Annotated in this window: 99 protein-coding genes, 8 tRNA genes and 4 rRNA genes (2 of these 111 only partly in view); 82 read left to right on the forward strand and 29 right to left on the reverse strand. The window is 40.8% G+C overall.

What is annotated here, in order from left to right; genetic code table 11:
* The 3 genes in view from CHJ_RS00755 to CHJ_RS00765 are tightly spaced (at most 2 nt apart) and all read left to right on the forward strand, a layout consistent with a single transcriptional unit that may run on beyond the window.
* Window positions 1–714: the 3' portion of a Gfo/Idh/MocA family oxidoreductase gene (locus tag CHJ_RS00755; RefSeq protein WP_317916619.1), read on the forward strand. It extends 267 nt beyond the left edge of the window; only the last 714 of its 981 coding nucleotides appear in the window; the start codon falls outside the window, past its left edge; the stop codon is at window positions 712–714.
* A gap of 2 nt (window positions 715–716) precedes the next feature.
* Window positions 717–1406: a cytidylyltransferase domain-containing protein gene (locus tag CHJ_RS00760; protein WP_317916620.1), complete on the forward strand. Its 690-nt coding sequence runs from the start codon at window positions 717–719 to the stop codon at window positions 1404–1406.
* On the forward strand, window positions 1403–2173 hold the full coding sequence (locus CHJ_RS00765) for an oxidoreductase (protein ID WP_317916621.1): 771 nt from the start codon (window positions 1403–1405) through the stop codon (window positions 2171–2173). The genes CHJ_RS00760 and CHJ_RS00765 overlap by 4 nt, the downstream gene beginning before the upstream one ends.
* Before the next feature lie 58 nt (window positions 2174–2231).
* Here the strand turns inward: CHJ_RS00765 and CHJ_RS00770 are convergent, their stop codons facing one another.
* The 7 genes from CHJ_RS00770 to rfaD all read right to left on the reverse strand — a co-directional run bounded on the left by CHJ_RS00770 (window position 2232) and on the right by rfaD (window position 10036).
* Window positions 2232–3416, reverse strand: a complete 1185-nt coding sequence (locus CHJ_RS00770; protein ID WP_317916622.1) for a glycosyltransferase — start codon at window positions 3414–3416, stop codon at window positions 2232–2234.
* 43 nt (window positions 3417–3459) lie between these two features.
* Window positions 3460–4434, reverse strand: a complete 975-nt coding sequence (locus CHJ_RS00775; RefSeq protein WP_317916623.1) for a polysialyltransferase family glycosyltransferase — start codon at window positions 4432–4434, stop codon at window positions 3460–3462.
* The gene (gene waaA, locus CHJ_RS00780) at window positions 4431–5726 is read right to left on the reverse strand and encodes a lipid IV(A) 3-deoxy-D-manno-octulosonic acid transferase (protein ID WP_317916624.1); all 1296 of its coding nucleotides are present in this window, start codon (window positions 5724–5726) and stop codon (window positions 4431–4433) included. The genes CHJ_RS00775 and waaA overlap by 4 nt, the downstream gene beginning before the upstream one ends.
* The gene (locus CHJ_RS00785) at window positions 5710–6999 is read right to left on the reverse strand and encodes an O-antigen ligase family protein (RefSeq protein WP_317916625.1); all 1290 of its coding nucleotides are present in this window, start codon (window positions 6997–6999) and stop codon (window positions 5710–5712) included. The genes waaA and CHJ_RS00785 overlap by 17 nt, the downstream gene beginning before the upstream one ends.
* A complete protein-coding gene (gene waaF / locus CHJ_RS00790) occupies window positions 6987–8018 on the reverse strand; it encodes a lipopolysaccharide heptosyltransferase II (protein WP_317916626.1) in 1032 nt (343 codons plus the stop codon). The genes CHJ_RS00785 and waaF overlap by 13 nt, the downstream gene beginning before the upstream one ends.
* Window position 8019: 1 nt before the next feature.
* Window positions 8020–8997, reverse strand: a complete 978-nt coding sequence (gene lpxM, locus CHJ_RS00795; protein WP_317916627.1) for a lauroyl-Kdo(2)-lipid IV(A) myristoyltransferase — start codon at window positions 8995–8997, stop codon at window positions 8020–8022.
* A gap of 97 nt (window positions 8998–9094) precedes the next feature.
* Window positions 9095–10036, reverse strand: coding sequence for an ADP-glyceromanno-heptose 6-epimerase (gene rfaD, locus CHJ_RS00800; protein WP_317916628.1), 942 nt, complete (start codon window positions 10034–10036; stop codon window positions 9095–9097).
* Between the two features lie 1362 nt (window positions 10037–11398).
* Here rfaD and CHJ_RS00805 point away from each other — a divergent pair.
* The 15 genes from CHJ_RS00805 to CHJ_RS00875 are packed head-to-tail and all read left to right on the forward strand — an operon-like array spanning window position 11399 to window position 26125.
* Window positions 11399–12097 (forward strand): hypothetical protein, encoded by a 699-nt coding sequence (locus CHJ_RS00805; protein ID WP_317916629.1) that lies wholly within the window; start codon window positions 11399–11401, stop codon window positions 12095–12097.
* Window positions 12094–13191: a glycosyltransferase gene (locus tag CHJ_RS00810; protein ID WP_317916630.1), complete on the forward strand. Its 1098-nt coding sequence runs from the start codon at window positions 12094–12096 to the stop codon at window positions 13189–13191. The genes CHJ_RS00805 and CHJ_RS00810 overlap by 4 nt, the downstream gene beginning before the upstream one ends.
* A gap of 5 nt (window positions 13192–13196) precedes the next feature.
* A complete protein-coding gene (locus CHJ_RS00815) occupies window positions 13197–14150 on the forward strand; it encodes a glycosyltransferase family 2 protein (protein ID WP_317916631.1) in 954 nt (317 codons plus the stop codon).
* Entirely contained in the window at window positions 14131–14970 is an 840-nt protein-coding gene (locus tag CHJ_RS00820; RefSeq protein ID WP_317916632.1) for a GT-D fold domain-containing glycosyltransferase, read from the forward strand. The genes CHJ_RS00815 and CHJ_RS00820 overlap by 20 nt, the downstream gene beginning before the upstream one ends.
* 4 nt (window positions 14971–14974) lie before the next feature.
* Window positions 14975–15637, forward strand: coding sequence for a hypothetical protein (locus CHJ_RS00825; RefSeq protein WP_317916633.1), 663 nt, complete (start codon window positions 14975–14977; stop codon window positions 15635–15637).
* Window positions 15627–16700 carry a hypothetical protein gene (locus CHJ_RS00830; protein ID WP_317916634.1) on the forward strand — a complete coding sequence of 358 codons (1074 nt, stop codon included), beginning with the start codon at window positions 15627–15629 and terminating at the stop codon, window positions 16698–16700. Before CHJ_RS00825 ends, CHJ_RS00830 begins: the two co-directional genes overlap by 11 nt.
* Window positions 16690–17493, forward strand: a complete 804-nt coding sequence (locus CHJ_RS00835; RefSeq protein WP_317916635.1) for a polysaccharide deacetylase family protein — start codon at window positions 16690–16692, stop codon at window positions 17491–17493. Before CHJ_RS00830 ends, CHJ_RS00835 begins: the two co-directional genes overlap by 11 nt.
* Window positions 17486–18673, forward strand: a complete 1188-nt coding sequence (locus CHJ_RS00840) for an oligosaccharide flippase family protein (RefSeq protein WP_317916636.1) — start codon at window positions 17486–17488, stop codon at window positions 18671–18673. Before CHJ_RS00835 ends, CHJ_RS00840 begins: the two co-directional genes overlap by 8 nt.
* A 4-nt stretch (window positions 18674–18677) precedes the next feature.
* Window positions 18678–19808 carry a glycosyltransferase family 4 protein gene (locus tag CHJ_RS00845; RefSeq protein WP_317916637.1) on the forward strand — a complete coding sequence of 377 codons (1131 nt, stop codon included), beginning with the start codon at window positions 18678–18680 and terminating at the stop codon, window positions 19806–19808.
* Window positions 19805–20398 (forward strand): sugar transferase, encoded by a 594-nt coding sequence (locus CHJ_RS00850; protein ID WP_317916638.1) that lies wholly within the window; start codon window positions 19805–19807, stop codon window positions 20396–20398. Before CHJ_RS00845 ends, CHJ_RS00850 begins: the two co-directional genes overlap by 4 nt.
* The gene (locus CHJ_RS00855) at window positions 20395–21003 is read left to right on the forward strand and encodes an acetyltransferase (RefSeq protein ID WP_317916639.1); all 609 of its coding nucleotides are present in this window, start codon (window positions 20395–20397) and stop codon (window positions 21001–21003) included. Before CHJ_RS00850 ends, CHJ_RS00855 begins: the two co-directional genes overlap by 4 nt.
* A gap of 18 nt (window positions 21004–21021) precedes the next feature.
* On the forward strand, window positions 21022–22197 hold the full coding sequence (locus CHJ_RS00860; RefSeq protein WP_317916640.1) for a DegT/DnrJ/EryC1/StrS family aminotransferase: 1176 nt from the start codon (window positions 21022–21024) through the stop codon (window positions 22195–22197).
* Between the two features lie 30 nt (window positions 22198–22227).
* Entirely contained in the window at window positions 22228–22962 is a 735-nt protein-coding gene (locus CHJ_RS00865) for a hypothetical protein (RefSeq protein ID WP_317916641.1), read from the forward strand.
* 15 nt (window positions 22963–22977) lie between these two features.
* A complete protein-coding gene (locus tag CHJ_RS00870; protein WP_317916642.1) occupies window positions 22978–24906 on the forward strand; it encodes a polysaccharide biosynthesis protein in 1929 nt (642 codons plus the stop codon).
* A 52-nt stretch (window positions 24907–24958) separates the two neighbouring features.
* Window positions 24959–26125 (forward strand): nucleotide sugar dehydrogenase, encoded by a 1167-nt coding sequence (locus CHJ_RS00875; protein WP_317916643.1) that lies wholly within the window; start codon window positions 24959–24961, stop codon window positions 26123–26125.
* A 91-nt stretch (window positions 26126–26216) separates the two neighbouring features.
* Here the strand turns inward: CHJ_RS00875 and CHJ_RS00880 are convergent, their stop codons facing one another.
* A complete protein-coding gene (locus CHJ_RS00880) occupies window positions 26217–27599 on the reverse strand; it encodes a phosphomannomutase CpsG (protein ID WP_317916644.1) in 1383 nt (460 codons plus the stop codon).
* A 191-nt stretch (window positions 27600–27790) separates the two neighbouring features.
* On the opposite strand from CHJ_RS00880, the gene CHJ_RS00885 reads away from it, so the two are divergent.
* Window positions 27791–28426 (forward strand): TetR/AcrR family transcriptional regulator, encoded by a 636-nt coding sequence (locus CHJ_RS00885; RefSeq protein WP_171755173.1) that lies wholly within the window; start codon window positions 27791–27793, stop codon window positions 28424–28426.
* A gap of 25 nt (window positions 28427–28451) precedes the next feature.
* Window positions 28452–29453 (forward strand): DHH family phosphoesterase, encoded by a 1002-nt coding sequence (locus CHJ_RS00890; protein ID WP_317916645.1) that lies wholly within the window; start codon window positions 28452–28454, stop codon window positions 29451–29453.
* On the opposite strand, the gene CHJ_RS00895 is transcribed toward CHJ_RS00890, so the two are convergent.
* Both CHJ_RS00895 and gpmM read right to left on the reverse strand, forming a co-directional pair.
* A complete protein-coding gene (locus tag CHJ_RS00895) occupies window positions 29442–30578 on the reverse strand; it encodes a murein hydrolase activator EnvC (protein ID WP_317916646.1) in 1137 nt (378 codons plus the stop codon). The genes CHJ_RS00890 and CHJ_RS00895 overlap by 12 nt on opposite strands.
* A 145-nt stretch (window positions 30579–30723) precedes the next feature.
* A complete protein-coding gene (gene gpmM / locus CHJ_RS00900; RefSeq protein WP_317916647.1) occupies window positions 30724–32256 on the reverse strand; it encodes a 2,3-bisphosphoglycerate-independent phosphoglycerate mutase in 1533 nt (510 codons plus the stop codon).
* Between the two features lie 593 nt (window positions 32257–32849).
* Here gpmM and CHJ_RS00905 point away from each other — a divergent pair.
* From CHJ_RS00905 to cysE, 4 genes are all read left to right on the forward strand, one after another.
* Window positions 32850–33284, forward strand: coding sequence for a rhodanese-like domain-containing protein (locus CHJ_RS00905; RefSeq protein ID WP_171755177.1), 435 nt, complete (start codon window positions 32850–32852; stop codon window positions 33282–33284).
* 174 nt (window positions 33285–33458) lie between these two features.
* Complete coding sequence (gene secB / locus CHJ_RS00910; protein WP_171755178.1) at window positions 33459–33923, forward strand: protein-export chaperone SecB; 465 nt, start codon at window positions 33459–33461, stop codon at window positions 33921–33923.
* A 106-nt stretch (window positions 33924–34029) separates the two neighbouring features.
* Entirely contained in the window at window positions 34030–35058 is a 1029-nt protein-coding gene (gpsA, locus tag CHJ_RS00915; RefSeq protein WP_411861530.1) for an NAD(P)H-dependent glycerol-3-phosphate dehydrogenase, read from the forward strand.
* Window positions 35059–35098: 40 nt separating this feature from the next.
* Window positions 35099–35920 carry a serine O-acetyltransferase gene (gene cysE / locus CHJ_RS00920; protein ID WP_171755180.1) on the forward strand — a complete coding sequence of 274 codons (822 nt, stop codon included), beginning with the start codon at window positions 35099–35101 and terminating at the stop codon, window positions 35918–35920.
* Between the two features lie 47 nt (window positions 35921–35967).
* On the opposite strand, the gene CHJ_RS00925 is transcribed toward cysE, so the two are convergent.
* From CHJ_RS00925 to CHJ_RS00935, 3 genes are all read right to left on the reverse strand, one after another.
* Entirely contained in the window at window positions 35968–37305 is a 1338-nt protein-coding gene (locus CHJ_RS00925; protein ID WP_317916648.1) for an MATE family efflux transporter, read from the reverse strand.
* Between the two features lie 126 nt (window positions 37306–37431).
* Complete coding sequence (locus CHJ_RS00930) at window positions 37432–38883, reverse strand: dihydrolipoyl dehydrogenase (protein WP_317916649.1); 1452 nt, start codon at window positions 38881–38883, stop codon at window positions 37432–37434.
* Window positions 38884–38975: 92 nt separating this feature from the next.
* The gene (locus CHJ_RS00935; RefSeq protein ID WP_171755183.1) at window positions 38976–39704 is read right to left on the reverse strand and encodes a glutathione peroxidase; all 729 of its coding nucleotides are present in this window, start codon (window positions 39702–39704) and stop codon (window positions 38976–38978) included.
* Window positions 39705–39864: 160 nt separating this feature from the next.
* On the opposite strand from CHJ_RS00935, the gene oxyR reads away from it, so the two are divergent.
* Window positions 39865–40752 (forward strand): DNA-binding transcriptional regulator OxyR, encoded by an 888-nt coding sequence (oxyR, locus tag CHJ_RS00940; protein ID WP_317916650.1) that lies wholly within the window; start codon window positions 39865–39867, stop codon window positions 40750–40752.
* Window positions 40753–40880: 128 nt separating this feature from the next.
* On the opposite strand, the gene CHJ_RS00945 is transcribed toward oxyR, so the two are convergent.
* Window positions 40881–43520 (reverse strand): PBP1A family penicillin-binding protein, encoded by a 2640-nt coding sequence (locus tag CHJ_RS00945; RefSeq protein WP_317916651.1) that lies wholly within the window; start codon window positions 43518–43520, stop codon window positions 40881–40883.
* Window positions 43521–43660: 140 nt separating this feature from the next.
* Between CHJ_RS00945 and pilM the strand changes: the two genes are divergently transcribed.
* The 17 genes from pilM (at window position 43661) to CHJ_RS01030 (ending at window position 60564) form a co-directional block, all read left to right on the forward strand.
* The gene (gene pilM / locus CHJ_RS00950) at window positions 43661–44614 is read left to right on the forward strand and encodes a pilus assembly protein PilM (RefSeq protein ID WP_317916652.1); all 954 of its coding nucleotides are present in this window, start codon (window positions 43661–43663) and stop codon (window positions 44612–44614) included.
* Window positions 44604–45167 carry a PilN domain-containing protein gene (locus tag CHJ_RS00955; protein ID WP_317916653.1) on the forward strand — a complete coding sequence of 188 codons (564 nt, stop codon included), beginning with the start codon at window positions 44604–44606 and terminating at the stop codon, window positions 45165–45167. The genes pilM and CHJ_RS00955 overlap by 11 nt, the downstream gene beginning before the upstream one ends.
* 1 nt (window position 45168) lies before the next feature.
* Entirely contained in the window at window positions 45169–45771 is a 603-nt protein-coding gene (locus CHJ_RS00960; protein ID WP_317916654.1) for a type 4a pilus biogenesis protein PilO, read from the forward strand.
* Complete coding sequence (locus tag CHJ_RS00965) at window positions 45768–46271, forward strand: hypothetical protein (RefSeq protein ID WP_317916655.1); 504 nt, start codon at window positions 45768–45770, stop codon at window positions 46269–46271. The genes CHJ_RS00960 and CHJ_RS00965 overlap by 4 nt, the downstream gene beginning before the upstream one ends.
* Window positions 46258–47592, forward strand: coding sequence for a type IV pilus secretin PilQ (locus CHJ_RS00970; protein WP_317916656.1), 1335 nt, complete (start codon window positions 46258–46260; stop codon window positions 47590–47592). The genes CHJ_RS00965 and CHJ_RS00970 overlap by 14 nt, the downstream gene beginning before the upstream one ends.
* 247 nt (window positions 47593–47839) lie before the next feature.
* Window positions 47840–48358, forward strand: a complete 519-nt coding sequence (gene aroK, locus CHJ_RS00975) for a shikimate kinase AroK (RefSeq protein ID WP_171755193.1) — start codon at window positions 47840–47842, stop codon at window positions 48356–48358.
* 45 nt (window positions 48359–48403) lie between these two features.
* Window positions 48404–49489, forward strand: a complete 1086-nt coding sequence (aroB, locus tag CHJ_RS00980) for a 3-dehydroquinate synthase (RefSeq protein WP_317916657.1) — start codon at window positions 48404–48406, stop codon at window positions 49487–49489.
* Window positions 49490–49524: 35 nt separating this feature from the next.
* Window positions 49525–51129 (forward strand): SPOR domain-containing protein, encoded by a 1605-nt coding sequence (locus CHJ_RS00985; RefSeq protein ID WP_317916658.1) that lies wholly within the window; start codon window positions 49525–49527, stop codon window positions 51127–51129.
* Between the two features lie 68 nt (window positions 51130–51197).
* A complete protein-coding gene (locus CHJ_RS00990) occupies window positions 51198–52055 on the forward strand; it encodes a Dam family site-specific DNA-(adenine-N6)-methyltransferase (RefSeq protein WP_171755196.1) in 858 nt (285 codons plus the stop codon).
* 116 nt (window positions 52056–52171) lie between these two features.
* Window positions 52172–52846, forward strand: coding sequence for a ribulose-phosphate 3-epimerase (gene rpe, locus CHJ_RS00995; RefSeq protein WP_171755197.1), 675 nt, complete (start codon window positions 52172–52174; stop codon window positions 52844–52846).
* Between the two features lie 66 nt (window positions 52847–52912).
* Window positions 52913–53584 (forward strand): phosphoglycolate phosphatase, encoded by a 672-nt coding sequence (locus CHJ_RS01000; protein ID WP_253822146.1) that lies wholly within the window; start codon window positions 52913–52915, stop codon window positions 53582–53584.
* A 186-nt stretch (window positions 53585–53770) separates the two neighbouring features.
* The gene (gene trpS, locus CHJ_RS01005) at window positions 53771–54775 is read left to right on the forward strand and encodes a tryptophan--tRNA ligase (RefSeq protein WP_171755199.1); all 1005 of its coding nucleotides are present in this window, start codon (window positions 53771–53773) and stop codon (window positions 54773–54775) included.
* A 125-nt stretch (window positions 54776–54900) separates the two neighbouring features.
* On the forward strand, window positions 54901–55479 hold the full coding sequence (locus CHJ_RS01010; RefSeq protein ID WP_317916659.1) for an aminodeoxychorismate/anthranilate synthase component II: 579 nt from the start codon (window positions 54901–54903) through the stop codon (window positions 55477–55479).
* 372 nt (window positions 55480–55851) lie between these two features.
* A complete protein-coding gene (locus tag CHJ_RS01015; RefSeq protein WP_411861531.1) occupies window positions 55852–57057 on the forward strand; it encodes an aspartate aminotransferase family protein in 1206 nt (401 codons plus the stop codon).
* Window positions 57058–57156: 99 nt separating this feature from the next.
* Window positions 57157–58176, forward strand: a complete 1020-nt coding sequence (gene astA, locus CHJ_RS01020; RefSeq protein ID WP_171755201.1) for an arginine N-succinyltransferase — start codon at window positions 57157–57159, stop codon at window positions 58174–58176.
* A gap of 70 nt (window positions 58177–58246) precedes the next feature.
* A complete protein-coding gene (astD, locus tag CHJ_RS01025; protein WP_317916660.1) occupies window positions 58247–59704 on the forward strand; it encodes a succinylglutamate-semialdehyde dehydrogenase in 1458 nt (485 codons plus the stop codon).
* A gap of 68 nt (window positions 59705–59772) precedes the next feature.
* Entirely contained in the window at window positions 59773–60564 is a 792-nt protein-coding gene (locus CHJ_RS01030; protein WP_317916661.1) for a DUF1338 domain-containing protein, read from the forward strand.
* A 96-nt stretch (window positions 60565–60660) separates the two neighbouring features.
* Here CHJ_RS01030 and epmB read toward each other — a convergent pair whose 3' ends face one another.
* Window positions 60661–61701: an EF-P beta-lysylation protein EpmB gene (gene epmB / locus CHJ_RS01035; RefSeq protein ID WP_317916662.1), complete on the reverse strand. Its 1041-nt coding sequence runs from the start codon at window positions 61699–61701 to the stop codon at window positions 60661–60663.
* Between the two features lie 34 nt (window positions 61702–61735).
* Here epmB and efp point away from each other — a divergent pair, with 34 nt between their 5' ends.
* Complete coding sequence (efp, locus tag CHJ_RS01040) at window positions 61736–62302, forward strand: elongation factor P (protein ID WP_171755205.1); 567 nt, start codon at window positions 61736–61738, stop codon at window positions 62300–62302.
* 98 nt (window positions 62303–62400) lie between these two features.
* On the opposite strand, the gene frdD is transcribed toward efp, so the two are convergent.
* Genes frdD through frdA form a run of 4 tightly spaced genes read right to left on the reverse strand, consistent with a single transcriptional unit; the run spans window position 62401 to window position 65745 of the window.
* On the reverse strand, window positions 62401–62766 hold the full coding sequence (gene frdD / locus CHJ_RS01045; RefSeq protein WP_411861552.1) for a fumarate reductase subunit FrdD: 366 nt from the start codon (window positions 62764–62766) through the stop codon (window positions 62401–62403).
* 7 nt (window positions 62767–62773) lie between these two features.
* A complete protein-coding gene (gene frdC / locus CHJ_RS01050; RefSeq protein ID WP_171755327.1) occupies window positions 62774–63157 on the reverse strand; it encodes a fumarate reductase subunit FrdC in 384 nt (127 codons plus the stop codon).
* 3 nt (window positions 63158–63160) lie between these two features.
* Window positions 63161–63901 (reverse strand): succinate dehydrogenase/fumarate reductase iron-sulfur subunit, encoded by a 741-nt coding sequence (locus CHJ_RS01055; RefSeq protein WP_171755328.1) that lies wholly within the window; start codon window positions 63899–63901, stop codon window positions 63161–63163.
* Entirely contained in the window at window positions 63901–65745 is a 1845-nt protein-coding gene (frdA, locus tag CHJ_RS01060; RefSeq protein WP_171755329.1) for a fumarate reductase (quinol) flavoprotein subunit, read from the reverse strand. The genes CHJ_RS01055 and frdA overlap by 1 nt, the downstream gene beginning before the upstream one ends.
* Before the next feature lie 267 nt (window positions 65746–66012).
* On the opposite strand from frdA, the gene epmA reads away from it, so the two are divergent.
* Window positions 66013–66987 carry an elongation factor P--(R)-beta-lysine ligase gene (epmA, locus tag CHJ_RS01065; protein ID WP_171754867.1) on the forward strand — a complete coding sequence of 325 codons (975 nt, stop codon included), beginning with the start codon at window positions 66013–66015 and terminating at the stop codon, window positions 66985–66987.
* Window positions 66988–67054: 67 nt separating this feature from the next.
* Here epmA and CHJ_RS01070 read toward each other — a convergent pair whose 3' ends face one another.
* From CHJ_RS01070 to rsgA, 4 genes are all read right to left on the reverse strand, one after another.
* On the reverse strand, window positions 67055–67942 hold the full coding sequence (locus CHJ_RS01070; RefSeq protein ID WP_171754866.1) for a DMT family transporter: 888 nt from the start codon (window positions 67940–67942) through the stop codon (window positions 67055–67057).
* Between the two features lie 185 nt (window positions 67943–68127).
* Window positions 68128–69546, reverse strand: coding sequence for an SLC13 family permease (locus tag CHJ_RS01075; RefSeq protein ID WP_171754865.1), 1419 nt, complete (start codon window positions 69544–69546; stop codon window positions 68128–68130).
* Between the two features lie 298 nt (window positions 69547–69844).
* Window positions 69845–70711 carry an archaetidylserine decarboxylase gene (gene asd / locus CHJ_RS01080; RefSeq protein ID WP_317916664.1) on the reverse strand — a complete coding sequence of 289 codons (867 nt, stop codon included), beginning with the start codon at window positions 70709–70711 and terminating at the stop codon, window positions 69845–69847.
* Between the two features lie 83 nt (window positions 70712–70794).
* Window positions 70795–71850, reverse strand: coding sequence for a small ribosomal subunit biogenesis GTPase RsgA (gene rsgA, locus CHJ_RS01085; protein WP_171754863.1), 1056 nt, complete (start codon window positions 71848–71850; stop codon window positions 70795–70797).
* A 141-nt stretch (window positions 71851–71991) separates the two neighbouring features.
* Between rsgA and orn the strand changes: the two genes are divergently transcribed.
* The 7 genes from orn (at window position 71992) to CHJ_RS01120 (ending at window position 73852) form a co-directional block, all read left to right on the forward strand.
* A complete protein-coding gene (gene orn, locus CHJ_RS01090) occupies window positions 71992–72537 on the forward strand; it encodes an oligoribonuclease (RefSeq protein ID WP_171754862.1) in 546 nt (181 codons plus the stop codon).
* Window positions 72538–72723: 186 nt separating this feature from the next.
* Window positions 72724–72799, forward strand: a tRNA-Gly gene (locus CHJ_RS01095).
* 109 nt (window positions 72800–72908) lie between these two features.
* Window positions 72909–72985, forward strand: a tRNA-Met gene (locus CHJ_RS01100).
* A gap of 127 nt (window positions 72986–73112) precedes the next feature.
* Window positions 73113–73188 (forward strand) — tRNA-Gly (locus CHJ_RS01105).
* A 105-nt stretch (window positions 73189–73293) separates the two neighbouring features.
* Window positions 73294–73370 (forward strand) — tRNA-Met (locus CHJ_RS01110).
* A gap of 220 nt (window positions 73371–73590) precedes the next feature.
* Window positions 73591–73666, forward strand: a tRNA-Gly gene (locus CHJ_RS01115).
* 109 nt (window positions 73667–73775) lie between these two features.
* Window positions 73776–73852, forward strand: a tRNA-Met gene (locus CHJ_RS01120).
* 673 nt (window positions 73853–74525) lie between these two features.
* Here CHJ_RS01120 and queG read toward each other — a convergent pair.
* The gene (gene queG, locus CHJ_RS01125) at window positions 74526–75638 is read right to left on the reverse strand and encodes a tRNA epoxyqueuosine(34) reductase QueG (RefSeq protein WP_317918058.1); all 1113 of its coding nucleotides are present in this window, start codon (window positions 75636–75638) and stop codon (window positions 74526–74528) included.
* Window positions 75639–75902: 264 nt separating this feature from the next.
* On the opposite strand from queG, the gene tsaE reads away from it, so the two are divergent.
* The 8 genes from tsaE to hflC all read left to right on the forward strand — a co-directional run bounded on the left by tsaE (window position 75903) and on the right by hflC (window position 84987).
* A complete protein-coding gene (gene tsaE, locus CHJ_RS01130) occupies window positions 75903–76367 on the forward strand; it encodes a tRNA (adenosine(37)-N6)-threonylcarbamoyltransferase complex ATPase subunit type 1 TsaE (RefSeq protein WP_171754860.1) in 465 nt (154 codons plus the stop codon).
* 17 nt (window positions 76368–76384) lie between these two features.
* Window positions 76385–78085: a LysM peptidoglycan-binding domain-containing protein gene (locus CHJ_RS01135; RefSeq protein ID WP_317918059.1), complete on the forward strand. Its 1701-nt coding sequence runs from the start codon at window positions 76385–76387 to the stop codon at window positions 78083–78085.
* On the forward strand, window positions 78082–80067 hold the full coding sequence (mutL, locus tag CHJ_RS01140; protein WP_317916665.1) for a DNA mismatch repair endonuclease MutL: 1986 nt from the start codon (window positions 78082–78084) through the stop codon (window positions 80065–80067). The genes CHJ_RS01135 and mutL overlap by 4 nt, the downstream gene beginning before the upstream one ends.
* 8 nt (window positions 80068–80075) lie before the next feature.
* The gene (miaA, locus tag CHJ_RS01145) at window positions 80076–81008 is read left to right on the forward strand and encodes a tRNA (adenosine(37)-N6)-dimethylallyltransferase MiaA (RefSeq protein ID WP_171754858.1); all 933 of its coding nucleotides are present in this window, start codon (window positions 80076–80078) and stop codon (window positions 81006–81008) included.
* A 174-nt stretch (window positions 81009–81182) separates the two neighbouring features.
* Complete coding sequence (gene hfq, locus CHJ_RS01150) at window positions 81183–81449, forward strand: RNA chaperone Hfq (RefSeq protein WP_171754857.1); 267 nt, start codon at window positions 81183–81185, stop codon at window positions 81447–81449.
* 29 nt (window positions 81450–81478) lie between these two features.
* Window positions 81479–82786, forward strand: a complete 1308-nt coding sequence (gene hflX, locus CHJ_RS01155) for a ribosome rescue GTPase HflX (protein ID WP_317916666.1) — start codon at window positions 81479–81481, stop codon at window positions 82784–82786.
* Between the two features lie 27 nt (window positions 82787–82813).
* The gene (gene hflK, locus CHJ_RS01160) at window positions 82814–84016 is read left to right on the forward strand and encodes an FtsH protease activity modulator HflK (RefSeq protein ID WP_317916667.1); all 1203 of its coding nucleotides are present in this window, start codon (window positions 82814–82816) and stop codon (window positions 84014–84016) included.
* 2 nt (window positions 84017–84018) lie between these two features.
* On the forward strand, window positions 84019–84987 hold the full coding sequence (gene hflC / locus CHJ_RS01165) for a protease modulator HflC (protein WP_317916668.1): 969 nt from the start codon (window positions 84019–84021) through the stop codon (window positions 84985–84987).
* A gap of 97 nt (window positions 84988–85084) precedes the next feature.
* Here the strand turns inward: hflC and CHJ_RS01170 are convergent, their stop codons facing one another.
* On the reverse strand, window positions 85085–85270 hold the full coding sequence (locus tag CHJ_RS01170; protein ID WP_171754853.1) for a DUF2065 domain-containing protein: 186 nt from the start codon (window positions 85268–85270) through the stop codon (window positions 85085–85087).
* A gap of 193 nt (window positions 85271–85463) precedes the next feature.
* Between CHJ_RS01170 and CHJ_RS01175 the strand changes: the two genes are divergently transcribed.
* The 7 genes from CHJ_RS01175 to rplI all read left to right on the forward strand — a co-directional run bounded on the left by CHJ_RS01175 (window position 85464) and on the right by rplI (window position 92664).
* Window positions 85464–86780, forward strand: coding sequence for an adenylosuccinate synthase (locus CHJ_RS01175; protein ID WP_317916669.1), 1317 nt, complete (start codon window positions 85464–85466; stop codon window positions 86778–86780).
* A gap of 209 nt (window positions 86781–86989) precedes the next feature.
* Window positions 86990–87628, forward strand: a complete 639-nt coding sequence (gene motX / locus CHJ_RS01180; RefSeq protein ID WP_171754851.1) for a flagellar protein MotX — start codon at window positions 86990–86992, stop codon at window positions 87626–87628.
* Between the two features lie 163 nt (window positions 87629–87791).
* Window positions 87792–90272: a ribonuclease R gene (gene rnr / locus CHJ_RS01185; protein WP_171754850.1), complete on the forward strand. Its 2481-nt coding sequence runs from the start codon at window positions 87792–87794 to the stop codon at window positions 90270–90272.
* Between the two features lie 9 nt (window positions 90273–90281).
* Window positions 90282–91019, forward strand: coding sequence for a 23S rRNA (guanosine(2251)-2'-O)-methyltransferase RlmB (gene rlmB / locus CHJ_RS01190; RefSeq protein WP_171754849.1), 738 nt, complete (start codon window positions 90282–90284; stop codon window positions 91017–91019).
* Window positions 91020–91482: 463 nt separating this feature from the next.
* On the forward strand, window positions 91483–91881 hold the full coding sequence (rpsF, locus tag CHJ_RS01195; protein ID WP_171754848.1) for a 30S ribosomal protein S6: 399 nt from the start codon (window positions 91483–91485) through the stop codon (window positions 91879–91881).
* Between the two features lie 70 nt (window positions 91882–91951).
* Window positions 91952–92179, forward strand: coding sequence for a 30S ribosomal protein S18 (gene rpsR / locus CHJ_RS01200; protein ID WP_000090472.1), 228 nt, complete (start codon window positions 91952–91954; stop codon window positions 92177–92179).
* Window positions 92180–92211: 32 nt separating this feature from the next.
* Window positions 92212–92664 (forward strand): 50S ribosomal protein L9, encoded by a 453-nt coding sequence (gene rplI, locus CHJ_RS01205; protein WP_171754847.1) that lies wholly within the window; start codon window positions 92212–92214, stop codon window positions 92662–92664.
* Between the two features lie 53 nt (window positions 92665–92717).
* Here the strand turns inward: rplI and CHJ_RS01210 are convergent, their stop codons facing one another.
* Entirely contained in the window at window positions 92718–93446 is a 729-nt protein-coding gene (locus tag CHJ_RS01210; protein WP_411861553.1) for a DUF481 domain-containing protein, read from the reverse strand.
* Window positions 93447–93668: 222 nt separating this feature from the next.
* Between CHJ_RS01210 and CHJ_RS01215 the strand changes: the two genes are divergently transcribed.
* Genes CHJ_RS01215 through CHJ_RS01225 form a run of 3 tightly spaced genes read left to right on the forward strand, consistent with a single transcriptional unit; the run spans window position 93669 to window position 97382 of the window.
* A complete protein-coding gene (locus CHJ_RS01215; protein WP_171754845.1) occupies window positions 93669–95063 on the forward strand; it encodes a replicative DNA helicase in 1395 nt (464 codons plus the stop codon).
* 9 nt (window positions 95064–95072) lie between these two features.
* Entirely contained in the window at window positions 95073–96167 is a 1095-nt protein-coding gene (alr, locus tag CHJ_RS01220) for an alanine racemase (RefSeq protein WP_317916670.1), read from the forward strand.
* Window positions 96168–96215: 48 nt separating this feature from the next.
* Window positions 96216–97382, forward strand: a complete 1167-nt coding sequence (locus tag CHJ_RS01225) for a BamA/TamA family outer membrane protein (protein ID WP_171754869.1) — start codon at window positions 96216–96218, stop codon at window positions 97380–97382.
* A gap of 61 nt (window positions 97383–97443) precedes the next feature.
* Here the strand turns inward: CHJ_RS01225 and CHJ_RS01230 are convergent, their stop codons facing one another.
* Entirely contained in the window at window positions 97444–97863 is a 420-nt protein-coding gene (locus CHJ_RS01230; protein ID WP_317916672.1) for a secondary thiamine-phosphate synthase enzyme YjbQ, read from the reverse strand.
* A gap of 276 nt (window positions 97864–98139) precedes the next feature.
* Here CHJ_RS01230 and pgi point away from each other — a divergent pair, with 276 nt between their 5' ends.
* Window positions 98140–99792 carry a glucose-6-phosphate isomerase gene (gene pgi / locus CHJ_RS01235; RefSeq protein ID WP_317916673.1) on the forward strand — a complete coding sequence of 551 codons (1653 nt, stop codon included), beginning with the start codon at window positions 98140–98142 and terminating at the stop codon, window positions 99790–99792.
* A gap of 84 nt (window positions 99793–99876) precedes the next feature.
* Here the strand turns inward: pgi and CHJ_RS01240 are convergent, their stop codons facing one another.
* Together CHJ_RS01240 and zur are read right to left on the reverse strand one after the other, a co-directional pair.
* The gene (locus tag CHJ_RS01240) at window positions 99877–100338 is read right to left on the reverse strand and encodes a chemotaxis protein CheX (RefSeq protein ID WP_171754841.1); all 462 of its coding nucleotides are present in this window, start codon (window positions 100336–100338) and stop codon (window positions 99877–99879) included.
* A 15-nt stretch (window positions 100339–100353) separates the two neighbouring features.
* Complete coding sequence (zur, locus tag CHJ_RS01245) at window positions 100354–100797, reverse strand: zinc uptake transcriptional repressor Zur (RefSeq protein WP_216613488.1); 444 nt, start codon at window positions 100795–100797, stop codon at window positions 100354–100356.
* 279 nt (window positions 100798–101076) lie between these two features.
* Here zur and dusA point away from each other — a divergent pair, with 279 nt between their 5' ends.
* From dusA to CHJ_RS01305, 12 genes are all read left to right on the forward strand, one after another.
* Window positions 101077–102057, forward strand: a complete 981-nt coding sequence (gene dusA / locus CHJ_RS01250; RefSeq protein ID WP_317916674.1) for a tRNA dihydrouridine(20/20a) synthase DusA — start codon at window positions 101077–101079, stop codon at window positions 102055–102057.
* Between the two features lie 144 nt (window positions 102058–102201).
* A complete protein-coding gene (gene pspG, locus CHJ_RS01255) occupies window positions 102202–102411 on the forward strand; it encodes an envelope stress response protein PspG (protein ID WP_171754839.1) in 210 nt (69 codons plus the stop codon).
* Between the two features lie 211 nt (window positions 102412–102622).
* Window positions 102623–102853, forward strand: coding sequence for a hypothetical protein (locus tag CHJ_RS01260; protein ID WP_171754838.1), 231 nt, complete (start codon window positions 102623–102625; stop codon window positions 102851–102853).
* Window positions 102854–102940: 87 nt separating this feature from the next.
* A complete protein-coding gene (locus CHJ_RS01265) occupies window positions 102941–104770 on the forward strand; it encodes an assimilatory sulfite reductase (NADPH) flavoprotein subunit (RefSeq protein WP_317916675.1) in 1830 nt (609 codons plus the stop codon).
* Entirely contained in the window at window positions 104770–106503 is a 1734-nt protein-coding gene (gene cysI, locus CHJ_RS01270) for an assimilatory sulfite reductase (NADPH) hemoprotein subunit (protein WP_317916676.1), read from the forward strand. Before CHJ_RS01265 ends, cysI begins: the two co-directional genes overlap by 1 nt.
* Window positions 106496–107275: a phosphoadenylyl-sulfate reductase gene (locus tag CHJ_RS01275; RefSeq protein WP_317916677.1), complete on the forward strand. Its 780-nt coding sequence runs from the start codon at window positions 106496–106498 to the stop codon at window positions 107273–107275. The genes cysI and CHJ_RS01275 overlap by 8 nt, the downstream gene beginning before the upstream one ends.
* Before the next feature lie 673 nt (window positions 107276–107948).
* Window positions 107949–109499 (forward strand): 16S ribosomal RNA (locus tag CHJ_RS01280).
* A gap of 95 nt (window positions 109500–109594) precedes the next feature.
* Window positions 109595–109670 (forward strand) — tRNA-Glu (locus CHJ_RS01285).
* Window positions 109671–110004: 334 nt separating this feature from the next.
* Window positions 110005–112896 (forward strand): 23S ribosomal RNA (locus CHJ_RS01290).
* A gap of 168 nt (window positions 112897–113064) precedes the next feature.
* Window positions 113065–113180: ribosomal RNA gene (rrf, locus tag CHJ_RS01295) — 5S ribosomal RNA — on the forward strand.
* Between the two features lie 460 nt (window positions 113181–113640).
* Window positions 113641–115191: ribosomal RNA gene (locus CHJ_RS01300) — 16S ribosomal RNA — on the forward strand.
* The 16S, 23S and 5S rRNA genes sit together here with 2 tRNA genes alongside, the layout of an rRNA operon.
* 96 nt (window positions 115192–115287) lie before the next feature.
* Window positions 115288–115343, forward strand: a tRNA-Glu gene (locus CHJ_RS01305); it runs 20 nt beyond the window's last position.

Genomic DNA, 115343 nt, shown 5'->3' on the forward strand with positions numbered 1-115343 from the left:
GAAAAGCCGGTGGTAGCCAGCGCAGCAGACGTTGAGACGTTAATTCAAACTACTGAAAAGTACCCAGATACGCCTGTCGCAGTAGGATACTGCCTGCGTTACTTACCTTCAACGAATGTTGTGAAGAACCTACTTTCCAAAAATGGGTTAGGTACACTGTATAATGCCTTTGTTAGCGTTGGTCAATATTTGCCTGATTGGAGACCTACAAAAGATTTTCGTAATAGTGTTTCTGCTAATGCAAGCTTAGGTGGTGGTGCACTGCTGGAACTGAGCCATGATCTTGATTACAGTCGTTGGCTATTGGGACCGCTTTCATTGCAGCATGCGATTCTACGCTCTTCCCAAGAGCTAGCTCTTGATGTTGAAGATATGGCCGATATTTCTCTGTTAACAGAACAAGGTGCAGTCGCTCATGTTCATCTGGATTTTTTACAGCGTAAAGCTTCTCGCCAGTGCTCTTTTATTGGCAGTAAAGGAAGGGTTGATTGGGATTTAGTTGGTAATGAGGTATTACTCTGCACCGCTAAAGGGACTGAAGTGCTGTATAGCGAGCCGGAATGGGATAAAAACCTAATGTACCTGCTGATGCTGGAAGACTTTGTTAACAGTATTAAAGGTGAAAGCAATCAATGTATAACAGTAACTGAAGCAGCGGAAACTATTTACTTAATAGATGATATTAAGCAGAAATCTGAAATTGTGAGCGATTAACTATGAAAAATTTTGCGTTTGTTTTTGTTCGTGGTGGCTCAAAAGGTCTTCCGGGAAAAAATATTAAACCTTTAGCGGGTAAGCCATTATTACAATACTCCATAGAAACCGCTAAAGCATCACCTTCAATTCAGCAAGTGTTTGTTTCTACTGATGATCTGGCTATTGCTAATGTGGCTAAACAGTGTGGAGCCACAGTAATAGATCGGCCAGATGAACTCGCTTCAGACACTAGCCCTGAGTGGCTGTCATGGCGACATGCGATTGAGTGGGTGAATGAGAATGTGGGTGAGTTTGATGGTTTTGTTAGCCTTCCCGCCACTAGCCCTTTGCGAAGTGTTGAAGATGTAGAAGACGCAATCAATAAACGGGTTACTCAAGGTGCTGATATTTGTATATCAACGACACCAGCAAGTCGTAGTCCATTTTTTAATATGGTTGCCGAAGATGAACAAGGTTTTGTTCAGTTGGTTAATCAACCCAGCGAGAAGGTGACTCGTCGTCAGGATGCGCCGGATGTTTTTGACATTACTACCGTGGTGTATGCTACTACGCCGAGCTTTGTTCTGACAAACTACGGTCTATTTTCAGGAAAAGTAACCAGTATTCAAGTTCCTAAGCATAGAGCTGTGGATATTGATGACATTTACGATTTTAAGTTCGCAGAAGCACTGCTTCAGGGTGAAGAATGAACAATTTATTAAAAGATAAAACTATTATTGTTGCAGGGGCAGCTGGCCTTTTAGGTTGTCGATTGGTTGCTGGTATATTGGCGCAAGGTGGTAAAGTTATTGCTGCAGATATAAACATTGAGACAATGAAAGAGCGTTTAAACAATCTTAGTGTCGATTTAACAAATACTCGTTTGCAATTGAAAGCTTTTGATATTACCAATAGTGATAGCGTGAAACAGTTTTTAGCAGAGTTTAGCGATATTGATGGTGCTGTAAATGCTACTTACCCAAGAAACAAAACGTATGGTGCTCACTTTTTTGGTGTGACTTTGGAGAGCTTCAATGAAAATCTCTCTTTGCATTTAGGCAGCGCTTTTTTGTTTACTCAACAATGCGCAGCCTATTTTAACCTGCACAAAACGCCTTTTTCTTTGGTTAATATCTCCTCCATTTATGGCGTGGTTGCGCCAAAGTTTGATATTTATGACAATACGCCAATGACTATGCCAGTGGAGTATGCTGCCATTAAATCTGCGCTTCTTCATCTAAATAAATATGCCGCTGCCTACATTAACGATAGCCGATTTCGAATCAACTGTGTCAGTCCTGGAGGGCTGTTTGACCATCAACCCGACGCGTTTCTTGAAGCTTATAAGAAGAATACACATGGAGCAGGCATGCTTGATGTAGAAGAGATGGTTGGTTCCGTTCTGTATCTATTATCTGAACAATCTAAGTACGTGACCGGACAGAATATTGTGGTTGATGATGGGTTTAGTTTGTAGCAGTTAAGTAGGAAGTCGAGTTTACAGTGCTAAGCCTGTAAACTCGATTGAGAGTTGGCTAGTGATGGTTAACCATCTTTTCCATCAATGCTTCCCATTGCTCGCACACTGATTTTGAGTAATACTTTTTCATACCTAGCTTGGCATTATTTCCATAGGTTTGACGCAATGTAGTATCTGCCATCAAAGTACGAAGTTGCTGTGCAAACTCGACAATATCATTATTGCAAACTAACCCAGCATTTTCAGTAGTGATAAGGTAGTTAATTGCTTTTGTGTTTTTTATACCAATGCACGGAAGACCTACAGACATTGCTTCTGTTAGTACTAATCCCCAACCTTCTTCATGAATCGACGGAAAAGCAAAAATATCTGATTTGCAGAGTTCATTTTCTACATTTGAAGTTGGTGGCGATAAGGATACTCTGTTGTTCATTTGATGTTCGGCAATGATCGATTGCAATTTTTTAGTGTAGTTTTTGGTGCTTTCACCACCAAAAATGGCAACATCCCAATCTGGAAATTCATCTTTAATTAAAGCAAATGCTTCAAGTAACATATGCTGTTGTTTTTTCTTGTCCAAACGAGAATGCATCATTATTCGCTTTCTTGATTTATTAATACCAAGGTTGACGAACTGTGTAGGAGGAGTAACAATATTGGGTATCGATACGACATCTATATTTAATAATTCTCCTAGTGTATTTGCAAATTCAGGAAGTAGGGCTTGTACTGCAGCACACTTTTGAATACGTCTTCTATCAAAAAAACTGAGCCCTTGATAATAAACATTCACATCACTATGAGTCATATGTATTATTGGGGTGTCAGCACCGTGACCCCATACTATAGAGTTCAAATCTTGGATGCCATAAGCAAATATAATCTCTGGTTGAAACTGCTCAATAAATTTACCAACTGGTGTGGCTAAACGTTTTGCTTTCTCTCTATGGACCGGATCAGGAAAGTAAGGTGCGAGCTTATTCTCCCTTAGTGGACGTGTTAATTCTCTTAGTAACTTATAAACATGATGGAAAGGACCTTTAATCTCAGTTGAGAGGTTCACTATTTTAGCGTCGTGGTCTGCAGCAAAAAACAACTCACCAGCTTTTGTATCATTGTAGATAGTTGTAACTTCATGCCCTCTTTTTGAGAGGTTATTTCCTAGTTCAACCATTACTTTTTGGGTGCCACCAGCATAGCCATGTGCAGAGCCGTGAACCATAACCTGCAGTATTTTCATAAAGGATCTTACTTGTAGATAATCGTGAATGAGGTGATTATACTTATTTTAAAAAATAATCGTGTAAGTATTTCTGTACTCGATTAACACTCTTGCTCATATGTTCGGGTTGTTCTATTAGCTGAATGGATGAGTTGGGGTATATTTTAGATAGTGTATAAAGTGCTGTAGAAGATAAACCGAAGATGCAGTTTGGCTGTATACCAGTTTTGATGAGCTCGATCTCAATGGGATATTGAGGCTGGTGGTAGCGAATATTCGCTAGTTTTTTAATGGCCTGAGTTACATGCGCTGCTTCTGTTCGATGAGGAATATATAGGAGATTAAGGCTGCTTTTTCGAGATGCTTGCTCAATTTGGGTTAGATATTCATTTAGGCTAGCGTGTCCTTTTTCGTCAATACAGCCTTGCCCTATGAATATATCATTGATTTGGTGTTCATCTCTCTTCTCTTCAGCTGCCAGTTGAAGCGTTAACAACTTATTTTCTTTGTATTTTAAGATACAGTTAGGAAAAGAAAATATAGAAAATAGCTCTGTATTTTTAAATAGACCAATTTCTCCTATAGGTTGTATACCTTGGAGACGTAACAGAGAGTCTTGAAACCATCGTGAGCGGTGGTATATTTTTTTCGGTTCAATATGATCGTAATAATCAGCGAACGTCATGGTTCCATCATCAAAAAACACATGTTTTTTAAATGAAAGGTTTCTCATCAATAGCTTAGTACGCCAAGCATTGTATTCGCTATAGAAAAGAGTATCGAGCGCGTTATTGCTTATTGCTGTTATTGCTGTTATTGATTTAATTATTTTTGGTATGGTGGTAGTTCTTTTATTTCGAGGAAAACGAAGTACTGAATCCCAGTTATCCTCTTGCAGAATAGCGGCCATCTGCTGTATTCCGGCAGGATTATCTTGTTCTATAAGAATTAGAGTATTGTCTTTGCTGTTGTAAGCAAGTCGAGCTTCGTTGGCGCAAATATATTGAAAAGGTGATGTGACTATAAAAACGTTCATAGCTTGCTCTCCTGAGTCAATGTTTGCTGAAGAATATGGATAGTTATTCCCAGTGCACCTTGATTTTCTCGAACCACCTTTTTGGCTCCGTCTTTCATTCTGTTATATATGCTTGAATCAGTGAACAATTGATACAGTTTATCGCTGATGTCGATAGGTGATGAGCATACGTTTAATGCTTGTTCTTCGATAAGTTTGTTGGCTATATCTTTAAAATTGTAATAGCTAGCCCCAGTGATTGTTGGTAGCCCTACTGCTGCTGGCTCCAACATATTATGCCCTCCTACTTTGTCTCCAAGTAGGCTGCCACCCATAAAACAGACATCTGCTGAACTCAATAACATCAACATTTCTCCCATAGTATCTGCCAGGTAAACTTGTGTAGATTCGTTGACCTTATCTTTAGATGTTCTACGTATAGTTGTAAAGAACTCGCTACTGAGAGTATAAACTTTATCAAATCTTTCAGGGTGCCTAGGAACCATAATTAGCAACGCGTCAGGACATTTTTCGAGCAATAGCTGGTGAGTTTGCAATAGTATTTCGTCCTCTCCCTTATGAGTGCTTGAAGCGATCCATACCGGTCTTGTTTCACCTAATTGAGCTCGTAAGTTACTTGCAAGTGGCGCTATGTCATTCGGGATACTTATATCGTATTTAATGGAACCAGAAACTGAAAGCTTTTCCTTGTTAACGCCTAACTCAATAAACCGTGTCTTATCGTCAGGGGATTGGCAGATAATTTGAGTAATATATTGAGACATTTTCTGAAATAACGGTTTGACCTTCGCGTAGCTATTTTTAGATTTTTCAGATAAGCGCGCATTGACAATAACTATTGGGATATTGGCTTTAGCGACATTATGAAGTGTATTAGGCCAGAGTTCGGTTTCAATAATAAATAGTGCTTTCGGGGATACCGCTTTTAGAAACCCCCTAATAGCAAAACCGAAATCGGTAGGCATGTATCGATGCTCAACAAGATCACCTAAGCTTTCAATATAAACCGCTCCAGTTGTTGTTGTTGTCGTTACTACAATCGACTGGTTTGGATTATTAGCCTTTAATTCTTTGATTATAGGAATGGCAACAATACACTCACCAACAGAAACCGCATGAATCCATATTGGTTTTTTCTTTACTGTTATACCTTTGCTAATTGGTGGTGGCGTTCTACCGAAATATTCTCCCCAGCGAAAAAACTGCCGGTTACTTTTTTTTCCTTCCTTCGCCAGTAGTAGAAGGATGAAAGGTGAGAGTAGTAGTAATATAAAATTATATATGACTAGCATGGTCTAAATGTTCAGAGTTATTGTTGATGGCTAGCTTGTTACCGATATTGCTGTGAGTAGGATCGTAATGCTGGTAAATAATAAACATTGTGAGGTAAAAACATAGCGTAGGCTTGTTTCCTAGTGGAATGTCTGTTATTGAGGCAACTATGTAAACAATTGATGTTGCAGCAAAAATAATACTGGCTTCATTTTTATATTTGATGTGGCAAAAAATAGGATAGGTTAATAATATAAGAACAAATGCTAGTCCAAGCACGCCATTGAAAGCTAAGCTGTTAATAATTTGATTGTGAAAATGATGAAAAGGTACTGTCGATAATATAGATGATGGTGATGTGAGGTTTTTTTCAAGTAGTGGTGTTATATTTTTACCTGTGCCCAAAGGGAATGAGTTTTTTATTATATTGATGCTTGCTAACCAAGCTTGAATCCTATAGTTTGTATTAACTCCAAATTGTACCACATCAGATAAGCTGTTAGATGTTTTATGTGGTGAACTATTAGAGATAGTGTGGTTAGGTCTATGTTCAATGACTATTGCTTCTTCTGTTTTTTTTGTTATTGACATGGTATTTGTTATTCTGTCAATAAACATGCTGTTAGCTGAAATTATTAAAGTTATTAGTATGTAGTATAGGCTTGTTTTTTTTAATGATACTGATTGATGTCTAAATAATTGATAGCCAATAAATATGCCTGAAATTAAAAAACATAATAAAGAACTTCTAGTGGCTGACAAATTTATACAATAAGCAAGAATTATACTTGATGCAAAATTAACTCTGGCAATTTTCCCTTTAGATGAAAGTGAAAAATAGAAAGCGATAGCAAGCAACGATGCTGTGAAAGTAGAGTGTATAATAGGATTAACACTCCAACCTCTTACAAGCCCTAATATATGATGTTGATAAGTTAAGTAAGATAAAGAAAATACAGCGGACAATAAAATCAGAACACTAAGGGATGTTCTATTTAGAATATTTCTAGGGAAAAAGAGTAGCAATATAAATGTGGATATGATAATTCTAATAGAACTTGAACTAAAGTCATGAATTTGCTTTATAGATAAGAATATACAGATAACAACTAAAATGATAGTTGCTGATGTGTTCCACTGAGGCCTGAGTTTTCGTTCGAATAGCAAGCAGGCTAATATTGACGCTATATAGATGTAAGGTAGTAACTTATGGTTATCCATACCAACAAAAACAAAGGTAAAAACGCTCAGTAGCGGGATGAAAAAGAAATGTTGAGGTTTTACTGCTGGCATATCTCTATAACTCTGTTAGGTGATAGTTTTTTAAGGCAATCTAGATGACCTAAAGGGCACTCTCTTTTAAAGCAAGGTCGACATTCTATATTGGTATGAAGAATATGGACATCTTTAGCTAATGGAGGAGTGTAATTTGGTGATGTAGACCCATACAGTCCAATCACTCGGCATCCGACTGAAGCGGCAACATGCATTAATCCTGAATCATTACTGATAACAGTATGACATGTCGCTAGTAAATCCACTGCTTCGATTAAGCTAGTCTCTCCTGCTAAAGAGATGACTTTATCTTGTAACTCTATTGATACCTGACTTCTTATGGATAGTGTTGTTTCTCTGTCTTTTTCTGAACCAAATAACCAAACCTGATATCCATTTTGTACCATCTGCTGTGCAACGGTTGCATAATGCTCTGTTGGCCACTGCTTCGCAGGTCCAAACTCGGCGCCTGGGCACATACCGATGATCTTATTTTCAGTTGTAAGTGCGAATTTATTTAGTGTTGTGATTTGATTCTGTTTATTAATCGAAAGCCTTGGTATGGGTAATGTCTCTAATCCTCCTAGAGAGGTTGAGTTAATCATGTCATTTTTACTATGTGCCAGAGCCACATAGCGTTCTACCATATATTGAAAACTCTTTTTATTGTTCCTGATGTCGTTTAGCAGTCCATAGCGATATTCACCTCTCCAACCAATACGTTTTGGTATGTTTGCAAACCAAGGTATTAAAGCTGACTTAGCTGAATTAGGTAGCACAAAAGCGTGAGAGTATTGGTTAGCAATTAAAGACCTACCTAATTTTCTTCGACCAGATAAGTTAAATTCGCCATGTCCGAATGGCATAGTTATCGCTTGGTTTACTTCAGGCATCCGCTCTAAAATGGGTTTACACCATTTAGGTGCAATTACATCAATCTGACAATTGGGGGATTGCTGTTTTAATGTTATATAAAGCGATTGTGACATCACCATATCACCGACCCAAGAAGGTCCTATTACTAGGATTTTTTGCATGCTACTTCCTCTCGAGTTTTATGTCAGATTTATACGGATTAGTGTGATCTTGTTGTGTTCTCAACAGTGATAGGTTCCACATATACTGTTCTGGCTTCTGTTTAACAACAGACTCAATATAGGCATTTGTTGCTCTAGCATCGCCTTCTTCTGATCCTGTTGGAAAATCTTCTAGTTCTGGATAAATATCTATTTCAAACTTACCCGTCTCGACATTGTATGCTGAAAAAATAGGAATGACTTTTGCTTTGCTTATTTTAGCCATTTTACCTAAGCCCGGTAGAGTTGCTTTTGTAGTAGCAAAAAAATCAACAAATACGCTATTTTCTCTACCATGATCTTGATCTGGAAGATAGTAACCAAGATAGCCTTGCTTGATAGACCTGACAAACGGTTTTATTCCTGACTGCCTTTCATAGATTCTTCCCCCATACTGAATTCTCTGCTTATGCATTAGCCAATCATGAATTTCACTTTTTTGTTGTTTGACAAAGCCAACAACTGGAAGTCCTTTAGAAGCTAATAAAATGGCAGGAATATCAATAGTCCATGAGTGAGGGACCAGAAGAATGACATTTTCACCTTTCTTTGTATGTTCCGTCAGGTTTTCTAATCCATTAATAATGCTGTTGTCGATTAGCCATTTTTTACTTCTTAGGGTTAATGATGCAAATCCAAGTAAGTAACTACCCGCGGCAGTAAATCCATCTCTGATAAGATCTCGTTTTTGCTGTTCATTTTTTTCTGGAAAACAGAGGGTTAGGTTTACCCATGCTCTCTGACTAGCACCATTGGCTTTGTTTAGCATTATATTAGCAACCAATCTAGCGATAGAGCACCGTAGTTTATTGGGCAGTAAGGCAATAGGTAAAGCTGCAAAAACAAATATCCATGCGGCCCAATTCTTAGGGGAGATAAAACGCCATTGAAAGGTTGGGCTATAGGTTTTTGGGTCAAAGTCGTTTCGAGAATTGGTCACTCAATGGCTCATAGATTGTTGATGTGAAAAGTTAGGCAAGAATAACATAAATAAAAAGGTTGAATAGATAGAGCAAGTCAACCTTTTTATCACTGCATTAGTTATTTATAACACTAAGGTATTCAGCAACACCTTCTGAAACGCTTTTAAATTCTATATTACAACCGGAAGCTCTTAGTTTTGTAAGATCAGCTTGGGTATATTCTTGATAAGCTCCTTTTAGATGCTCTGGGAATGGGATGATTTCTACTTCACCTTTACCGTGATGCTTGATCACCGCTTTGGCTACTTCGTTAAAAGATTCCGCATTTCCTGTGCCTAGATTAAAGATACCAGACTGAGCATTTTTCCAGAACCATAAATTTACTTCAGCAACATCACCAACGTAGACAAAATCACGCTTAAATTCTTCACTGCCATCAAATAATTTGGGGTTTTCGCCAGCATTCATCTGGTTGTTTAGATGAAAAGCTACTGAGGCCATACTGCCTTTATGTTGTTCTCTTGGGCCATAGACATTGAAGTATCTAAAGCCTGTTATCTGAGAGAGTGATTCGCCATGCTGCTTAGCATCTGCCCATAGACGGCGAACATAGTTATCAAACTGCTGTTTTGAATAGCCGTAAACATTTAAGGCGCCTTCGTATTGAGGCTCTTCGATAAACGTTGTCGTTTCGCCATAAGTAGCGGCTGATGAGGCATATAGAAATGGAATTTCGCGCTCTAAGCAGTAATGAAGAAGCTCTTTAGAATACTCATAGTTGTTGAGCATCATATATTTTCCATCCCACTCAGTGGTGGCAGAACAAGCACCTTCATGGAATACTGCTTCAACAGGGCCAAAATTCTCACCAGCCATTATTTGCATTAGAAAATCGTCACGATCCATGTAGTCGGTAATATCAAGATCAACTAAGTTTTTAAACTTTTTGCCATTCTTTAAGTTGTCTATCACAAGGATATCGGTATAGCCTTGCTCGTTAAGTGTTTTGACAATGTTGCTGCCAATCATGCCAGCACCGCCGGTTACAACAATCATATGTATTACTCTCAGTTTTGGTTTTTACACATTGAAAATGTAGTTCTTCTTAATAAGAAAGAACCATTTTAGTAATACATAGCTATAAAGTAAAACTAATTCTGGTTTTAGTGTGGTATCATTTAGGTATATACGTTATAATTAACTGATTTAGTGTGAGTATATATTTGATTTTAAAAGTCAAAACGAGGGAAGTGTAGGTTAAATATTTATGTTTTATGAAATTTATCAAGTGATTTTTATATTAAACTCTGGAATGGTTTGATGAGTTATATTTACTTAAGTGAGTCTAGCTTAGAAAGATGTTTGAAAATTTTATTGTTGTTATTTCTCACTGTTAATTTATGTTGGTGTGCTATATCTTACATTATCAATTTGAATTCTCTTCAGGGAGTTATAAGTTCAACTAGATTGTTGTTTTCTTCTTTTTTGATTTACTATTTTAGACATAAATTTAATAGGGTTACTATTTCTAAGTTTATAGTTTGCTTTGCTATCTTTAATGGATTGTTGGTGTTTTTTCAAGTGCTTGAACAAATTATGTCAATGGACATGTTACCTTCATTTTTAAAATATGGAGGTATGTATGGGTATGATAAAAGTACAGACTATGAAGTTTTTAGGAAAGGTGGTTTTTTTCCTAGTTCGCAAACGAGCGGGTTATTGTCAATTATTGCTATTATATTTTCGTTATATGATAGGAAGGTTAAATACAATAAAATTGTTCCAGTTTTTATTCTTCCTGGTGTCATTTTTGGTCCAAGAACAACGTTAATATTCTTTATGTTTTTTTTTCTTATATTTTTTAATGACATGGTTTTATAACTTTGTTAAAAATAAATACAAGATGGTTAAGATTTTAATGGTGATATTTGGTATTTCTTTATTGTCTACTGTGATAGTTCAGTACTCTTCTCTTGATATATCTAAGTCACACTATAATCGAATGAAAAGCGCAATAATCGTTTTGACGACCTTGGACTTGACAAAAGATAATTCAACAGTAGGAAGTATGAGTTTCTTTAAATTGCCTAGTAGCTTACATGAAACATTTTTAGGAAATGGGTATCATCGGTTTCATCCTAGAGGCGGGGTTGATTCATTCTATACTCGATGGTATCTACAGTCTGGATTCCCATCATTAGTATTTATTTTCTTCGCTTTGCTTTGTCTTGCTTCGCTAGAAATGAAAACATGCAGAACACTTGGAGCAATATCGATATTTCTATTTATACACTCGTTTAAAGATGAGGTGTTCACATCGTTTATCTTTTTTGACTTAATAGTAATGTATTTGTTTTCACGTCGAGTTGAATATAGCGAAAGTGAAATAGGATCAAGTCATATTTGAAAGGTTATGTTATGAAATCGGTAATAAAATTTAATAAAGAAAAGAAAGTATCATTAAAAATAATCGCACATAAGCTTAAAAAACTCTCTCCTAATTTCCTTTATAAAGTTCTATTAAGGTATAGATATGCTTTTTTTAAAAGTAAATGTAGTAAAATAAATACCTCTGAAATATTTTATTCTGATGGTGATTGGGTTGAAAGAAAAACCACAAAGGACTTGATGAAAATTCAAGACTACTTAGATGGAAAAAGTACCAACATGAAAATTTTTCAAGTTGGCATTGGTAACAGCAGTCTATTTTCTCATTTTAAAGATGATTTAGGTGTGGAAATTCATGGAGTCACTATTGTAAGCAACGAGATTTGCAATGCAAAACAAAAATTTCCAGAACAAATTGAAAATAGCTACTTTGTTCATTTGATGAATAAGTATTCAGATGATGTTTTAACTACAGGTAGTGAATATGACTATATAGTAGATAATGACCTAAGCTCTTATGCTTGCTGCAAGTTTCATTTTTATAGAATGTTAGAAAATTATAATAAACTTCTTAAGTTGAATGGAGAGTTATTAGTGGGATACAATGGTCTTTCTTATTTTGATTCAGGATTTGGCCTTACAGAAAATCAGTTATATTCCTTAGCTTCACAATTTGACTTCTTAGTCAGTAAAAATCATTATTGTTATGTTATGAAGAAAATAAAATGAAAATTTTATATATTATAACCGGGCTTGGAGTGGGTGGCGCGGAAATACAACTAAAAAATATAGTAGATAAACTTGTTATGTTGGATCATGATGTTCATATAATTTCTTTAGTTGATCCGGTTATAATTAAGCCTGAGTCGAATAAGGTGTGTATTACTTGCCTTGATATGAAAAAAAATTTAGTTAGTTTTTTGGTCTCTTTATTAAGAATAAGAAAAGTAATCATAAGATACAGACCTGATGTAGTTCATTCCCATATGGTTCATGCCAATTTAATAGTTAGAGTATGTAGATTATTTACTAGAATAAAGTTTTTGGTATGTACAGCTCATAGTAATATTGAAGGTGGAAGACTAATTAAATTTTTTTACCGGATTACAAATGGTTTATGTGACGTTTTTAGTCATGTGAGTCATAGTGGTATAAAAAAATTTGAATGTGACTCCGTGGTTAGATCTAACGAGATGATATGCATAGAAAATGGTATTGATCTAAATCGCTTTCAGAAAAAAAACAAATCAATAGTAAAAACTATTAGAGATAAGCTCAATATAGCAGATTCACAGTATATGTTATTAGCGGTTGGAAGTTTTAAGGAGGCAAAGGACTACCCTAACTTAATTCGATGTTTAGAGCACCTTAAACGTAGAAAATTGCCTGTTGTATTGGTAATAATTGGAGATGGTCACTTGAAGGATGATATAAGTGAACTTATCATTCAGTTGGATTTGGTTGATGATGTTAGACTTATTGGGCAAACTCATGATGTTGAAAACTATATGTCGGCTGCGGATTGTTTTGTCTTATCTTCTCGATGGGAAGGATTTGGTATGGTTGTAGCAGAAGCGATGGCTTGCAAGTGTCCCATTGTTATTACTGAATGTGGAGGTGCTCCAGAAGTAGCAGGAGAAGTTGGGATTACTGTACCTATAAATGATTCAACTAAGCTAGCCGATGCTATTTATCAAGTATACACAATGGAAGAAGAAAAACTTAATTACATATTAGAAAAAGGAAGGCTAAGAGTTATGGAAAATTTTTGTTTGGACTCTATTGTTGGGCGTTGGTTAAAAGTGTATCTAAATAAGAAGTAAATAATATGAAATTGTCAGTGATAATCTCTACTTTAAACAGAAAACAACATGTTTATAAATTAATAGAAAATATCTCAATTCAGAGTTATAAGCCTGATGAGATCTTTATATTGGAGCAAGGAAGTAGTGATTTTTCTGAAAATGATTTGCCTGATAATATTAGAGAGTTAACTAAATTAGTTAAGGTTGATTATAAGTCATTAGCACGAGCTAGGTATGATGGGCTATTGTTATCAAGTGGAGAAATAGTATTTTTCCTTGACGATGATATTGAATTGAGAAACAACTACTTTGAAGTAGCAGTAAGCTTTATGAAGGCGAATAAGCACTGTGCAGGAATTGGTGGTGGTTACATAAATAAACCTTATCAGGAAAAATCAAAATTCAAAACAGCAATCGGACGTACCTTGGGAATATATGGCTCTGGAAATAGGAATCGAATATTGCTATCAGGTTGGGGAGACTATGTCCGAGGAGAAAATAGAAAAGTAATCACAAAAGCTGATTGGTTGTTTGGATGTAATATGGTTTATAGAAGGAAAGTTCTATTTGAGATTGATTTTCCTGTTGAATTTCGTCAATGGTCATTTTGCGAAGATTTATATATTGGATGTGAAATTACCAATAACAAATTAGGCGATATGTTTATACTACCCGAACTTAGTGTAATTCACGATGCAAATCAGTCTAGTGGTAGTGCAAGTGACATTGTATTGAGAATGAGAATATTATATAGATATGTGGTTTGGCGTAAAATATTCAATGTTAAGAGAAATATTCCCAAATACTATTGTTTTTTGAGGTTTATGTTAGGGATGTTTGCTAATTTCATGTTGGATTTTAGAAAATACAGGCTTGATTTACTATGCTCAGAGTATTATAACGCGCTCAAGTTTTTATATATTAATGAAAATTTAACATTAGAGGAAATAAATAATTATGTCTATAAGAAAAATTAGTTTTTTGGGAAGGTATCCTTTTCTTCGCATAACTCAGTTTTATTATAATCCAGTTTCGCTTCTGAACTGGCTCAAAAAAAATTTATATTATAGATGGAGTAACAAAGATTATTCAGAGTATTATAATGACTTTAAATTTTTATCACCAAACGAAAGCTTATGCCACCTAATTGAGAATAATTGCTCTTTAGCTAGGTTCAATGATGGTGAATTTGAACAGTTACTCGGCTATGGCGAATATCCACCAGATTCTGATTGGGAGCAATCTAACTCTAAAGAGCTTATATATTCAATGGAAAAAGTTCTATCCTCGTCTGATGGCAGGTTATTGGTTGCTATTACGCCTAATTGGTACTTTTTAAGTGATAATGGTGCAGAATTAAATGAACCTTTTTGTAGAGGGATGTGGATTCACACAAGAGCAATACTATATAAGTACTTGAATAAAGGTCAAGCTTATGGTGATTGTAGAATGTTTGTTCCGTTTTCATCTCATGACTTTGACTGGAATATGTTAAGAAGTTATTTATCAGAAAAAAATGTAATTATAGCAACAGGTAATGTAGAAAAATTAAGTAATGTATCTTTAGGGAAGAGAAATTTTTTTGTGGAATGTGGAAAGATTAATGCATTTGAAAAGAAAAATAGCATAGTCAAGGATATTATTAGCTGTATGGAAAATAATAAATTGAGTAAAGAGTCTACCATCGTTCTCGCATCTTTAGGACCTACCGCAGGAATTATAGCTCTTGAGTTGCTTGGAAAAGTTGTTGTATGGGATACAGGACATATGTTTAAACATGCAAAAAATGAAGTGTGAATCAATGTTTGTAAAAGATTTTGGTTGTCTCTCAAAAAAAGAAGTAGAGAAGCTCTATGAGCACTCTATGGAGATTTTAAAATGCTGCTCAGGATATTACATTTTTCCTCAGCCAATTTGTTACGATAATAAAAGTATAACTTACGAGTTTGTTACTCTTCCTGAAAGTATCACTAAAATAATTTGCAAACAGACTGAATCTAGTTTGGCTAAAGAGGCATTATTCCAATCTGGAAAGGCGTTATGCTTAATTCATAGTAAGAAGAACCTTTTACATGGAGATTATGTCGGACATAATTTATTCTATAGTTATGAACAAGGTTTATCTATAATCGATGCACACCCTCCAGAGGTTATTGGATTTGACCTGACTTACCTCTATGGTAGGAAAGAAGTCGAGGTTGTCTTTTTTCTAACAAGTTTACCAATATCTTATGGAATTAAGAGATCTCTATATGAATATAGAAAAATAACGAGTTTTATTTCTTATGCATATCAAGGCTATACAGAAGCTAATAAAATCAGTTTATCAATAAGAGATTACTTTAGAGTATTTCTTAGGATTTCTAATATCAATAGAAAATCAAAAATAGGCCTTATAAAGGGTTGTATATATGGTTTTTTTTCAACTTTTATTGTAATGGGAGCATTGTATAATGATATCTAAGTTATATTCTGAAATATTGTCATTAAATGGAGTTGTAGCTCATAGTGATATAATTTCTGCTCCCTCTGATATTGATATCTATGTTCCCAAAGAAGAGCTCGTCAATGTTAAATATTTATTGAAGAAATATGATTTCGTTATTTCTTATAAATGCGATAACAAGCTTGTTGCAATGAAGTTTGAATGTGGTGAACTATATATTTTAGATTTATTTTCTAGGTTTGATGAGTTAGAAAGGTTAGGAAAAAGATTTTTAATTACTCATACAGGTCATAAATTATTAGGGAGGAAGCCATTACTTTCGAAAGATATAAAGTGTTTTTTGAAAGGCAAAAAAATAAAAGACGAAAGACTTATTATTGATTTTTTTAGTAATAAGAATTATTGTTCACTAGTTAATTATGAGCTTCCTATACCTTTTGACTTTAATGACCTTAAAAGGCAATGTAAACGTACAAGCTTTGACATTCAAATGAGCGAAAGGATAAGGTTTGTTAAGAATAATTTATTTAAAGGGAAGAGTTTCGCTTTTTTGGGGCCAGATGGTTCTGGAAAAAGTTATTTAATTGACAAAATCAGATTAACTACAGCAAATAAAATTATTTATATGGGAGACTGGTTTTTTGTTTTTCAACCTTTCTATAACTTTCTCTTTAAAATCCCTTCTCCATTTAATCGATTTTTATATATTTTATTCTTTATTGAGAACTTAATTCGACGGTTTAAGGTAGGTTTTTATTCTACATTAGGTTTTAATGTTTTAATCGATAGGTTTCCTGGCACTAATCGCTCTTCAATCCATGCTGTCGGTATTTTACATGCTGTTAATAAGCTCATTTATAAATTTACTCCTAAACCCGATCTATTTGTAGTCCTACATGCAGAGCCTGAAATCGTTTATAAAAGAAAGCAAGAACTTTCTATTCACGAAATAGATTTATGTCAAAAGTCCATTATTGAGATGGTTAAATATGACAGTCACATTGTTGTCGATACTACTGAGTTAGATTTTGTACTGAATAAAATAGTGAATATTATATATAGAGGTAACTATGAAAAGTAAATTTAGATATATATTGATCGCTTCACTATATTTTCTTAGTTATTTCTTTCCAAGGAAGAAACACTTTGGTAAAACGAAGATAATTGTATTTCATCATATAGATAATCCAGTTCAGTTTGAAGAGGTAATTAATAAACTAAGCAGAAAATATAATTTCATTTCTTTTGAGGATTATATTTCTGGAAATATAGATAAAAGAAAAATTAACTTAATATTTTCTCTTGATGACGGTTACGAATCTTGGTTTACTTATGGAAGGCCTATATTTAATAGTTTTAATATATCACCTATTCTATCAATCAACTCTGATTTTATGAATTTAGATAAGAAAGACTCGTTTGCATACTGCAAAAACCATATAAATACATGGCCAGAGAAAGCTCTTTCTTGGCAACAACTTAATGAACTTAACTCTTCGAGTGTTTTAATTTCCTCTCATGGATTAGAACATGTTGATATGATATGTCATAACTTATCTTACTTAAATAAAGTTAACTGTGTTAGTAATGATAAGTTATATTTGGAAGAAAAATTGGGTTGTAAAATAAAAGCATTTACCTATCCATATGGTAGATATAATAGTGACAGTATAGATATAATTAAGGGGTTGAATTTTGACTTTGCGTTCACATCTGATTCTGGGTTCTTGTCTGATGAACAGTTCCCTTATAAGATTAAGCGAACAAATATAGGTATGAGAGGATACTATGTTACTTGTGGTTTTATTGAAGGCTTTGACGAAGTATTAACTAGTATATCTTCTAGAGTTAGAAAGCTTATAAAATATGTATAGTTATTTTAAACTTTTATCTAAAGTTGGTGTTAACCAAGTAGTAAATGCGTCAATATCACTTTTTATGATGTATTACTCTGCTCGACTGCTGTCTCCTGAAGATTTTGGAAATATGCGATATGTAATGTCAATAATTCCTATCTTAATGGCGTTAACTTTACCTACTTATGATGGCATAGTGTTAAGTAGCGCTCCAAATAGAAAAAAAATATCTCTAAAATCTGTTACTCTTGTTAGGATGTTTGGTGGGCTAGTCGGCTCTTTATTACTGATTTTCTATAGTGTTTATTTTAATAGCGATCATTCGTTAGATTTTTATCTATTTTCAGTCGTCATTTTTTTGCCATTTTTTGATACTTGTACAAGCTACAAAAATTATCTTATTAGTATTAGACTAAAGATCCAAGCCCTCAGCCTGTTTCTTTATAATAAGCTAGCTTCATTGGTTATATTTCTTGCGCTTTCCATTTTTATATATGTTTTCTCTATAGATCCTTTGTGGGTTTTTCCTTTGTATCTATTTAGTATTTCATTCCCAACTGTATTTATTAACCTTGCAATATTAAGAAGGGCTTTTAATAAGAATAATTTTAAAGATTTGCAAGTTTCTGATGCGATTAAAACAACTTTTGCAAGTTGCATTGCAACATTTGCATTTTCATTAGATAAAATTTTAATTCACTCAAACTTAGGTGCTGAAAAGTTAGCACTTTACGCTATTCTTATTATGTTTCCTTTAGAGATAGCAAGAATGATTGATGCATTTTTTCCATTGTTTTACAGAAAGTTAATTTCTAGTGACATAAATAAGAATAAATTTCTTTTACCAAAGCTTCTTGCTATTATTTTTATTATAAGCTTGCTGTATGTGGTTTTTTCATACCCATTGCTTCCTTTGGTCTTTGGTGAGTATTATACTTATGATATTATAGTCGTTTTCTTTTCATCTTTGATGATAGTTAGTGGTTCGTTGGAATATTATTGTATACAAAAATTTTATGCATTAAGTAAAACTAGTTTGTATATACTATACTCATTTGTTTCACTAGTTATGGTTTATCTAATATTGAAGGTTGCTTTAATGTTGGATGATTATTCTTATGTTATTTTGGGGTTGTTCGCTCGACAATTTTTTCAATCTATGTTTTTTTTGAAGTATATTTCCTATTTACAAAGGTAACTCAATGAAGGTACTACATGTTACTACTGTCATTCAAACAGCAAAGGCTTTTTTGTTACCCTATGCTGCTTCATTTCAGAGTAAAGGTTGGCAAGTTGATATTGCTACTAATATTGGTAATGATTTTTCGTTAGAAAACCATAAAAACACTTACCATATTGATTTTTCAAGACGACCAATTGATTTTATTTCTCATATTAAGTCCTTTTTTCAAATGAGAAAACTGGTTAAAAATAATTCTTATAACATAGTACATGTGCACACTCCAATTGCTTCTTTAATTACCAGATTTGCGTTGATAGGAATAAGTGAAACAAAAGTTTTTTATACTGCTCATGGTTTTCATTTTATTGAAGGAAATAGTAAGATTTTAAATTTTTTTTATATCTTATTAGAGAAAGTCGCAGGTCTCTGTACTGATCATCTATTTGTCATTAATGAACATGATTATAAATCAGCTCTAAGATATAAAATAGTCCCTGAGATATGCCTTTCGAGACTTTATGGGATTGGCGTTAATGTTGAAGTATACAAACATAATGAAAGCCTCAGAAGGCTCACGAGGGATGAGATTGGTATTAATGATGACTCTGTTTGTATTCTGCATATTGCGGAGCTAAACAAGAACAAAAATCAAATGATTGTTTTGAGTGCAATTAATAAAATTATTTCTAATAATATGACCATGAAAAACTTTGTATATGTTGTTGTTGGTGATGGTTTATTAAAAGAGGAGCTTGTCAACTATACGATCGAAAATGGTATTGAGCGATACATAATGTTTTTAGGGTACAGAAATGACATTCCAGAATTGCTTTCAGCTAGTGATATAGTCAGTTTGTCATCATTCAGAGAAGGTCTTCCTAGGTGTTTATTAGAGGCTATGTGTAATGAGAAACCTATCTTAGCTAGCGATATTCGGGGTTGTAAAGATTTATTAAAAACCGGTGCCGGACTATTAGCTTCACCAGATAGTAAAACGGAATGGGCCTTGAATCTTTTAAAGATGATTGAGTCATCTGAGCTGCAAAAAACTTGCGGAAAAAAAGGGCGAGACTTGGTAACTAGCCATTATCGGGAGTGCAGTGTTATCGATCAAGTGTTAAGCGTATACGAGCAAAAAGGTGATATATGAAACGTATTTTTGACGTGGTTGTTTCTTTGTTTGTTTTAGTTATAACTTCTCCTGTGTTGTTTATTTTGGCTCTATTAATAAGATTTAAGCTTGGTTCTCCTATCATTTTCAGACAGTTTAGGCCGGGTCTTTATGGCCGAAGCTTTCAACTTATAAAGTTTAGAACAATGGCAGATTCACGAGATTCCGAAGGCAAACTTCTTTCAGATGACTTAAGGCTAGGAAGGTTTGGGAAGTTTCTAAGATCCACTAGTTTAGATGAACTACCTTCACTAGTAAATGTGATTAAAGGAGAAATGAGTTTAGTTGGACCTAGGCCTCTCTTAGAAGAATATATGCCTCTGTATAATGAAGAACAAAGGAAAAGGCATAATGTTAAACCAGGAGTTACAGGATGGGCGCAAGTTCATGGAAGGAATGCTGTTGAATGGGATGAAAAGTTTAAACTGGATACTTGGTATGTTGAAAATAAAAGTTTTATGCTAGATATTAAAATTTTATTTTTGACAATTAAAAAAGTTTTAATTAGAGAAGGCATCACATCCGAAAATAATGTTACAGTTGACTCATTTAAAGGGAATAAAAAATGACCACTTTAGCTATATTGGGAGTTGGGGGGCACGCTAGTGTAGTTAGTGAGATAGCATTACTTACAGGTTATAACAAAATAGACTATTATGATGATTATGTTGTGAATTCTAACATAGTAGGAAACTCTCAATTATTGTATGATAACGTAGATAAGTATTCCGGGGTTTTTGTAGCTATAGGTGATAATTCCACTAGACTCGAGAAGCTGCTTGAGCTTGAAAAATATGAAGTGAATCTTGCTAAATTAATTCATCCTGCAGCGATTGTTAGTCAATCATCTTTGATTGAAACTGGCAGCGTTGTAATGGCTGGAGCAGTTATAAGTTCAAATTGCCATATCGGGAAGGGAGTTATTATAAATACTTCTGCCAGCTTAGATCACGATTGTATGGTGAAGGAAGGAGTGCATATCAGTCCTGGAGTTAGAATTGCAGGAAATGTAAAACTAAATTCTCTTGCTTGGGTTGGTATCGGAGCTACATTGATTAATAATATTGATATTGGCTCAAATGCTATAGTCGGAGCTGGTTCGGTGGTTATTCATTCAGTTATGGAAAGTCAAATCGTTGTTGGTGTACCAGCTAAAGAAATTAAACAGCTCTAAAGTTAATAGGAAAATATTTTGTTGGAAGTATCGATATCGCCATGGCCTTCATATACTCGGGAAGAGATAGAGGCTGTTACTAAGGTTTTGCAATCAAATCGGGTTAATTACTGGACTGGTGATGAGTGCCGTAAGTTCGAAAGTGAGTTTGCTGAATGGAGTGGGAGCCTTTTTGCTATTGCTGTTGCGAATGGAACTCTTGCTTTAGATATTGCATTGAAAGCATTAAATATCGAACAGGGGGATGAAGTTATTACTACTCCTCGCACTTTTCTAGCTTCTACTTCTTCTATTGTTAATGCAGGTGCAAATCCCGTCTTTGCTGACGTGGATTTGAACAGCCAGAATATAACGGCGAAGACTATAGAAGCTAAAATAACACCTAATACTAAAGCTGTTATTGTAGTACACCTAGCGGGAATGCCAGCAGAAATGACGGATATAATGGAGTTGAGTGCTAAATACGGTTTTTATGTTATAGAAGATTGTGCTCAAGCGCATGGCGCATTATATAAAGGGAAAAGTGTTGGTACTATAGGCCATATAGGTGCTTGGTCTTTCTGTCAGGATAAAATAATGACGACGGGAGGAGAGGGAGGAATGGTCACTACTAATGATCAAGAGCTATGGTCAAAGATGTGGGCTTATAAGGATCATGGAAAGAGTTATGATGCTGTATATAATCAAGAGCATGCTGCTGGTTTTAGGTGGCTTCATGATACGTTTGGTTCAAATTTTCGAATGACGGAAATGCAAGCGGCTATAGGCCGGATTCAAATAAAAAAAATGCATGACTGGTCGGAAAGAAGGCGAAAGATAGGAAACGACATTGATAATTCTCTAATGCATATAAAAGCTGTACGTATAGTTGTTGTTCCAGAATATATGCGACATGCAGAATACAAACATTACTTCTTCATTAGACCGGAGCATCTGAAACTTGGCTGGTCACGAGATAAAATTATTCATGAGATAAATGCTAGAGGAATTCCCGTATATCAAGGCTCGTGCCCCGAAGTTTATTTAGAAAAAGCTTTTGATGATACAGGGTGGCGACCTACCAAGCGCTTAATTAATGCTAAAAAATTAGGTGAAACTAGTATAATGTGTTTAGTTCACCCTACTCTATCAGAGAGTGAAGTTAAATTAATGTGCTACACAATGAATGAAATTTTGAATATGGCATCTAAATAGGTGCTGGGGCGTTTATAAAAAGAGGCTAGAATGAATAAGAATAAGAATAAAAATAATATAGATGAATATTATCTAGAGTTAAAAGATTTGATTTATTTATTCTGGGAAGGTAAATATATTATATTTTTCAGCTGTTGTGTTTTTTCATTTCTATCTTTTTTATATGTGAATAACTTACCTGTTCGTTATGAAGTTAAAGCTTCATTTATATTTGATAATGATGCTTACAGCTCTGCAAATTCAACCAAAGGGATTAAGCCCTTAGTGCATGTCTTATACTTAAATAGCCCAGTTGCAAAAAAAAGTGTGGAACTTGAAAATGACTTGAACCAAGGAGAACTCAATGGTGTTTTTGTCAGGTTATCTAATAATAATGTAATAATAATCGGAGAGGAAAGAGAGCAGCCCGATGTGGCAAAAAAAAATGTACAACTATATCTTGACAGTATTAATGAGCTTGTTAAAAAATTCTTGAAAAAAAGAATTTATAATTCCATCTCTACTTACGAAAGTCTTATTGAGAAAGAACGGTTAGCTAGTTCAGATGAACTATTTATTAATGCTTTCATGGATGAGAAGTATAGGGGTGAGTTGGTTTCTAATTCGAGTGTTGAATTAATAGATGTTCTATCTTTTCCAATTGACAATATAAAAGAGGTTTCTCCCAATAAACACGTGGTTTCACTCTTGTTCTTCATTCTAGGAGGAGTGTTATCTTATATGTTTTTGTTTTTTAGGTTCGTTTTTATTAATAAAGATAAATAGTAACGATTTTTAATTATGAAAATAGCTGTTAATTTTTTAACATTGCCTAGAAAATACAAACGTATAGTAAGTATGTTTATTGACGCTATGTTTGTTTTGTTTTCAATTCATACAGCTTATTGGACAAGAGTTGGTGATATAAAACTATTTTCAAGCTCTGTTACTTATGGTGTTGTTACTGGGACACTGCTTATTACTTTGTCTTGTTTTATCCGGTTAGGGTTATATAGAGCCATTCTTCGTTATTTAACATTTCATGCGCTTGCTGTTATTAGTGTAGGAACTTTAATCTCTACTGCATCTGTTGGTTTACTTGCATATTTTTTTGATGCACCAATTCCACGTTCAGTTCCTCTTATTTATGGCGCTTACCTTTGTTTATTATGCGGTGGCTCTAGGCTAATAGTTCGAACCTTGGTCTCTCAAAGTTATTCAAAAGATAAAAATAAAGTGCTCATTTATGGTGCTGGTGCGGCCGGGCGACAACTGGCATTGGCGTTACGTTCTTCAGAGACACATCGTGTAACTGCTTTTATTGATGAAGATAAAACATTAGAAAACACAGTTATTCTTGGGCTCAAAGTCCATACAGTGGAGGCAGCCAGTCAACTAGTGAATAAGAATAAAATCAATCAGATATTATTAGCTATTCCTAGCGTCTCAAGAGAACGACGAAAACAGATACTTGATACCTTAGTCCACTTACCAGCGGAGGTACTTACTATTCCTGATATGGGTGATATTGTGTCAGGAAAGGCTAATATTGACGAACTTAAAGATGTGGCGATAGACGATCTATTGGGAAGAGATCCTGTTGCTCCTCAACAATCTTTAATGGAAGCCAATATCAAAGATAAAGTGGTTATGGTCACCGGCGCTGGTGGATCAATTGGCTCTGAACTTTGTCGGCAAATTGTTCAACAGAAACCTAAAACCTTAGTTTTATTTGAATTGTCTGAATTTGGTCTGTATCAAATCGATAGAGAGTTGCGTCTACTTGTTGAGTCTCAATCACTAGATATCGAAATCGCCCCCCTGCTTGGTTCTGTACAACGCATAAATAGGCTTTCTGCTACGATGAAGGCGTTTAACGTTCAGACGGTCTATCATGCTGCTGCCTATAAACATGTTCCACTGGTAGAGCATAATGTAGTGGAGGGGGTTCGCAACAATGTTTTCGGTACTTTTTATACTGCTAGAGCTGCGATTGAAGCAAATGTAGAATCATTTGTTTTGATCTCGACAGATAAAGCGGTTAGACCTACTAATGTCATGGGGACCACTAAACGGTTAGCTGAACTTGGGTTACAAGCATTAGCCGCTGAAGAGAATAATAAAGTTTCTGGAACTCGATTTTGTATGGTACGTTTCGGTAATGTACTCGGCTCTTCTGGTTCGGTTATCCCTCTGTTTAAAAAACAGATTGCATCTGGTGGCCCAATAACCGTAACTCACCCAGATATTATTCGATACTTTATGACTATTCCTGAGGCTGCTCAACTTGTGATTCAAGCAGGAGCTATGGGAAAAGGTGGTGATGTATTTGTACTTGATATGGGTGAACCTGTAAAAATAGTCGATTTAGCGAGAAATTTGATTAACTTGTCGGGTTTGGAAGTTAAAGATGATGAGCATGAGTATGGTGATATCGAAATTAAATTTTCAGGGTTAAGGCCGGGAGAGAAGTTGTTTGAAGAGTTACTTATAGGTGACGATGTTAAGCAAACCGCCCATCAACGAATTATGACCGCAAATGAATCTTATCTTCCTCTGGATGAATATAAACAATTAATAGATGATCTTGATCGAGCTTGCCACAATTTTGAACATGAAAAAATCCGTCAGTTGCTGATTGATGCACCTGCGGGTTTCACTCCTGTTGATGATATTGGCGACTTGGTTTGGCAAGAAAATAGTAAGAATATTGTATCTAACGTGGAATGATATTGATAACTTATTGTCTGACTTATCGAATTAGAACTTCTTTGGATTAAATATGAAAATCGCAATCGCAGGTACAGGCTATGTAGGTCTGTCTAACGCAATGTTATTGGCACAGAACCATGAAGTTGTTGCCATTGATATTATTGAGGAAAAAGTAAAACAGCTAAACAATAATAAATCCCCAATAGTCGATGCTGAAATTGAAGCATTTCTAACTCAAAAAGAGCTAAACTTTACAGCGACGTTAGATAAAGAGTTGGCTTATGAAAACGCTGATTATGTAGTCATTGCTACTCCCACGGACTATGACCCAGAGACTAATTACTTCAATACTTCATCGGTAGAGTCAGTGATTAAAGATGTGCTTGAGTTCAATCCTGATGCTGTGATGGTGATAAAATCGACAGTACCCGTAGGCTACACAGAGCGTATTAAACAGGATTTAAACTGCCATAATTTAATTTTTTCTCCGGAGTTTCTTCGTGAAGGACAAGCGTTATACGATAATCTACATCCCTCTCGAATTATTGTAGGTGAACGAAGTGAAAGAGCTCAAGTGTTTGCCGATCTTCTTGTTGAAGGTGCTGAGAAGACAGATATTGACGTTTTATTTACTGACTCAACAGAAGCTGAGGCTGTGAAGCTGTTCTCGAATACCTATCTGGCAATGCGAGTGGCGTATTTTAATGAGCTGGACTCTTATGCTGAAGCTCACGGTTTAGACTCTCGTCAAATCATCGAGGGTGTTGGTTTAGATCCTAGAATTGGTGGGCATTACAACAACCCATCATTTGGTTATGGTGGCTACTGTTTACCGAAAGATACCAAACAGTTGTTAGCTAACTATCAAGAAGTGCCTAACAATATTATTGGTGCGATAGTTGATGCCAACAGAACACGTAAAGACTTTATTGCCGATTCGATAATTAAACGCCAGCCTAAAGTTGTAGGTGTCTATCGTTTAATTATGAAATCAGGTTCTGATAATTTTAGAGCCTCTTCTATCCAAGGAATCATGAAAAGATTGAAAGCGAAGGGTATTGAAGTGGTGGTGTATGAACCGGTACTTCAAGACCTGCACTTTTTTCATTCTAAAGTAATTAGTGACTTAGCTGAGTTTAAGACTATGTCAGATGTTATTGTTTCTAACCGGATGGTGGATGAAATCCGGGACGTTGAAGATAAAGTATATACGCGTGATCTATTTGGTTCTGACTGATTATTAGTTAGATATACGAATTATTGAGAGAGGCCTTTTCTATTTAGAAAGACCTCTTTTTTTTATGTTTTAGACTAAGTCATAGTTGTTACTACACTTCACTGCGCAACATAGCCAAAACCTCAGCCGTTTTCTGCTCCATCAGCAGTTTATTACCTTTAGATTCCACATTGAGCCGAACAACTGGTTCTGTATTAGAGCTACGTAAGTTAAAACGCCACTCTCCCTCATTGCCTGAAAAGGCCATGCTTATTCCGTCAGTTTCATCAATAGCGATAGCAACTTGTTGGTAGTGATGACGGACTTTTTCAATTGCATCGGATGGATTTTGTAATACGGAGTTGATCTCTCCTGAAGAGGGGTAGCATTCAATGCGCTGTTTTAGCATCGTTGATAGGCTAGTTTTCTTTATAGATAATAACTCCGCCACCAATAACCACGGGATCATGCCGGAATCGCAGTAGGCAAAATCTTTGAAATAGTGATGGGCACTCATCTCTCCACCATAAACGGCGTCCTCTTTACGCATACGCTCTTTAATAAAAGCGTGCCCAGTTTTGGACATAATGGCTTCACCACCATTTTTCTCCACAAGATCAATCGTGTTCCAGCTTAAACGAGGATCATGGATGATCTTTGCCCCTTGGTTTTTCTGTAAAAAAGCTTCCGCTAATAAGCCAACAATGTAGTAACCCTCAACAAAGTTGCCTTTTTCGTCAAACAGGAAGCAGCGGTCAAAATCGCCATCCCAAGCAATACCCATATCGGCTGCCGATTTGATTACAGCATCGGAGGTATCTTTGCGGTACTCTGGAAGCAGTGGGTTGGGTATTCCATTGGGGAAGTTGCCATCTGGTAAGTGATGAACTTTAATAAATTCAACAGGAATACTGTGTTGGATAAACTGCTTTTCTATCGCGTCTATAACGTGTCCAGCGGCGCCATTGCCAGCATTGACCACCAGTTTAAGTGGCGCAATGTTATCGGCTTGAATATAGCTCAATAGGTGCTCAACGTAAGCGTTTAAGTTCGATTGTTGGGTATAACGGCCACGTTGCTTTATATCGGTAAACTCATTTAATTCCGCTAAACGTTGAATCTTTTTTAAACCGGTATCGCCACTTATTGGCTTGGCATCTTCGCGTACTAACTTCATGCCATTATAATTTTTGGGATTGTGGCTGGCAGTGACTTCTATGCCTCCATCGACTTTAAGATACTTGGTGGCAAAATAGATCTCTTCTGTGCCAGTCATTCCGATATCGATGACATCAACACCAGAATCCATAAGGCCTTCTGCTACTGCCATTTTAAGCTCTTCGGAGGTAAGTCTAATATCGCCCCCAACCACCACTGTCTTAGGCTGAATATATTGACCAAATGCTCTGCCTATACGGTAAGCAATATCATTGTCTAGTTCAGAGCCAAGCTCTCCGCGAATATCATAAGATTTAAAGCAAGTAAGTGTTTTCATCGAAATATCTCCAAACAACCAAAACCGGTTTTGGTAAATTATACTTTAACCATAATGCTAATTCGACCATTTTGATCTCGTTTTAAAAACGGAGCTTAATGCGGATGAAAACGACTTTCCTTATTGAGAGGTTTTAAGAATCAATATTTTGCGCTTATACTTGCTGTAATGAGAACGATGGAATAACAATAATGAAAACCAGAGAAAGAATTGTGTCTTCTGCCCTTGAGCTATTCAATGAGCAAGGCGAGCGAAACATAACCACTAACCATATTGCCGCTTATATTGAAATTAGTCCTGGTAATCTCTATTACCATTTTCGCAATAAACAAGAGATTGTTAGAGACATCTTTGATTGTTACTCCAAAGAGCTTTTAGAACGGTTCGCGCCAGTAGAGACTCATGAAGAGAGTTTAGTTTTATTAAGACGGTATTTAGATTCGATCTTTACTCTTATGTGGAAATACCGTTTTTTTTACGCCAATTTGCCAGAAATTCTGCAACGAGATGAAATTTTGCATGATCGCTATCTTGCGGTTCAAGATAAACTGCAAACTAACTTGAATCGGATATTTAGCTCTTTTATCGATCTGAAATTGCTTAATGTAGAACAGAGTGAAGTGAAACCTCTAGTAACATGTTTGCATTTGGTGGCTTCTAGTTGGCTTGGTTATCAGTCTGCTATGTCGGTAAAAACAGATATTACAGAGAGCATCATCCATCAGGGTGTATTACAGATGATATCCATTGTAAAACCACACACCACAGCAATGGGTAGAGAACAAATTCAGTTGTTAGAAGATGGAATTAAAGCGATGAACGCTTAACATGGAGCTGTTTTAATACCCTATTATGCACTATGACATTTTTAATGGTGATGCCGATGGCATCATCTCGCTGCTTCAACTTAGGCTTGCCAACCCCATAGAATCGATTTTGATTACTGGAATTAAAAGAGATATTGAGTTGGTTAAGCAAGTTCCATTAGATAAAGCTGACTCTCTTACCATTCTTGATATTTCAATGGCGAAAAATAGTGTCGCTTTAGAGAAAGTATTAGATGGTGGTGCTGATGTTTTTTATGCCGATCATCATCAATCGGGAGAAATTCCGAAATACAAAAACCTGAATGCGCATATCGATTTGAATGCTGATACGTGTACGGCATTGATCATTGATCACCTGCTGGCTGGCCAATACCGCTTGTGGGCAATTACTGCTGCTTATGGCGATAATATGATAACAAAAGCGGATGCTTTATCAGGTTCATCCGGTTTATCGAGAGAAGAGAGTGAACAGCTTAAAGAGTTGGGAACTCTCATTAACTACAACGGTTATGGTGCCAATATAGAAGAGCTTCATTATCATCCTGCCGATTTATATTCACAATTAAAACAATACCGTTCTCCTTTTCAAGCGATAACAGACAAAAACTCACCATATCACAAGCTAAAACAAGCGTTTCAGCAAGATATGAGACAAGCGTTGATGACCGACAATGCATTCTCAGGAAAAGAGTTTACTCCTCAACCAAGTTATCAAAGCCACTGTCTGCGATTATATAAATTAAAGCAAGGTGTTGCTTCAAGGCGAATAAGTGGTGTGTTTGGCAATATGCTCGCCAATGAGAGCTCAGAGCAGGCGCATGCGGTGTTAACGGAAAATGAAGACAGCAGTTATACGGTATCGTTACGTGCGCCGCTTAACAACAAGTATGGTGCGAGTGAAGTGTGCAGTCAGTTCGTGAGCGGAGGAGGAAGAGAAGCCGCCGCCGGCATCAATGTGTTAGCAAAAAGTGAGGTTGAGAAGCTTATCAATGCAATTGAAGCCAAATGGGGCAAATTAACGAGTTAACCAGCTTTTCGGGTTTTGTGTTTTACTATTTCGTCGTATCTCAAAGTAGAGCGACGATTGAGATTGGCCTCCCGTATCTCCAGCTAAAGCAATCACTTCTCCGGCTTTAATTTTGTCCCCTTCGCCTTTCAACAAGGTCTGATTAAAGCCGTATAGAGTCATATCGCCTTTGCCGTGATCAAGCAAAACAACAAGGCCGTAGCCTCTTAAGTAATCGGCAAATACCACAGTACCAGAATAAACCGCTTTTACAGGTTGTTCATAATTGGCATTGATGACCATTCCTTTCCAGTTAACTTGGCCACTCTGCCTGGTACCGTAATTATGAAGAACTTTACCGTGAAGAGGCCATGGTAGTTTACCTCTCTGTTTTGTCAGCCCATCCATTGGGATGGTATTACGCTTGGCGGCTTTTGCTATTTCTGATTTTAATCGTATCTCATTGCGTTGAAGTTCCGCTAAATAATGTTTGTCACTCGAGATATTGTTCTGGATCTTGCTTACTGTGCCCTTACGCTGTTTCTGTGAACGAGCAAGCTGGTCTCGCTTTTGCGTCTGTTGGGTTAACAGGTTTTTAATCTGCTGCTGCTTTTGTAAGAGCTGTTGGTTTTTTTCGTTTAACTGTTTGCTGGTGGCATCAAGTTGTCGGATGGCTTCAGCTCTTGCTTTTGCCAAGTGCTGAAAGTATTGACTGATTCTATCTTGTTCTTCAGTTTGTTGGTGATTCATCAGGCTATTGATATCGTTATTTTGCTTGATGATGTAATAGGTTTTGATGAGCTCTGCTAATGTTTGCTCTTGCTGTTGCTTTTTCTGCTCTAGGGACGATTTTTGTTGATTGAATTGAGCAAGGTTTTTGTTGGCACTTTGTAATTTACTTTGTGTTTGTTTAATTTCCCGTCCAAGGGATGAAATAGACAGCTCTTGCTTTTTTAATGATTGCTGTAATGTATTGAGCTCTTTTTGCTGTTTGGATACGGACGTTTGTTGGCGAGAAATTTCACTTTTCACCCCTTTAAGTTCATCCTGATTGGCATAGCTTGAAATGCTAACAGAGAGGCTCGTCAATAGGACGGAAGTTGCGATACAGATCTGGAGGAAATTGTGAGAAGTACGCAAAGTCATATTTAAGAATATCAGCAAAATGGAAAGTGAACCGATAGATTACAATAAGAAAGGCGTAGACCCAAAAGTATTTGGCTATAAAATTGGGCCTGCTCTAGATTAATGTAGAGTCAGGCCCAAATTTTGCGATACAAGGACAGAAGTATTATTTAACCAGTACTTCGCCCGTCATTTCTGTCGGGATATCCATCGCGGTTAAGCTTAGCATTGTTGGGGCTAAGTCAGATAATTTACCACCAGACTTAAACTCAACATCTTTACTGCCCACGTAAATAAGTGGTACTGGCAAGTTAGTATGCGCCGTATGTGTTCCGCCCGTCTCAGGGTCGACCATCATTTCAGCATTACCGTGATCGGCAGTGATCAGCAGTTGACCATCCACTTCATTGATCGCATCAACAACTTTTGCTACACAAGCATCAATGGCTTCAATGGCTTGTTCTGCTGCTTCATAAACACCAGTATGGCCAACCATATCAGGGTTCGGGTAGTTACAAATAATGGTGTCGTATTTGCCTGACTTGATAGCTGCAACCAGTTTTTCAGTCAGCTCTTCTGAGCTCATCTCAGGCTGAAGGTCGTAAGTTGCAACTTTTGGTGAAGCAACTAGGCTACGCTCTTCTCCTGCAAATTCGGTTTCGACACCACCGTTGAAGAAGAAAGTAACATGCGCGTATTTCTCTGTTTCGGAGATACGAAGTTGTGTTTTTCCCGCTTTAGATAGCCACTCACCGTAGGTATTTTCTAACGATGCTGGTGGGAATGCACAAAGCAGAGGAATGTTTGCTGCGTACTGTGTCAGCATAACAAAATCGATGCTTGGGAAGAGAGTGCGCTTAAAACCATCAAATTCAGGAACAAATGCGCGAGTGATCTCACGAGCACGGTCAGCTCGATAGTTCATAAAGATAACCGCATCACCGTCTACAATTGCTGCAGACTCTTGATCCGCGGTTTGCAGTACGGTTGGTTTAACAAACTCATCGTTTTCATCGCGTGCGTAAGCGGCTTCTAAGCCTGCTACAGCTGAGTCATAGGTAAAATCAGCGTTAGCTTGAGTTAAAAGATCGTACGCTTTTTCAACGCGATCCCAGTTATTGTCTCGATCCATCGCATAGTAACGGCCAACAAGCGAGGCTATGCGACCTTTACCTAATGTGTCAAAAAGCTTGGTAAAGCGAGTCAGCGAGCCTTCTGCACTGCGAGGGGGAGTATCACGTCCATCAAGGAAACAGTGAAGATAGATTTTTTCTGCACCGCGATTTGCTGCCATCTCAATGGCGGCATAAATGTGGTCTTCGTGGCTATGTACACCGCCAGGAGACATTAGTCCCATGATATGAACGGCTTTTTCTGCTTTTACGGCTTTATCAATGGCATTGACTAAGGTTTCATTCTGCTCGAACTCGCCATCAGCAATAGATTTGGTAATACGAGTTAGATCTTGATAAACAACACGTCCAGCACCAATATTGGTGTGGCCTACCTCAGAGTTACCCATTTGCCCATCTGGCAAACCAACATCCAGACCAGACGCAGAGATAAGCGTATTTGGTTGATTGGCAAATAATGCATCCATTACCGGTGTTTTTGCGTTATTGATTGCGTTGCTTGCGTTGTCTTCACGATATCCCCAACCGTCAAGAATCACTAGAGCCATTGGCTTCTTAGCAGACATAGATATGACCTCATTAAATTTAAAGTAATTTAAAAATTAAACTAACGTAACTTTACTACATTTTTAGCACAAAACTGTAGCCTTAGATCAAATAATAGTGGCTATCTGTTGTTACTAATTTTCAAAAGGCGTTACTCATATACTGCAAGGAACGGCTATCTAAGACTCTCGATGGCGGGTGAACTCATTTTTAAACCTTTGATATGACGTCGTTGAATAACGCAACCATCTTTTTTCTTATCTAGATATTATTGCGAATAATTCTCAATAAGCAAGTTGCGATTTGCTTCGAACAGTCGAGAAAGAAGTGACAAAGTATTGGGGTTTCAGTTATTGCATAGATGACCTAGGTAGAATTTATGAAGCAATCCCGCTTTATTTCTGTTCTCAATGTCGAATTTTCTACCTCACAAGGTTATACTCACGCTTTAATTTTTATCGCTATACCCTGTGAATTTGAAGTGAACACACTAGAAGTGGTATAGACGCCCCTTAGTAATGACAAGAATTTTGTTACTGTTAAGAAGGTGTTTGTCTGTGACTGGTAATAACTTTAACACTGTGGGTATATAAATATTGCAAGAGTGCAAAACATGCAGGAATACATAGATTTTATCCAGAACAACATGATCTTAGCTTTAGTTTGGGCCGGTTTGGTTGTTGCTATTGTTATGAGCTTTATTAAGTCAGCGACTGCCGCTTATAAAGAAGTTTCCCCTGCGGAGCTAACACAGTTCATTAATAAAGATGAAGGTGTTGTGGTTGATATTCGAACTAAAGATGAGTTTAAACAAGGCCACATTACTGGCTCAGTTCACGTTTTGCCATCTGACATTAAATCAGGCTCTGTTCCAAGCCTTGAAAAATACAAAGCAAGCCCAATAACTGTGATATGTAAAACAGGCACTACCGCTCAAGAGAGTGCCAATTTGCTAGCCAAAGCAGGATATGAACAGGTATTTGTTTTGAAAGGCGGTCTTGTTTCTTGGAGCGAGGCAAAAATGCCACTTATTCGTGGTAAAAAATAACAAATTCATCTGCGCTGAGTCGTGCTGAGCGACTAAATAGTGTCAAGCTACTGAATAGTGTTCATTGATTGAATAGAAATAGAGCAGATAGATTTAACTGTACTGGCTATTTAATAGGTACATTCAGTTCAGCGCCACGATAATCAACAGATTTACAATTTAAGGAATTTTAAAATGGCTGAAGCAGCACCACAAGACAACCAACAGAACTTTACAATCCAACGTATTTTTCTAAAAGATGTATCGTTTGAAGCTCCAAACTCACCAGACATGTTCCAAAAAGAGTGGAACCCTGATGTTAAGTTGGATCTTGATACTCAAAGTCGTGAACTAGGCGAAGGTGTTTATGAAGTGGTTCTTCGCTTGACTGTTACGGTTAAGAATGCAGAAGATACAGCGTTTCTTTGTGAAGTTCAGCAAGGTGGTATCTTCACTGCTGAACAGATGGAAGCCGGTCAACTTGCTCATTGCCTAGGTGCATTCTGTCCAAACATCTTGTTCCCGTACGCACGTGAAACTATTTCAAGCCTAGTGGTTAAAGGTACTTTCCCTCAACTAAACCTAGCGCCAGTGAACTTTGATGCTCTGTTTATGAACTACCTTCAAAACCAAGCACAGCAAGAAGAAACTGACGCATAATTTACGTCAGTTCTAATGCCGCAAGGCTTTAAGAAAACAGAAGCAATTGATAAAGTGCACAGAACTGATTTGTAATGTGCACTTTTTTTATCTACCGGATATGAGTATGACTAGTTTGCAAAACGCCTATGGAAAAGAGATCGCAATGACGGTTATTGGTGCTGGTTCTTATGGAACAGCGTTAGCTATAGCACTTGCTCGAAATGGGGCTAATGTTGTTTTGTGGGGACATGAAGTCGACCATATGCAGCGTCTAGAAGCGGATCGTAGCAACAATGAGTTTTTACCGGGCATTGAATTTCCTGAAAGCTTGATAATTGAATCAGATTTAGAAAAAGCCGTTCAAGCTTGTCGAGATTTACTAGTCGTGGTGCCCAGCCATGTGTTTGCTGTGGTACTAAAAAGTATTGCACCTTTCCTTACCGAAGAGACTCGTATCTGCTGGGCGACGAAAGGATTAGAGCCTGAAACCGGACGTCTACTCGAAGAAGTGGCTCATGAAGTGATAGGCAACAATAACTCTCTTGCGGTGATTTCTGGGCCGACATTTGCTAAAGAACTGGCATCTGGAATGCCAACGGCCATTTCTGTTGCTTCACCTGACCAAGAATTTGTTGAAGATCTGCAGGAGAAGATACACTGCAGTAAGACGTTTCGAGTATACGCAAATAGCGACTTTACCGGCATGCAACTTGGTGGCGCGGTAAAAAATGTGATTGCTATTGGCGCAGGTATGTCAGATGGTATTGGTTTTGGTGCTAATGCTCGTACCGCGTTGATTACTCGTGGCCTTGCTGAGATGACACGATTGGGCATCGCTCTTGGCGCTCAGCAAGAAACCTTTATGGGCATGGCTGGCTTGGGTGATTTAGTTCTTACCTGTACTGATAACCAATCGCGAAATCGACGTTTTGGTCTAGCATTAGGTGAAGGCAAAGATGTTGACAGTGCTCAAACTGAAATTGGTCAAGTTGTGGAAGGTTATCGCAATACCAAAGAAGTGTGGTTATTGGCTAAACGAGTAGGGGTTGAGATGCCCATTGTTGAGCAGATCTATCAAGTGCTTTATCAACAAAAAGATGCTCGTCTCGCGGCACAGAGTTTGTTAGCGAGAGATAAAAAAGCGGAAGGGTGAGTACAACACTCGTTTCAAGTTAGATAGGGATTTGTATTAAATGAAACATTGTAAGCCGTGTAATGTGTGGCAGACGATCATAGAAGAAGCACGAGAGCAGTCAGAGCAAGAACCCATGCTGGCCAGCTTTTATCACGCTACCATCATTAATCATGATAGCTTGGCGGCATCACTAAGCTATATTCTAGCGAATAAGCTTAAAACCGCATCTATGCCTGCCATGGCAGTACGAGAAGTGGTTGAAGCCGCCTTTGACGCAGATTCAGACATTACAGAATCAGCGGCGTGTGATATCTGCGCGACAGTGAGTCGAGATCCTGCGGTTTCACTCTATTCGACACCGTTACTGTATCTAAAAGGTTTTCATGCACTTCAAGGCTACCGCGTGGCAAACTCGCTCTGGAAACAGGGTCGCTACGCATTGGCGACTTATCTGCAAAACCAGATTTCGGTAGCGTGTCAGGTTGATGCTCATCCAGCCGCTCGAATAGGCCGGGGGATTATGCTCGATCATGCGACAGGTATTGTTATTGGTGAAACTGCTGTAGTGGAAGACGATGTTTCTATTCTACAGAATGTAACTTTGGGCGGTACAGGTAAAGAAGGCGGTGATCGACATCCTAAGATCAGAGAAGGGGTGATGATCGGCGCGGGTTCGAAAATACTGGGTAACATCGAAGTTGGTGTGGGAGCGAAAATTGGCTCAGGCTCAGTGGTATTGCAAGCGGTACCAGAACATACCACGGTTGCGGGTGTCCCTGCTAAAATTGTAGGCGTACCAAAAACAGATAAACCGTCAGAAGATATGGATCAAGCCTTTAATGGCAAATCAGATGCGTATGTTGATGGTGGTGGTATTTAACCAACAGTAATAAGATTCCCCAAACTGTTTGTGTAAGCATTTGGGGATTAATTTACTAATGCTTCTTTTCTAAGTTTTAACGCGTATAGATACCCCATCACACCACCGACAATATTCCCCATAGTAATACCCGCAAAAAGCCCTTCAATACCGTATAGCCAACTTCCTAACCAAGCGAGTGGAAGCGTATATACAAATAGCCGCATAAAGTTCCAGTAAAAAGCGGTGACGGGTTTATGCATTGCGTTAAGGCTGCTCACGAGTAGCATTATGATGCCCTGAAAACCATAACTAAAGGGCACGATAATTAGGTAAAGCCAAATGAGATCATTTACCGACTGTTCCTGACCAAATAGTGCGGCGATGGGAATACTTAACGGCACCATCATGGCGAATATGATTAACTGAAATACTACCGAAAATCGCATCGATAGAAAGAGTGCCTTGAAGCTTCGCTCTGGGTTTTCTGCACCAAGATTTTGAGCCATAAATGGCGTTAATGCGGACGTTAAGGACATAACAACCAACAGCAAAAGAGACTCTATTCGTTGAGCTGCACCATATGCAGCCACTGCTGTCGTACCATGTGAGGCCAAAATCATCATCAATACAGCGCCAGATAGTGGATTCATAGCATTAGAGAATCCGGCAGGGGTGCCAATTTTTAAAACCTGCTTCCAATCGGGAAGTAGAGTGGATAAATCAGGCCAACCGAGCAGTCTTTCGCGTTTGATCAGCAGGTACAAAGAGCAACATAAAGCTGCTAACCAACTTAACCCGCTGGCAATGGCCGCTCCTTTTATTCCTAATTCAGGAAAAGGCCCTAAGCCGAAAATCAGTAGAGGGTCTAAAGCTCCGTTAACCAAGCCTGCAAACATCATGATCTTGGCGGGTGTTTTGGTATCTCCCGTTGCACGAATGGCACTATTTCCGGCCATTGGGATAACAAGTAGCGGGATAGTCAGGTACCAAATAAACATGTAGTCATGAATAAGAGGGAGCAGTTTTGCTTCTGCTCCTAGCGTTGAGAAAAGTGGTTCTATTGTAAATAGGCCAACAAATGACGTTGCGCTAATCAGTAATATCGCGAGCAGTAATCCATGAGTAGTAAAATGCGCAGCGTGTTGGGTGTTACGTTGCCCTAGAAGGCGAGCAATACAGGTTGAAAGACCAATGCCTATGCCCATAGTGATACAATTTACCGCATATGTAACAGGAAAAGTGAAGCTGATGGCAGCAAGTGCATCGGTACCAAGAAGTGAGACAAAAAAAGTATCCACCAGGTTAAACATAAGTATTGCGACCATGCCAAATACCATTGGAATGGTCATGTTACGTAAAACTTGAGGGATATGACCCGTTAGCAGGCCGTGCTTATCTTGCATCGCATCTATGTCTTTAATATCTGGTTGGTTAGGATACCTGATCTTGGCAGAGTTAAGAATGAAAAATAAAAATTGAGGAGATAGCGATCTCCTCAATTTAGTGGATGGTAATGTATGAGATTTCTATTAACAGCCGGGGCCACAATCTAAACAGTGTTTGATCATTTCAGGGCCAAGGTGCAGTTTAGCGTTTAAGTCACGCAGTGCGGTACGAACCCCCTCTTCAATCACCGGATGATAAAATGGCATATCTAGCATGTCACTAATCGTCATCTGATTTTGGTGTGCCCAAGCCAGTAAATGTGCTAGATGTTCTGCATTAGGACCAATCATTTCTGCCCCTAAGAAACGTCCGGTTCCTTGTTCGCCATAAACATGCAATAGACCTTTGTTTCTTAACATTACTCTAGAGCGGCCTTGTCCCTCAAATGAGACTTCTCCAACTTCAAAACAACCACAGTTTCCTAACCTTTGAGTGATCTGTTTGTGGGTTTCTCCAACCATAGCGATTTGTGGGTCGGAAAATACTGCAGAGATAGTTGAACGTCGTAATCCTGCTCGAATATCAGGATAGCGACCGGCATTATCTCCAGCAATTCTTCCTTGGTCTGCAGCTTCGTGCAGCAGTGGGATTTGGTTGCTGGCATCTCCTGCAATAAAAATCGAACTGACGGATGTTTGCAGAGTAAAGTGATCTGCTGTTGGAACGCCTCTTTCATCAAGTGCTATAGATGTGTTTTCTATATCGAGCTTGTCAGTGTTTGGACGTCGACCCGTAGCTGCCAAAACATAATCAGTTATGAATGATTCTTGCTCACCTTGTTTATTGATAAAGAGAATCTCTACTTTATCGCCAACTCGTTTCATGCTCTCAACTTTTACATCGGCATCAAGATGAAACTCATCGCTAAAGGTTTTTTCTGCGTAATTCATAATGTCGCGGTCTGTTAAAGGACCCACTTGGCCACCGACACCGAATAGTTTCACTTTTACACCTAAACGATGAAGTGCTTGGCCTAATTCTAAACCAATGACACCGGGGCCAAATACCGCAACTGATTCTGGTAGGTCATCCCACTCAAAAACATCATCATTAATAATTAATCGATCGCCTAACTCATTCCAAACCGCTGGGTAAGCTGGACGAGAGCCCGTTGCAATAACAATGCGTTTGGCTTGTATAGTCGTGTGATCGTCTACCATAAGAGTATGGTCATCAATGAACTTCGCGTAGCCAATGATCTTGTCTTCTGCAGCAATTTCATCAACGCCTTCAAGTACGAAGCCAACAAAGCGATCTCGTTCACTTTTGATTCGTGCCATGACTTCTTGGCCGTTGATGACTACTTCTCCTTGAGGATGAATACCAAAACCAGGAGCTTTCTCAATTTGGTGTACACTTTCTGCTGCTGCAATAAGCAATTTAGAAGGCATGCAACCAACTCTCGCACAGGTCGTGCCAAATGGGCCTCCTTCAATCATCACAACACTATCGCTATGAGCTTTAGCGGCTCGATAAGCGCCAAGTCCGGCAGTACCACCACCAATAATCGCTACGTCTACATGTAATTCTTTCATTGCAATACTCTCTTTTAAATACAACGGGGCCAGTCCCCAAATTAATAAACAATTTGGGGACTGGCCCCGAGCTAGAGGTTATTTGTTGCTCTTTAACCTAAAAATGTTTCTAGCTCTTCACTTCCACCTATGTGTTGTCCACCAATAAATACTTGTGGTACCGATGTTTTGCCGGTAATTGCACGAAGGCTAACGGTAGTAGCATCTTTACCTAAAACTACTTCTTCATACTGAAGACCGTGATCTTGCAGATTTTGTTTCGCTTTAGCACAGAAAGGACAGCCTGGTTTAGTAAACAATGTAATGGATTCTTGTGTTTTGTAATCTGGTGCTACGTGCTTAAGCATGGTGTCAGCGTCAGAAACTTTGAACGGGTCGCCTGGCTCATTTGGTTCTATAAACATTTTTTCTACCACGCCATCTTTTACTAGCATGCTGTAGCGCCATGAGCGTTTACCAAAACCTAATTCTTTTTTGTCAACTAAGAGGCCCATACCTTCAGTAAACTCACCATTGCCATCTGGAATAAAGGTAATGTTCTCTGCTTCTTGGTCATCTTTCCAAGCATTCATCACGAACGTGTCATTAACGGAAACACATAAAATATCGTCAACACCATGCGCTTTAAATACAGGATGAAGTTCGTTGTAACGTGGTAAGTGACTTGATGAACAGGTTGGTGTAAATGCACCTGGTAAGCTAAATACAATAACGGTTTTATCTTTGAAAAGTTCATCTGTGGTTACATTTACCCATGCATCACCTTGACGAGTAGGGAAAGTAACCTGAGGAATGGCTTGGCCTTCTTTTGATGTAAACATAATCTGTTTCCTTAAATGAGTAACGTAGTGGACGTAATGTTAATTGCTGTTGGAGTGATGTTCTCCGTTTCGATGTAGTCATTATCAACAAAAACAATTGATAGTTCTAATCGTTTAATACTATAGTAACGATAGGTAATAGCTATTTATGTGACACGTGATGAATATTAGAGATTTTGAGTACTTAGTGGCATTGGCGGAGCATAAACATTTTCGAAAAGCTGCTGAGGCCTGTTATGTCAGTCAACCTACTTTGAGCGGACAGATTCGCAAACTTGAGGATGAGCTGGGGACGGCATTATTAGAGCGAAGTAGCCGAAGAGTTTTGTTTACCGAAGCAGGATTGCAGCTGGTTGATCAAGCGAAAAGAATTTTGTCTGAAGTGAAAACTTTTACTGATATGGCGAGTTTGCAAGGGAAAGAGATGAGTGGTCCATTACATATTGGGTTTATTCCTACTGTGGGTCCCTATTTATTGCCGAAAATAGTCTCTCATCTAAAAGAAGACTTTCCGGAACTCGATCTATTTTTGCATGAAGCTCAAACCCATCAGTTAGTGAAACAGCTTGAAGAGGGACGGTTAGATTGTCTTATATTGGCTCAAGTGGCAGAGACAGAACCTTTTATTGAGCTCGACCTGTATGATGAACCTCTATATGTTGCTGTTCCTTGTGATCACGAGTGGGCAACGGAAGAGACATTAGCAATGAGTCAACTGGATGGGAAAACCATTTTAGCTTTAGGTGATGGCCATTGTCTTAGAGATCAAGCTCTGGGGTTCTGCTTTGCAGCAGGAGCAAAAGATGATGAACGGTTTAAAGCGACGAGTTTAGAGACTTTGCGCAATATGGTCGCGGCGGGGGGAGGTATTACCTTATTGCCTCAATTATCCGTGCCAGAAAATCGAGTTCAGGATGGGGTTTGTTACTTGAAAGCGAAGGATCCTGTTCCTTCCCGAAAAATTGTTTTGGCTTATCGACCCGGTTCTCCATTACGAAATCGGTTTGAAACATTGGCTAAAGCGGTTTCTGGATATTTAACAAAATAAGGTCAGCCCTATATTGGGCTGACCTCTGTATTTGTCTCCATCATCAAGAGTGACTCTGTGTTACTCGATGATGAAGGAATTAATGCTATATACTCAAGCACCTTGAGGTCACTTGAGTATAACGCGGTTTAAAACAGTGACTCTTCAGCACCTTGTTCGCTGTCTGCAGAGTAGATATCTAACTCGTCTACCCGCGAATCTTCATTAAATTCTGTTGGTTCAGTGCCTTGTTCAAAATACTCAAACATAGTGGTTTCATCCGATTTTCTTGTCAGTAGACCACTATCTCGATCGATTCGAACGCGAACGATATTGTTAGGCAGCACTTTTCTCTGCTCGGTTACACCATCTAATGCTACATGCATAAAGTCAACCCAAGCTGGCTGAGCGGTTTTAGCTCCCGCTTCGCCGCCAGATATCTGTTCACCTTTTGAAAGGTTGCTGTTACTGCTTGTTCTGCCTAATTTACGATCATGACTATCAAAGCCAACCCAAGCCGTGGCGACAATACCTGGACCGTAACCGTTATACCAAGCATCTTTGGCATCATTGGTAGTGCCCGTTTTTCCACCAATGTCTCTTCTTTTCAGTTTTTGAGCTCGCCATCCGGTCCCGTTCCAACCTGTACCATTTCGCCAGTTACCGCCTCCCCAAACATTGCTGTAGAGCATTTCTCTAACAAGAAAGGCATTTTGTTCACTGATAACTTGCGGTGCATATGGACTGGTAACTTCTTCAGCCGGTGTGATTTCCATTTCAGTTTCATCCAGTGCTGCAATTTCACTGGAAAAAGTGGTTGTAAGTTCGCTATCGCTAGCCATAGCAGATTCAGTAGAAGTATCTGACATGTTAAGGGGAGCGACTGTTTCACTACAGTCATTCTGACAAATGGTTTTCGGTGTTGCTTCAAACTCTAAATCGCCAAATGGTCCCTCTACCCGAGAAATATAAAACGGTTCTACGTAGTAGCCACCATTGGCAAATACGGAATAGCCTTGTGCCATTTTAATCGGTGTAAGACTTCCTGCACCTAAGGCGATGGTTTCTGAGCGAGGAAGTTTATCTTTTTCAAAACCAAAACGCGTTAAATATTCCCTTGTGTCATCCAGACCAACTTCTCTTAATACGCGAACCGCCATAACGTTCTTAGATTGAGCCAAACCAATGCGCATTCTTGTTGGGCCAATATAAGTTGGTGGGGAGTTTTTAGGTCGCCAAGCAGTGCCACCTCGTTCATCCCACTGGTTAATTGGTGCGTCATTAATTAGGGTGGCAAGTGTCAGTTTTTTATCAATCGCTGCTGAGTAAATAAATGGTTTAATCCCTGAGCCTACTTGACGCAAAGATTGGGTCGCTCGGTTGAATTTATTATGAACAAAATTAAATCCACCCACTAAAGAGAGTACTGCGCCATTTTCTGGGTTGATGGCCACAAATGCGGTGTTTGCATTGGGTACTTGGCTGAGTTTCCAGAGGTAACTTAGTTGCGGTTCATCGCTCTCTTCTGTGCCTTCAACTGGCGTTATACTTAGAGGACGAACCCATATTTGCTCGCCAGAAGATAACACTTCAGTTGCCGTTTTTGGTGCAGGCCCTTGTTTCTCATCTGTGATGAATTTTCTTGCCCATTTAATACCATCCCAGCTGAGTTCTGAGTACCCTTGGTTTTTGATATACACTTGGGCGCTATCACTGGTGACGGATACCACAATTGCAGGACGCAACTTGCCATAGGTAGGCTGGCGACGAAGGTGTTTTTTCATCTCATCTTCAGAGTATTCAGCACTTCCTGCACTCCATACTTCTTGCTCTGCACCTCGATAGCCATGTCGCTCGTCGTAAGCGAGAAGATTATTTATAGCGGCTTCATTGGCGGCTTTTTGTAACGTAGAGTCTACGGTTGTGGTGATCTGCATTCCTGAAGTATAAGCATCCTCACCGTATCTTTTTACCATCCATGAACGAGCAATTTCTGCAACATAAGGGGCATTAAGCTCTATTTCAGCACCAAAATATTGCCCCGTTAACGACTCTTCTTTGGCGGCAGTGTACTGCTCTTGTGTGATGTATTTTTCTGCCAACATGCGCCCTAGAACGACATTGCGGCGGTTGGTTGCACGTTGAATCGAATAAATAGGATTCATTGTTGACGGTGCTTTAGGCATCCCTGCTAACGTTGCTAATTCACTTAACGTGAGCTGTGCTAAAGGTCGGCCAAAGTAAACCTGCGATGCAGCACCAAATCCATAAGAACGATAACCTAAGAAGATCTTATTGACGTAAAGCTCCAGAATCTCTTCTTTAGAAAGCAATTGCTCTATATGAATAGCAATAAACATCTCTTTGATTTTTCTTATTAATTTTTTTTCATTAGATAAGAAGAAATTTCGTGCCAGCTGTTGAGTGATGGTGCTCGCCCCTTGCTTGGCGGAACCAGACATTGCGACAACTGCAGCAGCACGTGCGATACCAATTGGGTCAATACCGTAATGATCGTAAAAGCGACTATCTTCTGTTGCTATTAACGCATTGATTAGATTTTGAGGGATCTCTTCATAGCTAACAGGTACTCGTCGTTTTTCTCCAAACTGAGCAATGAGCTTGCCATCTCGGCTATACACCTGCATTGGCGTTTGCAGTTGCACATCTTTAAGTGTCGCAACATCCGGAAGTTGCGGCTTTAAATAAAAATAAAAGCTGACAATAGTGGTTATGCCAAGAATTGTGCAAATCACTGAAAGTATGAGTAATCGCTTTATGAACTTCACCGAAAAATCCCTGATTGATTGAGGTCGTGATGCTACGAACTCTAATACATTAACATGCAAGATTAACATAAAGCGTTAATTCGCGTTTATTTAACTTTTTACTTCCAAGCGTCTCTCTTCACTCTATGGAGTTATCAACTTTGCGTAAAACCATAATGACAGGAATTGACATTGATCGCTTTTGTTTGCGAGCAGCCGTGGTTCACTCCTATAAGGGAAGAGATATTTTAGTTGGTTGTGAAGAACTAACTACAACCACACCGCTATTCTCTAATAATTATCAGCTCAATTATCAAGAAATTGTTAAGAAACTCCAACAATTAAAAAGAAAATTACCTATTTTAGCGCAAAAAGTGGCCATGGCAATTCCAGAAAACGCCGTATTTTGTAAAGAGCTAGAGATCGAGTCAAATTTATCTAGCGTAGAAGAAGAGGCGATGATTTATCACCATTTTTCTTCCGTTTCTCCTCTTCCTCTAAATGAGCTCTGCATTGACTATGTGAAAAGCAACTCCGCTGAAGAGACGTTGGATTCGACGGTACGCTATCATGTTTATGCTACCCATAAAGCCGAAATAGAATTAAGAAGAAAAAGCTGTATAGAGGCGAGACTTCGCCCCGTATTTATTGGCGACGAAAAACAGATTAAATGGGCGTTAGTACAGAAGTTCGCTCAGCAGTATGACTGTTCTCCTGTGATGATTGAAGTTAATCAGGACAGCATTACTTTAATAGTGGCGTCTGAAACTCACTTTATGTATCGATGTTTTTTTAAAGGAAGCCAAGATAAAGATGACAGTGTACGTTTGATATCTGAACAGATAATGTCTTCGTTGGCTTCCTGCAACTCTGTTGAACTGCACTCTTCGCCTCTTTCTCTGGGGTTAAATCGGGTTCTTATTATGGGAGATATGTCGAACCCACTCAGTCAAACCTTGCTTGAGAGCAGTGAGATAACAATTATTCCTGTCAGGCTTAATAAGATAGTTCAAATAGCAAAAAAAATACCACTGCATAATGTCAATCGATTTGTCCAAGCTACCGCCATTGCTATTCATGCTGCTGATTGGAAGAGGACATTCAATGCATCATGATATTAATTTTTTACCATGGCGAACAGAAAAGTTGCGTAATGAAGGTAAGCGCTCACTTACTCTGTTTTTATTCTTCTTTATGACAATTGTTATTGGGGCAATAGTTTACGGTGACATCCTCAATTCACAGATACAGAGAGAAGAGGAGCTTACAGTTGCAATGAGAAAGCAATTAGCTGATGCGAACAGCAGACGAGCTGAGTATACAAATCTCCGTAAACAGCGAGACAAACTGGTTGATAAGTGGCAATGGTTAAGAGATAGGCAGATCAGGCGCAATCGTATAGTAGAGATCATGAATCTAGTGCCAGAGCTTATTCCAAGTCGAATTTACCTCGATGCTATCTACTATCAAGATGAGAGTGTGATAATTAAGGGACGCAGTGAAAGCAGCGACGCTGCTGATATGTTACTGGCTACTCTTCACTCTTCCTTGCTTGTAGACAACGTTCGTTTTGAGTTTATTGAGTCTGATGATCCAGTTCCTCACTATTATCAACGGTTCTCTCTCTCTTTTTCTCTTATGTTACAGGCTCAAGAAAAAGGTGGTTAGCATGGATAATTATCGACTACATCGGTTGTTAGAGCAGCTACCTGTTCCTTTATTAACATTAAAAAAGCGGACTTTCATTGTTCTGTTTATCTTGGTTGTTCTATTCAGTTATTTTGTTGTGCTTTTGCCTAAAATAGAACAGTTGCAACAAAGTAATGAGACGAAGGAGAACTTAGACGCACAAGTAAAGGCACAACAATTAGTATTTAACTCTTCTACTCAGATTGCTAAGCAAGAAGAGCTGCGTCAACAGTTAACCGTGATAGCGCAATTAGTGGCATTACAGCAGCCATTACTAGTAGCAGGTGAACAAAAAGCCAATAGCTTGGTATTGATTCATCGTTTGGCGACCAAGCATAAATTAACGTTGCAGCGATTGCGATGGCAACAGCAAGAAGAGCAGCAATATTTTTATCTATTGCCATTAGAAATTAAGGTGATTGGTACGTTGAACAATGTAGGTCTGTTTTTGGCGGACATTGCGAACTTATCAATGCTGCTTACTTTTCCTCGTAGTCGTTGGGCTCAATATAACAGTGATAACAACACCATTGTATTTGAGGCGCTTGGTTATGGGTACCAACCTAAGCTCGAAGCACAATGATACATCGTCATCTGCTTGGCAAAGAGGTGTTGATTGCCTTGCTGCTACTGGCAGAGTGTCGTGCTAATGAAGTGGCTTTTAATCATGAGTTAATAACCCCTCCGCAAGATAAAGTGAAGTATCGTCCATATAACTGGCGGTCCTTGTTTTCCCCCTTACCCCAACGACCAACAGAAAATAGTGTAGATAGCTGCAATCCAGAGCTTCATCAGTTTGATTTAGAGTTGAGCTCGTTAACGTCCAGCGACTTTGAATATCGAGGATATATTGCCCGAGGCAGTAAGCTGTGGGCGCTAATAAGTGTGGGAGAGGAACAGAGAGTGTTTGCAGCAAAGAACAAGCAACGGTTACTGGAGAACATAAAAGTAGTAGAGATCCGTCCAGAATATGTTCGCTTGGAGCAGCATTTTTGGAATCAAGACGAGTGCCGCATAAACAAAAAAACGTTTGTTTTAGAAATATTATCAATGGCGGAGGAAAAACATCTTGCTGATTCATAAGGCAAAACATAGTTGGTTGCTTGTCTGTTTATCATCTTATCTCTTGCAGGCTTCATTAGTTGTTGCGGCAGAGGGTAATCAACGTCTCTCATTTAGTTTCAATGATGTTTTAGTTAGAGATGCACTACAGCAGTTGGCTCGTTTTGATGAAAATAATCTCATTGTCTCTGATTCGGTAACAGGCTCGATCACTATTGAGCTAACTGAAGTGACGCCAGAACAGGCTGTCGATGCGATTTTAGAATTAAAGGGACTTGGCAAAAAAGTTGATGGTAATATTTTGTTAATCGCCCCTAATGTAGAATTGGAAGCGTTATCTAAGAGAAAAATAGAGCAGAAAAACAGTCTTAATCAGCTGGTGGAATTAGAGCAGCAAGCTATAAAGATTCATTACGCTGATATTGCGGCATTATTGAAGCAAACAGATGCTGATAGCCGCCATCGCATATTGTCAGAGAGAGGCAGTGTGACGGTTGATGAAAGAACCAATACCTTATTAATAAAAGATCTTCCGGCCAATATAGCTGCTTTTCGACAGTGGTTAGCCCTTATTGATGTCCCCGTGAAACAGGTTCAGATTGAAGCTCGGATTGTATCAATTAAACAGGGATACCTAGAAGAGTTAGGTGCTCGCTGGGGAACCGATTTAACAGATAGCAACTCTAATTTGGCAACCAGTAATAGTGGATCTCTAAATGGCATAGATCAGACAGAACCGTTAGATAGGAGTCCATCACTGCATGTGAATTTTGCCGCGACGTCGACAAGTTCAGCTAGGCTTGCCTTTAAGGTAGCCAAGCTGAGTGGTGATCTTTTTCTAGATCTTGAGCTTTCAGCTCTGCAGGCTGAGCTAAAGGCTGAGGTTATTTCCAGCCCAAGGATAGTGACAACAAATAATTCTCCAGCCTATATTGAACAAGGCACAGAAATACCATACCAAGAAGCCACATCAAGTGGTGCTACTTCCGTGTCATTCAAAAAGGCGGTACTTAGTTTAACGGTGACACCTCAGATAACAGAGGGGAACGGCCTTATTTTAGACCTGCTTATTTCACAAGATAGCCCAGGTGAAGTGGTGAAAACTGGGGTAGGGGAAGCTCTGGCGATAGATACTCAGAGGCTAGAGACACAAGTATGGTTAAAGAATGAAGAGACGATTGTATTGGGTGGGGTTTTTCAGCACAGCATGTTATCAATGGTAGATAAAGTGCCACTACTTGGTGATATTCCCGTACTCGGGCATCTATTTAAACGGCAGTCGGAAAAAGTAGATAAGCGAGAATTATTGATTTTTGTTACTCCAAAAGTGATTTTTCCGTAGGCGATAAAAAATGCGCTAAGCCATGTGTCATATGGCGTGTAGGGGTGTTTTAGTGTTTTTTTCTACTACAAATAGTCCTCTCAATACAAAATAAAGTTGCATTAATGGCATCATATCTAGATAATTTCGGGTCTTATCACGACTTAACTGTGAGGAATTGGTGTCACTTGAATAGTGAGGGCTATTAAATTAGCGGACTATCTTTGTGGCGATTTCATTGAATTAACGTTGTAAATTACTGCTTAACATGGCCGAGAAACGTAATATTTTTCTTGTTGGTCCTATGGGTGCCGGCAAAAGTACAATTGGTAGACATCTAGCTCAGCAACTGCATATGGAGTTCTTAGATTCAGATACTGTAATCGAAGAGCGTACCGGAGCGGACATTGCTTGGGTTTTTGATGTTGAAGGTGAAGATGGTTTCCGCAAACGCGAAGAGACCGTAATAAACGACCTGACTGAACAACAAGGTATTGTTCTGGCAACAGGCGGCGGTTCTGTAAAAAGTAAAGATAACCGTAATCGCCTATCTGCGCGTGGTATTGTTGTATATCTTGAAACAACAATAGAAAAACAATTAGCGCGTACAAATCGTGATAAAAAGCGTCCTCTTTTACAAACGGATGACCCTCGTGAAGTACTAGAATCTCTAGCTGGCGAGCGTAACACTCTATATGAAGAAGTTGCCGATTACACCGTCCGCACTGACGACCAAAGTGCGAAAGTAGTAGCTAATCAAATCATAAAAATGCTAGAAGAAAGATAGAGCCTGTATCAGGCTCTATAATTTCATTTGACTGGAGAGCAGATCATGGAACAGATCACGGTTGATCTTGGTGAACGTAGCTACCCTATTTCTATTGGCGCCGAGTTATTTAATGACTCGGCGTACTTTTCTTTTCTATCCTCAAAACAAAAAGTAGTGGTGATCAGTAATGTTACCGTTGCGCCCTTATATGCCGATAAAATAGTAGAACTGATCAAGCAACAAGGTTGTGAAGTTTCAGTCTTGCAACTGCCTGACGGTGAAAAGTACAAAAGCTTAGCTACCTTTGAAACCGTAATGAGTTTCTTATTAGAAGGTAACTTTGCCAGAGATACGGTTTTAGTGGCACTTGGTGGTGGTGTGATTGGTGATTTGGTGGGGTTTGCGGCTTCGTGCTATCAGCGAGGCGTTGATTTCATTCAGGTTCCTACAACGCTTCTCTCTCAAGTTGACTCTTCTGTTGGTGGAAAGACCGCGGTGAATCACCCGTTGGGCAAAAACATGATTGGTGCTTTTTATCAGCCCAAGTCTGTGATTATTGATATCAATTGCCTATCAACCTTACCAGAGCGTGAATTTTCTGCTGGTATGGCAGAAGTAATAAAATACGGCATTATCTATGATGCAGAGTTTTTTGATTGGCTAGAGAACAATTTAGAGAAATTATACCAGCATGATGAGCAGGCGCTTGTGTATGCCATTGCTCGTTGTTGTCAAATTAAAGCTGAAGTTGTGCAGAAAGATGAAAAAGAGTCTGGTGTTCGAGCGTTGCTGAATTTAGGGCATACTTTTGGGCATGCTATTGAAGCGGAATTAGGCTATGGAAATTGGCTGCATGGCGAGGCAGTGTCTGCAGGCACCGTGATGGCTGCAAAAACAGCTCTGCTTCAAGAATTGATTACTCAGCAGCAATTTGAACGTATAATCTCTATATTAAAACGCGCTAAGTTGCCGGTACATACTCCTGATTCAATGTCTTTTGATGATTTTCTTAAGCATATGATGCGAGACAAAAAAGTATTATCTGGTAAGCTTCGCCTTGTTTTGCCTACAGGAATTGGTTGTGCAGATGTGGTTGCAGACGTTGCAAATGAACGCATCAAGCAAGCGATAGATTTTTGCCGCAACTGATGAATAACACTACTATTAACCGATAGGATTGTCTGATGAGTTTGGCTCATGAGTTGCGTGTATTGGATTTAGAGTCACAAATCGATCTGCTTGATCGATTGCGGCTGCTGACTCGCTTTGGCTCTAATCTTACCAATATTTCTGGTAACAAAGGTTCAGGCAAGTCATGGATAGCTCAGCGTTATTTAGAGGCTTGGTCACAAGATAAAAACCAATCTCTGCTTATGTGTCATCCTAGCCAGACGGATGCGCAAAAAAGAGCCATTATCCTTAATCAAATTGTCCCTGATCCTCTTTTTAATGAACAAGATACTATTGTAAATAGCTTTGCTCGAATGATGGCCGATCAGACGTGTGATGTCGTCATAGTGATCGATGACGCTCAGATGTTGAGTGATACGGTATTAGCAGAGCTATGGACACTCGTTCAAGAAGCTCAAGCAATCCCCGCTTGGAATATTAATGTTGTACTCTTTACCCAAGGCGACAGATTAGATGCGGTACTCTCTCGATTAAGCTACGGACAAGAGACAAAACCGTTAGCACTGGAAGTTGAATCACTTTCTCAAAACGAAGTTGATCTGTTTGTTGAGCTATTGGTTGTTAAATATGTCTCTGGTGAAGATGCTAAAAAAGCAATTAGAACTCAGGCAACTAAGGCGCAACCATTGCCGGGTGCTTTAATGATGTTAGGAGAACGAAAAGTGGAAAAAAGGATTATTATTCGCTCAATTATTGGTTCACCTATTAAAATTGCTGTGGCAGTACTCGTGCTGCTTTTATGTATCGCAGTGGGTTATCTGTGGCTCTTCACTCAAGCCGTGCCTGAGGGAGACATCGTGAGCGATAGTCAGATGGTCACCAGTAATACAGAAGAGACGAGTACGGGAGAACAACTGGTACTGTCAACAGACTCTTCTGAAAATAATCAAGATGCGAGCACAGCAGAGACAGCAGAAGTTGGTCATGCAGCTAGCGAGACATCTATGGCGTCTGATGCTTTAACGGGAACAATCGATGAGTCAGACCTTCCTCCATCAATACCAGAGAATGTCGCGTCAGTAGGGCAATCTGACGATGGTCAACGTGTTGTTGTTCCTTCAACGGTTGTTGATGCTCTTTTAGAAGGAGAAGAGGCTAATACTCAAGTGATTGACGATGCGTTTAAAGCAGCGACAGACAAGGCGGCAAATGAACAACTGCTCAAAGAGAGCTTAGAAAGTATTGCTGTTCCTGAAACGGTGGTCATTACGACTGAACCTGACGCGAGTACCGTTGAGCAGCCGCTAGAGAGTGTGGAGCTTGAACGTGAAGAGAACAGCCCGCCTCTTGTCACTTTTTCATTTTCTAAGCAAGAGTTGCTGGCGGTATCTGATCGAAATTACACTCTGCAACTTGCAGCGTTGCTCTCCCTTGACGATGTGCAAAGCTTTATAGATAAACATGCATTGCAGGACAAAGTTAGAGTCTATCCAACGCTGAGAAATAACACTCAATGGTACATTGTGACTTATAAAGATTTTTCAACGATTCAGGCTGCTCGCAATGCAAGAGTGGAACTTCCTGTGTCGGTTCAGTTGCTGGAGCCTTGGGCAAAATCCATGCTGCAAGTTCATAGAGAGATTGAACTTGCAAATTAGCGCTGAGCTTAGGGATAAAATGTGTTACATTCCGCATCTTCTTTTTTTGTTGGTGGTTAGAGCAGTAAATGAAAAAGCAACGCGCCTTTCTTAAATGGGCAGGAGGCAAGTATGGCCTCGTTGAGGACATTCAGCGTCACTTGCCACCAGCAAGAAAGCTAATTGAACCGTTTGTTGGAGCAGGTTCAGTTTTTTTGAATTCTGATTATGATGAATATCTGCTTGCCGATATTAATAAAGATTTAATTAATCTTTATAACCTATTAAAAACAGAGCCAGAAAAAGTGATTGAAGAGTCTAAACGATTCTTCCAACCTGAAACTAACAACAGAGAATTTTATCTGGATACTCGGGCTCAGTTTAATGCGACAGATGATATCTGGTTTCGGTCATTAGCCTTCCTCTACATGAATCGCTATGGTTTTAATGGTTTATGCCGTTATAACAAAAAAGGTGGTTTTAACGTTCCTTTTGGTTCTTATAAAAAGCCTTACTTTCCAGAAAAAGAGATGATCTTCTTTGCTGAAAAAGCGAAAAAAGCCACTTTTGTCTGTGAAGGTTATGCTGACACCTTTTCTAGAGCGCGAAAAGGCAGCGTAATATATTGTGATCCTCCTTATGCACCGTTATCTCGAACCGCTAATTTTACCTCATATGCAGGTAATGGTTTTACTTTAGACGATCAAGCCAATTTGGCCGAAATCTCAGAGAAAACAGCGAAGGTGAGGGGAGTGCCAGTTCTTATTTCCAATCACGACACCGCTCATACTAGGCGGCTCTATAAAGGGGCAAGTTTAGAGACCATTCAGGTAAAAAGAACCATTAGTCGTAATGGCTCAGGTCGAACCAAAGTCAATGAGCTTTTTGCTCTGTTTGAAGCCAAAGAGAAGGTGGATTCAGAACGTATTAAAATGAGCTTGGTGTAAGCGCTAACCTTTAATTGCAATAAAATCCGTTTTAAAGCGCTATTGCCCCCTAGGATCTTTGACATTCATTCGGTAGAATCGTGAGCATATTTTGCCCATCACTCAAGAGACCCGATATGAAAGACTTCCTAATTGCACCTTCCATTTTATCTGCTGACTTTGCTCGCTTAGGTGAGGATGTTGAGCGCGTAATTAATGCTGGTGCAGATGTAATTCACTTTGATGTGATGGACAATCATTTTGTTCCAAACCTTTCTTTTGGTGCTCCTATTTGTAAAGCGTTGCGTGACTACGGTATTACCGCACCAATTGACGTGCATTTGATGGTTAAACCGGTGGATCGACTCATCCCGGATTTTGCGGATGCAGGTGCGACAATGATTACAATTCACGCTGAAGCGACAGATCACTTAGACCGTAGCTTGCAGTTGATCAAAGAGTGCGGTTGTCAGGCGGGAGTAGTGTTTAACCCAGCCACCCCATTACATTATTTAGATTATGTAATGGATAAAATTGATATGATTCTTTTAATGTCAGTGAACCCAGGTTTTGGCGGTCAATCTTTTATCCCTTCCTCTCTTGATAAACTGGCTGATATTCGTCAACGAATTAACGCCTCTGGACGTAACATACGTTTAGAAGTGGACGGTGGTGTGAAAGTTGATAATATCCGCGAAATTGCTGAAGCAGGTGCAGATATGTTTGTGGCGGGATCTGCAATATTTGGTCAGCCAGACTATAAAGCCGTCATTGACCTAATGCGCCAAGAGTTGGCGCAAGTAAAAAAGTAATGTAACTGCAATGAAGGGGCGAATTATCGCCTCTTTTTTTTGCTAAGAATGGAGTAGAAAATGTCGTTGAGTAAAGTAAAGCTTATTGCGTTTGATCTCGATGGAACCTTGCTGCATAGCGTTCCTGATTTGACCATTGGTGTTGATGCTGCTGTACAAGCTTTAGGTTATCCTCCTATCACGGAAGAACAAGTAAGTCATTGGGTTGGTAACGGTGTAGAGATTTTGCTATCGAGAGCCATTTGCCGCAGCATAACCGTTAGTGAAGATCTGGATCGCGATGAACTGGCTAAAGGACGAGAAGTCTTCAATAAAACCTATGCGGAGTGTGGCCATAAGAAAAGCCATCTTTATCCTAAGGTAAAAAGCACATTAGAAACGCTGCACTCTAAAGGGTATAAGCTTGCCGTTGTTACCAATAAGCCGTCTCAATTTGTGCCTGAAATTTTGCAACAACAGGGTATTGAACATCTGTTCAGTGACGTGATTGGTGGAGAAGATTTTCCTGTACGCAAACCCGATCCAATTGCCCTTAACTGGCTATTAGAAAAATATCAGTTAACCAGTGATGAAATGCTAATGGTCGGGGACTCGAAACATGATATCCAAGCCGCAAAGAATGCTAATTGCCCGTCATTTGCGTTGACCTACGGCTATAACCATGGAAAGCCTATTTCTAGTGCTAATCCCGATTTTGTTGCAGACCAGCTCTCTGAGCTGTTAACGCTGTTAGCATAAAATAGCGGATTATCTGTTATCAGTGGTGGAAAAATACTTGTTAATGAGTACACTGCATAAGGTCTGTTGATCTTTCGGGTATATCTCTAGCCGCTTGCGACTGCTTTATGCGCGTGAAGCGTTCTGATTGACATATACAGACCCTAACAATTCATTTTAAAAAGAAGTTATAAAGGAATCATAATCATGAGCAAACCGATTGTATTGAGTGGTGTTCAGCCATCAGGTGAACTAAGTATAGGTAACTACTTAGGTGCTCTACGCCAGTGGCAACAAATGCAGGACGATTATGATTGCCAGTACTGTGTTGTAGATTTACATGCGATTACCGTTCGTCAAGATCCTAAAGCCTTGTATGAAGCCACATTAGACGCTCTCTCTATCTGTTTAGCGGTTGGTGTAACGCCAGAGAAGAGCACTCTATTTGTTCAGTCACATGTGCCTGAGCATGCGCAATTAGGCTGGGTGTTAAACTGTTACACGCAAATGGGTGAGCTGAACCGCATGACTCAGTTTAAAGATAAGTCTCAGCGTTATGCAAATGACATTAATGTGGGTTTGTATGATTATCCTGTGCTTATGGCAGCTGATATTTTGGCTTATCAAGCAGAGCAAGTTCCAGTGGGAAGCGATCAAAAGCAACACTTAGAGTTAGCGAGAGATATCGCGACACGATTTAATAATCTTTATGGCGAAACCTTTGTAGTGCCAGAACCGTACATTCCGACAGTAGGCGCTCGTGTAATGAGTTTGCAAGATGCGACCAAGAAAATGTCAAAGTCCGATGATAACCGTAAAAACGTAATCACTTTGCTAGAAGATCCTAAATCGATTACCAAGAAAATTAAAAGCGCGGTAACAGACCCAGAAGATCCTCCGCGTGTTATTTACGATATCGAAAACAAACCGGGTATCGCAAACCTTATGGGCTTAATGTCAGGGGCGACAGGCAAAACCTTCGCTGAAATAGAAGCGGATTACCAAGGTAAGATGTACGGCCATCTTAAAGGCGACGTAGCTGAAGCAGTCGTTGCTATGCTTACCCCTGTCCAAGCTGAATATAAGCGTATCCGTGAAGATAGAGCTTATTTAGATTCGGTGATGAAGAAGGGGGCAGATAAAGCTTCCGAGCGTGCTGCTGTTACTCTTAAGAAGGTCTATGAAGCCGTGGGTTTTGTTACTCGCCCATAAATTATTATCTAAATAAGATAAGCTTTAAGTTAAGATAGGTTCAATTAAGGGCCTATCTTTTTCTTGCCTTTCTAAATCTCTGCTGCACAATACCGCCTATCTTAATGGACATTTAACCGGATGTTATGCTGTTAATCATTGATAATTATGACTCTTTTACTTACAACCTATACCAATACTTTTGTGAGTTAGGGGCTGAAGTGAATGTCATTCGTAATGACGAGATTACCATTGAGAAAATTGAACAGCTTAATCCTAGCCATCTCGTTATTTCTCCGGGACCATGTACCCCTGATGAGGCCGGAATATCCCTGGACGCTATTCAGCATTTTGCTGGGAAGTTACCTATATTAGGTGTTTGTCTTGGACACCAAGCGATTGCTCAAGTATTTGGGGGAAAGGTTGTTCGTGCAGATAAAGTGATGCATGGAAAGACTTCACCAATTACACATAATAACCAAGGGCTGTTTTTGGGGTTAAACAATCCTTTAACCGTTACACGATATCATTCATTAGTGGTGCAGCGAGATAGTTTGCCTGATGTTTTTGAGCTAACAGCATGGACCGAAAATGATGATGGCTCAGTGGCAGAAATAATGGGTTATCAACACAAACAGCTTGCTATTGAAGCGGTACAATTCCATCCCGAATCGATAAAAACTGAGCAAGGTCACGAGCTATTAGCGAACTTTTTAAAGCGTTAATACCATTTCTATCGCTCCATTTCTTAAAAAATATCATTCTCTTCACAATTTTTACATCATTTTTCATAATGAAAGATTATGCATCATCAATTCATTTACATGTTAATTAAATGTGCTAGTTTACTGAATACTTAGCATTACTCACTAGCAGATACGACAAATTCGAAATAGACAATGAAAAATTAGTGAATAAATGGTCACTAGTCGACCATTGCCTTGAATGATGAGTAACAAAAAAATACCGTCTGCCTATTGAAATGGTTAATAAATTGTTAATACAATGCTGGGGTAGAATAAAATACCAACAAATTACTAAGTTTATAGAATTTAACATTCGTATGAGCTTTGGTCGCGATATGGAGTGCAATAAAGATGGAAAAGAAAGTCGAACGCAGTTGGTTTGATGACGTTATGGTTCCTTGCTATAACCCAATGGAAGTGATTCCCGTAAAAGGTGAAGGCTCCAGAATATGGGATCAACAAGGTAAAGAGTATATCGATTTTGCGGGTGGTATCGCGGTGAGCTGCCTTGGCCACTGTCATCCAGCCATGGTTGATGCGATTACATCACAAGCCAATAAGTTATGGCACTTGAGTAATGTGATGACCAATGAGCCAGCGCTACGATTGGCTAAAAAGCTAACGGATATTTCTTTTGCAGACAAAGTCTTTTTTGCAAACTCAGGTGCGGAAGCGAACGAAGCCGCTTTAAAATTGGCTCGTCGAGTGTCAGCAGACCGATTTGGTAGTGAAAAATCTGAGATTATTGCGTTTAAACAAGGCTTTCATGGACGTACATTCTTCACAGTAACTGTTGGTGGTCAAGCCGCGTATTCAGACGGTTTTGGACCTAAGCCGGGAGATGTCACGCACTTAGAGTATAACGATATCGAATCGTTTAAAGCGCACATTTCAGATAAAACCTGTGCGGTAATGATGGAGCCTCTTCAAGGTGAAGGCGGTATTGTATCTCCGACGTCAGAATTTGCTCAAGTCGTACGAGAGCTGTGTGACAAACATAATGCCCTGCTTATTTTTGATGAAGTTCAAACAGGCAATGGTCGTACCGGTACTTTTTATGCTTACGAAGGGTTAGGTGTTACTCCTGATATATTAAGTACCGCCAAATCATTGGGTGGTGGTATTCCTATTGGTGCAATGCTAACGACTGACGAATATGCTCCGCATATGAAAGTGGGTACTCACGGTTCAACGTATGGTGGTAACCCATTGGCTTGTGCGGTAGCAGAAGCTGTGGTTGATATTGTTAGCAAGCCAGAAACATTGGCTGGTGTATCAGAGCGTGAAGCCTTGTTGCGTCAAGGTTTGACCGAAATAAATGAAAAGTACGGCATTTTCAGTGAAATCCGAGGTAAGGGTTTACTTATTGGTGCGGTGCTCAATGAGCAGTGGCAAGGTCGCGCACGAGATGTGTTGGTTGCTGCTGGTCAAGAAGGATTAATGGTACTTGTGGCTGGCGCAAATATCGTACGTTTCACACCCTCTTTGATCATCAGTCATGATGACATTAAAGAAGGGTTATCCAGATTAGATAAAGCAATCGCAGGGCTGCTATAACGATCAGTTGATTAGCTAAGGCGTTGCATTTGGCATCGCCTTGCTTCTCTTTCAACTCGACTCGTCCCCTCAAATCTACGACAGCAAAAGGAGTATAAAATGCTGGTTGTTAGACCTATTAAAAAAACAGACTATGAAGCACTTCGGGTATGCGCAGAAGAATCAGGACACGGATTTACCTCACTGCCAGTAAATGAAGAGCTACTAACCAATCGAATCAAGAATTCAGTAGAGAGTTTTAGTAAACAGAATGTCACCGAACCATCCGATGAAGGTTATTTAATGGTGGGTGTTGATTCGGAAAGTGGTGAAATTGGTGGAACAACGGGAATAGAAGCGTCTATTGGTTGGGATGTGCCATTTTATACTTACCACATCAGTAAAATTGTTCACTCTTCACCAAAGTTAGGAGTGAATAATGTCGTAAAATTGCTGACATTCGGTAATAACTACACTGGTTGTTCAGAAGTTTGTACTCTGTTTTTGAGACCAGCATTCCGTGGTGGATTAAATGGACGCTTGATGTCTAAATGCCGCTTCTTAATGATGGCTGAACACCCGGAACGTTTCTCTAAAGTTGTTTTTGCCGAGATGCGAGGCGTATCGGATGAACACGGAAACTCGCCGTTTTGGCAATGGCTACAAGACCATTTCTTCTCTATTGACTTTACCTTAGCTGATTATCTCGTTGGAATTGGCAAAAAAGGGTTTGTCGCGGATTTAATGCCAAGATTGCCAATTTATATCAACCTGCTCAGTAAAGAAGCGCAAGAGGTTATCGGTAAGGTGCATGAAAACACAGTGCCTGCACTGAAATTGTTGGAAAATGAAGGTTTTGTTTGCCGAGACTATGTCGATATTTTCGACGCAGGCCCAACAGTAGAATGTGATATGCGCAATATTGAATCTGTTCGTCACTCATTCAGAGCCAAGGTGAAAATCTCTGAACATTCTAGTTCTCAGGATTACTTGCTGGTTAATACTTCCTTTGAAAACTTCAGAGGTGTGGCAGCAAAAGGCGCTTACGATCAAGAATCGGAGACAGTGATACTGGCGAAAGATGTTGCAGCGGCTCTTGAAGTCGATAGTGGCGACTACGTACGTATGCTTCCTCAATAAAGGCTTTTTTTGTAAACAATTTCTTTGCAAATGCTTTCTTTGCAAGTAAAAAAAGAATAAGGACACTCTAATGACTCAGTGGATTTCAGGCCAGTGGGTTGCTGGCCAAGGCGAAGCGATAGATTCGAAAACGCCTTACAGTAACGAAGTAGTTTGGCAAGGTGATAGTGCAACACCTGCTCAAGTAGAACAGGCAGTAAAGGCTGCTAGGGGCGCTTTCTTACAGTGGAAGAAGCTGAGTTATGAGCAGCGTGAGGAATATGTACTGGCGTTTGCTGAAGAGGTGAAAGCCAATAGTGAAGAAATCGCACAGATCATTGCTAAAGAGACCGGGAAGCCGATTTGGGAAACACGTACAGAAGCCGGAGCAGTAGCTGGAAAAATCGCTATTTCTATACGAGCTTATCATGATAGAACGGGCCATGCTCAACGAGAAGTCGCGGGGAATCAGGTTGTTCTTCGTCATCGTCCTTTAGGCGTAATGGCTGTTTTTGGTCCTTATAATTTCCCTGCGCATTTACCTAATGGACATATTGTTCCTGCATTGTTAGCGGGCAATACCGTTGTATTGAAGCCGTCAGAGCAGACTCCTGCTACGTCCGAGTTACTAATGAAACTTTGGCAAAAAGTCGGCCTACCAAATGGTGTGATTAACTTAGTCCAAGGTGCGAAAGAGACAGGTATTTCTCTTGCTGAATCGAAAGGCATCGATGGTTTACTCTTTACTGGCAGCGCAAATACAGGACATATTCTTCATAAACAGTTTGCGGGTCAGCCGGATAAAATGCTGGCACTAGAAATGGGAGGAAATAATCCTATGGTTATTTCTGAACAGTATGGCGAGCTGGATGCAACAGTTTATACCATTGTACAGTCTGCGTTTATTAGTGCAGGGCAACGTTGTACGTGTGCACGACGTCTCTATGTTCCTGTTGGGGACAAGGGTGATTTGTTGATGAGCAAGTTGCTAGAGGTCACAAGAAACATCAATGTTGATCAACCGTTCGCAGAGCCTCAGCCATTTATGGGGCCTCAGATTTCTGTTGCTGCAGCACAGTTTATAATTGATGCGCAAAAGAATTTACAGCAACTTGGTGGAGAAAGCTTAATTGAAGCGAAAAATAGCAAAGCTGCTTTTGTCTCTCCGGGTATTATTGATGTAACCAATATCGCCGAGTTACCTGATGAAGAGTACTTTGGTCCTCTTTTGCAGGTGGTGCGTTATCAAGATCTGGAAAGTGCGGTAGAAATGGCAAATGACACTCGCTTCGGTTTGTCGGCAGGTCTAGTTTCGACCGATGATAAAGAGTGGGATTACTTTGTTGATCATATTCGTGCCGGAATTGTTAACCGCAACCGTCAGTTAACTGGTGCTAGTGGCGATGCGCCATTTGGTGGCCCTGGGGCGTCTGGTAATTTACGTCCGAGTGCGTATTACGCAGCGGATTATTGTGCTTACCCAATGGCATCAATGGAAGGCGGGGAAACCGTATTACCCGCAACATTGAGCCCGGGTGTCGAGATATAAATTTTTATAGGTTTGGATTCAGTCGTACCATAAACCTTTAACTCATAGAACAAAGTAAGGGAACTACTATGTCACCAACTGCGTTATTCCAATCTTTATGGAACGACTACATTGAACGATTGTGTCCAGAAGCGAATCAGGTACATAAACTGTTAGAAGAGGGCGAACCTCTTATTAACGATCACATTGCGTTACGTACCTTTTCTAATGCACCATTGGCTATTGAAACTTTGGCGGCGCCATTTTTAGCCTTGGGTTATAAAGAGTGTGGTGATTATGTTTTTGAAAGTAAAAAACTGACGGCGAAACATTTTGAACATCCAGACTTAAATCAACCCAAAGTGTTTATTAGTCAATTGGAAGTGGAACTGTGCTCTGAAGAGCTGCAACAGATTGTTGCTAAGTTAGTGGCACAAATAGATGCTGAAAAACTGGCGGGTAGTGAGTTTCTTTACGGTGGACGCTTATGGGACATCAGTTATCAGGACTACTTAACGTTAGCAAAAGAGAGTGAGTATGCAGCATGGCTGTCAGCTCACGGTTATGGCGCTAACCACTTCACGGTTAGTGTAAATCAGTTATCTCATTTTGAAACCGTCAAAGGCGTGAATGATCATTTACGAAAAGCTGGTTTCGCTATTAACGAATCTGGTGGTGAAGTCAAAGGATCGCCAGAGGTTCTGTTGGAACAATCGTCTACAATGGCTGATCGTGTTCCTGTGATGTTCGCGGGAGAGCAACAGTTGGTACCGGGTGGCTTCTATGAATTTGCTCGTCGTTATCCGATGAATAGTGGTCAACTTTATCAAGGTTTTGTGGCCGCTTCTGCCGATAAGATCTTTGAGAGCACCGACAGCTAATCTCATTGAGTTCCTCATATTAATTGTTTACATGAGGAACTCAATTTACATCGTAACCCTTATTTTGTTCCATCGACTTGGCCTAAACAGGTTCATCTACTCTAGACCCAAATCTAGTGGTGTCTTGCTTGGCCGGCCAGATATCTCACGAGTCAGTTTTGGCACCATATAACCTGATACTTGGGTCATCATTTCTGCCATTATCGCTTTTGCTTCTGCATCGCTGACATAGAAGTGAGCGGCACCTTGGACTTTGTCCAGCACGTGTAAGTAGTATGGCTGTATTCCCGCATCAAAGAGAGTCTCATTGAGTGAAACTTGTTCTGCTACAGAATCATTCACCCCTTTCAATAATACGCCTTGATTTAGCAGCGTAACATCGCTGTTCTTTAATCGCTTAAACGCTGAAATTAAGGTGTCATCAATTTCATTGGTATGATTAATGTGAGAAACAAAAACCACTTTAAGACGTGTTGAGGAAAGAATGTTGCATAGTTCATCGGTTATGCGTGAAGGAATGACGACAGGTAATCTCGAATGAATTCGTAAACGCTTTATGTGAGAAATATTGGAAAGGCGATCTACAAGCCACTGTAGCTCATGATCTTTCGCCATTAATGGGTCACCACCAGACAATATGATTTCATTGAGTTCTGTGTGAGCAGCAATATAGTCAATGCTGTGTTGCCAAACGGATTTACTTCCTTTGTTGTCGCTGTATGGAAAATGACGACGAAAACAGTAACGACAATTAACAGCACAACCGCCTTTGAGTATTAATAATGCTCTGTTTTTATACTTGTGCAGTATTCCGGGTTGCTCGTTGTCTTGTTCCTCTAACGGATCAGATGAATAGCCTGAGTGTATGACTAATTCTTCGCTAATGGGCAGCACTTGACGAAGTAGAGGGTCATTAATATTCCCTTTTTCCATTCGCTCAATAAAACTGATCGGTACTCTTTGTGAAAAAGCAGCTTTTGCTTGAAAACTAATATGACCATTTTGATCTTTTGGCCATTTATCTACTGGGATTTGTAGATGATTAAGCAGTTTTTCAGGATCAGTGATCGCATTCGCTAATTCATTGATCCAGTTTCGCTCAACAGCGACCGCTTTTCGGGTTATGATATGCGACATTAAAATTTAACTCGAATAAATGTAAGAGGACAAAATGGCTACAGTTAGCACTAATGAATTCAAAGGTGGTCTTAAATTAATGCTTGATAATGAGCCTTGCGTAATCATAGATAATGAATATGTTAAGCCGGGTAAAGGTCAAGCGTTCAACCGTGTTAAAATTCGTAAACTACTTTCTGGTAAGGTGCTAGAGAAGACATTTAAGTCTGGTGAATCTTTCGAACTAGCCGATGTTTTAGATATCGATCTCGATTACCTATACACAGATGGCGAATTCTATCACTTTATGAATGCAGAAACATTCGAACAAATTGCTGCTGATGAGAAAGCCGTGGGTGAAAACGCAAAGTGGCTAGTGGAAAACAACACTTGCATGATTACTTTGTGGAATGGCAACCCAATTACAGTTACGCCACCAAACTTTGTTGAATTAGAAGTTACTGAGACAGATCCTGGCCTGAAAGGCGATACTCAAGGTACCGGCGGTAAACCTGCTACCCTAACAACTGGTGCCGTAGTACGTGTACCTTTGTTTATTCAAATTGGTGAAGTGATTAAAGTTGATACCCGTTCAGCAGAATATGTTGGTCGTGTTAAGTAATTTTAATATTGAATGAGATTCAGATAATCTGAGTTATCTAGATCTATAGATAGTAAAAAGGCCGATGATTTATCGGCCTTTTTTACAAGTCGAGTTATTTAAATCATGAATACAAAAATAACCGACAATGCTGAAATTAACGCCGCGATAAAGTAGCAAGCAATTTTACCGACCACACCGATATGAATTTTTAAGTCATGCATACCGTGGTGTAATCTGTGCATTGCATGCCACATAGGCAATGCTAATGTTCCAATGACAAATAGTGCACCAATAAAGCTGGTGGCAAAATCGGCCACGCGCTCGTAACTCATCGCTTCAGCATCAATCACCCCTAATGGAACAAGAATGCCCAGTACCAATACGGTTACTGGCGTTATCATTGCAAACCAGCTGCCGCCAGCACCAAACAGACCCCACCATACCGGCTCGTCTGAACGTTTTGGATGTTTATCTACCACAATAAGCTCCTTATACGATGATGAGTACAATCAGTGAAATGGCTGCAACAGCCGCCCACTGGCTCAATACAATGACTTTCTTATCCAGCAACTTACCTTTAATGCGAATCGGCATTACCTGAGGCATCATGCCAAAGAAGGTGTGTGCATGGAAAAGACTGCCCGCCAGTGCCACGATATTGATGGCCACAACAACAGGGTTGCTCATAAAGCTTAACCACGCCTGCCATGATTCCGGCCCTTTCACCAAGCTGCCTAAGCCAAACGTTAAGAACAGGGTAAATAAAATCAGCGGCAATACCGTTGCTTCGCGTAACATATAGAAACGATAGAAGCTGCTTTTTTGCCACCATGTGGCATTCATTGTGCGAACATAAGGTTTACGGTTACTCATTCCTTAGTCCTCCTGTGGGGTTAACATGGCAATGACAAAGTCTTTGGACGACTCTATCTTCCCTTGGTTGACCGCAGCGGCTGGGTCGACGTTCTTCGGACACACTTCGGAGCAGAAGCCCACAAAAGTACAGCCCCATACGCCGTTTTCACCATTAAGCAGCTCCATTCGCTCAGCTTTGCCGTTGTCACGGCTGTCGAGGTTATAACGGTGCGCTAAGGAGATAGCCGCAGGCCCCAAAAACTCAGGGTTCAAACCAAATTGCGGACAAGCGGCGTAGCATAAGCCACAGTTAATACAGGCGGCGAACTGCTTGTATTTTGCCATCTGCTCTGGGGTTTGGTTGTTTGGCCCATCTTCCGGAGTTCGGTCGTTGCCAATGATGTAAGGTTTGAGCGCTTCAAGACGTTCGATAAACGGCGTCATATCTACAATCAAATCTTTCTCTATTGGGAAGTTTGCCAGTGGCTCAATGAGCAGGCCATCTGGGTAATCTCGCAAGAAAGTCTTACACGCCAATTTCGGGTAGTTATTGACCATCATGCCGCATGAGCCACAGATGGCCATACGACAAGACCAGCGATAGCTTAAGTCTTTGTCTAGGTGGTCTTTGATGTACCCCAGTGCATCCAGCAGTGACATGGTGTCATCAAACGGTACTTCAAATGTCTGCGTGTATGGCTGAGCATCTTTCTCAGGGTCATAACGCAGAATGTCGATTTTTTGAATACGAGTTGTGGACATTATTTCTGCTCCTGTGCTTCGTTAGCGGCCTTCTCTGTCTTTTCTTTTTCGACAAGAGCTTCTTGCGCTTCTTGCGCAGCGGCTTTCTCCGCAGCCTCACCATACAAACGGGCTTTCGGTTGAGATTTGGTGATGATAACGTCACTGTAATCGATGCTTGGTGGAGCATCTTCATTGAAATGCGCCAGTGAGTGTTTTAGGTAGTTCACATCATCACGCTCGGTACAGCCTTCATCTAAACGTTGGTGCGCACCACGTGACTCACGACGAAGAATGGCAGAGTGTGCCATGGCTTCGGCCACTTCCAGTCCATAACCAATTTCAATGGCGTACAGAAGGTCGGTATTGAATACCTTGCCTTTGTCTTTGATGCTGATGTTTTTATAACGTGCTTTTAGCTCGGTCAGTTTGGCAATGGTCTCTTGCAGTAAATCTTCACGGCGGTAGATACCACAGCCCGATTCCATGCTGGCGCCCATTTCTGTGCGAATGGTGGCCCAGTTTTCATCCCCTTGCTGATTAAGCAATGCCTGAATACGCGCTTCAACGGCGTCAACTTGCTTAGCGATGGAGACATCATTCCACCCTTTAAAAGCTTCCGCGCGTTTCACCGCATGCTCACCGGCAACACGACCAAACACCACAAACTCAGCCAGTGAGTTGGAGCCAAGACGGTTAGCACCATGTAAACCTGAAGAGGCACATTCACCCACGGCAAACAGACCTTTAATCTTGGTTTCACACGTTGGGTCAGTTTCAATGCCGCCCATGGTGTAGTGAACCGTTGGACGAATTGGAATCGGCTCTTTAGCCGGGTCAACGTTAACGTACGCTTTAGCTAATTCACAGATGAAAGGCAGACGCTCTTGCAGATACTCTTCGCCAAGATGAGTCAAGTCTAGGTGCACCACATCACCCAGAGGGTGGTCGATGGTGTTGCCTTTTTGCTGCTCATGCCAGAACGCTTGTGACACTTTGTCTCGCGGTCCCAGCTCCATGTATTTGTTCTTTGGCTCGCCCACAGGGGTTTCAGGCCCCATGCCGTAGTCTTGTAGGTAACGGTAACCGTCCTTATTGACAATGATGCCCCCTTCGCCACGACACCCTTCGGTCATCAAAATGCCGGTGCCCGGTAACCCCGTTGGGTGGTACTGGACAAACTCCATGTCACGAAGTGGCACACCATGGCGATAAGCCAATGCCATACCATCGCCGGTCACAATGCCACCATTGGTGTTGGTGTTATAAACACGACCCGCACCGCCTGTCGCCAGAACCACAGATTTGGCTTTAATGGTGACTAACTCACCCTCTGACATGTGAATGGCGATAAGACCTTGTACTTCGTCCTCTTCCACCAATAAATCCACCACGAAATACTCGTCAAAACGGTTGATTTGCTGGTATTTGATGGACGTCTGGAACAAGGTGTGCAGCATATGGAAGCCGGTTTTATCCGCGGCAAACCAAGTACGCTCTACCTTCATGCCGCCGAATCGACGAACATTGACGTCGCCATTCTCTTTACGGCTCCATGGGCAGCCCCATTGTTCCATTTGAATCATTTCGCGAGTGGCATTTTCGACGAAATACTCAACAACATTTTGTTCGCAAAGCCAGTCACCCCCGCCAACGGTGTCGTTAAAGTGGTTGTCTAAGCTATCTTCATCTTTGATGACGGCAGCAGAGCCCCCTTCGGCTGCAACCGTGTGCGAGCGCATAGGGTATACTTTAGAGATAAGAGCAATCTCTAAATCGGGGTTGGCTTCAGCCGCTGCGATAGCAGTACGAAGACCGGCGCCGCCAGCGCCGATGACCGCGATATCTGTGGTTATGGTTTTCACAGTTATCCTCCAGTGTGAGTGAGCAAAATAATGAGGGATGAACTTATGTGATTAAGCCCATCCCAACAGCAATTGCATTAGATCGTTATTATTAAATTAATTCCTTTAACTAGTTTACGGCACCAATGTCAGGAAAAAATTGATATTGATGGATTTTTGCCGTAGAAATGCTAGAGAGAAGTCAGGATTTACGTAATGTGTGACAAGTATCACTGAGCTACGTTTAACGATTTTAATTTTACATATCTACCAATAGTTTATAGCAATATGACAATACAAAACTGGCAACCTAGTGCAACAATTCAACAACTTAAAAACAGGGCTCAACTGCTTTCAGTTATTCGTCAATTCTTTCTAGAAAGAGAGGTGATGGAAGTCGAAACACCCGCGATAAGTCATGCAACAGTGACGGATGTTCACTTACATACTTTTAAGACTCATTTTGTTGGTCCCGGTTACTCGACTGGACAGTCACTGTTTTTAATGACTAGCCCTGAATTTCATATGAAGCGACTTCTTGCGGCGGGAAGTGGGTCTATTTATCAGATTGGTAAAGCGTTTCGCAATGAAGAAAATGGACGTTATCACAACCCTGAATTTTCGATGTTGGAGTGGTATCGGGTTGGTTTTGATCATCATGATTTAATGGATGAAATGGATGAGCTACTACAACGTGTTTTAGATAGTGGAAAAGCAGTAAGAATGACCTATCAGCAAGCATTTTTAAGTGTACTAGAGGTTTGTCCTTTGGAAGCTTCAATGGAAGCTCTAAAAAAGGTGGCTAAAAATATTGGCTTAGAGGATATTGCTGCCGATGAACAAGATAGAGATACGTTATTACAACTGCTTTTTAGTATTGGTGTTGAGCCTCATATCGGTCAGAAATCGCCAGCATTTGTGTATGACTTTCCTGCTTCCCAAGCTGCATTAGCAAAGATTAATAAGAGTGATCCACGAGTTGCGGATCGTTTTGAAGTCTATTTTAAAGGAATAGAGCTCGCAAATGGTTTCCATGAACTGGATGATGCGGATGAGCAGCTAGCAAGATTTGTAGAAGATAATCAGCAGCGACTGAAAATGGGGCTAGAAATGCAGCCTATTGATTACCATTTGATCGATGCGTTAAAAGCGGGGCTTCCTGCGTGTGCCGGAGTGGCATTGGGTATTGATCGATTAGTTATGTTAGCGTTGAAGTGCCAGCATATAGATGAAGTAACAGCGTTTTCTTTTCCAAGAGCATAGCCATTAAACCATCTAAATCTTCCTTTAAATTAAGGTCAGACCCACCGCAATCTGACCTTTCTGTTTATCAATTTACAATGAGCCCAGTGCCTATTACGGCGATCAATGCCCCCAGCCAAGCAAATTTGTTCGGTCTCTGTTTGATGTATATCCATAATATTGGCAGTACCATGATAGGTGTTGTTGAAGAGAGAAGCGCCACCATACCAACATTACCATCTCTCAAAGCATAGAGTATCAATGTCATGCCTACCGCCATGGCAAGAAAACCATTTAGAGCCGTTATCAAAAAGATACGTAATGTGATGGGTTTTAGTGCTAGAGCTAACTTAGATCCTGACAACCGGAAGGTGAGATGCGCGATAAAAGCGGTAATCATTCGGATAGCTGATGCAGCTATTGGATCCACCGCTGTTTGCATTACTGGTTTAGCGATAATGCCCCCTAAAGCCTGACAGAGTGCAGCAAGTAATCCTAATGCTACGGCAATCCAAATGTTTCCTTTAACCGCTTCCCAGTCGTGCTGTTGCTGTTTTTTCTTACCAAAAAAAATAGCGGTTAGTACGCCAGAAAAAACAAAAATGGCGCCCAATAACTCTTTTCCCTGCATGGTCTCACTAAACAGGAAATAACCGATAATAGCGGAGAAAACAGCATGACAAGAGAAGAGGAGTCCGGCTTGTCGTGGGCCCATTCTGTTCATGCAGGCGAATAGAGCAGTATCACCTATAAATATGCCGATCAATCCTGACAACATCATGGGAGTAAGATGTTGGCTAGTGACGGTTAGCCAACCGCCACTAATTAGTGCCATAGCACTTAACATGACGGCTGTGCAGCCCATCCGCCATCGGCTATATGCAAATGAGCCGAGATGACGAGCAGGCGTGACGGATACTAAACTGGAAATTGCCCATAAAAACGCCGCTGCGAGAGCAAGCCACTCATAGCTCATAATGATAATTATTTTCAATTGATGGTGAATTCATGCTACCCGAATATCTTAATAACCGCGAGAGCAGAGTGAATTAAATTCATCAGAGAGGGATTAATGTTGCTGAGCGAACGTTGACTTATATGACAAAGTAAAGAAGCACCAATAACAGGTGCTTCTTAGATTAAGTTACTTGAACTGAAAAATCAGGTGATAACGAGTGCTGCGGCATAAACAATAAGAAGGCCAACAACACCAATGATGATCCCTGTTTTCGCCATATCTTTGCTTTCAATAAAGCCAGTAGAGTATGCCAATGAGTTAGGTGGTGTGGATACAGGAAGAATCATACCCAGTGACGCTGAGAATGCGACGACGACTAGTAGTCCTTGTAACCCTCCAATGCTCACTAAGCTTTCCATTGAGGCGCCAATGGCGGCGGCTATTGGCATTAACAAGTTAGCCGTTGCGGTGTTAGACATAAAGTTGGCCATAATCCAGCAGACCAAAGATAAGGTTATGACGACTGAGAATGGCGATAGAGATTCATAGTCAATAGCGTGTGCGAGTGCTTCAGCTAATCCCGTTTTGTCTAACCCTATCCCGATGGCAATACCACCAGCAACAAGCCAGAGTACATCCCAGTTGATCTGTTTCAACTCTTCTTTGCCCATAATGCCGGTAAGGGTAAACACCGCAAGTGGGATAATCGATACCACATAGGTGTTCATGCCGTGCAGCTTTGTTGTCATCCAAAGTAGAATGGTGCCTGCAAATGTGGCATAGACGACGATAGCTCGCCAACTCTTTTTAAATGAACCATCCAGTTTTAAAGTCATCTCCTCTTGGGAAGAGGGAAACAGTTTTTGTAGTAGGAACCATGCAAAAGTTAATTGCACAATCACAAATGGAAGTCCCATCATCATCCAAGAAAGAAAGTCGATGCTGTTTTCACCAGTGAGGTACTGTAAGGCAATGGCGTTTGGAGGTGTCCCTATTGGAGTTGCAATACCACCCGTGTTAGCAGCAATGGGCACACATAACACCAGAGCCTTAATACCCAAATCTCCTTTGGGTGCCGATGCTACGATTGGGCCTAGTAGAGCCAGCATCATAACCGTTGTCGCGGTATTGGACATAAACATAGAGAATACAGCGGTAATTAGCATTAAACCGAGCATGATAAATTTCGGTTTCTTACCAAAAGGTTTTAACAATACTCGTGCAAGGTTGTTATCTAATTCGTATTTTGAGGCTGCGATAGCGAGAGCAAATCCCCCCATGAATAGAATGATGATTGGTGATGAAAATGCACTGAAAATATCTTTATAATTCATCAATTCGCCAAGATCATGACCAAGAGGGGGCTCTCTGAATAGATGCAGCCCCTTATTTGAAATCATTATCAGTTCAAGGGCAATAATAAGAATTGAAGTTGCAAACACTGGGACAGGTTCCAATACCCATAGTAGCGCAGCTAACAAAAATATCGCTAAGAGGCGGTGCTGTATTAATGTGAGATCATCTATGGGGATGGAATCAATCGGTATCATCAAAACCAAAGACGGGATGGCAAAGCAAATAAAGAGTTTTATTAGCGTTGCCGGATTGATTTTTTTCTTCATCGTACGCGTAACCTCGTTATTGATACCGAAAGGCTTACCTTTGAATTTACATTTTTGACGTTAAAAAGAGTGTTTTCATTGGCCATCGGTCTAAAGTTTAAAATTGTCTGCAAACTAGCATAAAGTAAGCCAAACCTGCTTACTAAGATCCGCATAGAGTTTTGAAAATAAGAAGGAATTTTTTTTCAGCGATTTGTTATTGGTCAATAAATTGAGGCATTTAAAGCAAAAAAGTCATAAGCAATGTCAATTTTGCTTATGACTTAATATTGATGATTTTATTAATGAAGGATATCGATTATTTGATATTGGCGTAAGGAGTTCCTAATCGAGTGGTGACACCATTCTCCATACTGGAATCAAAATCAATGGCTTCTTTGGCAAATAGATTGATAACCGTTGAGCCCAGTTTAAAGCGGCCCATTTCTTCACCTTTACTTAGTGAAACAGCGTTGTGTCCTGATGCTGGATAGTCCCAGCTATATACACTGTTCCCTCTTGGTGGAGTGACTGTTCCTGCCCAAATAAGCTCTATGCTTCCTACAATGGTTGCACCAACAAGTATCTGAGCCATAGGGCCAAATTTGGTGTCAAAAATACAGACAACACGCTCGTTTCTGGCAAACAGGTTAGGAATGTTCTCGGCGGTAAGAGGATTTACTGAATAGAGATCTCCTGGTACGTATATCATCTTACGTAAGATACCATCACATGGCATATGAACACGGTGATAGTCACTAGGAGAGAGATAAAGCGTCGCAAAATCACCGCCTTCAAACTCTTTATACAAATCAGCATCACCACCTAATAATTCTTGTGCAGAATATTGGTGTCCTTTGGCTTGAACAAGTTGACCATCATCAATAGCACCGAATTGACTGACGCATGCATCCGCAGGGTGAGTGATCACATTGCTATCTTCCGTAAGGGGTCTCGCTCCCCCTTTTAGTTCTCTAACAAAAAAAGAGTTAAATGACGAGAAAAAAGCAGGATCTGAGTGGCGAGCTTCGTCCATATTAATCTTGTACTGCTTGATAAACAGTCGGATTATCATGGTAGTAAATTTCCCCAGCTCGGCTGCGGCTAATAAACCGACAAGTCGGGTAATGGCATGTTTTGGTGCCCAGACTTGGAACCAAATTTTAATTCGATCAGATAGTTTCATAATGATGTCATTTAGTGTCAGACAAGTGGCGAGATAGTACTTAATCTTACCAAGGTTGTCAGTATGTTAATTGTCTCTAGTAATTAAAGATCGGCTTTTTTGTTTCGAGAATATTGTCGATTGGCTTTGTTCTCTGTCATGCTATCGATAATTCGGTGATAACTCTGAAAGCGTATTGCAGATATCTTTCCTTCGTCAACGGCTTGGCGCAAAATACAGCCGGGATCATCGAGGTGCTTACAGTCTCGGAATTTGCATCCTCCTAGATGTGGACGAAACTCAACAAATGCCTCTGTCACTTCATCTTGGTTTAGGTGCCACAAACCAAACTCTCGTATTCCTGGAGAATCAATTAAATCACCACCAGTAGAGAAGTGGTACAGTCGAGCTGCTGTTGTAGTGTGTTGGCCTAATCCTGAGTTTTCCGACACCGCACCTTCTTCAACGTTAACCTCTGGTAGCAATGCATTGACCAAACTAGACTTTCCTACGCCAGATTGCCCAACAAAAATATTAATCCTATCTTGTAATTCGCTTTCAAGCTGACTTATGCCTTCACCTGACTCTTTACTTACAAATAGAACTTTATAGCCAATTTTTTCGTAAATGGAGAGCTGTTCACGATACTCGGTTATTTGCTCTGAAGAGAGTAAATCAATTTTATTCAATACAATAAGAGGAGCTATATGCAATGTTTCTGACGCAATGAGATAGCGATCGATAATATTGAGAGACAGTTCAGGCAATACAGAAGATACAATCACCATTTGGTCTACATTAGCAGCTACAGGCTTTAAACCATCGTAATAATCTGGCCTAGTTAAAATGGAGCTTCTCTCTTTTACCGCTTCAACGACACCTGAAATTCCAGCCATAGATTCAAGACCTGCCCGCCAAATTACATTGTCTCCAGAGACAAGACTTTCAATGCCTCTACGCAAGTTACAGCGATGGATCTCTTTTGTGACGGTATCTTCAATGTCAGCATGTTGACCGAAACGAGTAATGACTAAACCACTTTTTGTGTCGCCTAGCATCTCTTCGTTCCATTGAACATTATCGTCTTTCTTCAGACGCTTACTCTGATTGTTTCGAACGCGTCGAACTTGACCTTTTGTCAGCTTTTTCTTTTTTGCCACAGTATCTTGTTGCCTTATCGGGGGCTATTTTTACGTTGTTCAACAGTAACGAGAAACCTCGAAACGTTAACACAGCCTATGGTTGTTTCACCTTTGGACGAGTATCATACCTTTTTTATCGACAAAATAGGCAATTCATCAATGTCATTCAGTGATCAAAATTTAATTTGGGTAGATCTTGAGATGACGGGGTTAGACCCGGAACAGCACAAGATCATCGAAATCGCGACAATTGTGACAGACAGCGAATTAAATATATTAGCGGAAGGCCCTACCATTGCTGTTCATCAGTCAGAGCAAGAATTAGATAAAATGGATGAGTGGTGTACAACAACACATACAGGTAGTGGGCTGGTAGAGCGAGTTCGTGCAAGCAATATTGATGAGCAAGAAGCGATTAAGCAGACGATTACTTTCTTAGAGAAGTGGGTTCCTAAAGGAAAATCTCCTATTTGTGGTAATAGTATTGGGCAGGATAGACGCTTTTTATACAAGCATATGGCTGAACTAGAAGAGTATTTCCATTATCGGTATGTTGATGTAAGTACTTTAAAGGAACTAACTCGTCGTTGGAAACCAGAAGTATTGGATGGTTTTTCTAAAACGGGGAGCCATTTGGCACTAGATGATATTCGCGAATCTATTGCGGAACTGAAATATTATCGAGACAACATCTTCTCTATTTAGACTCTGCTCCATACTCAGAGACATCAATATGAGGAGTTAGCGTGTTAATGCACTCCTCTGGGTGAGTTTATTGGTTCTTTTTTCAGCAAGTAGTAAAAAAAACTCACTTTTTTTGAAGAAGGACTTGCATCACAAAAAAATGCTCTTATAATTCGCAGCCCTGAACGACGAAAGACGATTCAGTTTGCGACACTAGCTCAGTTGGTAGAGCGCAACCTTGCCAAGGTTGAGGTCACGAGTTCGAACCTCGTGTGTCGCTCCAAATTTTATTTATCGTTTTGGCGATAAATGGTAGCGAGAATCAATGACGCTACACTTTCTTTAATTAGAAAGAATAAGCCATCATCATGCTTTAAATGATGAAACACGGACGCGGGGTGGAGCAGCTTGGTAGCTCGTCGGGCTCATAACCCGAAGGTCGTCGGTTCAAATCCGGCCCCCGCAACCAATTTAAAGGTGTTGTGATTTGCTAGCTCGTCGGGCTCAGCCATTCATAAAACCCAGCGAAGGTCATCGGTTCAAGTCCGGCCTCTGCAACCAAATTTAGATTGTTTGATTCAATTTCAGATGATTTTGCGACACTAGCTCAGTTGGTAGAGCGCAACCTTGCCAAGGTTGAGGTCACGAGTTCGAACCTCGTGTGTCGCTCCAAATTGTATTTATCGCTTTGGCGATAAATGGTAGCGACAATAACGCTACACTTTCTTTAATTAGGAAGAATAAGCCATCATCATGCTTTAAATGATGAAACACGGACGCGGGGTGGAGCAGCTTGGTAGCTCGTCGGGCTCATAACCCGAAGGTCGTCGGTTCAAATCCGGCCCCCGCAACCAATTTAAAGGTGTTGTGATTCGCTAGCTCGTCGGGCTCAGCTATTCATAAAACCTAGCGAAGGTCATCGGTTTAAGTCCAGCCTCTGCAATTAAGTTTAAAGGTGTTGTGATTCGCTAGCTCGTCGGGCTCAGCTATTCATAGAACCTAGCGAAGGTCATCGGTTCAAGTCCGGCCTCTGCAACCAAATTTAGATTGTTTGATTCAATTTCAGATGATTTTGCGACACTAGCTCAGTTGGTAGAGCGCAACCTTGCCAAGGTTGAGGTCACGAGTTCGAACCTCGTGTGTCGCTCCAAATTTTATTTATCGCTTTGGCGATAAATGGTAGCGACAATCAATGACGCTACACTTTCTTTAATTAGAAAGAATAAGCCATCATCATGCTTTAAATGATGAAACACGGACGCGGGGTGGAGCAGCTTGGTAGCTCGTCGGGCTCATAACCCGAAGGTCGTCGGTTCAAATCCGGCCCCCGCAACCAATTTCTCTTTTGAGAAAATACTGCTCTTTATCTTGTTCCAAGTTTTACAAAATCTCACAAAAGCAATTTATCCTTTGTTGTTGGGTAATATACCCAGTTGTATCGCTCTTTTAATGCTGTGAAGCATTACATCAAACATCAAAATACTTAGTGTTTTATCAATAAAAATTTTCCACCGCTTTAGCTCAGCATTTTCGGTGGCTCTGTCCAGTTTTTAAAAAATAATTAACAGACTTATCCACATTACAAGTTCTGTGGATAACCTAGTGAATAAAATTATTTTCCCTACGATATTTCTTATTATTGCAAGATCATTACTATGAAAACAAAGGTCTAATTACCCAATCAATCAAACGTAACCTGTTGATATTTAAGTGTTGTAGTGGGTTTTCTCTTTGGTGGGGGATGATCTGAAAGGATCATTAACTGATTTTTCATTGATCTTTGTCATTTCTTACTAATGTGTTTAACTTTTTCTAAGTAAACGTTTTGCTATAAGGCTATATTTCTTTTCCACACCTCATTTTTGAGGGCAATGTCAAATAAATAGCTCATAAAATAGTCATTATTATTTATATAAAGAAATGATACCAATTGCATTAATTTATATTTGAGTACTTGAATGGGTATAAGCGGAAAATGGAAATAGGCACTAATCAATAAAGTGCCCATTTTAGGCATCACGTGGTAATCCTTTTTGTACGATACGGATTAATCGCTCTGTTTTTGTGTTTTTATACGGCAGTTGATTCGTTTGTTGTTCAATTGCCCAAGTAATATGTTCATCCAATATGGAGTTAATACCTAGTCTATTCTCGAGTGCGCTTACTATTTCTAATGAATAAGGAGCATTGCCTAATGCGACGGAGATATTTCTTAGCCACTGAATGTAACCAATGCGTCGTATTGCGGAACCTTCTAATCTTTTTAAAAACTCCTGCTCGCTCCATAAAAATAGCGTTAATAATTCATTAGATTGGAATTCTTTTTTTCTATAGAAATCGGGTTGTTCCGTTAGCTCAGAGAAGCGATTCCACGGGCAAACTAACTGACAGTCATCACAGCCGTATATCCTATTCCCTATCGCTTTTCGAAATTCAACTGGGATAGTACCGTCAAGCTCAATAGTTAAATATGAAATGCACCTTCTTGCATCGACAACTGCGTCATCAATAATCGCGTTCGTTGGACAGGAGGTTATACATGCTCGACATTTTCCGCACTCATTTGTTGCTGGTTTATCCACGGGCAGTGGTATATCAACAAGTAGTTCACCTAAGAAAAACCAGGAACCTGCATTCTCGTTAATAATAAGCGAGTGTTTACCAATCCAACCTAAACCGGCTTCTTGTGCTAAAGGTCGTTCTAAAATAGGGGCGGAATCAACGAAGGGTCTATAACCTAGTTCGTTGACTTGTTGCTCTATTTTTTGACCAAGCTTTTTAAGCTGATTTCTTAATAGTTTATGATAGTCGCGTCCAAGTGCGTAGCGGCTAATATATCCTTGATTAGTGTCGCTTAAATCAGAAGAAAACTGAGCTTCAGGTGGTAGATAATCCAGCCTTACACTGATAACTCGTAAGGTACCGGGCAGTAGTTCATCTGGTCGGGATCTCATCGTGCCGTGTCTGGCCATCCATTCCATTTCACCGTGGTAACCCGCATCTAACCAATCAAGCATCGCTTGTTCATACTTAGATAAATCTATATCACAGATACCAACCTGCTGAAAACCAAGTTCTTTTCCCCAGTTTTTGATATTGTCAGATAGTTCTTGATAGTCCATGATAATTAAAATTATTATAAATAATGACATCAATTTTAGCTGATTTATCTATATACTAAAACAACTCAATCGATGGATGTATCGCTGAGCAGAACAGGCCATTTAACTTGGCTGTTTGAAGAGAAGATTGCCATTGAGTTTCTCTGAAGTAGTAGTAAATTTGAAACTTATTCGCTAGGGTCTTGTCTCTCAATTTGAATAAGGTTTACTATTGCTGTTCTTTTGATTTTTGTAATCAGTGAAGATAGAAGATAAATAAGTACAATGAAGACAATAACAACGACTTTAAATGATGAACAGGCGACTATTCAATTAGGAACGTCTTTAGCCAGTTTATGCAGCCAACAAACAACTATATATTTACATGGTGATTTAGGTGCAGGCAAAACAACGTTTAGTCGAGGTTTTATTAGAGCGCTCGGTCATATAGGCAATGTTAAGAGTCCTACTTACACCCTGGTTGAACCCTACCAATTGGCTTCTTGGCAGGTATACCACTTTGATTTATATCGGCTGGCAGATCCAGAAGAGCTCGAGTTTATGGGGATAAGAGACTATTTTACCGATGATGCGATTTGCTTGGTTGAGTGGCCTGAGAAAGGTCAGGGTTTACTGCCTGAAGCCGATCTAGATATTGAGTTGCGTTATCATGGTGAGCAGAGAGTTGCTTATTTGGTGGCCAATAATGATTATGGTTTAAATTTGCTTAGTAGAATGGAGCTATCTTGATTTATAAGCAGTTTAGAATACTTTGCCTGATTTTATTCACAACATTGATTGCTGCGTTAACATCAAACGTTTCTGCAAATACGTTGGAAAGTCTACGAGTTTGGCCGTCGCCAGACGAAACTCGAGTGGTTATTGATCTAAAAACTGAAGTCGAGTATAGCTTTTTTACTTTATCCAGCCCCTATCGTTTAGTTGTCGATCTGAAAAAAACCAACATTGATACAAAATTGCCGATTACGGTTAAAAACAGCAAAATTCTAAGCAAAGTCCGTAAAAGCACCCCACCAGAGAAAGGTACTTATCGTCTGGTTTTTGAATTAAAACGAAAAGCAGCGGCCAATTTATTTAAATTAAAGCCAACACCTGGTGGAGAGTATGGTCACCGATTAGTGATTGATATTCCACACCAAGCATCGAGTAAAACGCCAACTAAAAGCAGTGCAACGGTTACTCAGCCAAAAGTAAGTAAAGATGCTTCTCAATTAGCTGGAACGGCAGATATTATCGTGGCGATAGATGCGGGGCATGGAGGTGAAGATCCCGGTTCCATCGGACCTACTCGAAAATATGAAAAGCATGCAACCCTAAGTATTTCGCAAAAGATTGCTCAGCAACTAAATAGCATTCCAGGTATCAAAGCGGTAATGACGCGAAAAGGTGACTACTTTGTTAACCTGAATAAACGTTCTTCTATTGCAAGAAAAAATAAAGCCCATCTGTTGATTTCTGTTCACGCAGATAGTTTTCGCTCTCCTAAACCTAGAGGGGGCTCCGTATTCGTATTGAATATGTCGCGTGCAAACTCAGAAATAGCTCGCTGGGTAGAAAAACAAGAACAGCAATCTGAGTTATTAGGTGGCGCAGGTGAAGTTCTGTCAAAAACGAATACCGATAAAAATGTCAGCCAAACTTTGTTAGATCTGCAATTCAGTCATTCTCAAAAAGAGGGCTTTAAGGTTGCGACTCATATCCTAAAGGAAATGGGGAAAGTGACACGTTTACATAAAAAAGATCCTGTCCACGCTAGTCTAGCCGTTTTAAAGTCACCAGATATCCCTTCTGTATTGGTTGAAACGGGTTTTATCTCTAATCCGACTGAGGAAAAGCTGCTTTTCCAGCGAACGCATCAAGATAAGTTGGCGACAGCTTTAACCAAAGCGATTGTTCAGTACTTTGAAACCACACCACCTGAAGGCACTCTGTTTGCACAACGGCGAAATGCGAAGAAGCATAAAGTCTCTAGAGGAGAGTCTTTATCTGTGATTTCAAAAAAATATGGTGTCACCACACAGGCATTAATGCGTGCTAATAATCTTAAAAGCAGCGGCTTAGCTATTGGTCAGGTACTGATCATTCCAGCTAATCGTTCACCTATTGTTGTTAAAAAACAAGCAAACCCAGTAGAAACAAAGGTGATTACCCACGTGGTTAAGTCTGGAGAGTATCTCGGTAAAATAGCGACCAAATACAAAGTCACAGTGGCTAGCATCAAAGCACAGAATAGGCTGAAAAAAGAGACCCTTTGGGTTGGACAAAAGCTGAAAATAACCGTCAAACTTAAAGATGTTCCTATTCGTAAACATAAAGTAAAACGCGGGGAATTCTTAAGTAAAATCGCTTCTCAATACGGTGTGACAGTTAATGGTATCCGTAGCGCGAATAAGCTGCGTTCCGATAAGCTAGCTGTTGGCCAAGTTCTGGTTATACCAAATAGATGACGATAAAAATACTGCCGGCGAGACTGGCGAACCAAATAGCAGCTGGAGAAGTGGTTGAGAGACCTGCTTCAGTGGTTAAAGAGTTGGTAGAAAATAGCTTAGACTCTGGTGCTACCCGTATCGATATTGATATCGAGAAGGGGGGCAGTAAGTTAATTCGTGTTCGCGATAATGGTAAAGGTATCCCTCAAGATGAGTTGACGCTTGCGCTGAGTCGTCATGCCACGTCAAAAATTCATACGCTGGATGATCTCGAAGCTATTGTTAGCTTGGGGTTTAGAGGTGAAGCATTAGCAAGTATCAGCTCTGTATCTAGGTTAACGCTGACTTCCCGTACTGCAACACAAGATCAGGCTTGGGCTGCGTATAGTGAAGGTCGCGAAATGGAAGTGCAGTTGAAACCTTCGGCACATCCTATTGGTACTTCTGTAGAAGTACTTGATCTGTTCTTCAATACCCCTGCCAGACGAAAGTTTCTTCGAACTGAGAAAACAGAGTTTACTCATATTGATGAGCTGTTAAAGCGTATTGCTCTCAGCCGATTTGATGTCACCATTAACTTACGACATAACGGTAAAGGAGTAAGACAGTACCGAAGTGCCAAAAATCAACTGCAAACTGAGAAAAGAATTGGCGCAGTTTGTGGCAGTAACTTTGTTAAAAACATGCTTAGTATCCAACTGGAACACAACGGAATGAAGTTGCATGGTTGGATTACTTCTCCTGATGGTGCTCGTCAACAAAATGATCTGCAGTACTGTTATGTGAATGGACGCATGATGAAAGATAAGCTTATAAACCATGCTATTCGCCAAAGTTATCAAACAAGCTTGATGTCAGATCAGTTTGCTGCGTATGTTCTGTTTATTGAGCTTGATCCACATCAGGTGGACGTTAATGTACATCCAGCAAAACATGAAGTACGTTTCCATCAAACTCGTCTGGTTCATGATTTTATCTATCAAGCGTTATCAGATGCTTTAGCACAGAGCCATTACATTGATCAGCCGAAAACTACCCATTCAGCTTATGGAGTCGATAACGATTCGAATGTTGAGCAAAAGTCGGAAGTTGAAGAACCTGCTGTGGTGACATATAGAGAACAAGAGGTGATCAATAATATCCCCTCTTATCCTGGTAGAGCGGGTTATAAAGATAGTTTTGGGACTAAAGCGGTAAATGAAAACGAGCAAAAACAAGCCAACATCAACAATGGTGAAGGTGCGATACCTAGAGCGTCATATTCAAAAAAAGAGCAGCGATCTAAAAGTAATGAATTAACGCCATCGCCAAGCCAAAAAGAATTAAAGGCATATAAAGAGCTGCTAACCACCCCAGAATTTGATGATGTTAAAATTAATCGTGAAGATAGACATCAACCAGAGCAGAGTAATCATCAATTAGACAAAATAGAAAAGCCAATCAGTAAAATAGGAAAGGCAATCTGTATAATTGAAAGTAAGTACTTACTTGTGCAAACTGATAATGATGCCGCATTATTGTCACTTGAAAAGGCAGAGTGGTATCGCGTATTAGGTCAGTTGCAAACAGACTCGCAAGCATTAACGGTGCAACCTTTGCTTGTCCCATTGTCAATTAAAGTGGGTAAAGAGTTAGTGGAAAAGGCGATGCAACGACAACCATTACTAGAAAAATTTGCGATTCAACTAAAAGAAAAGCAGACAGATAGCATAATGGTAATGGGCGTACCTCAACCATTACGTCAGCAAAACTTACAACACGTAATTCCTGAGTTGTTGCTGTTATTGGGTGACGCTAAAAGTGACATTAATGAGGCTTTTCTAGCGAACTGGTTAGCAACAGAAGTCACTAAGGTAAAATGTGACTATACTTTATCTGAAGGGATTCAAATAATTACTGAATTAGAACAGTTATGGCAGGGAGTTTTGCCATTATCTGACAAACAATTTGTTCAGGCTGTTAATTTTGACACAACTATTGCCAAGTTAAGCATTGGCTAAGCCAGAGAATGAAAAAAGAACTACCATTAGCATTATTTTTAATGGGGCCAACCGCCTCAGGAAAAACCGACTTAGCCATAAAATTAAGAAAACAGTTTCCGGTCGATATCATTAGTGTTGACTCAGCGCTTATCTATAAAGGTATGGATATTGGTACCGCAAAACCAAGTGCTGAAGAGTTAGCTTTGGCTCCTCATCGGCTGATTGATATTTTAGATCCCATTGATGCGTATTCGGCTGCTGACTTTAGACGTGATGCATTGATCGAGATGAACGAGATCGTTAATGCAGGAAGAATTCCTCTGCTCGTTGGCGGAACGATGCTGTATTACAAAGCCCTACTTGAGGGCTTATCACCACTTCCAGCGGCTGATCCAGAGGTTCGTAAGCAGATAGAATTAGAAGCAGAAAAGGATGGTTGGAGCGCATTACATGCTCAATTAAGAGATCTTGATCCCGTCTCTGCACAAAGAATTCATCCGAATGATCCTCAAAGGTTATCAAGGGCATTGGAAGTTTATCGAATTTCAGGTAAAACATTAACTGAATTGACTCAAGTTAAAGGGGATGAACTGCCTTTTAACGTAAAGCAATTTGCAATAGCGCCTAAGGAAAGGGCAGAGCTGCATCGTCGAATTGAGCTTAGGTTTGATAAAATGATCGACGCCGGATTTGAACAAGAGATGAAATCACTCTATTCTCGTAAAGAGCTTCATCCGGATTTACCTTCTATTAGGTGTGTTGGTTATCGACAGATGTGGGATTATTTAGATGGGAATTGTGATTTAGAGGAAGCGAAATTTCGTGGAATCTGCGCGACCCGTCAATTGGCCAAGCGACAAATTACCTGGTTACGCAGTTGGGATAATTTAACTTGGTTAGATAGCGAGAACATTGAACAGTCGTATAAGATCATGTCAGAGGCAATAGCTTCAAACTGATTTTGCTGTGTATAATGTGATCGTTTTTGCGTGAAAGTCTTACTCTTATGAACTATAGGTTATGGGAAAGGCTGATTTGATTCATTTAGCTCGAATGCAAAAGCAGAATAATAATATTGCCGAGCACCATAAGCTAAATAATTACAACAACAACAAACAAATAAGGAATATAAAATGGCTAAGGGGCAATCTTTACAAGACCCGTTCTTAAACGCGCTACGTCGCGAACGTGTGCCAGTTTCAATCTACCTAGTGAATGGTATTAAACTTCAAGGACAGATCGAGTCTTTTGATCAATTTGTGATTCTTTTGAAGAATACAGTAAATCAAATGGTGTATAAGCATGCGATTTCTACAGTAGTACCTGCACGTGCGGTAACACACCACAGCAACACAGAACGCCCTCATGGAGAGCGTCAACAAGAGAAATCTGAAGATTAATAGTTATAATTTAACACGAGGTTAGTTGCTTGTTTGACCGTTATGAAGCCGGTGAACAGGCTATTCTTGTTCATATAAATTTCACTCAGGATGGTGAGTGGGAAGATCTTAGCGAATGTGAAATGCTGGTATCTTCTGCTGGAGTCAATACGTTACAGGTAATCACCGGTAGCCGACAAGCTCCGCACTCCAAATACTATGTTGGAGAAGGGAAAGCCCAAGAAATAGCTCAAGCTGTTCAGTTGACTGGTGCTGAAATTGTGATTTTTAATCACGCCCTCTCTCCTGCTCAAGAGCGAAATCTTGAACTGTTGTGCAAATGTCGAGTAGTAGACCGTACCGGCCTAATATTGGATATTTTTGCTCAAAGAGCCCGAACCCACGAAGGTAAGTTGCAAGTTGAATTAGCTCAACTACGTCACCTTTCAACGAGACTTATTCGTGGTTGGACTCACCTTGAAAGACAAAAAGGTGGTATCGGTTTAAGAGGCCCTGGTGAAACACAGTTAGAAACCGATAGGCGTCTACTGCGTGACAGAATAAAAGCAATCTTACGTCGTTTGGCGAAAGTTGCTAAACAACGAGAACAAGGCCGACGAGCTCGTCATCGAGCTGAGATTCCGACAATCTCGTTGGTTGGTTATACCAATGCGGGGAAATCAACACTGTTTAATCGTATTACTGAGGCGGGTGTCTATGCTGCGGATCAATTGTTCGCAACACTGGATCCTACCTTAAGAAAGATCGAATTAGATGATGTTGGTGTGGCTATTTTAGCGGATACGGTTGGTTTTATCCGACATCTCCCCCATGATCTAGTTGCGGCCTTTAAAGCAACGCTGCAAGAAACACAAGAAGCGGACATCCTATTGCATGTTGTCGATGCCAGTGATGATCGTTTTCGAGAGAATATGAGTGCTGTTCATGAAGTACTAGAAGAGATTGAAGCAAATGAAATCCCTTCTTTGGTAGTGATGAACAAAATTGATAATCTTGAAGGACAACAACCTCGTATTGAACGAGATGAAGAGGGTTTACCTCAAACTGTCTGGGTTTCTGCAATGGAAGGTAAGGGCATTGATTTATTGTTCCAAGCACTCACTGAGCGCTTGGCAAGCCAAATGGTTCAGTATCAGCTGCGAATTCCTCCCCAATATCAGGGTCGTTTTCGTAGTACATTCTTCAATATGAAAAGTATTCAAAAAGAAGAGTATGAATCAGATGGTAACTTATTGATCAATATCCGAATGCAACAAGTAGATTGGTCTAGACTTGAGAAAAGAGAAGGGGCAGTTTTAGGTGACTTTATCGTTCACCAAAGGGCTGCTACAGTATAACGTCATATCAAATGATGGAGCTTTCTAATGGCGTGGAATGAGCCTGGTAACAATAACGGCGATAATAATGGCCGCGATAATGACCCTTGGGGTAATAAAGATCGTGGCAACCGGAATTCCGGTGGCCGAGATCAAGGACCGCCAGACTTGGACGAAGTGTTCAATAAACTAAGTCAAAAGCTGGGTGGAAAATTTGGTAAAAAAGGTGGAATACCTTCAGTAGGTGGCAGCGGCGGAGCGATGGGAATAGGTCTTATTGCCATCGTAGCAATTGCTATCTGGGTGTTCTCTGGTTTCTATACAATTGGTGAAGCAGAAAGAGGGGTAGTTTTACGCCTAGGAAAATACGATCATATCGTTGATCCTGGTTTGAACTGGCGTCCTCGCTTTATTGATGAAGTTACTCCGGTTAACGTTCAGGCCATCCGTGCATTACGTGCATCTGGTACCATGTTAACGAAAGACGAAAATGTAGTAACTGTTGAAATGGGGGTTCAGTACCGTGTGTCGGATCCTTATAAATATCTGTTTAGAGTAACCAATGCTGACGATAGTTTACGTCAAGCAACTGATTCTGCATTGCGTGCAGTGATTGGTGACTCATTGATGGACAGCATTTTGACCAGTGGTCGTCAACAAATTCGTCAAAGTACTCAAGAAACGTTGAACCGTATTATCGATAACTACGATATGGGTTTGATTGTTGTTGATGTGAACTTCCAGTCAGCACGTCCTCCTGAGCAAGTAAAAGATGCTTTCGATGATGCTATCGCAGCGCGAGAAGATGAAGAGCGTTTCATTCGTGAAGCGGAAGCGTATAAAAATGAGATCTTGCCGAAAGCGACTGGTCGAGCAGAACGTTTGAAGAAAGAAGCTCAAGGTTATACCGAACGTATTGTTAATGAAGCTTTTGGTCAGGTAGCTCAGTTTGAGAAATTACTACCAGAATACCAAGCGGCACCAAACGTTACCCGTGATCGTCTTTACTTAGACACAATGGAAGAAGTTTACACAGCTACATCTAAAGTGTTAATTGATTCTGAATCAAGTGGTAACTTGTTGTACTTACCTATTGATAAGTTAGGCCAATCTTCAAGTGAAACGTCGACAAAACGTAAAGCACAATCAACATCTGCTTATGATGATATTGAGCTTGAATCACAAAGATCTGACAATCAAAATCAGACATCATCCTCTAGTTCAACTAGCACACGTCAAGGGAGATACTAAGAATGCGTAAGTTAATGATCCCTGTTATTTTCGCTGCGCTAGCGATGCTGCTAATGTCTGTTTTTGTTATTCCTGAGGGTGAGCGCGGAATCGTTATTCGATTTGGCCGAGTCCTGAAAGACAATACAGAAATGTCTCGCATCTATGAGCCTGGTTTGCATTTTAAAATGCCACTCTTCGATCGAGTTAAAGAGCTGAACGCACTTATCCAAACAATGGATGGTAGAGCTGACCGTTTTGTGACCTCCGAGAAAAAAGATGTCATCATCGACTCCTACGTTAAGTGGCGAATCGAAGATTTTGGACAATTTTACTTGGCAACTGGCGGTGGTGATACACTAACTGCTCAGGCACTACTTGAAAGAAAAGTAACGGATATTCTTCGTGCAGAAATCGGTGCTAGAGAGATCAAGCAGATCGTATCTGGCCCTCGTTCCGGTGCAATTGTTCTTGCTGATGACGGTATATCTGAAGTCTCTAAAGAAGTATTAGAGATTGAAGGTGAGCGTGACGTTATCATGAGCGAAGTATTGAATGGTACTCGTGAAAGTGCGATGAACGACCTTGGTGTTGCGTTGGTTGACTTCAGAATGAAGAAAATCAACTTACCTGATGAAATCAGTGAATCAATCTATCGTCGTATGCGTGCAGAGCGTGAATCTGTTGCTCGTAAACACCGTTCTCAAGGTCGTGAGAAAGCGGAAGTTATCCGTGCTCAAGCTGAGCTTGAAGTTGCTACTGTACTTGCAGAAGCAGATAGAACGGCACGTGTGACTCGAGGTTCTGCGGATGCTAAAGCAGCAGCAATCTACGCAGATGCGTATAAGAAAGATGCTGAGTTTTTCAGTTTCTTACGTTCTCTTAGAGCATATGAGCGTTCATTTAGTAGTAAGAATGATATCTTAGTACTTGATCCTAAGAGCGAGTTCTTCAAATACATGAACGACGCTAAAGGTTTGATTGGTAAGTAATCTTTTTGTGATTACCAATAGTGATAAAAGGCTTCAGTGATGAAGCCTTTTTTATGTCTGCTGATTTATTATTGGCTTAACTTATAATGAGTTGAATTTATAGCACCATAAACGCAATCACAGCCCCAGAAACGACCAGGCAACCTCCAATTCGCCGTAATTGATTGTCTGGCTGCTTACTCATTTCAGCCACCATATTTCGCCATCCATTAGGTGCGATCAGTGGACCGAGACCTTCTGCAATCAATAAAAGACCAATCGCTAACCAGATTGAATTTGTCATGTTTATGTTACCTGCTTTTATGTGACATGAATCTGAAGGCAAACGAATGCCTTTTTTGGAAATATGCTTTATGTCACATTTATAATTAAATTAAGGAGTTACTACATTATGACATTCTATGGCAAAAAAATGACTGCAAGATATCAAGTTAGGTGCTAGAATCCATTTTTAACTAGCAGGCAGAACTGGAAAGATGGGAAATAACGTAGTCGTTCTAGGCACCCAATGGGGTGACGAAGGTAAAGGAAAAATTGTTGACCTACTAACGGAAGATGCAAAATATACCGTTCGCTATCAAGGCGGTCACAATGCAGGTCACACTCTAGTCATTGACGGTGAAAAAACCGTTCTCCACTTAATTCCATCAGGTATTCTTCGAGACAACGTAAAATGCGTGATTGGCAATGGTGTTGTGCTCTCTCCTGATGCACTACTCACAGAGATGAAACCTTTAGAAGAACGCGGTATTCCTGTTCGTGAGCGTCTTTTCATTTCTGAAGCATGCCCGTTAATTCTTCCTTATCATATTGCTCTTGATCAAGCTCGCGAAGCCGCTCGTGGTAAAAAAGCCATTGGAACAACTGGCCGAGGTATTGGTCCGGCTTATGAAGATAAAGTTGCTCGTCGTGGCCTTCGTGTCGGCGACCTTTTTGATAAAGAAGCATTTGCCGAAAAATTAAAAGAAGTCATGGATTTCCATAACTTCCAACTTAAACATTTTTATAAAGCAGAACCTGTTAGCTATGAAGATGTTTTAGAGCAAGCCATGGGTTATGCCGACCTACTGACTTCTATGGTTATCGACGTGACAGATGAGTTAGATAAAGCTCGTCAACGTGGTGATAAGATTATGTTCGAAGGTGCGCAAGGCACACTGTTAGACATTGACCACGGTACTTACCCATACGTAACGTCTTCAAATACGACTGCTGGTGGTGTTGCTGCGGGTTCTGGTTTTGGTCCTCGTCATATCGGCTATATTCTTGGAATTACTAAAGCTTATTGTACTCGTGTAGGGTCAGGGCCATTCCCGACAGAGCTTTACGATGGTATCGATAAGCAAGACCCTGTAGGTAAACATTTAGGTGATGTTGGCCAAGAGTTTGGCGCAACAACTGGTCGTTTACGCCGTACGGGTTGGTTTGATGCCGTTGCTATGCGTCGTGCTGTTCAGCTTAACTCGATTTCAGGCTTTTGCTTAACTAAGCTTGATGTATTAGATGGCCTAAAAGAACTGAAAATCTGTACTGGCTATGAGATGAAAGATGGCTCAGTGCTGGAAGTGTCTCCAATGGCTGCTGAAGCATTTGAAGAAGCAACACCTATCTACGAGACCGTATCAGGTTGGTCTGAAAGTACATTTGGTGTTAAAAACCTTGATGAGTTACCACAAGCTGCTATCGACTACATTAAGCGTATTGAAGAGCTAACAGGTGTACCGATCGATATTATTTCTACTGGTCCAGATCGTAATGAGACGATTATAAAGGTTCACCCTTTTAACTCTTAAATCTGAGACTCTGTAATAAAAAAACCGACCTAATCAGGTCGGTTTTTTTATACTGTTAGCATAATAGACAATCGCTATTGTCATATACTCTTTTGAGCGGTATGTTTTTAACTTAGCTCGGCAATATTCTGCCTTAGATATTAGTTTTTCGCTAAAGTCCGGTTAGTTATTGCCGATAACAGAGCACGGTATAAAGAAAGAGTGCAGGTATGAAGCTTAAGATCATAGCCGCTTCTTTATTATTGGCGTTGTCCCCGCTGTCGAAAGCAAAAGCTGAAACAGCAGAGATAGGGGCTCCTGTGCCGATATATACAGAAGCAGAGCTAATCAGATTAATCGATGACAATAAGCATCTAGAACGAGTTAAGGCAGATAAGTGTCAGCTGGTTGAGGATATTGTTGCGCGTGCGACACGTATAAGCCTGCCTGCGTATGAATTTCTTTATGGTGATATGCTTTCTTGGGGTGTGTGTGTTGAGCAGGACGTCGAGCTCGGTCTTTACTATATTGAAAATGCCGCACATCAAGGTCTTCCTTCTGCGCTTGAGAAGTTAGGGCGTTATTATTCTCGTGGTACTCTTGTTCAGCAAGACAAAGAGAGGGCGATTCCCTATCTTCGTGAAGCTGCGGCCATGGGGAATGTTAGAGCGCGTATTCAGCTTGCGGAGTTACTGCTAAGAGACTATGGCAGCCCCTTAGACTATGAAGATGCTTATCGTTGGCTGTATAACTCAGTGACATCAGATAAAAGAGAGCATAAAAGAATCGCTATGTTACGTACTGGGCTCGCCCAACGGATGCCTGAAAACATTATTGCGCGTGCGAAGCGGCGAGATGTTTTTTGGTAAGGTAACGTGCTAAGAATTTTTATATAGAGCGCTCTGATATGATCAGGGCGTTTTTTATTCCCTCAAATGAATTTATTAATCATTTCGGTAGCTTAATCAGATTCTTCTCGATATATCGCGTATACTTACTACTATATTCCTTCCTAAAAGAGCAGGTTTGCTTATGTCGGACAAAACACCTATTGATCAATTTGCCGCTCGCGAAGCTAATAATTATGAAAACCCAATTCCAAGCAGAGAATTTATCTTAGAGTATCTTCAAGAAGCCAATGTACCAATGAACAGGAATGATCTGTTTGCTGTACTTGGATTGACCGGTGAAGACCAGTACGAAGGGTTGCGTCGACGCTTAAGAGCAATGGAAAGAGATGGACAGTTGGTTTTCACTCGCCGTCAATGTTATGCACTGCCTGATAAGCTCGAAATGATCAAAGGCAGTGTCATTGGTCATAAAGATGGTCACGGCTGGGTTAGACCGGAAGGAAGTGTTGGTAAAGACAACGACATATTACTGCCGCACCATCAAATGCGAACCATTATTCATGGTGATTTAGTTCTGGTTCAACCAACCGGAAAAGATAAACGTGGTAGGAAAGAAGGTCGTCTTGTTCGCGTTTTGGAAGAACGAAAAACCCAAATTGTGGGACGTTTCTTTTTAGATCAGGGTTACGCTTATGTTGTTCCTGATGACTCACGAATTAGCCAAGATATTTTGATCCCTGATGATGTTCGTCTAGGGGCGAGAATGGGTAATGTGGTGGTGATTGAGATTACCGATAGAGGAAGCCGAACTAGAGGTATGACTGGTCGAGTCGTTGAAGTGCTTGGGGAAAACCTGGCACCGGGCATGGAAACTCAAATTGCCATACGAACACATCAAATACCAAACGAATGGCCTGAAGAGGTCGACGCTCAGATTGCTAATTTGGGTGAAGAAGTACCAGAAGAAGCAAAAGCGGGTCGAGTTGATCTTCGTGACCTCCCTTTAGTGACCATCGACGGTGAAGATGCCCGAGATTTCGATGATGCGGTTTATTGTGAGAAAAAAGCGACTGGAGGATGGCGTCTTTGGGTTGCGATTGCTGATGTGAGTTACTATGTTAGACCCGATACCGCATTAGACAAAGAAGCGATTAATCGAGGAAACTCTGTCTATTTCCCATCTCAAGTCGTACCAATGCTGCCAGAAGTACTATCCAATGGCCTCTGTTCTTTGAATCCGCAAGTTGATCGTTTGTGTATGGTGTGTGAGATGACGGTCTCCGCTAGTGGCAAACTGTCGGGTTACAAGCATTATGAAGCGGTAATGAACTCTCACGCCCGTCTGACGTACACCAAAGTTGATGCAATGCTGAATGGAAATGAGGAGCTGATTGAGCGCTACTCCAATGTTGTTCCGCATATTCAAGAACTACACAACATGTACAAGGTTCTTAAAAAAGCGCGAGATAACCGCGGGGCAATCGAGTTTGAGACCGTCGAGACGAAGTTTATTTTTAATGCTGAGCGCAAGATAGACCGAATAGAACCTGTAATCCGAAATGATGCTCATAAGCTGATTGAGGAGTGCATGATATTAGCGAATATTGCTTCTGCATCATTGGTTGAAAAGCTTAAAGAGCCTGCACTTTTCCGTATACATGAGTCTCCAGGGGAGCAACGTTTAACAGGCTTTAAAGATTTCCTTAGTGAACTTGGTTTAACGCTGAATGGCGGGTTAGAGCCATCTCCGACTGATTATGCCGAATTAATGATTGCGATTAGTCAGCGTCCAGATAAAGAGCTGATCCAAACCATGCTTTTGCGTTCAATGAAGCAGGCGGTTTACAACCCAGACAATGCAGGACACTTTGGCTTAGCTTTAAAACGCTATGCACACTTTACTTCACCGATCCGTCGCTATCCGGATTTACTGTTGCACCGAGCCATTAAATATCTTATCGCCAAAATGGAAGGGAAGAACAAAGATCGCTGGACACCAACGGGTGGGTATCATTATTCGTTTGATGATATGGATGTATACGGTGAACAGTGCTCCATGACTGAGCGAAGAGCAGATGATGCTACCCGAGAAGTCTCTGACTGGCTTAAATGTGAATATATGCAAGATCATGTGGGTGAGCAGTTAGAAGGCGTGATTGCCAATGTGACAGGCTTTGGTTTCTTTGTACGCTTGTCTGAGCTGCATATCGACGGTTTGGTGCATATCTCCGCATTGGCCAATGACTACTATCAGTATGATGCGATAGGCCAACGATTAGTTGGTGAAGCTTCTGGACAGATTTATCGCCTAGGGGATTGCGTTACTGTAAAAGTATTGTCGGTTAATTTAGATGATCGACAAATTGACTTTGAATTAGTGGAAACAAGTCGTAAGCTACGCGGCAAAGGAAAGTCTGCTAAAAAAAGAGCAGCGAATGCAGACAAAAAATTTGCGTCGAAGAAAAAAGCAGAAGTGAAGTCTCGACGATCAGGCAAAGGTGCAAAACCTTTGGTTGAGCCAACTAAGCGTCCAGACGGTTCCAGTGATGAATCTGGTTCTAAAAAGCCTGCTAATAAAAAGAATAAAGCGGAAAAAGCACGCAAGAAAAAGTCCAGAGCAAATAAAAGTAAAGCTCGTGGAAAAAACAAAGCATCTAAATAGAGTTAAATAATGAGTAACGAATTTATATATGGAATACACGCGGTAAAAGCGGTATTAGAAAAAGATCCCGCTCGATTTATCGAAGCATTTGTGTTGAAAGGAAGGGAAGACGAACGTCTTATGCCTTTGCTTAAGCAACTGCAAAATTTTGGTGTTTCTATTCAGCAAGCAGGCCGAAAAGCTCTTGATGACAAAGCCAATGGCGCTAATCATCAAGGTATTATTGCCCGCGTGAAACCAGCCAAAGCTTTAAATGAGAATGATCTGGATGACATTATTGCACAGCATGATCAGCCACTGTTTTTAGTTTTGGATGGTGTTACCGATCCGCATAATTTAGGTGCTTGTCTAAGGAACGCAGATGCAGCAGGTGTCGCAGCCGTAATCGTACCCAAAGATAAGTCGGCTCCTTTAACCGCGACTGTAAGTAAGGTCGCTTGTGGTGCTGCTGAGACGGTACCTTTGGTTAGAGTGACTAACTTAGCGAGAACAATGCGTGCTATGCAGCAACAAAATGTTTGGTTTGTTGGTACTGCGGGAGAAGCAACTCATGATATCTATCAATCTAAACTGACTGGGCCATTAGCCATCGTTATGGGCGCAGAAGGTGACGGTATGAGGCGATTAACTCGCGAAACATGTGATGACCTGATAAAAATACCAATGTCAGGTTCGGTGTCTAGCTTGAATGTGTCAGTCGCAAGTGGTGTCTGTTTATTTGAAGCGGTTCGCCAGCGATTAAAATAGCAACAAATATAACGGTTCAAACATCCAGAGGTTATGCGGCTATAGATTCTGCTCCTCTGAAAGCTTAGTCGCTATCAAATTGTCAATGTAGAAAGGCCAGATTCTCACTGAATCTGGCCTTTCTAATAGCGATATACTGATTAGTTTAAATCATGGAATACAAGCCGGTTTAACGGCCTATTTTGTTGCGAATCGACATGCCTATCAGAGCATTATCTAGCCTTGATATGGGCGTATTTTTTTAGCGATATCTCATCGGTGGAATACCTTAGTGAAGCTCTAAACTCTGCCCCTTTAACTGACCTAAAAATATAACGTGGTGATTCGTTAAAAATACCTTGCTACTGACGTCTATTTTCTATACTATTTGCCGTCCTTAATTCTCGGTCATTTATCTTAGTTCCTTGCTTCCCCTGGACGACCGAGCCATTCGTGGAAGCTACTAATCCGTAAGGAGCAACCAATGCGTCATTACGAAATCGTATTCATGGTGCACCCTGATCAAAGCGAGCAAGTTGCTGGCATGATCGAGCGTTACACTGGTTCTATCACTGAAGCTGGCGGTACTGTACACCGTCTAGAAGACTGGGGCCGCCGTCAAATGGCTTACCCAATCAACAAGCTTCACAAAGCTCACTACGTTCTTATGAACGTTGAAGCTGATCAAGCTGTGATTGATGAGCTAGAAACTGCTTTCCGTTTTAACGATGCAGTTCTACGTAACATGATTATGCGTACTAAATCTGCTATCACTGAACAATCTATCATGCTTAAGCAAAAAGAAGAGCGTGCAGAGCGTGCTCCTCGTCGTGAAGAGCGTTCAGAAGCTAAGCCAGAAGCTAAGCCAGAAGCAGCTGAGTGATTTTGTAGACTGCAAAGTCTTTGAAATTTCTCAATCAACTTAACTCAAATTTAAGATTAGGAGATAGCCCATGGCTCGTTTCTTCCGTCGTCGTAAATTCTGCCGTTTTACAGCAGAAGGCGTACAAGAGATTGACTACAAAGATGTAGCAACTCTTAAAAACTACATCACTGAAGCTGGTAAAATTGTACCTAGCCGTATCACTGGTACGAGCGCTAAGTATCAGCGTCAGCTAGCACGCGCTATTAAGCGTTCTCGTTACCTAGCACTACTGCCTTACACTGATAAGCATCAGTAATCGCACGTTTTATTAAGAGAGAGGATTAAACAATGCAAGTTATTCTACTTGATAAAATCGGCAACCTAGGTGGCCTTGGCGATACTGTTAACGTTAAATCTGGTTACGCTCGTAACTTCCTTATTCCTCAGAATAAGGCAGTAATGGCAACTAAAGCTAACGTTGAAATGTTTGAAGCACGTCGTGCTGAACTTGAAGCTAAAGTTGCTGAGCAACTATCAGCTGCTCAAGCTCGTGCAGACAAAGTTGCAGCACTAGAAGCGGTTGTTATCGCATCTAAAGCTGGTGACGAAGGCAAACTATTCGGTTCTATCGGTACTCGTGACATCGCTGACGCAGTTTCTGCGGCAGGTGTTGAAGTAGCTAAGAGCGAAGTTCGTCTACCTGAAGGTGCTCTACGTAACACTGGTGAGTTTGACATTAGCATCCAACTTCATTCTGAAGTTTTTGCAACAGTTAAACTAGAAGTTGTTGCTGCTGAGTAATATTCGGTATCGATACGATATTAAAAACACCAGCCTTTGTGCTGGTGTTTTTTTTAGAATGAAAAGAGAAGATTGACTGATAAAACGCTATCGGATTTACTCAACCCATCAGGCACCTTGTCATGGTACTGACGTGATTGAGAAACTTTTAAAGCAATATCATCAGTAATATTGTTGGTAAAACTGATTTCTGAATCCGTTCTCATATTACTTTCCCCCGCAACCAATGTTACTTGGCCTGACAGAGATAGCGTATCTAACAGTTGCCAATCCAGCGCGACGTTGCCTCTAAAAATAGGCTCTTGCACTATATCGGGAAAAATCAAATCGTCGTCGTCGAGTTCGTCTAAGTTCGGCTCTTGATAACGATAACCGGGGCCAAACTCGACTTCTAATTGCAGCTCGTCTGAGTGTGCAAATTGATAACCAAGTCCTCCTGACAGTGTGTAGTCTTTAAAGTAGGCACTGTGACGGGAGTCAATGCCTTGAAAACTACCATAAAGATACAGTTTGCTGCCGAGTTTATAGTCACTTTGTAGTTGATAAGAGGTCTGAAACTTATCTTCTTCGCCATCTTTATCCAATTTATACAGCTTAAATTCGCCAGAATGACGATGTTGCCCTGAAGTGTACTCAGCTTCTAAACGAGAGTTCAGAGACTGAGTATCTGAGTTGCCGGAGTGTGATTGATAACCAAATTCAACTTCAGTACTTAGTGGTGATGGCTGTTTTTCAGATGTTTCATCCACATCATCATTTGCATAAACAACGGAACTCGTTATTAGTCCAAGTAAGATTAGCGACCTAGTTGACACTCATTGCCCTTTTCATTTATCGGTTAATTTAATGAGTATAAGTTTTGTTAAATTATATTAGTCAGAACGATGTTAATTAACTGCTCGAACAGTTTAAAATATGACTTCAATTTTTAAGTAATATCGATTGACTATAGTGCGGCTAATGCCGCTATAATGTCCGGCTATAACGAGTAATAGAGTATAACCATGGCTGAAGTCCACAATAAAAACAGAACTGATTCTCAAGTTGAAGCGATCAAAGCGCCTCCTCACTCATTGGAAGCAGAGCAGTCAGTTATTGGTGGCTTATTATTGGATAATGAGCGTTGGGATACTGTTGCCGAAAAAGTAGTAGCGAAAGATTTTTATAGTCGTCCTCATCGATATATTTTTGAAGCTGTTAAATCAATTTTGGAGAATAGTGATCCGCTAGATTTGATCACTTTGTCAGAGTTTTTGGAGCAGAGAGAGCAACTTGATGATGTTGGTGGCTTTGCTTATCTGGCTGACTTAGCAAAAAATACGCCTACCGCGGCTAATATTAACGCTTATGCAGAAATTGTAGCGGAAAGAGCTTTAGTTCGTAACTTAATTGGTGTTGCCAATGAAATCGCGGATGCTGGTTATGATCCGCAAGGTCGAACATCAGAAGACCTGTTGGACTTGGCAGAGACAAAAGTATTTGCCATTGCGGAAGAGCGAACAAGTGAAAACGAAGGCCCGCAAAGCGTTGAATCTATATTAGAGAAAACCTTAGAGCGGATTGAAATACTCTATAAATCTCCTCAAGACGGAGTAACAGGTTTAGATACGGGTTTTACCGACTTAAATAAGAAGACAGCGGGTTTGCAAGGCTCGGATCTTATTATTGTTGCCGCTCGTCCATCCATGGGTAAAACCACATTTGCGATGAACTTGTGTGAAAATGCCGCAATGGCTCAAGATAAGCCTGTACTTATATTTTCATTAGAGATGCCATCAGAACAGCTGATGATGCGTATGTTGGCTTCTTTATCTCGAGTGGATCAAACTAAGATCCGGACGGGTCAGTTGGATGATGAAGACTGGGCGAGAATTTCTTCTACCATGGGAATTTTGATGGAGAAGAAAAACATGCTGATTGATGATAGCTCAGGTCTGACGCCGACGGAGTTACGCTCACGCGCTCGTCGCGTTGCTCGCGAGTATGGTGGCGTTAGCATGATTATGATCGATTACCTTCAATTAATGCGTGTGCCATCTTTAAGTGATAACCGTACATTGGAAATAGCGGAAATATCGCGCTCACTAAAAGCGTTGGCAAAAGAGCTGAATGTTCCAGTTGTTGCTCTTTCACAGCTTAACCGTTCTTTGGAGCAGCGAGCTGATAAGCGCCCAGTTAACTCCGATTTGCGTGAATCAGGATCGATAGAGCAGGATGCCGATTTGATTATGTTTATCTATCGAGATGAGGTTTATCACCCAGACAGCACATTAAAAGGTATTGCAGAAATTATTCTTGGTAAGCAACGTAACGGCCCCATTGGTTCGGTACGATTAACTTTCCAAGGGCAGTTTTCTCGTTTTGATAATTACGCTGGACCTGCGTTTGACGACGAATAAGGATATTGAATGAGCAACATTAAAGCGGCCACCGCTTGTATTAATCTGGATGCATTAAAATACAATTTTAATAAGATTGCCGAGCAGTCACCAGGCAGTAAAATTGTTGCCATCATTAAAGCCAATGCTTATGGGCATGGCATCCTTAATATTGCTAATAGCATTAAACAAGCCGATGCTTTTGGTGTTGCAAGAATTGAAGAAGCATTGCAGCTTAAATCTGCGGGAATCGTTAAGCCACTTCTATTGCTTGAAGGTTTCTATTTCCCAGAAGATCTCGATATTCTATCTACAAATAATTTGCATACCGCTGTTCATAATATTGAGCAACTCGAAGCCCTTGAAAAGGCCAATATCGATACTCCCATAAAAGTATGGTTAAAAGTTGATACAGGAATGCATCGCCTCGGCATACAGCCGGAAGAGTATGATGAGTACATTACGAGACTAAATCGTTGTAAGAACGTTCAACAACCCGTCAATGTTATGAGCCACTTTGCCAGCGCAGATGATTTAGATAGTCCCGTGACTCAGCAACAAATAGAGCTATTTTTATCTATAACCCAGCACTGTGATGGTGAGCGCTCACTAGCAGCATCGGCTGGCATCCTATCATGGCCAGAAAGCCGACTGGAGTGGAACCGCCCCGGAATCATTTTATATGGTGTTTCTCCATTTAATGATAAGCCTGCTAAGACCTTAGGCTATAAACCTGTAATGACGTTAAAGTCGTGTTTGATTGCTGTACGAGTGGTTAAAGCAGGTGAAAAAGTCGGTTATGGTGGTGCGTGGACATGTGAGAAAGAGACAAAAGTAGGCGTTATTGCTGTTGGTTATGGAGATGGTTATCCTCGAACGGCCCCAAATGGCACTCCTGTCTTTGTTAATGGTCGTATTGTTCCTTTAGTTGGTCGTGTCTCTATGGATATGTTAACCGTGGATCTTGGTATTGACGCTAAGGATAAAGTAGGTGATGAAGCGATTATGTGGGGAGAGGAGTTACCAGCAGAAGATGTTTCTAATCATATAGGAACCATTGGTTATGAGTTGGTCACTAAATTAACCGACCGTGTAGAAATGATATACCTCTCTCACCAAGAGTAGCGAGTGTCTATTCCTCGCACTTATGGTGCACTCCTGTTTTCGTTATCAATGGTTAACAGCGATCTCTTATATGCAGATGGCTGGCCAAATTGGGTGCCTGAATCCGCTGTCGTTCCTTTCGCTTTTACTTCTGACAGCCTCGGAAACGCCATTGGAATAGCCGGTGTAGCCAAAGGGGTATTGCAGCCCCAAATGAGTGTGTTAGCCACTGGCTTTTATACCGACAAAAATTCGTTTATGACCTACGGCTCTGTAGCTAATTATCAAACAGATAATAACTGGTTACTTGGTTTCGAGTTATACCAAGGCAACTATGTTGATAGTAACTATTATCTTGGTGAGCAAGGAAGTAATGATTCCAATGTAGGTGATGTGACGGTCACAACTGGCAAAGAAGCCAAGTATCGTGCTTCTTTTCGGTATGTCTTTCCTTGGGGAGAAGGAGAAAAGCAAGGAACGCAAGCAGGTTACACCCCCAGTCGAGATATCTCAGGCAAAACCCCTTTTGAAAGTGGTGTTTCCTCTTTAAATATTCAGCCTTTCTTTTCTACCCGAAAATTGGATGTGACTTTTGAGGAGCCACAACAGACATGGGGCGTCGCCGTTCAATTTGATTGGGATAATAGGAATGATACAAGGAACCCCACTCAAGGATCTAAAACAAGCGTCAATATGACTTACTCACCTCAATATAGAGATGATGAGTCATGGGCGACGGTATCTTTAGAAAACAGCCATTACTGGGATTTAGGCCCAATAAATGATCTGTTTAATAAACAGGTTTTTGCTTTAAGTTTATATACCGCGGATACACCAACATGGAATCAATGCTCGAGTGGCCATTGCAATCGTCCTTCAGAGTATGAAGGGATAAAGTTGGGAGGCTTGTATCGACTGAGGAGTTACACTTCTGGTCGCTTCCATGGTAGGAGTGCAGTAAGCTATAGCGCAGAGTATCGGGTAATGCCTGAGTGGCAACCACTTGGAGATTGGCCCATTTTCAACTTGTATCAAGTACCTTGGTGGCAATGGGTCGCGTTTGTTGATGTTGGTAGGGTAGCAGATGAGTATGACCTTAAAACACTTCATAGAGATATGAAATGGAGCGCCGGAGGAGCGATTCGTTTTCAAGTTGAAGGTATTGTTGTTCGCACAGAAATGGCCTGGGGAAGTGGAGAAAGTCTGTTTAGGGTGATGGTTAACCAACCATTTTAATCCGTTAGCTGATCAGTTAGTTTAAATTGAGTAGCAGTTGTGCCGCTACTCATCATTGCCGCTACTCGCCATTGATTGTCGCGATAATCTTTCTACTGCCGCCATTGTTCCTATGCTCACCGAGATAAATCCCTTGCCAGGTTCCTAATGCTAGTCGTCCATTACGAATTGGAATTGTCACACTTGCACCAAGTAAAGAGGTTTTTATGTGGGCTGGCATATCATCAGAACCTTCGTATGTATGACGATAATAGGGCATATTTTCTGGAACCATCTGATGAAAATGGTTTTCCATGTCTGTTCTAACTGTAGGATCCGCGTTTTCATTTAAAGTTAGGCTTGCAGATGTATGCTGCATAAACAGATGAACAATCCCCACTGATAATTGAGAAATCTCAGAAATATGTTGTTCAATTTCATCAGTTATAAGATGAAACCCTCGTTTTCTTGCTTTTAAGTTAAACTCTTTTTGCTGCCACATATAGTTGCTTCTCTCAAAATAACTCTGTTGAGGTGTTCTTAGTACACTGTTTTTCGACTATGACAGAGATTAATCGGTAATCTGATATAACTCAATGATAGCATTGTCGAGTTACGTCATAATTCGAAGCTGAAAATAAATAACAACGCTTTGCTCAATGTTGAGTTAAAATAGATATTGAGTAAAACGGATATGATTTGCTTAATCGGGGTTCGATTTAGCCGCACTTTTTGCTGTTAGTCGAATATAGCCAATTGTAACATCGGGATAATTACCATGTTGAAAAACATCAATCCAACGCAAACACAAGCATGGAAAGCTTTAACAGAGCATTTTGAATCTGCTCAAGATATGGACCTTAAGACGCTATTTGCAAAGGATGAAGCGCGTTTTGAAAACTTCTCTACTCAGTTTGGTTCAGACATTCTGGTTGACTACTCTAAAAACCTAGTCGATCAGGAGACAATGGATAAATTATTTGCTTTGGCAAATGAAACAGAATTGAAAGCCGCTATTGATGCTATGTTCTCAGGAGAGGCCATCAACCAAACTGAGGGTCGTGCTGTTCTTCATACTGCTCTTAGAAATCGTAGTAACACGCCAGTTATTGTTGATGGACAAGATGTTATGCCTGCTGTGAATGCAGTTCTTGAAAAAATCAAACTATTCACTGAGCGTGTAATTTCAGGTGACTGGAAAGGCTATACAGGAAAAGCGATTACCGATGTTGTTAATATTGGTATTGGTGGTTCAGATCTTGGCCCTTATATGGTGACAGAAGCTCTTGCACCTTATAAAAATCATTTGAATATGCATTTCGTATCAAACGTAGATGGCACTCATATCGTTGAGACGCTTAAAAAAGTAAACCCAGAAACAACGTTGTTTTTGATCGCGTCTAAAACATTTACTACTCAAGAAACCATGACCAATGCACATTCTGCTCGTGATTGGTTCTTAGCTGAAGCTGGTGATGAGGCGCACGTTGCAAAACACTTTGCTGCTTTATCAACAAATGCTAAGTCAGTTTCTGAGTTTGGCATTGATACAGACAATATGTTTGAGTTTTGGGACTGGGTTGGTGGTCGTTACTCTTTATGGTCTGCTATTGGTTTATCCATTGCTCTATGTGTTGGATACGATAACTATATTGAGTTACTGGATGGTGCTCATGAAATGGACAAGCATTTTTCTGAGACGGAATTAGAGAGTAATGTACCTGTGATTTTAGCGGTTATTGGCTTGTGGTATAACAACTTCCATGGTGCAGAATCGGAAGCTATTTTACCGTATGATCAGTATATGCACCGCTTTGCCGCGTATTTCCAGCAAGGTAATATGGAATCTAATGGTAAGTGCGTTGATAGAAACGGTGTTGAAGTTGATTATCAAACTGGCCCAATCATTTGGGGTGAGCCGGGAACAAATGGTCAACACGCGTTTTATCAGTTGATTCACCAAGGCACTAAACTGATCCCATGTGACTTTATTGCTCCTGCATTGAGTCATAATCCAGCAAGTGATCATCATCAAAAATTGATGTCTAACTTCTTTGCACAAACAGAAGCGTTGGCGTTTGGTAAAACCAAACAGCAAGTTGAAGCGGAATTTGCTGCTGCAGGTAAATCACCTGAAGAAGTAAAAGAGTTGGTTCCATTTAAGGTATTTGAAGGTAACCGCCCAACAAACTCTATTTTGGTTAAAAAGATTACTCCGCGAGTACTTGGTAACCTTGTTGCTATGTATGAACATAAGATCTTTGTTCAAGGTGTTATCTGGAATATCTTTAGCTTTGATCAGTGGGGAGTAGAACTGGGTAAACAGTTAGCTAACCAAATTTTGCCAGAGCTGGCTGATGAGTCTCCGGTAGATTCACATGATAGCTCCACTAACGGTCTAATCAACGCTTTCAAGGTGTTTAAAGCGTAAGTTAGTAAGCTTGTAATAGAGAAAAAGCTGATGCAATGCATCAGCTTTTTTTATGACAAAACAGAAATGTAGAGTACTTGATACTTACTCAAAACAGATTTCGATAAATGCGTTACCCCATTCAGAAGTAAAAGGCATAATAATAATTGCCCCTTCGCATTTATGACGAATTGTATGCCCTTTTCCTGATACAACAATTGGCGTTGCCATATCGAACTCAAACCCACTATCGGAAAGGATACGTTTTGCGCCTCCTGTTACCATGTTGGTTATTTCGCCCACCATATCCGTCACTTCTTCATTAATACCGTTGGGTCTCTCACCTAGCATGTTTTGCATTATTTCTAATGCTAAACCTTCATCAAAAGTTATCGACATCGATCCTTTTGATTGATCTCCAACCATACCAATGAGTCCAGAAACATCGCCTCGGGCAATTTCATCTTTTTTAACTCTTGGTTTCTGAGGCTTCAACTCTAAGGAAGCCATCGTTTTTAACACGTTCATTAATGAAGCTAAAAACGGATTTACAAATTCAGCGCGCATAACACTCTATCTTAATTATTCATGGGTTGATAAGCAGGACCGACAGGTACCGTGCGTTTCAATGACATGATCTGTTATATGAAAACCGTGCTGTTCAGCATTACTAGCCAGCAAAGCCATCAGGTTATCATCTTGTTGCTCTATTACGTTACCGCATTGGTCACAAATAAGTAGTTGAGAGTGATGCTTGTGCTGACCACATAGACGACAAGATATAAAACTATTATTAGATTCAACTTTATGTATAAAGCCTTGCTCTAACAAAAAGTCCAGAGCTCGATATATTGTAGGGGGTTTGGCCTGTGGTTCACTCTCTTTTAACTGCTCTAATAAATCGTAAGCGCTAGACGCACTTTTATTGCAGCATATAAGCTCAAATACTCGCTTACGTTGTGGAGTAAACCTCACACCTCGAGATTCACAAATTCCCGTGACATGTTCAAGTAGCGCTTGATCCAATTTGATCCCCTAAATACACGAACTATGTTAATAATACACTATTTATAGACAAACATTATAGTTCGTTATGAAATGTAACCCTAAGATAAAAGCCTATTGTGGATCAAGTAAATAGATCATTTTGCGTAATTTTAATTGAGAATATTTGCGCTTGTTGACAACTTTGCTATCTGAAAATGACAAGATCGATTACAATGCGCGCCAATCAGAAGCAAGCTTTTAGGCTTGATATTGGCAACCACAGGTTGCTTTTCATCGAATTTATCAAGGTTCTTTTCTATGCACCATTCATCTCGCTTTTCCATTGCGCCCATGCTCGATTGGACAGATAGACACTGTCGCTATTTCCATCGTCTGTTAACACAGCAGTCTCTGTTATACACCGAGATGGTGACAACGGGTGCAATTATTCATGGTAAAGGCGATTTCTTGGCTTATAACCAAGAAGAACATCCCGTAGCGTTACAACTCGGTGGCTCAAATGCAAAAGATTTAGCTGTATGCGCTAAGTTGGCGCAAGATCGTGGTTATGATGAAATCAATTTAAACGTTGGGTGTCCTTCAGATCGAGTTCAAAATGGTCGTTTTGGCGCTTGTCTAATGGCAGAACCTGAATTGGTTGCTGACTGTATTAAAGCCATGAAGGATGTGGTGAGTATTCCTGTCACAGTAAAAACAAGAATTGGTATTGATGATCAAGATAGCTATCAGTTTTTGACAGATTTTCTCTCAATTGTAAACGAAAAAGGGGGCTGTGATGACTTTACTATACATGCGCGAAAAGCATGGTTAAGTGGTCTTAGCCCAAAAGAAAATAGAGAAATCCCCCCTTTGGATTACTCAAGGGCTTATCAAGTTAAGAAAGATTTTCCTCATCTTAATATTGGCCTTAATGGTGGTATTAAAACATTAGAAGAGTCTCTAGAGCATTTAGAGTTTGTTGATGGGGTTATGGTTGGGCGTGAGGCGTACCAAAGTCCTTATCTATTGGCTCAGGTCGATCAGAAGATCTTTGGAGAAGATAAACAGATTAAGAAGCGTAGCCAAATCGTCGAAGAGATGTATCCATACATCGAGCAACAGTTATCAAATGGCAGCTATCTTGGCCATATCACTCGACATATGCTAGGTCTCTTTCAGAGTATGCCCGGTGCTCGTCAGTGGAGAAGGCATATTAGTGAGAATGCACATAAGCAAGGTGCGGGAATAGAAGTGGTAGAGCAAGCTTTAGCAAAAATCCCTAAAGAGCTAAATGTGTAAATTTAACCAATAAATAGGTTATTTTTACCAAGTTATCACAGCTATAAAGGTGGTTTTTGTTTGGCTGGATCTTAACTTTTTGATTTATATTGTTTTTTAAAGTTGGCTTAATTCCTGCTCTATGAATAGAAAAGGAGAAATATTATGTTCGAGCTATTGTTCTTATTTGTATTCTTAGGGGTTCTGTTTTTCACTGGTGTAACAATGGTGACCATTTTTCTCGCAATAGGCATCTCTATATTTATGATGTTTCTGATGGGAATGTTAGGGTTTGCACTGAAGTTACTCCCTTGGTTGATAGTGATTGCACTCGGTGTATGGTTCTATAAAAACTATGTGATTACTGCTCGTTAAGAAAAACGCGGCTTAAAAATAGAGTACAGCCACAGAATAAATCGATTTTATTGTTACTAAACGCCCTACTAGGGCGTTTTTTTATAGCTATTATTTATAAGAACAAACAAAAGTTAGCAAATTGTTAACTATCAGCCATTCTTAATAGGGACAAAGCTAAAAATAGTGATGAATGAAATAGTAATAAAGCAAAGTGACAAGGAAAGGAGCAATGACGATTACAGAGTTAAAATTGCTATATCGAGAAAAGCAGTTAGTAGAAGCGATTATTGAGCCTTCGATTCAGGATGGAAGCTGGGTTGTTGAGTTTAGGCATGCAAGAGGAGGGTTTGTGTTGCTAACGGATTCTCACGGAGAAGAGTGTCAGTACTTAGATCTTGATTTAGCGTCAAAGTCTGCGATGGCTGTTGGCTTTAATCAAGTTCGTATTGAAGAGAAGTGATAGTGTCGCTATATCTCTAAAAGTTATAAAACATGAACTTCTATTCTTTCTTGTTATTAAAAGGAGTGGTTAATCTATAGTTACGCAATGAATAGGAATGTCGTGACTATGTTATTAAAGGAACTCTCTGCGCTATCTAGCCCATTAAATGATCAGCAAATTAATCAGCTCCAGTCGGCTACGTCGGAATTATCACCTCAACAATTGGCTTGGGTTAGTGGTTATTTTTGGGGAATAAGTCAGCAAGCCGCGACCTCTCCAGTTGCTTCTCAACCTGCACTTTCTCAAGTTGCCACTCAAATATCGAGCCAGCTATCGATTATATTCGCTTCGCAAACAGGTAATGCGAAAGGGGTTGCGGAAGCTTTAAAGCAAGATGCAGTGGCTCGTGGAATTACAGCGAACGTTTATGATGCAAGTGATTATAAAGGAAAGAACTTAGCAAAAGAGACTCACGTTATTATTGTGGCATCAACAAATGGAGAAGGAGAAGCTCCTGATAATGCCATTGAGTTGCATGAGTTTTTGCAGTCAAAGAAAGCACCTAAGTTAACGAACTTACAATATGGAGTCATTGGCTTAGGGGACTCCAGTTATGAGTTTTTCTGCCAAACCGGTAAAGATTTCGACAGCTATCTCTCCAAATTAGGTGCGACTTCGTTTATTGAACGTATTGATTGTGATGTTGATTATGAATCTTCAGTGTCAACGTGGCAGCAAAGTGCTCTTGAAAAGATAAAAGAAGCGTTTGAGGCATCGAACGATGCTGAAGTCGTGCCATTACCTATTGCGACAACGGATGTTTCTCACTATTCCAAAAGTACGCCTTTTTCCGCGAGCTTACTTACCAATCAAAAAATTACTGGTAGAGAATCAGATAAAGATATCCGTCATATTGAGATCGATCTTGAAGGCTCAGGAATAACATACGCTCCGGGAGATGCACTGGGCGTTTGGTATGAAAATAGTGCAGAACTTGCAGATAAAATACTTGAAGCGGTTGGTTTGTCTGGCGTAGAAAGTGTTGATGTCGATGGGGATTCATTGTCTATCCGAAGTGCACTAATCAGTAAGTTCGAAATTACCTCTAGTAACCCGCAGTTGATCACTAAATTTGCCGAACTGTCAGCTAGTAAAAAGTTACAAAAGCTGGTGGATGACAAAAATAAGTTACGAACTTTCGCTGCAAAAACTCAAATCATCGACGTACTAACTATAAAGAAAACAGTGTTAACGGCTGAGCAGTTGGTTGAACTATTGAGACGTTTAACCCCAAGGCTATATTCCATTTCATCGAGTCAACTAGAAGTAGAAGATGAAGTGCATCTTACTGTTGGTTTAGTTGCCTACGATAATAACGGAGAAACTCGTCAAGGGGGAGCGTCTAGCTACCTTGCTGAGAGACTGCAAGAAGACGATAAAGTAAAGGTTTTTGTAGAGCACAATAACAACTTCAAACTTCCAAGTGATGATGTTCCCATCATCATGATTGGTCCTGGAACAGGAATCGCTCCATTTAGAAGCTTTATTCAAGAGCGAGATAACAGAGAAGCATCAGGTAAAAATTGGCTAATCTTTGGCGAACGTACTTTTACGCAAGACTTCTTATACCAAGTGGAATGGCAAAAATATTTAAAAAGTGGCGTGCTGAATAAACTAGATGTTGCTTTTAGCCGTGATCAAAAAGACAAAATTTACGTACAAGACCGACTTTTAGAAAACGCACCACAAGTATGGAAGTGGATAGAGGAAGGCGCTTATATCTACGTGTGTGGTGACGCAAATCTAATGGCAAAGGATGTGCACAATACTCTTATCAACATTATTGAAACTGAAAGTCAGCTTAACAAAGAAGAAGCAGAGCAATTGCTAAATAATCTGCGTAAAGAAAAACGTTATCAAAGGGATGTCTACTAATGAGCAAGCAAAACCAAACCGACAAACAAACTGTATTGGGAGAGGTTTTAGGCCCTTTATCCGATAATGAGCGTCTTAAAAAGAGCAGTGACTTTTTGAGAGGAACAATCGAGAACGACCTACAAGACCAAATTACAGGTGGTTTTACCGCAGATAACTTTCAACTGATTCGTTTTCATGGAATGTATCAACAAGATGATAGAGATATTCGAGCTGAAAGACAGAAGCAAAAGCTGGAACCTTTACATAATGTAATGCTTAGAGCTCGCATGCCGGGAGGGATTATCACTCCTAAGCAGTGGTTAGCTATCGATAAGTTTGCTGATGAACACACGTCATATGGAAGTATTCGCTTAACTACGCGACAGACTTTTCAGTTTCATGGTGTATTAAAGCCAGATATTAAGCTTATGCACCAAACGTTAAATGATATTGGTATCGATTCAATAGCAACGGCTGGTGATGTAAACCGAAATGTTTTATGTACCAGCAACCCGATTGAGTCTGAGTTACATCAACAGGCTTACCAATGGGCGAAGAAAATTAGTGAACATCTACTGCCGAAGACAAAAGCGTACGCAGAGATCTGGCTGAATGGCGATAAAGTTGAAACAACAGATGAAGAGCCAATATTAGGCAGCAATTACTTACCACGTAAGTTCAAAACGACAGTGGTGGTTCCGCCGGTTAATGATGTTGATGTTCATGCCAATGATCTTAACTTTGTGGCCATCGCTGAAAAAGGCGAACTTATTGGATTCAATGTATTGGTTGGTGGTGGACTGGCCATGACACATGGTGATGAAACCACTTATCCAAGAAAAGCCGACGATTTTGGTTTCATCCCGTTAGATAAGACACTCGATATAGCCGCTGCAGTCGTAGGCACGCAAAGAGATTGGGGAAACCGCTCGAATAGAAAGAACGCTAAAACCAAATACACATTAGATCGAGTTGGTATCGATGTATTTAAAGCAGAAGTCGAACGTAGAGCCGGTGTTTCATTTGCCGAAACTCGCCAGTATTCATTTACCCACAGAGGGGACCGTATTGGTTGGGTTGATGGTATTGATGGTAAGCAACATTTAACGCTATTTATTGAGAATGGACGTTTACTTGATTTTGCTGATCGATCTTTAAAAACGGGTGTTGCTGAAATTGCCAAGATACATAAAGGCGATTTTAGAATGACAGCGAATCAGAACCTTATTATTGCCGGGGTAGCAAATGAAGATGCGGCGCAGATAGAGAAGATAGCAAAAGAGCACGGTTTAATTGACGATGATACGTCTGAGCAGCGTAAAAACTCAATGGCGTGTGTTGCCTTTCCTACCTGTCCATTAGCGATGTCAGAAGCGGAGCGATTTTTACCTTCTTTCGTGACTGATGTAGAAGCTATTTTGGATAAACATGGTATAGCAAAAGATGACAGTATCATTTTGCGGGTAACGGGATGCCCCAATGGTTGTGGTCGAGCCATGCTGGCAGAGATTGGTTTAGTAGGAAAAGCCCCCGGTCGTTACAATTTACACCTTGGTGGGAATAAAGCCGGTACTCGGGTACCAAAAATGTATAAAGAGAACATTACCGATGAACAGATACTCGAAGAAATCGATCAGCTCGTCAGTGAATGGGCCAGCAATCGCCTAAAAGATGAAGCGTTTGGTGATTTTGTAATACGAACAGGAGTCATTGAGGAAGTTATTATCTCTAAGAGAGACTTTTATGCCTAATGCTTTGAAGAAACTTTATCGGTTAGATGACTACCTTAAGCTAAATAAAGCGGCTCAAAGCTTACAGCTGGCAGAAATCAATGCTGAGCTGGAAAGTTTAACTGCTGAAGAACGGATTAAGTGGGCACTAGTTCATATAGAAGGAAATCATGTGGTTTCCTCTAGCTTTGGTATCCAAGCTGCAGTCATGCTTGGGTTATTGAAAAATGAATCACCGGATATTCCGGTGATACTAACGGACACAGGCTATTTATTTCCTGAAACATACCTGTTCATTGATGAGTTAACCGAGAAGTTGCAACTCAATATCAAAGTGTACCGTGCAGAAGATAGCCCCAACTGGCAAGAAGCACGTTACGGTAAGTTGTGGTTACAAGGCATTGACGGTATCAAGAAGTACAATTTGATTAATAAAGTTGAGCCTATGAGAAGAGCATTGCAAGAACTGTGTGCGACTACTTGGTTCTCGGGCTTAAGAAGAGGACAGTCAGATACTCGTTCTCATTTACCAATACTTTCTGTGCAAAATGGTGTTTTTAAATTTCTACCTATTGTTGATTGGAATGATGAGGATATAGATATTTTCTTGTCTGAGAATCATCTGCCTTATCATCCTTTAAAAGAGAGTGGCTACCGTTCTTTAGGCGATACACATACAACAAGTAAGTGGAAAGAAGGGATGAGAGAAGATGAAACTCGTTTTTTTGGGCTAAAAAGAGAGTGTGGCTTACATGAAGACAATGAATTACAGAATGATGGGCTAGGAATATAAGCTCAATAAACAACCAGTATTGAATAAAACTGTGGATAAGTTGTGTTTTAAAACTGAGTAAAGTTATAGAAATAGCAGTTCTGATGGTTTTCTAATCATAAAGTGAGTTTTTTACAAAAAAGAGCAAAAAAAGGGTTGCCAATGTGAATTCGATCTCTATAATGCGCCCTCACTGACACGGCAGAGCCCACAAGGGTTAACTGGCAAAATCAGTCAGGCAGCAGCCTAGCAATGTGACTTTTTATTCCGCTTTTTAAGCAAGAATAAAAAAGTAAAAAAGTGTTTGACACTTCACATTAAATCGCTAGAATGGCCGCCTCGCTTCAGGGAAGACCTTAACGGAAACCAAGAAGCAACGCTCTTTAACAATTTAAACCTATCAATCTGTGTGGGCACTCGTTGATGACAATCGAAGATGATTCTCTGCTTTCGGGCACGAAATCAACAACGGTTTCAATGAACTGAGTGACCAATATTGAATTGGATACAGCCTTGAGCTGTTTTGTTTTACTTTTTTAAAAGTAAAAACCAATGAGAGCACAGTCAATTCATTATCATTCTGTTGGAATGGTAATAGCTTTAAAATTACTTCTTACTTTCGGGTAAGAGCAGTTTTGAAGTCAGTATTCGTTGAGTCCCGTTTCTCTTAATAGAGAAACAAAATCAAAACTTTAAATTGAAGAGTTTGATCATGGCTCAGATTGAACGCTGGCGGCAGGCCTAACACATGCAAGTCGAGCGGAAACGGCAATAAAGATTCTTCGGATGATTTATTGGACGTCGAGCGGCGGACGGGTGAGTAATGCTTAGGAATTTGCCCAGTCGAGGGGGATAACTATTGGAAACGATAGCTAATACCGCATACGCCCTACGGGGGAAAAGAGGGGACCTTCGGGCCTTCTGCGATTGGATAAGCCTAAGTGAGATTAGCTAGTTGGTGAGGTAATGGCTCACCAAGGCGACGATCTCTAGCTGGTCTGAGAGGATGATCAGCCACACTGGAACTGAGACACGGTCCAGACTCCTACGGGAGGCAGCAGTGGGGAATATTGCACAATGGGCGCAAGCCTGATGCAGCCATGCCGCGTGTGTGAAGAAGGCCTTCGGGTTGTAAAGCACTTTCAGTCGTGAGGAAGGTAGTTGTGTTAATAGCGCAATTATTTGACGTTAGCGACAGAAGAAGCACCGGCTAACTCCGTGCCAGCAGCCGCGGTAATACGGAGGGTGCGAGCGTTAATCGGAATTACTGGGCGTAAAGCGCATGCAGGTGGTTTGTTAAGTCAGATGTGAAAGCCCCAGGCTCAACCTGGGAAGGTCATTTGAAACTGGCAAACTAGAGTACTGTAGAGGGGGTAGAATTTCAGGTGTAGCGGTGAAATGCGTAGAGATCTGAAGGAATACCAGTGGCGAAGGCGGCCCCCTGGACAGATACTGACACTCAGATGCGAAAGCGTGGGGAGCAAACAGGATTAGATACCCTGGTAGTCCACGCCGTAAACGATGTCTACTTGGAGGTTGTGGCCTTGAGCCGTGGCTTTCGGAGCTAACGCGTTAAGTAGACCGCCTGGGGAGTACGGTCGCAAGATTAAAACTCAAATGAATTGACGGGGGCCCGCACAAGCGGTGGAGCATGTGGTTTAATTCGATGCAACGCGAAGAACCTTACCTACTCTTGACATCCAGAGAAGCCAGCGGAGACGCAGGTGTGCCTTCGGGAGCTCTGAGACAGGTGCTGCATGGCTGTCGTCAGCTCGTGTTGTGAAATGTTGGGTTAAGTCCCGCAACGAGCGCAACCCTTATCCTTGATTGCCAGCACTTCGGGTGGGAACTTCAGGGAGACTGCCGGTGATAAACCGGAGGAAGGTGGGGACGACGTCAAGTCATCATGGCCCTTACGAGTAGGGCTACACACGTGCTACAATGGCGCATACAGAGGGCAGCCAACTTGCGAAAGTGAGCGAATCCCAAAAAGTGCGTCGTAGTCCGGATTGGAGTCTGCAACTCGACTCCATGAAGTCGGAATCGCTAGTAATCGTAGATCAGAATGCTACGGTGAATACGTTCCCGGGCCTTGTACACACCGCCCGTCACACCATGGGAGTGGGCTGCAAAAGAAGTAGGTAGTTTAACCTTCGGGGGGACGCTTACCACTTTGTGGTTCATGACTGGGGTGAAGTCGTAACAAGGTAGCCCTAGGGGAACCTGGGGCTGGATCACCTCCTTAATACGAAGATTGCTCGTTTATGAGTGTCCACACAGATTGATATGGTTTAGAAAGTTAAGAGATGTTTTGAAAGTGTCCAACGCTTTCATACCTATGTCCCGTTCGTCTAGAGGCCTAGGACACCGCCCTTTCACGGCGGTAACAGGGGTTCGACTCCCCTACGGGATACCATCTTTAAGTGTTCTTTCTTTAAAAGAAAGATGAGAATATTTAAAAATGGTTTATTTCTTTAAATAGAAAAAATCTTTGCTCTTTAACAATTTGGAAAGCTGACAGATAACAATTTGATTGATTGTTATCTAATTTAAAAGTTCTCAAATCCTAATTTTCTTTGAAATATAAGAGATTTAGGTACCAACACACATTCAAGTGTTCTTGGAAACACCATTACATAGTAATGCTGTTTATATTTGAGTCCGGCAAAATCGAAATGTTGTCTCGCTCATTCAAATAATGAGACAACGATAGAAACCTTGGTTGCTCATAAGACCCTTTGGGGTTGTATGGTTAAGTGACTAAGCGTACACGGTGGATGCCTTGGCAGTCAGAGGCGATGAAGGACGTATTAACTTGCGATAAGCGTAGATTAGGCAGTAAAAGCCACTTGAGTCTACGATTTCCGAATGGGGAAACCCAACTGCATAAGCAGTTACTGTTAACTGAATACATAGGTTAACAGGGCAAACCCGGGGAACTGAAACATCTAAGTACCCGGAGGAGTAGAAATCAACCGAGATTCCGAAAGTAGCGGCGAGCGAAATTGGATTAGCCCTTAAGCTTTTAGTGCGTCAGGTGAAGAGTCTGGAAAGTCTCGCAATAAAGGGTGATAGCCCCGTAACCGACAACGTACAATCAGTGAAATCGAGTAGGGCGGGACACGTGATATCCTGTCTGAATATGGGGGGACCATCCTCCAAGGCTAAATACTACTGACTGACCGATAGTGAACCAGTACCGTGAGGGAAAGGCGAAAAGAACCCCTGTGAGGGGAGTGAAATAGAACCTGAAACCGTGTACGTACAAGCAGTAGGAGCCTCCTTTGTGGGGTGACTGCGTACCTTTTGTATAATGGGTCAGCGACTTATATTTAGTAGCAAGGTTAACCGATTAGGGGAGCCGTAGGGAAACCGAGTCTTAACTGGGCGTCGAGTTGCTAGGTATAGACCCGAAACCAGGTGATCTAGCCATGGGCAGGTTGAAGGTTGAGTAACATCAACTGGAGGACCGAACCGACTAATGTTGAAAAATTAGCGGATGACTTGTGGCTAGGGGTGAAAGGCCAATCAAACCTGGAGATAGCTGGTTCTCCCCGAAAGCTATTTAGGTAGCGCCTCGGACGAATACTACTGGGGGTAGAGCACTGTTAAGGCTAGGGGGTCATCCCGACTTACCAACCCTTTGCAAACTCCGAATACCAGTAAGTACTATCCGGGAGACACACGGCGGGTGCTAACGTCCGTCGTGGAGAGGGAAACAACCCAGACCGCCAGCTAAGGTCCCAAAGTATAGCTAAGTGGGAAACGATGTGGGAAGGCTCAGACAGCCAGGATGTTGGCTTAGAAGCAGCCATCATTTAAAGAAAGCGTAATAGCTCACTGGTCGAGTCGGCCTGCGCGGAAGATGTAACGGGGCTAAGCTATACACCGAAGCTGCGGCAATGCTCTTTTGAGTATTGGGTAGGGGAGCGTTCTGTAAGCCGTTGAAGGTGAACTGTAAGGTTTGCTGGAGGTATCAGAAGTGCGAATGCTGACATGAGTAACGATAATGGGGGTGAAAAACCCCCACGCCGGAAGACCAAGGGTTCCTGTCCAACGTTAATCGGGGCAGGGTAAGTCGACCCCTAAGGCGAGGCCGAAAGGCGTAGTCGATGGGAAACGGGTTAATATTCCCGTACTTCTTACAATTGCGATGGGGGGACGGAGAAGGCTAGGTGGGCCTGGCGACGGTTGTCCAGGTTCAAGGGTGTAGGCTGATTTCTTAGGTAAATCCGGGAAATCACTAAGGCTGAGACCCGATGTCGAGCGCCCAAGGGCGTGAAGTCATTGATGCCATGCTTCCAGGAAAAGCCTCTAAGCTTCAGATTGTAAGAAATCGTACCCCAAACCGACACAGGTGGTCGGGTAGAGAATACCAAGGCGCTTGAGAGAACTCGGGTGAAGGAACTAGGCAAAATGGTACCGTAACTTCGGGAGAAGGTACGCTTCTGACGGTGAAGTCCCTCGCGGATGGAGCTATCGGAAGTCGCAGATACCAGGTGGCTGCAACTGTTTATTAAAAACACAGCACTGTGCAAAATCGCAAGATGACGTATACGGTGTGACGCCTGCCCGGTGCCGGAAGGTTAATTGATGGGGTTAGACTTAGGTCGAAGCTCTTGATCGAAGCCCCGGTAAACGGCGGCCGTAACTATAACGGTCCTAAGGTAGCGAAATTCCTTGTCGGGTAAGTTCCGACCTGCACGAATGGCGTAATGATGGCCACGCTGTCTCCACCCGAGACTCAGTGAAATTGAAATCGCTGTGAAGATGCAGTGTACCCGCGGCTAGACGGAAAGACCCCGTGAACCTTTACTACAGCTTGGCACTGAACATTGACCCTACATGTGTAGGATAGGTGGGAGACTTTGAAACTTCGTCGCTAGATGGAGTGGAGTCAACCTTGAAATACCACCCTTGTAGTGTTGATGTTCTAACTTAGTCCCCTGATCGGGGATGAGGACAGTGCCTGGTGGGTAGTTTGACTGGGGCGGTCTCCTCCCAAAGAGTAACGGAGGAGCACGAAGGTGGGCTAAACACGGTTGGACATCGTGTGGTTAGTGCAATGGCATAAGCCCGCTTGACTGCGAGAATGACAATTCGAGCAGGTGCGAAAGCAGGTCATAGTGATCCGGTGGTTCTGAATGGAAGGGCCATCGCTCAACGGATAAAAGGTACTCCGGGGATAACAGGCTGATACCGCCCAAGAGTTCATATCGACGGCGGTGTTTGGCACCTCGATGTCGGCTCATCACATCCTGGGGCTGAAGTCGGTCCCAAGGGTATGGCTGTTCGCCATTTAAAGTGGTACGCGAGCTGGGTTTAGAACGTCGTGAGACAGTTCGGTCCCTATCTGCCGTGGGCGTTGGAGAATTGAAAGGGGCTGCTCCTAGTACGAGAGGACCGGAGTGGACGAACCTCTGGTGTTCGGGTTGTCATGCCAATGGCATTGCCCGGTAGCTAAGTTCGGAATCGATAAGCGCTGAAAGCATCTAAGCGCGAAGCGAGCCTTGAGATGAGTTCTCCCTGATACTTTAAGTATCCTAAAGGGTTGTCGTAGACTACGACGTTGATAGGCAGGGTGTGTAAGCGTTGTGAGGCGTTGAGCTAACCTGTACTAATTGCCCGTGAGGCTTAACCATACAACACCCAAGGGGTTTTGTTACTGAGATTGTTCCAGACAATCCTCAGCACTTCCTACATCCGTGTAGGTTGTGGACTCAAATAGAACATTGAATGTGTAAAGAACTTTTAAAGTTAGTTTTCCAGATTATTAAATATCCCTTTTAGGGGTATTTATCCAAATTTTGCTTGGCGACCATAGCATTGTGGACCCACCTGATCCCATGCCGAACTCAGAAGTGAAACGCAATAGCGCCGATGGTAGTGTGGGGTTTCCCCATGTGAGAGTAGGACATCGCCAGGCTTATTTACTTGTTTTCAGATTTTGAACAAATCTGAAGGCAAAATGTTTGACTTGTCTTTTGATAGACGAGTTAACATAGAATTCTAGATGTATTTTTAGAGTTTTATGTTGACTTTCATAGTGAGACGCGTATTATTCGCATCCGCTTTAGTGCTTAACGCATGAAAGCAACGCTCTTTAACAATTTAAACCTATCAATCTGTGTGGGCACTCGTTGATGACAATCGAAGATGATTCTCTGCTTTCGGGCACGAAATCAACAACGGTTTCAATGAACTGAGTGACCAATTTGATAGCACTTCTTTTATTAGAAATGGCTATCGAGCACAGTCAATTCATTATCATTCTGTTGGAATGATAATAGCTTTAAAATTACTTCTTACTTTCGGGTAAGGACAGTTTTGAAGTCAGTATTCGTTGAGTCCCGTTTCTCTTAATAGAGAAACAAAATCAAAACTTTAAATTGAAGAGTTTGATCATGGCTCAGATTGAACGCTGGCGGCAGGCCTAACACATGCAAGTCGAGCGGAAACGGCAATAAAGATTCTTCGGATGATTTATTGGACGTCGAGCGGCGGACGGGTGAGTAATGCTTAGGAATTTGCCCAGTCGAGGGGGATAACTATTGGAAACGATAGCTAATACCGCATACGCCCTACGGGGGAAAAGAGGGGACCTTCGGGCCTTCTGCGATTGGATAAGCCTAAGTGAGATTAGCTAGTTGGTGAGGTAATGGCTCACCAAGGCGACGATCTCTAGCTGGTCTGAGAGGATGATCAGCCACACTGGAACTGAGACACGGTCCAGACTCCTACGGGAGGCAGCAGTGGGGAATATTGCACAATGGGCGCAAGCCTGATGCAGCCATGCCGCGTGTGTGAAGAAGGCCTTCGGGTTGTAAAGCACTTTCAGTCGTGAGGAAGGTAGTTGCGTTAATAGCGCAATTATTTGACGTTAGCGACAGAAGAAGCACCGGCTAACTCCGTGCCAGCAGCCGCGGTAATACGGAGGGTGCGAGCGTTAATCGGAATTACTGGGCGTAAAGCGCATGCAGGTGGTTTGTTAAGTCAGATGTGAAAGCCCCAGGCTCAACCTGGGAAGGTCATTTGAAACTGGCAAACTAGAGTACTGTAGAGGGGGTAGAATTTCAGGTGTAGCGGTGAAATGCGTAGAGATCTGAAGGAATACCAGTGGCGAAGGCGGCCCCCTGGACAGATACTGACACTCAGATGCGAAAGCGTGGGGAGCAAACAGGATTAGATACCCTGGTAGTCCACGCCGTAAACGATGTCTACTTGGAGGTTGTGGCCTTGAGCCGTGGCTTTCGGAGCTAACGCGTTAAGTAGACCGCCTGGGGAGTACGGTCGCAAGATTAAAACTCAAATGAATTGACGGGGGCCCGCACAAGCGGTGGAGCATGTGGTTTAATTCGATGCAACGCGAAGAACCTTACCTACTCTTGACATCCAGAGAAGCCAGCGGAGACGCAGGTGTGCCTTCGGGAGCTCTGAGACAGGTGCTGCATGGCTGTCGTCAGCTCGTGTTGTGAAATGTTGGGTTAAGTCCCGCAACGAGCGCAACCCTTATCCTTGATTGCCAGCACTTCGGGTGGGAACTTCAGGGAGACTGCCGGTGATAAACCGGAGGAAGGTGGGGACGACGTCAAGTCATCATGGCCCTTACGAGTAGGGCTACACACGTGCTACAATGGCGCATACAGAGGGCAGCCAACTTGCGAAAGTGAGCGAATCCCAAAAAGTGCGTCGTAGTCCGGATTGGAGTCTGCAACTCGACTCCATGAAGTCGGAATCGCTAGTAATCGTAGATCAGAATGCTACGGTGAATACGTTCCCGGGCCTTGTACACACCGCCCGTCACACCATGGGAGTGGGCTGCAAAAGAAGTAGGTAGTTTAACCTTCGGGGGGACGCTTACCACTTTGTGGTTCATGACTGGGGTGAAGTCGTAACAAGGTAGCCCTAGGGGAACCTGGGGCTGGATCACCTCCTTAATACGAAGATTGCTCGTTTATGAGTGTCCACACAGATTGATACGGTTTAGAAAAGTAAAGAGATGTTTTGAAAGTGCCCAACACTTTCACACCTATGTCCCGTTCGTCTAGAGGCCTAGGACACCGCCCTTTCACGGCGGTAACAGGGGTTC

Origin of the sequence: Vibrio sp. MACH09, assembly GCF_033238805.1 — a bacterium.
Classification (GTDB): domain Bacteria; phylum Pseudomonadota; class Gammaproteobacteria; order Enterobacterales; family Vibrionaceae; genus Vibrio.

Bases quoted from the DNA above. Each gene is read 5' to 3' on its own strand.
- gpmM (WP_317916647.1), bottom strand. From the start codon at position 32,256: ATGTCTGCTAAGAAGCCAATGGCTCTAGTGATTCTTGACGGTTGGGGA.
- mutL (WP_317916665.1), top strand. From the start codon at position 78,082: ATGACGATAAAAATACTGCCGGCGAGACTGGCGAACCAAATAGCAGCT.
- oxyR (WP_317916650.1), top strand. From the start codon at position 39,865: ATGAATATTAGAGATTTTGAGTACTTAGTGGCATTGGCGGAGCATAAA.
- CHJ_RS00905 (WP_171755177.1), top strand. From the start codon at position 32,850: ATGCAGGAATACATAGATTTTATCCAGAACAACATGATCTTAGCTTTA.
- CHJ_RS00885 (WP_171755173.1), top strand. From the start codon at position 27,791: ATGAAAACCAGAGAAAGAATTGTGTCTTCTGCCCTTGAGCTATTCAAT.
- tsaE (WP_171754860.1), top strand. From the start codon at position 75,903: ATGAAGACAATAACAACGACTTTAAATGATGAACAGGCGACTATTCAA.
- gpsA (WP_411861530.1), top strand. From the start codon at position 34,030: ATGACTAGTTTGCAAAACGCCTATGGAAAAGAGATCGCAATGACGGTT.
- CHJ_RS00880 (WP_317916644.1), bottom strand. From the start codon at position 27,599: ATGAAAACACTTACTTGCTTTAAATCTTATGATATTCGCGGAGAGCTT.
- CHJ_RS01225 (WP_171754869.1), top strand. From the start codon at position 96,216: ATGGTTAACAGCGATCTCTTATATGCAGATGGCTGGCCAAATTGGGTG.
- astA (WP_171755201.1), top strand. From the start codon at position 57,157: ATGCTGGTTGTTAGACCTATTAAAAAAACAGACTATGAAGCACTTCGG.
- CHJ_RS00985 (WP_317916658.1), top strand. From the start codon at position 49,525: ATGAGTTTGGCTCATGAGTTGCGTGTATTGGATTTAGAGTCACAAATC.
- CHJ_RS00815 (WP_317916631.1), top strand. From the start codon at position 13,197: ATGAAATTGTCAGTGATAATCTCTACTTTAAACAGAAAACAACATGTT.
- rpsR (WP_000090472.1), top strand. From the start codon at position 91,952: ATGGCTCGTTTCTTCCGTCGTCGTAAATTCTGCCGTTTTACAGCAGAA.
- epmB (WP_317916662.1), bottom strand. From the start codon at position 61,701: ATGTCGCATATCATAACCCGAAAAGCGGTCGCTGTTGAGCGAAACTGG.
- secB (WP_171755178.1), top strand. From the start codon at position 33,459: ATGGCTGAAGCAGCACCACAAGACAACCAACAGAACTTTACAATCCAA.
- CHJ_RS01175 (WP_317916669.1), top strand. From the start codon at position 85,464: ATGGGAAATAACGTAGTCGTTCTAGGCACCCAATGGGGTGACGAAGGT.
- CHJ_RS00890 (WP_317916645.1), top strand. From the start codon at position 28,452: ATGCACTATGACATTTTTAATGGTGATGCCGATGGCATCATCTCGCTG.
- CHJ_RS00865 (WP_317916641.1), top strand. From the start codon at position 22,228: ATGAATAAGAATAAGAATAAAAATAATATAGATGAATATTATCTAGAG.
- rfaD (WP_317916628.1), bottom strand. From the start codon at position 10,036: ATGATTGTTGTAACCGGCGGTGCTGGCATGATTGGCAGCAACATTGTC.
- CHJ_RS01215 (WP_171754845.1), top strand. From the start codon at position 93,669: ATGGCTGAAGTCCACAATAAAAACAGAACTGATTCTCAAGTTGAAGCG.
- CHJ_RS00875 (WP_317916643.1), top strand. From the start codon at position 24,959: ATGAAAATCGCAATCGCAGGTACAGGCTATGTAGGTCTGTCTAACGCA.
- queG (WP_317918058.1), bottom strand. From the start codon at position 75,638: ATGGACTATCAAGAACTATCTGACAATATCAAAAACTGGGGAAAAGAA.
- rplI (WP_171754847.1), top strand. From the start codon at position 92,212: ATGCAAGTTATTCTACTTGATAAAATCGGCAACCTAGGTGGCCTTGGC.
- CHJ_RS00775 (WP_317916623.1), bottom strand. From the start codon at position 4,434: ATGAACGTTTTTATAGTCACATCACCTTTTCAATATATTTGCGCCAAC.
- CHJ_RS00845 (WP_317916637.1), top strand. From the start codon at position 18,678: ATGAAGGTACTACATGTTACTACTGTCATTCAAACAGCAAAGGCTTTT.
- CHJ_RS00825 (WP_317916633.1), top strand. From the start codon at position 14,975: ATGTTTGTAAAAGATTTTGGTTGTCTCTCAAAAAAAGAAGTAGAGAAG.
- CHJ_RS00785 (WP_317916625.1), bottom strand. From the start codon at position 6,999: ATGCCAGCAGTAAAACCTCAACATTTCTTTTTCATCCCGCTACTGAGC.
- aroB (WP_317916657.1), top strand. From the start codon at position 48,404: ATGGAACAGATCACGGTTGATCTTGGTGAACGTAGCTACCCTATTTCT.
- CHJ_RS01070 (WP_171754866.1), bottom strand. From the start codon at position 67,942: ATGAGCTATGAGTGGCTTGCTCTCGCAGCGGCGTTTTTATGGGCAATT.
- CHJ_RS00820 (WP_317916632.1), top strand. From the start codon at position 14,131: ATGTCTATAAGAAAAATTAGTTTTTTGGGAAGGTATCCTTTTCTTCGC.
- CHJ_RS00895 (WP_317916646.1), bottom strand. From the start codon at position 30,578: ATGACTTTGCGTACTTCTCACAATTTCCTCCAGATCTGTATCGCAACT.
- CHJ_RS00765 (WP_317916621.1), top strand. From the start codon at position 1,403: ATGAACAATTTATTAAAAGATAAAACTATTATTGTTGCAGGGGCAGCT.
- CHJ_RS01230 (WP_317916672.1), bottom strand. From the start codon at position 97,863: ATGTGGCAGCAAAAAGAGTTTAACTTAAAAGCAAGAAAACGAGGGTTT.
- frdC (WP_171755327.1), bottom strand. From the start codon at position 63,157: ATGAGTAACCGTAAACCTTATGTTCGCACAATGAATGCCACATGGTGG.
- CHJ_RS00840 (WP_317916636.1), top strand. From the start codon at position 17,486: ATGTATAGTTATTTTAAACTTTTATCTAAAGTTGGTGTTAACCAAGTA.
- rpe (WP_171755197.1), top strand. From the start codon at position 52,172: ATGAAAGACTTCCTAATTGCACCTTCCATTTTATCTGCTGACTTTGCT.
- waaA (WP_317916624.1), bottom strand. From the start codon at position 5,726: ATGCTAGTCATATATAATTTTATATTACTACTACTCTCACCTTTCATC.
- efp (WP_171755205.1), top strand. From the start codon at position 61,736: ATGGCTACAGTTAGCACTAATGAATTCAAAGGTGGTCTTAAATTAATG.
- asd (WP_317916664.1), bottom strand. From the start codon at position 70,711: ATGAAACTATCTGATCGAATTAAAATTTGGTTCCAAGTCTGGGCACCA.
- astD (WP_317916660.1), top strand. From the start codon at position 58,247: ATGACTCAGTGGATTTCAGGCCAGTGGGTTGCTGGCCAAGGCGAAGCG.
- CHJ_RS00830 (WP_317916634.1), top strand. From the start codon at position 15,627: ATGATATCTAAGTTATATTCTGAAATATTGTCATTAAATGGAGTTGTA.
- CHJ_RS00805 (WP_317916629.1), top strand. From the start codon at position 11,399: ATGAAATCGGTAATAAAATTTAATAAAGAAAAGAAAGTATCATTAAAA.
- CHJ_RS00835 (WP_317916635.1), top strand. From the start codon at position 16,690: ATGAAAAGTAAATTTAGATATATATTGATCGCTTCACTATATTTTCTT.
- aroK (WP_171755193.1), top strand. From the start codon at position 47,840: ATGGCCGAGAAACGTAATATTTTTCTTGTTGGTCCTATGGGTGCCGGC.
- CHJ_RS01240 (WP_171754841.1), bottom strand. From the start codon at position 100,338: ATGCGCGCTGAATTTGTAAATCCGTTTTTAGCTTCATTAATGAACGTG.
- trpS (WP_171755199.1), top strand. From the start codon at position 53,771: ATGAGCAAACCGATTGTATTGAGTGGTGTTCAGCCATCAGGTGAACTA.
- CHJ_RS00990 (WP_171755196.1), top strand. From the start codon at position 51,198: ATGAAAAAGCAACGCGCCTTTCTTAAATGGGCAGGAGGCAAGTATGGC.
- miaA (WP_171754858.1), top strand. From the start codon at position 80,076: ATGAAAAAAGAACTACCATTAGCATTATTTTTAATGGGGCCAACCGCC.
- CHJ_RS01170 (WP_171754853.1), bottom strand. From the start codon at position 85,270: ATGACAAATTCAATCTGGTTAGCGATTGGTCTTTTATTGATTGCAGAA.
- hfq (WP_171754857.1), top strand. From the start codon at position 81,183: ATGGCTAAGGGGCAATCTTTACAAGACCCGTTCTTAAACGCGCTACGT.
- CHJ_RS00760 (WP_317916620.1), top strand. From the start codon at position 717: ATGAAAAATTTTGCGTTTGTTTTTGTTCGTGGTGGCTCAAAAGGTCTT.
- CHJ_RS01030 (WP_317916661.1), top strand. From the start codon at position 59,773: ATGTCACCAACTGCGTTATTCCAATCTTTATGGAACGACTACATTGAA.
- CHJ_RS01260 (WP_171754838.1), top strand. From the start codon at position 102,623: ATGACGATTACAGAGTTAAAATTGCTATATCGAGAAAAGCAGTTAGTA.
- CHJ_RS00930 (WP_317916649.1), bottom strand. From the start codon at position 38,883: ATGAAAGAATTACATGTAGACGTAGCGATTATTGGTGGTGGTACTGCC.
- CHJ_RS00810 (WP_317916630.1), top strand. From the start codon at position 12,094: ATGAAAATTTTATATATTATAACCGGGCTTGGAGTGGGTGGCGCGGAA.
- orn (WP_171754862.1), top strand. From the start codon at position 71,992: ATGTCATTCAGTGATCAAAATTTAATTTGGGTAGATCTTGAGATGACG.
- CHJ_RS00850 (WP_317916638.1), top strand. From the start codon at position 19,805: ATGAAACGTATTTTTGACGTGGTTGTTTCTTTGTTTGTTTTAGTTATA.
- CHJ_RS00960 (WP_317916654.1), top strand. From the start codon at position 45,169: ATGGATAATTATCGACTACATCGGTTGTTAGAGCAGCTACCTGTTCCT.
- CHJ_RS01055 (WP_171755328.1), bottom strand. From the start codon at position 63,901: ATGTCCACAACTCGTATTCAAAAAATCGACATTCTGCGTTATGACCCT.
- hflK (WP_317916667.1), top strand. From the start codon at position 82,814: ATGGCGTGGAATGAGCCTGGTAACAATAACGGCGATAATAATGGCCGC.
- CHJ_RS00965 (WP_317916655.1), top strand. From the start codon at position 45,768: ATGATACATCGTCATCTGCTTGGCAAAGAGGTGTTGATTGCCTTGCTG.
- cysE (WP_171755180.1), top strand. From the start codon at position 35,099: ATGAAACATTGTAAGCCGTGTAATGTGTGGCAGACGATCATAGAAGAA.
- CHJ_RS01265 (WP_317916675.1), top strand. From the start codon at position 102,941: ATGAATAGGAATGTCGTGACTATGTTATTAAAGGAACTCTCTGCGCTA.
- dusA (WP_317916674.1), top strand. From the start codon at position 101,077: ATGCACCATTCATCTCGCTTTTCCATTGCGCCCATGCTCGATTGGACA.
- motX (WP_171754851.1), top strand. From the start codon at position 86,990: ATGAAGCTTAAGATCATAGCCGCTTCTTTATTATTGGCGTTGTCCCCG.
- waaF (WP_317916626.1), bottom strand. From the start codon at position 8,018: ATGCAAAAAATCCTAGTAATAGGACCTTCTTGGGTCGGTGATATGGTG.
- rpsF (WP_171754848.1), top strand. From the start codon at position 91,483: ATGCGTCATTACGAAATCGTATTCATGGTGCACCCTGATCAAAGCGAG.
- alr (WP_317916670.1), top strand. From the start codon at position 95,073: ATGAGCAACATTAAAGCGGCCACCGCTTGTATTAATCTGGATGCATTA.
- CHJ_RS00855 (WP_317916639.1), top strand. From the start codon at position 20,395: ATGACCACTTTAGCTATATTGGGAGTTGGGGGGCACGCTAGTGTAGTT.
- CHJ_RS00955 (WP_317916653.1), top strand. From the start codon at position 44,604: ATGCATCATGATATTAATTTTTTACCATGGCGAACAGAAAAGTTGCGT.
- CHJ_RS01275 (WP_317916677.1), top strand. From the start codon at position 106,496: ATGCCTAATGCTTTGAAGAAACTTTATCGGTTAGATGACTACCTTAAG.
- rlmB (WP_171754849.1), top strand. From the start codon at position 90,282: ATGAGTAACGAATTTATATATGGAATACACGCGGTAAAAGCGGTATTA.
- pgi (WP_317916673.1), top strand. From the start codon at position 98,140: ATGTTGAAAAACATCAATCCAACGCAAACACAAGCATGGAAAGCTTTA.
- rnr (WP_171754850.1), top strand. From the start codon at position 87,792: ATGTCGGACAAAACACCTATTGATCAATTTGCCGCTCGCGAAGCTAAT.
- hflC (WP_317916668.1), top strand. From the start codon at position 84,019: ATGCGTAAGTTAATGATCCCTGTTATTTTCGCTGCGCTAGCGATGCTG.
- CHJ_RS00870 (WP_317916642.1), top strand. From the start codon at position 22,978: ATGAAAATAGCTGTTAATTTTTTAACATTGCCTAGAAAATACAAACGT.
- CHJ_RS01075 (WP_171754865.1), bottom strand. From the start codon at position 69,546: ATGAAGAAAAAAATCAATCCGGCAACGCTAATAAAACTCTTTATTTGC.
- epmA (WP_171754867.1), top strand. From the start codon at position 66,013: ATGACAATACAAAACTGGCAACCTAGTGCAACAATTCAACAACTTAAA.
- pspG (WP_171754839.1), top strand. From the start codon at position 102,202: ATGTTCGAGCTATTGTTCTTATTTGTATTCTTAGGGGTTCTGTTTTTC.
- cysI (WP_317916676.1), top strand. From the start codon at position 104,770: ATGAGCAAGCAAAACCAAACCGACAAACAAACTGTATTGGGAGAGGTT.
- CHJ_RS00935 (WP_171755183.1), bottom strand. From the start codon at position 39,704: ATGTTTACATCAAAAGAAGGCCAAGCCATTCCTCAGGTTACTTTCCCT.
- CHJ_RS01010 (WP_317916659.1), top strand. From the start codon at position 54,901: ATGCTGTTAATCATTGATAATTATGACTCTTTTACTTACAACCTATAC.
- CHJ_RS01015 (WP_411861531.1), top strand. From the start codon at position 55,852: ATGGAAAAGAAAGTCGAACGCAGTTGGTTTGATGACGTTATGGTTCCT.
- CHJ_RS00770 (WP_317916622.1), bottom strand. From the start codon at position 3,416: ATGAAAATACTGCAGGTTATGGTTCACGGCTCTGCACATGGCTATGCT.
- CHJ_RS00925 (WP_317916648.1), bottom strand. From the start codon at position 37,305: ATGCAAGATAAGCACGGCCTGCTAACGGGTCATATCCCTCAAGTTTTA.